At 44.3% G+C, this 115,343-nt stretch carries 68 protein-coding genes, 1 tRNA gene and 2 pseudogenes (1 of these 71 cut by a window edge); 41 read left to right on the forward strand and 30 right to left on the reverse strand.

Annotated elements, in window-relative coordinates:
* Positions 1–35: 35 nt before the first annotated feature.
* The 3 genes from BSHG_RS15880 to BSHG_RS15870 form a co-directional block, all read right to left on the reverse strand.
* Positions 36–1,820, reverse strand: a complete 1,785-nt coding sequence (locus BSHG_RS15880; RefSeq protein ID WP_014298185.1) for a glycoside hydrolase family 2 protein — start codon at positions 1,818–1,820, stop codon at positions 36–38.
* Between the two features lie 116 nt (positions 1,821–1,936).
* Positions 1,937–3,973, reverse strand: coding sequence for a beta-L-arabinofuranosidase domain-containing protein (locus tag BSHG_RS15875; protein ID WP_008658063.1), 2,037 nt, complete (start codon positions 3,971–3,973; stop codon positions 1,937–1,939).
* Between the two features lie 38 nt (positions 3,974–4,011).
* Positions 4,012–6,075 carry a beta-L-arabinofuranosidase domain-containing protein gene (locus BSHG_RS15870; RefSeq protein ID WP_008658064.1) on the reverse strand — a complete coding sequence of 688 codons (2,064 nt, stop codon included), beginning with the start codon at positions 6,073–6,075 and terminating at the stop codon, positions 4,012–4,014.
* Positions 6,076–6,352: 277 nt separating this feature from the next.
* Between BSHG_RS15870 and BSHG_RS15865 the strand changes: the two genes are divergently transcribed.
* The 3 genes from BSHG_RS15865 (at position 6,353) to BSHG_RS15855 (ending at position 11,982) form a co-directional block, all read left to right on the forward strand.
* The gene (locus BSHG_RS15865; protein WP_008658065.1) at positions 6,353–7,459 is read left to right on the forward strand and encodes a family 43 glycosylhydrolase; all 1,107 of its coding nucleotides are present in this window, start codon (positions 6,353–6,355) and stop codon (positions 7,457–7,459) included.
* Between the two features lie 102 nt (positions 7,460–7,561).
* Positions 7,562–9,376, forward strand: a complete 1,815-nt coding sequence (locus BSHG_RS15860) for a glycoside hydrolase family 2 protein (protein WP_005784059.1) — start codon at positions 7,562–7,564, stop codon at positions 9,374–9,376.
* Positions 9,377–9,471: 95 nt separating this feature from the next.
* Entirely contained in the window at positions 9,472–11,982 is a 2,511-nt protein-coding gene (locus BSHG_RS15855; protein ID WP_005784061.1) for a glutaminase domain-containing protein, read from the forward strand.
* Positions 11,983–12,130: 148 nt separating this feature from the next.
* Here the strand turns inward: BSHG_RS15855 and BSHG_RS15850 are convergent, their stop codons facing one another.
* Together BSHG_RS15850 and BSHG_RS15845 are read right to left on the reverse strand one after the other, a co-directional pair.
* Positions 12,131–14,599 (reverse strand): Plug domain-containing protein, encoded by a 2,469-nt coding sequence (locus BSHG_RS15850; protein ID WP_008658068.1) that lies wholly within the window; start codon positions 14,597–14,599, stop codon positions 12,131–12,133.
* Between the two features lie 19 nt (positions 14,600–14,618).
* Complete coding sequence (locus tag BSHG_RS15845) at positions 14,619–18,236, reverse strand: glycoside hydrolase family 38 C-terminal domain-containing protein (protein WP_008658071.1); 3,618 nt, start codon at positions 18,234–18,236, stop codon at positions 14,619–14,621.
* Positions 18,237–18,579: 343 nt separating this feature from the next.
* Here BSHG_RS15845 and BSHG_RS15840 point away from each other — a divergent pair, with 343 nt between their 5' ends.
* The 19 genes and pseudogenes from BSHG_RS15840 to BSHG_RS15755 all read left to right on the forward strand — a co-directional run bounded on the left by BSHG_RS15840 (position 18,580) and on the right by BSHG_RS15755 (position 47,673).
* Complete coding sequence (locus BSHG_RS15840; protein ID WP_005784067.1) at positions 18,580–21,783, forward strand: SusC/RagA family TonB-linked outer membrane protein; 3,204 nt, start codon at positions 18,580–18,582, stop codon at positions 21,781–21,783.
* 7 nt (positions 21,784–21,790) lie between these two features.
* Positions 21,791–23,677: a RagB/SusD family nutrient uptake outer membrane protein gene (locus BSHG_RS15835; protein WP_008769234.1), complete on the forward strand. Its 1,887-nt coding sequence runs from the start codon at positions 21,791–21,793 to the stop codon at positions 23,675–23,677.
* A gap of 19 nt (positions 23,678–23,696) precedes the next feature.
* Positions 23,697–24,404 (forward strand): DUF3823 domain-containing protein, encoded by a 708-nt coding sequence (locus BSHG_RS15830; protein WP_008658074.1) that lies wholly within the window; start codon positions 23,697–23,699, stop codon positions 24,402–24,404.
* A gap of 98 nt (positions 24,405–24,502) precedes the next feature.
* Positions 24,503–24,931: a hypothetical protein gene (locus BSHG_RS15825; RefSeq protein WP_008658076.1), complete on the forward strand. Its 429-nt coding sequence runs from the start codon at positions 24,503–24,505 to the stop codon at positions 24,929–24,931.
* A 94-nt stretch (positions 24,932–25,025) separates the two neighbouring features.
* Entirely contained in the window at positions 25,026–26,003 is a 978-nt protein-coding gene (locus BSHG_RS15820; RefSeq protein ID WP_005784076.1) for a family 43 glycosylhydrolase, read from the forward strand.
* Positions 26,004–26,463: 460 nt separating this feature from the next.
* Positions 26,464–26,694 carry a hypothetical protein gene (locus tag BSHG_RS23405; protein WP_032497438.1) on the forward strand — a complete coding sequence of 77 codons (231 nt, stop codon included), beginning with the start codon at positions 26,464–26,466 and terminating at the stop codon, positions 26,692–26,694.
* A 345-nt stretch (positions 26,695–27,039) separates the two neighbouring features.
* Entirely contained in the window at positions 27,040–28,158 is a 1,119-nt protein-coding gene (locus tag BSHG_RS15815; RefSeq protein ID WP_008658078.1) for a glycoside hydrolase family 76 protein, read from the forward strand.
* 28 nt (positions 28,159–28,186) lie between these two features.
* A complete protein-coding gene (locus BSHG_RS15810) occupies positions 28,187–30,349 on the forward strand; it encodes a hypothetical protein (RefSeq protein WP_008658080.1) in 2,163 nt (720 codons plus the stop codon).
* A gap of 26 nt (positions 30,350–30,375) precedes the next feature.
* Positions 30,376–32,856, forward strand: coding sequence for a glutaminase domain-containing protein (locus BSHG_RS15805; RefSeq protein ID WP_008658082.1), 2,481 nt, complete (start codon positions 30,376–30,378; stop codon positions 32,854–32,856).
* A gap of 119 nt (positions 32,857–32,975) precedes the next feature.
* On the forward strand, positions 32,976–35,261 hold the full coding sequence (locus tag BSHG_RS15800; protein ID WP_005784085.1) for a GH92 family glycosyl hydrolase: 2,286 nt from the start codon (positions 32,976–32,978) through the stop codon (positions 35,259–35,261).
* 43 nt (positions 35,262–35,304) lie between these two features.
* Positions 35,305–36,771: a glycoside hydrolase family 125 protein gene (locus tag BSHG_RS15795; RefSeq protein ID WP_005784087.1), complete on the forward strand. Its 1,467-nt coding sequence runs from the start codon at positions 35,305–35,307 to the stop codon at positions 36,769–36,771.
* A gap of 205 nt (positions 36,772–36,976) precedes the next feature.
* Positions 36,977–38,113, forward strand: coding sequence for an aldose epimerase family protein (locus BSHG_RS15790; protein ID WP_008769237.1), 1,137 nt, complete (start codon positions 36,977–36,979; stop codon positions 38,111–38,113).
* A 103-nt stretch (positions 38,114–38,216) separates the two neighbouring features.
* The gene (locus BSHG_RS15785) at positions 38,217–39,437 is read left to right on the forward strand and encodes a DUF418 domain-containing protein (RefSeq protein ID WP_005784091.1); all 1,221 of its coding nucleotides are present in this window, start codon (positions 38,217–38,219) and stop codon (positions 39,435–39,437) included.
* Positions 39,438–39,486: 49 nt separating this feature from the next.
* A complete protein-coding gene (locus BSHG_RS15780) occupies positions 39,487–42,480 on the forward strand; it encodes a family 43 glycosylhydrolase (protein ID WP_008658090.1) in 2,994 nt (997 codons plus the stop codon).
* Between the two features lie 31 nt (positions 42,481–42,511).
* The gene (locus BSHG_RS15775) at positions 42,512–43,480 is read left to right on the forward strand and encodes a glycoside hydrolase family 43 protein (RefSeq protein WP_008658092.1); all 969 of its coding nucleotides are present in this window, start codon (positions 42,512–42,514) and stop codon (positions 43,478–43,480) included.
* Between the two features lie 469 nt (positions 43,481–43,949).
* A complete protein-coding gene (locus tag BSHG_RS15770) occupies positions 43,950–44,243 on the forward strand; it encodes a hypothetical protein (protein ID WP_005784099.1) in 294 nt (97 codons plus the stop codon).
* A 5-nt stretch (positions 44,244–44,248) separates the two neighbouring features.
* Positions 44,249–45,313, forward strand: a complete 1,065-nt coding sequence (locus tag BSHG_RS15765; protein WP_008658094.1) for a 6-bladed beta-propeller — start codon at positions 44,249–44,251, stop codon at positions 45,311–45,313.
* Between the two features lie 334 nt (positions 45,314–45,647).
* Positions 45,648–45,911, forward strand: a pseudogene (locus tag BSHG_RS22955) (family 43 glycosylhydrolase); the annotation flags it as partial.
* Between the two features lie 730 nt (positions 45,912–46,641).
* Entirely contained in the window at positions 46,642–47,673 is a 1,032-nt protein-coding gene (locus BSHG_RS15755; RefSeq protein ID WP_008658099.1) for a hypothetical protein, read from the forward strand.
* A 234-nt stretch (positions 47,674–47,907) separates the two neighbouring features.
* Here BSHG_RS15755 and BSHG_RS15750 read toward each other — a convergent pair whose 3' ends face one another.
* Both BSHG_RS15750 and BSHG_RS15745 read right to left on the reverse strand, forming a co-directional pair.
* Positions 47,908–49,062, reverse strand: coding sequence for an acyltransferase family protein (locus tag BSHG_RS15750; RefSeq protein WP_005784109.1), 1,155 nt, complete (start codon positions 49,060–49,062; stop codon positions 47,908–47,910).
* A 96-nt stretch (positions 49,063–49,158) separates the two neighbouring features.
* The gene (locus BSHG_RS15745) at positions 49,159–49,722 is read right to left on the reverse strand and encodes a Crp/Fnr family transcriptional regulator (protein WP_005784111.1); all 564 of its coding nucleotides are present in this window, start codon (positions 49,720–49,722) and stop codon (positions 49,159–49,161) included.
* A 302-nt stretch (positions 49,723–50,024) separates the two neighbouring features.
* Between BSHG_RS15745 and BSHG_RS15740 the strand changes: the two genes are divergently transcribed.
* Positions 50,025–51,407, forward strand: coding sequence for a PepSY-like domain-containing protein (locus BSHG_RS15740; RefSeq protein ID WP_008658100.1), 1,383 nt, complete (start codon positions 50,025–50,027; stop codon positions 51,405–51,407).
* A 160-nt stretch (positions 51,408–51,567) separates the two neighbouring features.
* On the opposite strand, the gene BSHG_RS15735 is transcribed toward BSHG_RS15740, so the two are convergent.
* A complete protein-coding gene (locus BSHG_RS15735) occupies positions 51,568–52,545 on the reverse strand; it encodes a substrate-binding domain-containing protein (RefSeq protein WP_008658101.1) in 978 nt (325 codons plus the stop codon).
* A gap of 211 nt (positions 52,546–52,756) precedes the next feature.
* On the opposite strand from BSHG_RS15735, the gene BSHG_RS15730 reads away from it, so the two are divergent.
* Genes BSHG_RS15730 through BSHG_RS15720 form a run of 3 tightly spaced genes read left to right on the forward strand, consistent with a single transcriptional unit; the run spans position 52,757 to position 59,921 of the window.
* Positions 52,757–54,844 (forward strand): glycoside hydrolase family 127 protein, encoded by a 2,088-nt coding sequence (locus BSHG_RS15730; RefSeq protein WP_008658102.1) that lies wholly within the window; start codon positions 52,757–52,759, stop codon positions 54,842–54,844.
* 28 nt (positions 54,845–54,872) lie between these two features.
* Positions 54,873–57,272, forward strand: coding sequence for a family 16 glycoside hydrolase (locus tag BSHG_RS15725; RefSeq protein WP_008658103.1), 2,400 nt, complete (start codon positions 54,873–54,875; stop codon positions 57,270–57,272).
* Positions 57,273–57,281: 9 nt separating this feature from the next.
* Positions 57,282–59,921: a glycoside hydrolase family 78 protein gene (locus BSHG_RS15720; RefSeq protein WP_008658104.1), complete on the forward strand. Its 2,640-nt coding sequence runs from the start codon at positions 57,282–57,284 to the stop codon at positions 59,919–59,921.
* Between the two features lie 179 nt (positions 59,922–60,100).
* On the opposite strand, the gene BSHG_RS15715 is transcribed toward BSHG_RS15720, so the two are convergent.
* Positions 60,101–61,162 carry a M20 family metallo-hydrolase gene (locus tag BSHG_RS15715; protein WP_008658106.1) on the reverse strand — a complete coding sequence of 354 codons (1,062 nt, stop codon included), beginning with the start codon at positions 61,160–61,162 and terminating at the stop codon, positions 60,101–60,103.
* Positions 61,163–61,350: 188 nt separating this feature from the next.
* Here BSHG_RS15715 and BSHG_RS15710 point away from each other — a divergent pair, with 188 nt between their 5' ends.
* The 7 genes from BSHG_RS15710 (at position 61,351) to BSHG_RS15680 (ending at position 70,633) form a co-directional block, all read left to right on the forward strand.
* Positions 61,351–63,156 carry an AMP-dependent synthetase/ligase gene (locus BSHG_RS15710; protein ID WP_005784128.1) on the forward strand — a complete coding sequence of 602 codons (1,806 nt, stop codon included), beginning with the start codon at positions 61,351–61,353 and terminating at the stop codon, positions 63,154–63,156.
* Between the two features lie 60 nt (positions 63,157–63,216).
* A protein-coding gene (gene prfB, locus BSHG_RS15705; protein WP_108912216.1) for a peptide chain release factor 2 occupies positions 63,217–64,333 on the forward strand; the annotation gives its coding sequence in 2 pieces (ribosomal slippage) (positions 63,217–63,279 and positions 63,281–64,333; 1,116 coding nt in all).
* Between the two features lie 152 nt (positions 64,334–64,485).
* Entirely contained in the window at positions 64,486–64,620 is a 135-nt protein-coding gene (locus BSHG_RS23625; protein ID WP_005784133.1) for a hypothetical protein, read from the forward strand.
* A gap of 116 nt (positions 64,621–64,736) precedes the next feature.
* Positions 64,737–66,056, forward strand: coding sequence for an OprO/OprP family phosphate-selective porin (locus tag BSHG_RS15695; RefSeq protein WP_008658112.1), 1,320 nt, complete (start codon positions 64,737–64,739; stop codon positions 66,054–66,056).
* Between the two features lie 7 nt (positions 66,057–66,063).
* On the forward strand, positions 66,064–66,534 hold the full coding sequence (locus tag BSHG_RS15690) for a CYTH domain-containing protein (protein WP_005796658.1): 471 nt from the start codon (positions 66,064–66,066) through the stop codon (positions 66,532–66,534).
* 56 nt (positions 66,535–66,590) lie between these two features.
* Entirely contained in the window at positions 66,591–67,886 is a 1,296-nt protein-coding gene (locus BSHG_RS15685) for an MgtC/SapB family protein (protein WP_008658115.1), read from the forward strand.
* Positions 67,887–68,056: 170 nt separating this feature from the next.
* Positions 68,057–70,633, forward strand: a complete 2,577-nt coding sequence (locus tag BSHG_RS15680; protein WP_005784143.1) for an outer membrane beta-barrel family protein — start codon at positions 68,057–68,059, stop codon at positions 70,631–70,633.
* A gap of 280 nt (positions 70,634–70,913) precedes the next feature.
* Here BSHG_RS15680 and BSHG_RS15675 read toward each other — a convergent pair whose 3' ends face one another.
* The 8 genes from BSHG_RS15675 to BSHG_RS15640 all read right to left on the reverse strand — a co-directional run bounded on the left by BSHG_RS15675 (position 70,914) and on the right by BSHG_RS15640 (position 85,468).
* A complete protein-coding gene (locus BSHG_RS15675; protein WP_008658119.1) occupies positions 70,914–72,134 on the reverse strand; it encodes a DUF2264 domain-containing protein in 1,221 nt (406 codons plus the stop codon).
* A complete protein-coding gene (locus tag BSHG_RS15670) occupies positions 72,134–74,221 on the reverse strand; it encodes a glycoside hydrolase family 2 protein (RefSeq protein WP_008658120.1) in 2,088 nt (695 codons plus the stop codon). The genes BSHG_RS15675 and BSHG_RS15670 overlap by 1 nt, the downstream gene beginning before the upstream one ends.
* 56 nt (positions 74,222–74,277) lie before the next feature.
* Entirely contained in the window at positions 74,278–75,813 is a 1,536-nt protein-coding gene (locus BSHG_RS15665; RefSeq protein WP_008658121.1) for a beta-N-acetylhexosaminidase, read from the reverse strand.
* A gap of 30 nt (positions 75,814–75,843) precedes the next feature.
* Complete coding sequence (locus BSHG_RS15660) at positions 75,844–76,755, reverse strand: alkaline phosphatase (protein WP_005784150.1); 912 nt, start codon at positions 76,753–76,755, stop codon at positions 75,844–75,846.
* Positions 76,756–76,775: 20 nt separating this feature from the next.
* Complete coding sequence (locus BSHG_RS15655; RefSeq protein ID WP_008658122.1) at positions 76,776–77,987, reverse strand: glycoside hydrolase family 88 protein; 1,212 nt, start codon at positions 77,985–77,987, stop codon at positions 76,776–76,778.
* Between the two features lie 3 nt (positions 77,988–77,990).
* Positions 77,991–79,898 carry a heparinase II/III-family protein gene (locus BSHG_RS15650; protein ID WP_008658123.1) on the reverse strand — a complete coding sequence of 636 codons (1,908 nt, stop codon included), beginning with the start codon at positions 79,896–79,898 and terminating at the stop codon, positions 77,991–77,993.
* A 351-nt stretch (positions 79,899–80,249) separates the two neighbouring features.
* Positions 80,250–82,097 carry a RagB/SusD family nutrient uptake outer membrane protein gene (locus BSHG_RS15645; RefSeq protein WP_008658124.1) on the reverse strand — a complete coding sequence of 616 codons (1,848 nt, stop codon included), beginning with the start codon at positions 82,095–82,097 and terminating at the stop codon, positions 80,250–80,252.
* 17 nt (positions 82,098–82,114) lie between these two features.
* Positions 82,115–85,468, reverse strand: a complete 3,354-nt coding sequence (locus tag BSHG_RS15640; RefSeq protein ID WP_032497332.1) for a SusC/RagA family TonB-linked outer membrane protein — start codon at positions 85,466–85,468, stop codon at positions 82,115–82,117.
* A gap of 364 nt (positions 85,469–85,832) precedes the next feature.
* On the opposite strand from BSHG_RS15640, the gene BSHG_RS15635 reads away from it, so the two are divergent.
* Positions 85,833–87,482, forward strand: coding sequence for an ATP-binding protein (locus BSHG_RS15635; RefSeq protein WP_008658127.1), 1,650 nt, complete (start codon positions 85,833–85,835; stop codon positions 87,480–87,482).
* A 93-nt stretch (positions 87,483–87,575) separates the two neighbouring features.
* On the opposite strand, the gene BSHG_RS15630 is transcribed toward BSHG_RS15635, so the two are convergent.
* The 6 genes from BSHG_RS15630 to BSHG_RS15605 all read right to left on the reverse strand — a co-directional run bounded on the left by BSHG_RS15630 (position 87,576) and on the right by BSHG_RS15605 (position 99,422).
* Positions 87,576–90,014, reverse strand: coding sequence for a two-component regulator propeller domain-containing protein (locus BSHG_RS15630; protein WP_008658129.1), 2,439 nt, complete (start codon positions 90,012–90,014; stop codon positions 87,576–87,578).
* Between the two features lie 139 nt (positions 90,015–90,153).
* Positions 90,154–90,897, reverse strand: coding sequence for an SGNH/GDSL hydrolase family protein (locus BSHG_RS15625; RefSeq protein ID WP_008658131.1), 744 nt, complete (start codon positions 90,895–90,897; stop codon positions 90,154–90,156).
* The gene (locus BSHG_RS15620) at positions 90,898–92,253 is read right to left on the reverse strand and encodes a glucoamylase family protein (protein WP_008658132.1); all 1,356 of its coding nucleotides are present in this window, start codon (positions 92,251–92,253) and stop codon (positions 90,898–90,900) included.
* A 165-nt stretch (positions 92,254–92,418) separates the two neighbouring features.
* Positions 92,419–94,719: a beta-glucosidase BglX gene (gene bglX, locus BSHG_RS15615; RefSeq protein WP_008658134.1), complete on the reverse strand. Its 2,301-nt coding sequence runs from the start codon at positions 94,717–94,719 to the stop codon at positions 92,419–92,421.
* A 102-nt stretch (positions 94,720–94,821) separates the two neighbouring features.
* Complete coding sequence (locus BSHG_RS15610; protein WP_008658136.1) at positions 94,822–96,342, reverse strand: RagB/SusD family nutrient uptake outer membrane protein; 1,521 nt, start codon at positions 96,340–96,342, stop codon at positions 94,822–94,824.
* A gap of 11 nt (positions 96,343–96,353) precedes the next feature.
* Entirely contained in the window at positions 96,354–99,422 is a 3,069-nt protein-coding gene (locus tag BSHG_RS15605; protein ID WP_008769257.1) for a SusC/RagA family TonB-linked outer membrane protein, read from the reverse strand.
* A gap of 512 nt (positions 99,423–99,934) precedes the next feature.
* Here BSHG_RS15605 and BSHG_RS0220110 point away from each other — a divergent pair.
* Complete coding sequence (locus BSHG_RS0220110; RefSeq protein ID WP_010992001.1) at positions 99,935–100,246, forward strand: hypothetical protein; 312 nt, start codon at positions 99,935–99,937, stop codon at positions 100,244–100,246.
* 130 nt (positions 100,247–100,376) lie between these two features.
* Here the strand turns inward: BSHG_RS0220110 and BSHG_RS15600 are convergent, their stop codons facing one another.
* Positions 100,377–100,667 (reverse strand): helix-turn-helix domain-containing protein, encoded by a 291-nt coding sequence (locus BSHG_RS15600; RefSeq protein WP_005784184.1) that lies wholly within the window; start codon positions 100,665–100,667, stop codon positions 100,377–100,379.
* 2 nt (positions 100,668–100,669) lie between these two features.
* Positions 100,670–101,010, reverse strand: a pseudogene (locus BSHG_RS15595) (type II toxin-antitoxin system RelE/ParE family toxin).
* A gap of 435 nt (positions 101,011–101,445) precedes the next feature.
* Between BSHG_RS15595 and BSHG_RS15590 the strand changes: the two are divergent.
* Together BSHG_RS15590 and BSHG_RS21355 are read left to right on the forward strand one after the other, a co-directional pair.
* Positions 101,446–102,303 carry a virulence RhuM family protein gene (locus tag BSHG_RS15590; RefSeq protein ID WP_008769262.1) on the forward strand — a complete coding sequence of 286 codons (858 nt, stop codon included), beginning with the start codon at positions 101,446–101,448 and terminating at the stop codon, positions 102,301–102,303.
* Positions 102,304–102,960: 657 nt separating this feature from the next.
* The gene (locus BSHG_RS21355; RefSeq protein ID WP_005813671.1) at positions 102,961–103,311 is read left to right on the forward strand and encodes a hypothetical protein; all 351 of its coding nucleotides are present in this window, start codon (positions 102,961–102,963) and stop codon (positions 103,309–103,311) included.
* A 422-nt stretch (positions 103,312–103,733) separates the two neighbouring features.
* Here BSHG_RS21355 and BSHG_RS23750 read toward each other — a convergent pair whose 3' ends face one another.
* Positions 103,734–103,922: a hypothetical protein gene (locus tag BSHG_RS23750; RefSeq protein WP_080559902.1), complete on the reverse strand. Its 189-nt coding sequence runs from the start codon at positions 103,920–103,922 to the stop codon at positions 103,734–103,736.
* 119 nt (positions 103,923–104,041) lie between these two features.
* On the opposite strand from BSHG_RS23750, the gene BSHG_RS23410 reads away from it, so the two are divergent.
* Positions 104,042–104,269 carry a hypothetical protein gene (locus BSHG_RS23410; RefSeq protein ID WP_014298191.1) on the forward strand — a complete coding sequence of 76 codons (228 nt, stop codon included), beginning with the start codon at positions 104,042–104,044 and terminating at the stop codon, positions 104,267–104,269.
* A 46-nt stretch (positions 104,270–104,315) separates the two neighbouring features.
* Here BSHG_RS23410 and BSHG_RS15580 read toward each other — a convergent pair.
* Positions 104,316–104,397: transfer RNA gene (locus BSHG_RS15580), tRNA-Leu, on the reverse strand.
* A gap of 396 nt (positions 104,398–104,793) precedes the next feature.
* On the opposite strand from BSHG_RS15580, the gene BSHG_RS15575 reads away from it, so the two are divergent.
* Positions 104,794–107,853: a SusC/RagA family TonB-linked outer membrane protein gene (locus BSHG_RS15575; RefSeq protein ID WP_008658154.1), complete on the forward strand. Its 3,060-nt coding sequence runs from the start codon at positions 104,794–104,796 to the stop codon at positions 107,851–107,853.
* A gap of 28 nt (positions 107,854–107,881) precedes the next feature.
* Entirely contained in the window at positions 107,882–109,369 is a 1,488-nt protein-coding gene (locus BSHG_RS15570; protein ID WP_005784195.1) for a RagB/SusD family nutrient uptake outer membrane protein, read from the forward strand.
* 155 nt (positions 109,370–109,524) lie between these two features.
* Here the strand turns inward: BSHG_RS15570 and BSHG_RS15565 are convergent, their stop codons facing one another.
* Genes BSHG_RS15565 through BSHG_RS15555 form a run of 3 tightly spaced genes read right to left on the reverse strand, consistent with a single transcriptional unit; the run spans position 109,525 to position 114,111 of the window.
* Positions 109,525–110,556: a S41 family peptidase gene (locus BSHG_RS15565; RefSeq protein WP_005801668.1), complete on the reverse strand. Its 1,032-nt coding sequence runs from the start codon at positions 110,554–110,556 to the stop codon at positions 109,525–109,527.
* Positions 110,557–110,568: 12 nt separating this feature from the next.
* Entirely contained in the window at positions 110,569–111,438 is an 870-nt protein-coding gene (locus BSHG_RS15560; protein ID WP_005801667.1) for a DUF3316 domain-containing protein, read from the reverse strand.
* 24 nt (positions 111,439–111,462) lie between these two features.
* Positions 111,463–114,111 carry a DNA gyrase/topoisomerase IV subunit A gene (locus BSHG_RS15555; protein ID WP_005784201.1) on the reverse strand — a complete coding sequence of 883 codons (2,649 nt, stop codon included), beginning with the start codon at positions 114,109–114,111 and terminating at the stop codon, positions 111,463–111,465.
* 184 nt (positions 114,112–114,295) lie between these two features.
* Between BSHG_RS15555 and BSHG_RS15550 the strand changes: the two genes are divergently transcribed.
* On the forward strand, positions 114,296–115,343 hold the 5' portion of the coding sequence (locus BSHG_RS15550) for a glycine--tRNA ligase (RefSeq protein ID WP_005784203.1). The gene runs 494 nt beyond the window's last position; only the first 1,048 of its 1,542 coding nucleotides appear in the window; it begins with the start codon at positions 114,296–114,298; the stop codon falls past the right edge of the window.

The following is a 115,343-nucleotide window of genomic DNA, read 5'->3' on the forward strand; positions in this document are numbered from 1 at the left end:
TTTCTGCAATGTCCCCTCATAGGGAGGCACTCCTTTTATTTTATTTTCTCAAAAATAGCTTTGATTCGTTTCATATCCAATTTCGGAGTACGGTCATAATAGTAGATACCGTTTTTCTCCTGTTCCACGTCAGTCAGCTGAGTATAGCAGAAACCTGTCACATGCGGTGAGTCGATAAAAGCATCGATCTGACCTTCCAGACGCTTGTAGAATGCTTCTGCATTTTCAGGCATACCACCGTATCCCCATGAGTTTTTGCGATCTTTCTCTGCCATCCAGGGGATACCGCCGAATTCGTCAACCATGTAAGGTTGTCCCTCGTAAACGGCCAGGAAGTCCTTGTCACGCGCATTGCGGTAAGGCTCTTTACCTTCTTCCATTTTTAGCTGTTCAGTCAGTTTGGCACGATCCTGCTCGTAGTTGTGTACGCTCCAGATATCTGTTATCACATGGTTATCACCACTGGCGTCGTTTACCGGACGAGTCGGATCGATGGCTTTGGTAATGTTGTATACGTCACGTACCAGGCGGACATAAGCATCTGGACCGCCACCCCAGGTTTCATTGAAAGGAGTCCAGGTTACGAGTGAGGGATGATTGCGGTCACGAACCACTACTTCGCTCCATTCACCCAGGAAGTTACGCGCAGCCAGCTCCTTGTTTACATCGAGCATCCAGCTTGCCGATTCTCCCCAGGTGATGTATCCCAGTTTGTCGGCCCAGTAATAATATCTCTCTTCAAATACTTTCTGGTGAAGACGTGCCCCGTTGAAACCGGCTTCTTTTCCCAATACGATATCGTTCTTCAGATCTTCATCGCTCGGAGCTGTCCAGATACCTTCCGGATAGAATCCCTGATCGAGTACCAGACGTTGGAAGTAAGGCTGGTTGTTCAGATAGAAACGTCCGTTGGCTGTGTGCACTTTGCGCATACCGGCGTATGATTTCACTTCGTCCAGTACGTTACCTTTGGCATCTTTTACCTGATAAACGAGATCGTATAAGAACGGATCTTCCGGCGACCACAGTTTCATATTCTTCACCGGCAGAACTACTACCGAACTGTTGGCACAATTTACACTTTTCTTGGCAACGGTTTTATTTCCGTCTTTCAAGGTGATTTCCAATGTGTTGGCCGATTCATTATAAAATTCCGGTTCGATGACCAACTGTTTCTGGTCGATGTCCGGGCGTACGAATACTGACTTCAGACCGTCGGCTGAGACAGCTTCCATCCATACAGTCTGCCAGATACCGGTAGTACGGGTATAAGAGCAGCCTCCCGAATAATAGTTACCGCATTGCTTTCCTCCGGTTTGTAGTCCGGAACGGAGATCATCTTGTACGAATACCACCAGATTGTGAGTCTTTCCGGGGGTAACATAGCGAGTCAGATCTACGGCAAACGAAGACGAACCGCCGAAATGACGTTGTACGAATTTACCATCGACGTAGATCTCCGCACAATAATCCACAGCACCGAAGTTCAGGAATATCTTTTTTTCATTCCAGTCCGATGGGATGGTAATATTGCGTTGATACCACATCTGTTCGATGAAATCGGTATAGCCTACTCCCGAAAGTTTACTTTCCGGGCAGAAGGGTACAGTGATGTTCTTATCAAACTTCTCTGCCGACTGCAGACGGCGGTCTTTTCCTGATTTACCAAAATCGAAATCGAATGTCCAAGTCCCGTTCAGGTTTACCCATTGTTCCCGTTCGAACTGTGGACGGGGATACTCCGCTCGCGGAGTATCTGCACTGAAACAGGACCAGCTGTTTAGCATGAATAGCATTGCTGCTGCTAAAAGTTTTTTCATTGTAATTGTGTGTTTGAGTCCTTCTTTCCCCTCCACTTGCAGGCAGGAGAGAAAGGAGGACTTGTGTATGAATATTGAGTTATTATTATAATGGTTCGGAGTGATTATTCACCTCTCTATCGGGAGGCTCCCACTACCGGAAATTCCGTTATTCTTAATGTAGTGCATCCATAAGGAATCAGGGTGATTTCTGTTTCCGGCCCTTCGCCTCCGCTACAGAAAGAATAAGGTTGAGGCCCTGCCATTTCGTTGTAAAGTTTCCATGAAGGTACCAATCTTGCTTTCATCCGTATTTCTATCGGGGCATTTTCCTTATTCCAGGGGAATACGGAAGATTGCTTTTCCGTATGAATCGTTACACGGGCATGTTCGTTCGCTTTGTTACGATTGAAATCAACCAATCCATAGTTCCATGGTTCGGTAGGAGTCACTGAGTAATAATACGGACCATACCACGGCTCTTCAAACTCTTTCTTCTCCCATTTTTCTTCCATCTTCAAGGCAAATACCAACGGACCGCGTTCAATGGTTACCGAATTTTCATACCAGGTGCTGGCAGTGACTTCCATCGGCAGATGGAGTTCCACCCGGTCCCCTTTTTTCCAGTTGCGGTTGACAATGGCCATCCGGCCTCCTTCGGCATGTTGAAGAAGTTGTCCGTTGACTGATATTCCGGCTTGTCTACACCATTTCGGGATACGTAATTGGAGAGCGAAGTTTACTTCTTTCCGTTTTTTGTCCATCGATTGGAGGGTGAAACTTATTTTGTCATCCATCGGATAATAGGTTTCTTCACTGAAAGTTACCGTACACCCATCCGCTACTTTGGCCGTCACTTCCGATGGAGCGTATGCTGTAACAGCCAGTCCGCCGTCAGGAGTGGCATACCAGAGGCTTTGGGTGAATTTAGGCCAACCTTGGTGCATGTTCGATGCACAACAAGGATATCCCGTCAGCAGCCCGAAACAGTTGTCCGTTCCTCCGTGATCCTGATCGAAATTGCGACGATGGCGTGATACCATCACCTGGTTGGCTTGTTGGAAATATTGTTTTGTCATAAAATCGTCTGAAATCTGGGTGGGCAGTGCGTTGAATGCAATCCTTTCCAGATGGTCGGCGAAGTCGATATCTCCCGTGATCTCTACCATTTTTTCCAGCGAGTACATCAGTTCCACAGCTGAGCAGAGTTCTGAACCTTGGGTCGGATTGTTGCCATGCAATGCCTCGTCACCACCATACATACCCTGCGGTTGTCCGTGGAACTGGCGAATGTCACGAAAAGCACATTTAACCGCATCGAGATACATTTTGTCGGGCTCTTGCTGATAATAGATGACAGGCTCTTTGATACCTTGTGCCAGGTTGACACAGTGAATCGTATTGATACGTTTCAGGTCTCCCCGGTTCACCATATCTACAAAGCTGAAACTTTGTTGATGAATCAGTTTGCCGAGATCGAGTAGGAATGAATCACCGGTGATATTATAGAGCCAGTATACGGCCTGAAGATTATCGCAGGCACGGAACTCTGCCCAAAAAGTCCAGTTGCCGAGCGGCTTTTCCGGTAACGTTTTCAGTTGATAACGGAAATAGTCGGTCATAAACCGGATGACCCGTTGATCGTTCGTGGCAGAATAATATTGCTGGAGTATTTTCAGCATCACCATACGCGGCCACCAGTCGTGAGAGTTATCCCGTTGTATGCCGGCCTCTCCGGGATAGTCTTTGGCCGGACCGAAGAAACCGTCTTCCCGCTGACTTTTTAAAGCCCATTCTATCCAAGGTTGCACTTTAGCTTTCAGTTGCGCATCGTCCAGGATATATGCCAGAGGAAGTAAACCGTCAATCCAGTATGGTCCTCTTTCCCATTGATCACCGTCGCCGCCGAGCCAGCCGTTGCGTTCGCCCATCACCAGCGGATACAGTTTGTCCATTTGCCCGGTTGCCCCGTTTTTCTGCCTTACCAACATTTCCTGTAACCATCCTTTTGCCTTAATGCTGCCTAACGGTAGTTCCATCAAAGGTTTGCGTACCAATGGATAGCGGTTGTTGGTATAGTTCTCGGGGGTATCGGCCCGGAGCCCGCTTCCCAAGGAAGAGAAGCAGAGGCCCAGTCCGATGAGCAGATATGTAAATGTATTTTTTTTCTTCATGAGTGTCTTTCGATTAATGCTTTATCACCGGGTATCTTTTACTCTCTTGTGTTCGGGAAAGCCGAAACCCGCAGTCTGGCTGATCCCATCGGAATCAGGGTGATTTCTTCTTTTTCCCCTTTCGGAGCGTCCATTTCAGGAAGTTCGCTACACAAGTCGTATTGATCGATAACCCATGAAGGAACCTTGCGTCCGATAGCTTTTACCTCGATAGGTGTACTTGCGACCGTGAACGGGAAGTTGTCAGCCGGCCATTCTTTGTGTACTACTTTAAAGTCTTTCAAAGGTTCGTTCTTACCGAGTACCAATGCGTAGTTCCAAGGAGTTTTTGCATAGATCTCGTATGTCGGCCATTGGCTGGCGTCAGCGCCTTCCTGCCATTTAGAGTCACCGATAGCCGTAGCGCGGCTGTCCTTTTTCACATAATCTTCGTCAATTTTCAGTGACATTGTCAACGGACCGTAGTCTACGCTTACACTGTTTTTGTTCACTTGCCATGTACGCATCGAAAGTTGCATCGGCAGTTGAATCTCCACTTGGTCATTGTCTTTCCATTCGCGATTGATGCAGGCATATTGTCCGGCTTCGGGGTTAGCCGCTACTTTTTTGCCGTTAACAAAGATAGTTGCACCCTCTGTCCATGAAGGGATTCTCAGATAGAACGGGAAACTTACAGCTTTCGGAGTATTTACCGTAAACCGGATGGTTTCCTCGAAAGGATAATTCGTCTGCTCGTGAAGGCTTATTTCGTTTCCGTCACCCACTTTCACCGTTGCTTTGCAGGCGGCATACATGGCGGCCGCTACACCATTATCCGGAGTAGCCAGAATCAGATGCTCGGCATAATAAGGCCATCCCTGTGCGTGGTTATGCTGGCAGCAACGGCTGCTGAACGGGTTCATTGCCAGGAAAGGTCCCCGGTTGTCGATGCCCGGATGATGATTCTTTGAGTCGCTGACCGTCTGGTTAGGGCAAGTGATGTAACGTAATCCTTTGAAATCCGGCATCACGGCAGCCGGATAACTGTTGAAAGCCACTTCTTCGCAGTGTTCTGCCCAAAGCGGATCACCCGTCATACAAAGCATCAATTCATCGGAAGCCATCTGTTCTACCAATCCGCAGGTCTCTACTCCCTGACGTGGGTCGATAGAACCCATGCGGGCATTTTCGTCGGCACCGAACATACCGCCCGGTACTTGTCCGAAAGTACGGCGTATCAGATTGTGTACATTATAAGATGCTTTCAGCATGGCTGAATCTCCTGTCATCATATAATAGGTAGCCGGCTCGCGGAAACATTGTGCGATGTTTACATTGTGCCAGTTCGGCAGTGCCGACGGGCGGGTCCAGTCTGCTGTGTTCCGGTGTATCTTCTCAGCCAGTTCCAGTAAGAATTGATCTCCTGTGCGGTTATAAAGCCAATATACGCTTAACAGGTTATCTCCGCCACGGCTGTTTTCCCAATAGTCCTCCAGGAATTGTTCGTCCGGTACACTTAACTGCCATTTAAAGTAATTGGTCATCAGGTCGATTACCCGTTGGTCATTTGAATATTCATAATAGGATTGCAGACACCAGAGCATAATCATCTGTGCCCACAATTCTCTTTTTCCGTTCCGCTCGTTGATGGGACCAAAGTATCCGTCGGGCTGTTGGCTGGCGAATGCTCCTTCGAGCCATACTTTAGCTTCATCAATCATTTTCTGATCCTTTAATATATAAGCCAGGTTTCCGTATCCTTTCAGCCAATAGGGGACTTCTTCCCATCCGTGATCTCCTCCTTTGGTCAGCCAGGCATTATTCTCTTTGCCCAGCCATGCACTGATCTCATTCAGGTGACCGGTCAGACCGTCTTTCTGTAATTCGAGATATTTCTTCAACCATCCTTCGGGCTGAATACTTCCGACGGGCAGTTTAATGAAATTCATCGGTTTCAGTGGCAAGCGGTTTCCTACATAGTTTACGTTGGTTTGTGTACAGTCGGGGCGGTTCACGATGGTTACTGCCGACGATGATTGATCGGAAGTACACGATGCTGCCAGTAATCCGGCTGTAAATAGGATTCCGGCCAAGCCTCCTTTCAGACTTTTCATCTTTTTCATGTTTGGGTGTTTTTACTTATGGTTATTATTTAGGGGTTATTTCAATACAAATCAGTAGCTTCATCTGATATCATGCTACAAAGTTTGTGAATTCTGTATGAAATGTGCGACACAAACTATTCAATAAATAGCAATTACTGACCAATACGATGCGAAATGCGGGTTATGTGAATATTAGAAGTATAAAAAGAACAGATTCTTTTGTTTATTGAGCAGTATTTATCCCTTTATTCAACGAAAATGTTTTTTCTTTGTAGCATCTTAATAACAGAAAGCTATGAAAACAAAGATCTACCTGCTATTTATTACTACCTTATTCTTCTGCGCCGGTTGTGGCAACAAGAGCGGCGGACAGAAACAGGAGTCGGTAAGTGCGGCAAAGGATACATATGTAAATCCTTTGTTTCCGGAAGGGGCCGATCCGAGTGCTCTTTTCCATAATGGTAAGTATTATTATACCCATGGAACGGAAGATAAGATCATGCTTTGGGAAACGTCCGATATCACTGATATGGCTCATGCGGTTTGCAAGATAGTGTGGAAGCCTCAGGATCCATCCAACAGTTGTCATCTCTGGGCACCGGAGATTCACTATATCAATGATAAATGGTATATATATTATGCAGCCGACGACGGCAATACGGATAATCACCAGTTGTACGTACTTGAAAACTCTTCACCCGACCCGATGGAGGGAAAGTTCGAAATGAAAGGAAGTATCATAACCAATCCCGAATGGAATTGGGGGATACAGGCCACCACTTTCGAACATAAGGGAGTCCGCTATCTGGCCTGGTCCGGATGGCCCAAAAGGAGAACCAATGCCGAAACTCAATGTATCTATATTGCCAGGATGAAAGATCCGTGGACACTCGATTCACCCCGTGTCCTGATATCCAAACCCGAGTATGAATGGGAACGGCAGTGGGTCAATCCGGATGGCAGCCGTACGGCTTACCCCATTTATGTGAATGAAGGGCCTCAGTTCTTCCATTCGAAAGATAATAAGACGTTGATTCTATATTACGCTGCCAGCGGTTCGTGGTCACCCTATTACTGTGTCGGGATGTTGACTGCCGATGCCGAGAGTGATTTGTTAGATCCGGCTTCCTGGACAAAGAGTTCGGTTCCGGTATTTCAGCAATCGTTGGAGAATGAAGTTTATGGTCCGGGTGGACTCTCCTTTGTTCCCTCGCCCGATGGGACTGAATGGTATATGATTTACCATGCCCGTCAGGTGACCAATGGAGACACTGGGAGTCCTGAAACCCGTAATCCGCGAATACAAAAAATAGGATGGGATGCCCATGGAATGCCCGATTTGGGGATTCCGGTTCGTGCAGGGGTTACCTTGCCGAAACCTTCGGGTACTCTTTTGAAATAAAATAGTCATTTAGAACATTTTTTCCTTAGTCTGACAGGTAGCCGCCTACCTGTCCCGGGGATCGTATTGCATCATTAATAGGTTAAACATAATTTGAAGACAATGAAAAAGAGCATTTTAATTGCAGTTCTGACAGCGTCGATAGCTACTTCCGCTTTTGCACAATGGAAACCGGCAGGAGACAAAATCAAGACAAAGTGGGCTGAGCAGGTGAATCCTGAAAATGTATTGCCCGAGTATCCACGTCCGGTGATGGAACGGGGAGAGTGGAAGAACCTGAATGGTTTGTGGAATTATGCCATCACCGAGAAAGGAGCTGCTCCTTCAGCTTACGAAGGTCAGATTCTGGTTCCTTTTGCCATAGAGTCCAGCCTTTCGGGTGTTGGTAAGAAAGTCGGCCCCGACAAAGAACTTTGGTATCAGCGTACTTTCACAGTACCCGCTTCCTGGAAAGGTAAAAAAGTGATGCTGAACTTCGGTGCTGTAGACTGGAAAGCTGATATTTGGGTCAATGACATTAAGGTGGGACAACACACCGGAGGATTTACTCCTTTTTCACTCGATATTACGGCTGCTTTGGCTACTAAAGGAGACAATAAACTTGTTGTGAAGGTATGGGACCCGACAGATCGCGGACCTCAGCCTCGTGGCAAACAGGTAAACCGTCCGGAAGGCATCTGGTATACGGCTGTTACCGGTATCTGGCAAACTGTCTGGATGGAGCCTGTGGCCGAACGTCATATTACTAATGTTCGTACGACTTCGGACATCGACCGTAAGAAACTCACAGTGGACGTTACTACCAGTACCAGCTGTCCTTCGGAAGTTGTCGAAGTAAAGGTCTTCGATGGTAAACAGCTGGTTGCTACCGGAAAAGGATTGAACGGCCAGACTATTGACATTCAGATGCCTGCTGATGCCAAACTGTGGAGTCCTGCTTCTCCGACTCTTTATTCTATGCAGATTGCCCTATTGAGCAATGGTAAAGTGACCGATAAAGTAGATAGCTATACAGCTATGCGCAAATACTCTACCCGCCGTGACAAGGACGGAATTGTACGTTTGCAGCTGAACAATGAAGATGTGTTCCAGTTCGGTCCTCTCGATCAAGGATGGTGGCCCGACGGACTGTATACAGCTCCGACAGACGAAGCGTTGGTTTATGATATTCAGAAAACCAAAGACTTCGGATTTAACATGATCCGTAAACACGTGAAGGTGGAACCGGCACGTTGGTATACACACTGTGATAAACTGGGTATCATCGTATGGCAGGATATGCCGAACGGCGACCGTGAACCGGAGTGGCAGATGTACAACTACTTCACCGGCAATGAACTGAATCGTAGCGAGGAGTCGGAACAGATCTATCGCAAAGAGTGGAAGGAAATCATGGATTATCTGTACAACTATCCTTGTATCGGTGTATGGGTTCCGTTTAACGAGCGTTGGGGACAGTTCAAGACTGAAGATATCGCGACATGGACAAAGAAGTATGATCCTTCACGCCTGGTGAACCCGGCAAGTGGCGGCAATCACTTCCCTTGCGGTGATATTCTTGACCTGCATCATTATCCCAATCCGTCACTTGACTTCTACGATGCCGGACGTGCTACCGTGTTGGGTGAATATGGCGGCATCGGCCTGGCACTGAATGAACATCTTTGGGAACCGAACCACAACTGGGGATACGTGAAGTTCAATTCACCCGAAGAAGTAACTAAACAATACGTTGAATACGGCAATGAACTGTATCGGTTGATTTCAAGAGGTTTCTCAGCTGCTGTCTATACACAGACTACGGATGTAGAAATGGAGGTGAACGGACTGATGACATACGACCGTAAAGTGATTAAGGTGAATGAAGCTCAGGTGAAAGCTATCAATACAAAGATATGCAATTCTTTAAATAAGTGATTAGAGTAGGGTGTCGATAGGTACACAGGTTTTTGATTAAGGTAAAGATTGTTGAAGGATACTATTTAGATTGAAACATACTAATAAATAAAATAATGAAAAAACTATTCACAATGGCTTTAGCAGTCGGTATGCTGTGCAATGCGCAGGCAGCCGACCTGTATAAGGCAAGTAGAAATGTTGCTTTGCGTGCGCCGGCGGTGCCTCTCATCACTTCCGACCCCTATCTGTCCATCTGGTCGCCCACAGATGCGCTGAACGAAAGCAGCACTATGCACTGGACCGGAACGGAACATCCTTTGTTGGGTGCTATCCGTGTAGACGGGAAGACTTACCGCTTTATGGGGAAAGATAAATTGAATCTTGAAACCCTTGTACCCATGACCGATACCGATACCTGGCAGGGGAGTTATACTTTCGATGAGCCGGCTGCGGGATGGAACGCCCTTTCGTTCAATGCTGCCGGATGGAAAGAGGGACAAGGTGCTTTCGGTACTCCCGATATGCCTCGTGTCCATACTCGCTGGACTACTCCGGACATCTGGGTTCGCCGCGATTTCCAGATTAACGATGATATGAACGGAGAAACCATCTATCTGAAATATTCGCACGACGATGTATTCGAACTCTACCTGAATGGTGAAAAGCTGGTTGCTACAGACTATTCATGGAACAACGACGTATTACTCGAACTATCGGATGCAGCCAAGAAGAAGCTGCAAAAAGGAAAAAACGTACTTGCCGCACACTGTCACAACACAACAGGAGGTGCTTATGTAGATTTCGGCCTTTATCGTCTGAACAAACAGACGACAGGTTTTGAGACGGCAGCCGTCCAGAAATCGGTAAGCGTACTCCCCACACAAACTTACTACACGTTTACTTGCGGTCCGGTGGAACTGGACCTGGTGTTTACCGCACCTTTGATGATGGACGACCTCGATTTGTTGTCTACTCCCGTTAATTATATTTCTTACCGCGTTCGTTCGCTGGACAAAAAGCAACATGATGTGCAGATGTATGTGGAGACCACTCCGCAGCTTGCCATCAATGAACTGACGCAACCTACCCGTTCGAAAGTGATCCGCCGTAACGGTATCAATTATGTACAGGCAGGGACTATCGACCAGCCTATCCTCGCACGAAAAGGAGACGGTATCTGTATTGATTGGGGATATGCTTATCTGGCAGGAAATATAGGTGCCAATACAGCTGTCAGCCTGGGTAACTATTATGGTATGAAGAACGAGTTTGCTACCAAGGGTTCTTTGTTGCCTACACAAGCCGAGTGCGTGACCCGTCGTGCCGACCAGATGCCGGCTATGGCCTATACTGACGATCTGGGTGAAGTAGGTACCGATGGCAAATCCGGCTTCCTGATGTTGGGTTACGATGATATTTATGCTATCGAATACTTCTATCAACCTCGTATGGCCTACTGGAAGCATGATGGTAAGGTAAGCATCTTCGATGCCTTTGAGCGTGCCAAAGCAAACTATGCGTCTGTCATGGAACGTTGCCGTGCTTACGACGAAATGATTCTGAACGATGCAGAAAAAGCAGGTGGCAAAGAATACTCTGAACTGTGTGCATTGGCTTACCGTCAGGTGATTGCCGCCCATAAGCTGTTCAAGGATGCGGATGGTAACTTGCTCTTCTTCTCTAAAGAGAACAATAGTAACGGTTGTATCAATACTGTCGACCTGACTTATCCGTCTGCTCCGCTCTTCCTGGCTTATAACCCCGAATTGCAGAAAGGCATGATGACCAGTATCTTTGAATATAGTGCCAGCGGACGTTGGAACAAGCCTTTCCCGGCTCACGACCTGGGAACTTATCCTATTGCTAACGGACAGGTATACGGTGGTGACATGCCGATTGAAGAAGGCGGAAATATGGTAGTCCTGGCTGCTGCTATTGCCAAGGTAGAAGGTAACGCCGACTATGCTAAGAAGTATTGGGATTTACTGACCATTTGGACTGATTATCTGGCGGAATACGGACAAGATCCCGAGAACCAACTCTGTACTGATGACTTTGCCGGACACTGGGCACATAACGCCAACCTTTCGGTAAAAGCGATCATGGGTGTAGCTGCCTACAGTGAAATGGCCCGTATGCTCGGTATGGATGATGTAGCCGACCGATATGCTGCCAAAGCCAAAGCAATGGCTACCAAATGGGAACAAATGGCTCGTGAGGGTGATCATTATCGTCTGGCATTCGACCGTGAGAATACCTGGAGCCAGAAGTACAATATGGTTTGGGACAAGATGTGGAATCTGAACCTTTTCCCCAATAATGTGATTGAGAAAGAAATTTCTTATTATCAGACCAAACTGCAAAACCCTTATGGACTTCCGTTGGATTCCCGCAAGGAATATACTAAATCCGACTGGATTATGTGGACTGCTGCCATGTCTTCTGATAAGGCTACTTTCGAGAAATTTATTTCTCCGGTATATAAGTATGCTAATGAAACCGTATCACGTGTTCCGCTGAGCGACTGGCATCATACCGATAGCGGTAAGTTTGTCGGTTTCAAGGCACGTTCCGTGATCGGTGGTTATTGGATGAAGGTATTAATGGATAAAATGCAGAAGTAATAAGAACCGGTATATAATTAGGGTTTATTATCAAGGGTTGTATCAAAAGCTTGTTTTGCTTGGATACAACCCTTTTTTCTTTCCAAGAGATGTTATGTTACCTGCCTGTTCTACTTAAGTTAGTGTCGGTTTAAGCATGAAGTGGCTGTCAAGGGTGTTCCGGCACCTCTGTAACCCGGAAGTCCGTACCAATCAATCCCTCTTCCGAGTAGCCTTCACAATGAATCACGTATTCTCCGTCCTCCTGATCGTTTAGAAAGAAGGATACTTGTGCTCTACCTTCCTTGTCGGTTTTTACTGTAGGATTCCAGTACAGTGTATTTCTTTGTTCCGAATGTTCGAAGAATGAATGATCGGAAAGAGTAGGAGTATAAAATTCTTTTGTCTGGTTATAACCTATCCACTGGCAGATTTTATTATTCGTTGCTATAACTTCTCCTTGTATCGGACGGCTATATAATACGATAGTGCCTCCATAACTGCTAAATCCTCCGAACTGAGTGGACGTCTGTTGCAGGACTTCTACCCGTTCGATTCTGGATGCCTCCATGCTATATACAACTTCAGGATCTTTGGCAATATACCCATCCAGTACCAAGACAGCTACTGTTCCTCCGGGAAGTCCGTTGATGTGGGCATACTGTAAGTTACTCTTTGTTTTATCCGGATTAGGAACCATGGTGATGCCGGGCACTGTTCTCAGTAATTGACGGACATCTCCAAAACTGTTGCTTGCTTTCACTTGAGTACTTGTTTTCACGAATCCTTCACTATAAGGACGCCGCTTTTCAATCGGATCTTTTTTTCGTGCGGTTACTTTCACTTCTCCTAATTCGAATAGCTGTTTGTCAATCTCCTTTTGGGGGATGTAGGACTTGGTAATATCCCATTGTACATGAAAAGAACTATCAGGTGCAAAAGGAGAAGGCATATATTTCACCGATGGAACCGGAATGGAATCATCAAGTTTGATCGGATAGGTTTTCCCATTCTTGTCGGTGGCTGAGAGCATGACTTCCTTTGTTCCTTCAAAAGAGATTCCCGATAGGCTGAAACGTTTTTGTCCATCCAACGGACAGGTAATAAATTGTTTGAGTGAATCTTGACGTAGGATAGCCTGAAGTTCAACAGATTTAGCCTTCTGTTTATTTATATTTTCCACTTTTCCTGATAGGATGAGAGATTGTTCCATAGGATATCGGGGGAGATTGTCGGGCTGGTTGAAAACTTCAAGTGAGTAGCGTCGCCATCCTTGTGTCAGCAATAGCAGTTCTATTTTAGACAGGCTTTCAGTATCTTCCGGATTCCAGTAGCTTAATGGTTGTTCCGTTTGCCCTTTCAGGTTGCTACTAAGAAATAAGTAGGTACTGAAGTTGTCACGGATCGTTGGTTGCTCTAAAAAAGTTTGTGCAACTGCCAGCGAGAAAGAACCCGGTTGGGGAATTCCTTTCTTATCAGTACTACGGATATTCACCGACATTTTTCGATGTCCTTCTTGTACCGAAATAGTAGATGAAAGTTTTAGGTTGAGTGTTTCGGGAAAGTGAGTAAATACCAGCCTTTCACAATAGGCATGATAGTCTTCATCGATCAGGGTTAGTGTGAAGACGCCCGTAGGAAGTTTATCTAAAGGCAAATCGAAAAGTGTACGCGGTTGCGAACCATCGACGGGTAGTATGGCAATCAACCGTCCTTCTTGATGGAGGATAAGTGAATAAACCGAGTTTTTGGTTGAAGGGCCAATCTTTTGAGTCAATAAGATACGTAATGCTTCTTTCAGGTGTTTAACAGTGATTACAAACCCCTGCTCGCTTATCGAAGGTATTTTAAAGTCTGTGTTATCTCCTGCCAGACGGGCAATGTATTTTTCTTTTTTCTGTGGGATGAAAAAGAAACTTCCTTTGCCCAAGTGACTGGTAGCAAATTTACGGATACTGTCTCCATGGGCATTCAGTATGACCCCTTCTGTTTGAACCCCTTTTCCGGTGTTGGCATCCACTACTTCGAATGCTATTCGGGAGGTGAGTCCATTGATTAGATTTCCTCCTTCCGGGAAGAATCTCAGTTTAAATTTTGTTGTCTGCTGGGGAATGTTGTCTTTTTCTGAATCTCCATAAATCGTTAGTTCACGATGGAAGAAAAACTCCGGATCAAAATTCTGCATCCATCGGGTATAGGCACGAAGTTGATAATGGCCGGCGTGTAGATGTTCTGGGATCGAAAAGCTACCGGAGGCTGCTCCGTCTGCCAAAGGATACTTGACTTGTTTTACAATATCTCCTTTACTATTTGACAGATCTATGTATACAATCCTGCTGGCTTCGGTTGCTGAGGAAGAGAGTGTTTGATACACTTTAAACCAAATGGTTTCTCCGGCATAATAGTTGGTACGGTCTTGATGCAGATATAATTTCTCTATCGGATTTTCACGGGCATACCGGTTGAACCGGGCTGACAAAAGAGTATCGCTTACGGCTTTTTGTGGAGTTGCTATGCAATGGATGGTGCATAATAGACAAAGAATAGTTAATGCTGAATGTGTTTTCATAATGAACAAAGGTAGTGAAAAAAGATAATAGTGACTGACAGTATTCCAACTATCAGCCACTATTGTCATTGAATTTACAGTTTTCTGTTTATTTATAAACTTCCAGTTCGTAGATACGTGTATCTCTGCCTCCGGTGCTCTGTGTAGGACGAGTCACAAGCAGACGGATGTAACGTACCTTTCCGTCATAGTTCAGCGGACGTGAAACGACATTTGCATGGTTACCGTCGATAGCATCCAGAGTCGTCCATTCATCGCCCGGGTTCATTTTACCTTGCAGGAAGCAACCATTGGTGATGTATGAGTGACTTTCCTGTCCGGCGTTCACCATCTTCCAACCACTGATGTTTTGTGCTTCACCCAGATCGAAGTCTACGTAGTTCGGAGTCTGCGAAACGTCACACCACTTTGTATCCGTTTTACCATCCAGCAGGAAGTCCGGTTTTTCTTCGTCGTTGGTATATCCGGAGCAAGCAATGATTTTAGCTCTTTTCAGGATATTTTCGCGTACTGCTTCTTCATCATTTCCGGCAGTAGCTGCATTACCTACGTTATTGGTGCGGAAAAGAGTGCCGGCAACGGTTGTAGCCGGTTCATTTTCGGCAACCAGAGTAGCAGCAAACAAAACCACTTTCTCATTTCGGGGCAAGATTACGCTGGTAGCTCCCTTCGGAATATCCATACCAAATTTGAACATATAAGTGAATTCATAAGGCTGATCACCGTTGGATGCATGGCGGTGTGTACCTACATAGGCAATCTCAGCATCTTTCAGATATCCTTTGGTGTGTCCTTTATGTCCCCATTGGCCGATGAAGCCGGTATAAGAAGGTACAACGAATGAAGCGGTCTGCTTGCCAATGCGGAAGTCGGCCTGATTGTCTCCTTCGGTAGAGGCGGCGAGGATATAGAGACGGTTGTATTTGTTTCCCGCAGGCAGTTGCAAGGTATCACCTTCACAAGTCATTCCGTTCGCAATCTCTTTTTCTCCCAAACGGAAAGTGATCTGACCGGCTATCAGTGAGTCCGGCAGAAGTTCGGCTGCAAAAGAATAGCCCGATTCGAAATCGCCTTCTCCACGGAATTCATTATAAGAAGCACATTTGCGGTCGTAGTCAAGCGGTAAAGCGGCATATTCGATCGGAGACGCCTCACGTCCCGATGGTTTGAGGCGTACTTTGTAAGTTCTTACAGAATAAGGAGTGATGTTTACCTGCAACTTGTTTCCTTCGAAAGTTGCATTGCCGATTGTCTTTTCCGTACCGTTGGCTTCGCTGGCACTGATGATTTCCCCTGCAAAGGTCAGTGTGGCTCTCTGTGCTTTCCGGCCTTCGGTTTCGTATACGCGTACTACATACTCATCGGTTTCTTCCGCTTTCTTCAGTGCCTTGATCAATACATTGCGGTTGTCCGAAGCGACAAACGAGAACGATTTTCCGGCATTTCCTTTGTGTTTTTCCGTACGGAAGGCTTTCAGTTGCTGGTTCAGCTTTTCGGCTTTCTCTACAGTGGCGGGTTTATCCAAGGCTCCCTGATGTGGTATCAGGCTGTAAGTGAAGGTATGATGACCGAGATCCTGATGATCCTGATATGCGTAACCTCCGCGTGTTTCCGGTGTGTGGAGCAGGGTGAGGCGGATCGTATGGTTATCCGGCTTGTCCCATCCATATTTGCTGTCGTTCATCACCGATACACCATAACTTCCGTCACGATCGGTCAGGTCGGCCCAATATTGTGCATATACTTCGTAAGCTGTTTCGGTATTGTTGCCACGTTGTATGCTGCCGATACCCAAGTCGTACGTAGCCTTTTCGTTTTCAATATTGAGCGGGAATTCGGCTTTTAACAATGCGTTGGTCGATTGCCAGTCTATTTCGTTATAGAAGTCGATGCGTTCTGCACGGCTACCTTCATACAGACGTATGTATTGACGGAAGACAGATTCTCCGTGACGTTTCTCGACACAAAGCGATTTACGTAAAGTTCCGTCTTCAACCAAAGTTATTTTCACGTCATCCGTAATCGAAACCGGAGTACGGTCGGTTGTCTCTTTCAACACTTCCCATGCCGGCCAATTGTATGACTTGTTCTGAGTGAAGAGTGCCAGGCGGATTGCTTTCCCGGCTTTCACCAGCTCTTTGCCGTTCTTTTTGTCAGTCAGAGAGACGATATCTCCATTTTTATCCAATGTAATCTTGTACAGAGAGTTTTCCAAGGTATTGACGTTCGTCGAGATGTTGCTTGCACCGGTTCCTGATGTGCGTACGTCATATACCACATATCCTGTAGCCGGAACTGTTGCTTCTACCAGGATGCGTGCTTTTCCGTCGGTACAAGAAATGAGCTGAGCCGATACTTTTTTGCCCTTTTCATCGTACACCGTTATCCCTTTGGGGGCTTTTGGAAGGTCAAGTTCTATTTCCGCAATATCTGTAACCGTAAATCCGAGTGCATTATAAAGGATTACCGGAATACCGCTGACCCGTGTATCCAATTCCCTGCCGATACCATGAATGGAAGAAGTCAGTACATTGGAGAACTGTTTCAGTGAGATCAGTTCATCGTTCCATGAAAATTCATAGGCACGCGGTATACTGGTTCCTGTCAGGTCATCGTGGAACTGATGATAAATGAAGCGTTTCCATGCTTCATTGATGGTGCTTCCCGGATATTTGGCCTGATTCAGCCATTCGGCAGTTACGGCAGCTCTTTCGGCCGCGTCTCCCAGTAATTCGTTCTGGCGGTTGTACAATTTCATGGCAGCCTGTGAGGTGTAGCATCCTGTACCGTGAACATCCATCAACAGTTCACCGTCGAATACCGGTAATTCCGGATGATTCTTATAAGGAAGGTAATCTTTGTAAAGCTGGTCGCTGGTTGCACTGACAATTTCTACCGGACCGTTTCCGCGAAGTCCTTTTTCCACTGAACGGACAGAGGCCAGTGTCGGTGATCCGCCGATATCGCCTGTACCGTAATATCTGTATACTGTATTAAGAGGTGTACGGCCTGCCAGTTCTTTCAGTTGTTCGTTTTCTGAAAGGTCTTCGTCGTTCCATCTTCTGCCATAATCATATCCATGTGCCAGCATGATAGACGATCCGTCTATTCCTTTCCACAAGCCGATTGTAAACGGATGCTTGCTCTTACCATAGAACGGATGCACACGCCAGTCCAGTTTTTGTGAAGAGAAACCAATCAGGCCGCAGTGCGAAGCGATAGTAGGCAGTGTCCAACCAAATCCGAAACAGTCGGGCAGGAAGATGTCCGTGCTTTCCACTCCGAATTCTTGTCTGTAATACTGTTGTCCCAGCATAATATTGCGGATGAACGATTCAGTCGAAGGTACCAGAGCGTCCGTTGCGTCCCAGCTACTTCCGGAAATGTGCCAGCGGCCTTCCCCGATGTACTTCTTCATTTCTTCGTATTGTGCGGGATAGTACTCCTTCATCCAGGCATATTTCACTCCGCCTTCAAAGTTGAATACATAGTTCGGATACTTTTTCAGCAGAAACAGGTTCTGGTTGATCGTGTTCCATACATACTCTTTAATGGTAGTCTGTACATCCCAGTTCCACTGAGTGTCCAGATGGGCATCTGCTACCATGTAGGCTTTCGCCTTTTTCTCCTGTTTGTTCCCTTGGGCGTACGAGTCTCCTCCGGATAACAGCAGGGTAGCTGCCAGCATAGCAATGTGTAATTTCATGTTTGCTTAATACATTATTTAATTAATAAATGAGGAATTATACAAAGGTGACCAAATTCGCAGAAAGGAGATGAAAAATACTGTTCAATAAATAGCAGAATCTGTTCAGATGTGCTTTTAGGGCTCTGTGAGGGGGATTGAAATGTTGAAAAGAACAGATTTTGTTGTTTATTGAACGAAAATTATCGTCTTATTAGTTAAAAATAACTTTCCTTTGCAATGTTTCGAAACCGTAAGAGCTATACTATGAAATACATCCCGTCTTATATTCCGAGGATTATTTCCATAACGATGCTTTTATACATTAAAGATTTATAGAACCTGTTTTTTAAATTTATGTACTATGCGTAAAAAAGAACAAATGTTTTGGCTCGCAAGTCGTAGCAGAATGTGGCGCATACCACTTTGTATGGCTGCCTTTTCGCTTTTGCCAAGTGCCTACAGTTTCGCTAGCGCCGAAAACCCGGCAACAGAAACTGTATTGGCAGTGAACTCCGTTCAACAACAACGGACCGTAAAGGGTATAGTTATCGACGCCAATGGCGAAGCGGTAATTGGTGCTAACGTAAAAGAGCCGGGGAGTACAACTGGTACCATCACCGATATGAACGGTGAATTCTCGCTGAGTGTCGGCCCTAAAGCTACACTTGAAATCTCATTTATTGGTTACACAACACAAAAAGTAAACGTAGGCGCATCAAACACAGTTAAAGTAATTCTAAAGGAAGACACAAAAGTACTCGATGAAGTCGTTATTACCGGTTTCGGTATGTCACAGAAAAAGGCAACACTGACGGGTGCCGTTGCTGCAATTGCTTCTACTGACATTGAACGTTCCAATGCAACAACAGCATCAGGTGCATTGGTTGGTAAAATAGCAGGTATCAATACCCGTCAGAATGATGGACGTCCGGGTGCTTCTACACAACTACAGATACGTAATATGGGTGCTCCATTGTATGTAATTGACGGTGTTGTATCTGATGATGGACAGTTTAATCACATGGACTTTAACGATATAGAATCTATCTCTATATTGAAAGATGCCTCTGCTGCAATTTATGGTGTGCGCGCTGCCAATGGTGTAGTAGTGGTTACATCAAAGAAAGGACAGCGTAATTCGAAGAATTCCGTATCTATTAATGCTTACTATGGTTGGCAGCATAATTCACGTTATGTTCAGCCAGCTAAGACTAAAGATTATGTGAACGCTTATGTCTCTGCAGAAACTTGGGCTAAAAAGGCGGACAATGATCGCAGGTACAACAAAGAGGAATATGCAAAATGGATGGCCGGTACTGAGAAAAACTACCAGGGTTTTGATTGGAGCGACTATATTTGGATTACTGCTCCTCAATCATATATTAGTGCGAATCTTTCAGGAGGTACCGATAAGGCTAATTATTATGTAGCAGTTTCTCATATCGATCAAGAAGCGACTGTACGTGGTTACGGTGGATTCAGACGTACAAATGCCCAGATGAATATTGATATGAATATTTCTGATCGTTTCAAGATTGGTGCTACGATGAATGGACGTATTGAAGATCGTCACCATCCGGGTGTTCCTGGAGGAGATGATACATGGTTGCCTCGTTTTGCAACTATGAAGAATCAGCCGACAAAGCGTCCGTATGCCAACGACAATCCTTTATACCCACAACTTGTTTCTGACCAGAAAGAGACAAATTTTGCTCTTTTAAATTATGACACCAGTGGTAAGGTATCCGATGTATGGCGTGTTATTCAAATGCAAACAACTGCTGAATATGAGATATTGAAAGGATTGAAGGCTAAAGGTATGTTGGGCTATTATTATGCTTATAATGAACTGGATAATCAGGAATACACATTCAAATTGTATGGATACAATGAAAAAACGGGTGAGTATTATGAAACGGCTGCTATGGATAATCCTTATCGCGAACGTAATCGTGAGAAGGTAGAGGATCAATTTGCTAATTTCCAGTTGAACTTTGATCGTAGGTTTGGTAATCATTCTATCAATGCTGTTGCTTCTTTTGAGGCTACACAACGTAAGCGCCCCAAATCATGGGTACATTCAGTTCCGGTTGCCAACGGTATGGATCTGATTCGTTTTAAGGAGATTGTGGAGTATAATGATACTGGTAACAATACGGAAGCTCGTATGGGATGGTTAGGACGTATCAATTATAGTTTTGCTGATCGTTATCTGATCGAATTAATTGGTCGTTGGGATGGTTCTTGGAAATTTAAACCGGAAAATCGTTGGGGATTCTTCCCTTCTGCCTCTTTAGGATGGAGAATTTCTGAAGAAAATTTCTGGAAAGAAAGTAAGATTGCCAACGTGTTTTCTAATTTGAAGATACGTGGTTCATACGGTGTGGTTGGAGATGATAATGTGAGTGATTATACTGCGTTCGATTACCTGCCTGGTTATAAATACAATAACGGTGGTGCCGTATTGGATGGCGATTGGGTTGTTGGAACTGAGACTCGTGGTTTACCTAATAAAACTTTATCATGGATGGAATCTAAGATCCTGGATATTGGTGTAGATATGGGCTTCTTTAATAACCGTCTGAATGCTCAGGTAGACTTCTTCCAGCGTATTCGCGATGGAATTCCTGAATCTCGTTATGACGTGTTGATTCCAAATGAAGCAGGTTTCTCTTTACCAAAAGAAAATTTGAGATCGGACAAACATGTTGGTTTTGATGCAATGGTAAACTGGACCGATCATGTTAGTGATTTTAATTATAGCGTTGGTGCTAATATGACTTATTCACGTTTCTGGGATTGGGAACAATATGATACACGTCATAGCAACTCTTGGGATGTTTATCGTAACAGTATTTGGCATCGTGTTGGTTATGTAAATTGGGGATATGAAGCTGTTGGCCGTTTTACAAGTTGGGAACAGATTGCTACTTATCCGATAGATAACGATAGAAAAGGAAACAAGACAGTTGTTCCGGGTGATATTATGTATAAGGATGTCAACGGTGATGGTGTAATAAACTATATGGATGAGCGTCCAATCGGTTACCGTAGTGATAGTACTCCTACACTCAACTTTGGTATTAATTTGTCGGCAAGCTGGAAAGGTTTTGATTTGGCAATGGACTGGACGGGTTCGGGTATGACATCATGGCAACAGCAATATGAAACGGCTCGTCCGTTCCAGAATGATGGTAACAGTCCGGATGAGGTATTTAAAGATGCTTGGCATCTGGCAGATATCTGGGATGCGGACAGCCAGTTGATTCCTGGAAAATATCCGTTAATTCGTTTGAATAATGAAGAAACAAGTGCTTATGATAAGAGTACATTCTGGCTGCATAATGTGAAATATATTAAGCTGCGTAATCTGGAGTTTGGTTATACTTTACCCAAACGGATTGTTGCGAAAGCTGGTATCAGTAATTTGCGTTTGTATGTGTCTGGAACCAACCTGTTCTCTATCAGTAATATACCTTTTATGGATCCGGAGTGCATCAATTCAAATGGTTTGGACTATCCGACGATGCGTGTGGTTAACTTAGGTATTAATCTCAAATTTTAAGTAAACAATGAAAAACAGATATTTTTTAATGGCTCTTGCTGCTGCAGGAGTATTATCGTTGAGTAGCTGTAATGGCTTTCTGGATACGAAGCCAAACGACATTATGACACAAGATCAGGTGTATGCTGACCCGGCGTTGGTAAAATCTGTTCTGGCTAACTTTTATGGCCGTATCACTTTTGGCCAACGTAATGAAGCAGTAGAAGATTATTTTATGCTGGATGAGGCTATTCATTATGATAACAATAGTGATGAGAATATTGATAGAAATAAATGGCGCCCTTATGACTATACACTGATTCGTAATCTGAATCAATTCCTACAAGGTATTAAAGGATCTACTGCTGTAGATGAAGAGACCAAGAGACTGTATGAAGGCGAAGTTCGCTATATTCGTGCTTGGACTTATTTTTGTATTGCCCGTGGGTTAGGTGGTATTCCAATTGTAGGAGATGATGTATTTGACTATACCGGTGGTATGGATATTACTACAATTCAGGTTCCCCGCTCTACTGAAGCTGAAACTTATGACTACATTATTAAGGAGTGTCAGGAAGCGGCTGCTATGATGAGTAAGCAGACTAATAAAAACAATTCTCGTGCAAACTATTGGGTAGCAAAAATGTTGGAAGCGCGTGTAGCAATTACGGCAGCGTCATTAGCTACATACAATACGGTGGCCGAACATCCTCAATTGAGGACTGCTGGTGGTGAAGTAGGTATACCCGCAGATAAAGCAGAAGGCTACTATCGTACAGCTTTAGCTGCTGCAAAGGAGGTTATCGAAGGAGCTGCAGATGGTACGGCTTCTCCATATAGATTGATGTTAGCTGCTGATAAAACTTCAGAAGCTTTGGCTGATAACTTCTTTAAAGCAGTTTGTGAGAAAAGTGGTAATACTGAAGTTATTTGGACACGAGACTACGCTACTCCTGGCTATGGTCATGAATTTACAAAGAATTGCTTACCTAAAAGTATCGAACAAGATACTGGCAGTGATAGAATGTCTGTATTATTGAATTTGGTTGAGGCTTATGAATCAACAGATGCAACGGAATCAGAACGTGGTAAAGCTGCAAAGTTTGATATAGGTACATTAGATGATCCTAAATTCTTTGATGATCCGATGGATTTGTTTGCAGACCGTGATCCACGTTTGGCGGCTACAGTTCTTTTACCGGGCTCCACTTTTGATGGAAAATTAATAGAATTACAGGCTGGACAACTGAACAAAGTAAATGGTCAATGGATAGAAAGAACAGGTCGTAGAAATGAAACGGATGCCCAAGGACGATTGATTACTGCCAATAATGGTCCGTTCGGAGGTAATGAACGTGAAATTAACCGTACAGGATTCTTCGTTCGTAAATATCTGGATAAAACTCCTTTGGCCGGTACTCAAGGTACAAAATCAGCTATGTGGAATGTATATTTCCGCATTTCGGAAGCTTACTTGATTGCTGCTGAGGCTTCTTGGGAACTGAGTCGTAACAACAGCGATGTAGAAGCTTTGAAATATATCAATGCTGTTCGTGAACGTGCCGGTATTCAGCCTTTAACTTCTATCGATCACCAGAAAATTATGCATGAGTATCAAGTGGAATTTGCATTCGAAGGTCATCGTTGGTGGGATTTGAAACGTTGGATGGAAGCTGATAATATTTGGACTGGAAATGAAAATGATCGTACAGCACAGCGTCTTGGCTTATGGCCTTACCGCGTAGTTGCAGATGGGGATGCTAATAATGGTAAATGGGTATTTGTAGAAAAGAATATGCAGACATTAGATTTATGGCGTAAACCGCTGAAGTGTACTGATGTTCAGTATTATTCAGAAATCGACAATGGCTGGATTAATAATAATCCGAAATTGGTTAAAAACCCGTATCAATAATCTAAAATTAGAAGAGACAATGAAAACAATATCAAAGATTTTTTCAGTATTGCTGTTAGGAGCGATGATGTTTACCAGTTGTATGAAAGACAACTACGATGCTCCTGAGTCAATGTTGACAGGTCGTGTGATGTATAATGGTGAAGCATTGCAACTTCGTGGCAATGAAGCTGTACAATTACAGCTTTATCAACATGGTTATGCTAAACACGATCCTATTAATGTATATGTTAATCAGGATGGTATATATTCTGCTAGTTTGTTTAATGGCGAGTATCAGATGATAACAAAGAGTGGAAATGGCCCTTGGACTTCTGAAGGGCGTGATACTATCAATGTAACTGTTGCTGGCAATACAGTGCAGGATGTTGAAGTTACTCCTTATTATCTGGTAAGAGATGCACAGATGACCTTAGAAGGTAATAAGGTAAATGCATCTTTTAAAGTAGAAAAAGTTGCAGGTGGAGGAATTGACCGGGTATTTTTCATGTTAAGTACTACTCAGTTTGTGAATGATGCAGAACATAATGTAGACCGTTATGATGAAACTGATAATTTGGATGCTTACGATGAAACAGGTAAATTATACACTTTTGCCACAAGAGACTATACGGATAATAGTATGTTCCAAACTGCTTTGAAAAGAGGCACATTGTTCGGTCGTATTTGCATCTGGCCTAAAGGCTCTGATCAGGGTATTTACTCTAAAGTAATCCGACTGAAATAATTCATATCAATGTTTAATAGGGAAAAGGGTATCGGGCTTTCCTGATACCTTTTTCTTTTTCAACAAACTCATTAATAACCCTTAAATTTTATGTTATCATGAACAAGAAATTTTTTATAACTGCAGTAGTATTAGTATCTTTAGGTATGACAAACGTGATGGCTAATACGTCGAATAATGAACAAATCGAGGTAAGTAGTGTGAATAAAGTGGCTACTACCGAATATTATTTGGAGATTGGTTCTCAGAGTGGTTCCGGTTTATTTGAAGAAATAGAATTATTGGACCCTACTGGGAAAGTTTTGAGAATTAAGACAAAGCGTGGTGGAAGAGTAGAGATATTCTGTCATGGAGATAATTCTGATTCTTATAGATTGTGGTATACAGCAGATAGTTGGACTGGGGAGATAATAACCGAAGAAATTAAAGCAAATCGTTTTACTATAAGTACTAGTTATAATGAAAGTGCTAGTAGTAGTTCTACGACTAAATATGAAACTCGGTATTATTATATCAGAGAAAAATAAATTAATACTTTGTTAAAATCAAAAGTTCCCCTTAATTTGGATCACATTTCGAAGATCCTGAATAAGGGGACTTTTCTTAATTTATATATTCAGCATGAAGAAACTTTTATTTTCCCTTTTTACTGTTTTTTCTTTCTGTGTTCCTTCCATTGCACAGCAGTATTCCAACCCCGTTATTAATTACAGCCTTCCCGACCCTACGGTTATCAAGGCAGATGATGGTTATTATTACCTGTACGCAACGGAAAATATCAGAAATCTTCCTATTCACCGATCGAAAGATATGGTAAACTGGAGCTTTGTGGGTACTGCTTTTACCAATGAAACCCGCCCTACATTTGAGCCGAAAGGAAATCTTTGGGCACCGGATATAAATAAAATCGGTGATCGGTATGTGATGTATTACTCCATGTCTGTTTGGGGTGGAGAGTGGACCTGCGGGATTGGTGTGGCTACGGCAGATAAACCTGAGGGACCTTTTACCGATCATGGAAAACTGTTCCGGAGCAATGAAATAGGGATTCAGAATTGTATCGATCCTTTCTATATAGAAGATGGTGGTAAGAAATACCTTTTTTGGGGAAGCTTTCATGGCATTTATGGAGCAGAACTAAGTGATGACGGGCTCTCCCTGAAAGAAGGAATGAAACCACAGCAGGTGGCAGGCACAGCCTATGAAGGAACTTATATTCACAAACGGGGAGGCTATTACTATTTGTTTGCCTCTATCGGTCGTTGCTGTGAAGGATTAAAGAGTACGTATACCACAGTGGTGGGGCGGTCGAAATACTTATTTGGCCCTTATGTAGATAAAAAAGGGGAATCGATGCTGGAGAATCATCATGAAGTGCTGATTGATAAAAATGAAGCATTCGTGGGTCCCGGGCACAACTCGGAGATCGTAACAGATGATAAAGGAGCGGATTGGGTGTTTTATCACGCTGTCAGTGTGGCCAATCCTGAAGGAAGAGTGTTGATGCTCGACCGTGTAAACTGGAAAAAAGGGTGGCCTGTTGTAGAGGGTGATACACCGTCGTTGCAAGCAAAAGCACCTGTTATCCGGCACAAATAAGGGAGTAAACATCAGTATGCTACCTACTTCTAATGGTATGGATACCTGTATATTACGTCTTATTCCGTAATCTTTATCTTGTCCCGCGTACCTGGGCTGCCGTGCCCGAGTACGTGGATTCATGGGCACAGGCACCCGGACTCATGGGCCCGGGTATACAGGACGAAGTAAAGATTGCACTATTTCCAACTAATTAATAGAGAAAAACAAAATGGTTCTTCTTCAAATTTGGTGGTAAGTTTTCTTTTACTCATGGAATCTAATTCAGTTTTCGGACGTGTAAGCCCTCTTTTATAGTTGACAAAAAAGCAGGTATCCCGGCTTTCTCCCGAAGAGTCCATCCGTGAGGTGAAGAAGCTAATCTTAGACTAAACCATCTGAAAATCAATATCTTTAAGAAGTAAGATTTCTGTCCTCAAAAGCTTTGTTTTAACACAGAGTTAAAGCTTGTTCTTTGGATGTGAATAAGAAGTTCTTTAAATGCAAAAGACTTGTTATTTGCGCACAAGAACCTGCCAACCTGCAAAAGGCGTTAACAATGTTAATTGAAAAAAGGTATAAGGATGAAGATACCGGTTCAGACGGCGTAAACTCACTTCCGAAACTTGAGTTATCTTATTCAGCCAGTGTCTGTTTTTTCTTATTAAAGCAAGCAAAAAGGACAATTATCAACTTGAAAATAAAAAAATAAAGAATTGACCACTAAATTTGAAGAAGAACCATTTTTCGTATGAGAGACGTCCGGTTTCGGAAGATTCTGTGGAACTCTGTGTGGCTCTGTGGTGAATGATGCCACATCCTCAGTCGTGAGAACCACAAATGAATTCTTTTAATATTACCGTATGTTTCCTGACCTTACGGATGGAATGGACAAATTCCGGTCAAAAGCCTGTTACATATGTTCCATTATTGATAGTAACCGGTTTATCCCCCGTTTTTGGTCAGTTTTTGCTATTTATTGAATAATAATTATCCTCCTTTCTCCAATATTTCCCCAATCTTTGTAACATGAAAATTTAAAATCTGAGGCAAAAACATGAAAAACAAAGTACTGACCATAGTAGCTATCTTATTACTTCTTCCCAATGCAATGGCATGGGCACATCAGCCCGCAGACGGAAACCAGAAGCATTTTACAAAGAAAGACGCAACGACGGCGATGGATGCTTTTCATTCTACTTTTTATAATCCGGATATGAAGTTGTATGCCATATCTTCGGATATGAAAGGAAGAGCTGCCATCTGGGTGCAGGCTATCTATTGGGATATGATTATGAACGCGTATAAACGTACGAAGGCTCCTAAATATCGCCGGTTGATAGAAGAGGTGTATCAGGGAGGATACGAACAATACGATAAATACAATTGGGACAATAAAATCGAATGGTTTATTTATGATGATATGATGTGGTGGATTATTTCGCTGGCACGTGCTTACGAAATCACGAATGACCCGAAATACCTGGCACATGCCTCTTCGGGGTTCTACCATGTCTGGAAAGAGTCGTATGATAAAGAAAGGGGGGGGCTGTGGTGGAACTTCAAGCACGATGGCAAGATGGCTTGCATCAACTATCCGACTACGGTGGGGGCCATGACTCTTTATAATGTAACCAAAGATCCCGATTATCTGGAAAAGGCAAAAAGTGTATATGCATGGTCGAGGGATGTCTTTTTCGACAAGGAGAAAGGCCGCATAGCAGACAATATGCACTATCATTTCCAGAGACAGAACGGTATGGACATAGACTGGACACCCCAACTTTATAATCAGGCTACATTTATCGGTTCGGCCGTGATGCTGTACAAAGCAACCGGCGAGAAAGCTTATCTGGACGATGCCGTTCTGGCTGCCGACTACGTCCGCAACGAGATGTGTGATGCCGATGGATTGCTTCCATTCAAAAATGGAGTGGAACAGGGAATTTATGCTGCCATTTTTGCACAGTACATCATTCGCCTGATAGAAGATGGCAATCAGCCCCAATATATGGACTGGCTTCGTCACAACATAGACGTGGCGTGGAACAACCGGGATGTAAACCGTAATGTGACATTCAAGGATGCAGCCAAACCCTGCCCGACAGGTGTGATGGAAAGCTATGATGCCAGCGGATGTCCCGCACTGATGCAAGTGATTTCTCCATTCAAATAACAACACAAACACGTGACAACACAAACACATGAGTAAGAGGGTATTAGTTTTGATTGGTTTGTTTTTGGCCTGTGGCGGCGTCTATTCTCAAACCGCCACAGGCACAAAAACGAATTTCCAGACAGCAGAGTCGTGGAAACCGGAAACAGATGTGCGTGCCGATGCCGTGATGGTATACGGAACGCTGGATAAGAAAGGCGTTACTTTTGAGCAACGCATTCAATCGTGGAGAGACAAAGGGTACCGGGCCGAGTTTATGACAGGGGTAGCCTGGGGAGATTATCAGGATTATTTTCTTGGAAAATGGGATGGGGTGAAAGATCACCTCAAAGAGGGCCAGCGCGACCGCGAGGGGCGGGAGATTGCGCACGGGCACTTGATTCCCTATATTGTGCCTACTGAGAGTTTCATCCGTTACATGCAGGAGAAGCAGATCAAACGGGTGATCGATGCGGGCATTACTTCTATTTATCTGGAAGAACCGGAATTCTGGATGCGGGGCGGATACAGTGAAGCCTTCAAATCCGAATGGCAAAAATATTATGGATTCCCGTGGAGAGCTCAACATGAATCTCCTGAGAATACATACTTATCGAATAAACTGAAATATTATCTGTACTACAACGCGCTTAATCAGATATTCACGTATGCCAAAACGTACGGCAAATCGAAAGGACTGGATGTGAAATGCTTTGTGCCTACACATTCACTTGTCAACTATACATCGTGGCAGATCGTAAGTCCCGAAGCGAGCCTGGCTTCGCTGGATTGTGTGGATGGGTATATCGCGCAGGTCTGGACGGGAACCGCCCGCGAACCGAACTATTATGACGGAGTGAAGAAAGAACGGGTATTTGAGAATGCTTTTCTTGAATATGGATGTATGAAATCGATGACAGCCCCGTTAAACCGCAAGATGTACTTCCTGACCGACCCCATCGAGGACCGGGCGAAAGACTGGCTCGATTATAAAATAAATTACCAGGCTACTTTTGCCGCCCAACTGATGTATCCGGCGGTAGACACATACGAAGTGATGCCTTGGCCGGACCGTATTTATCAGGGGCTGTACCAAGTAGCGGGAACAGACCGGAAAGAACGTATTCCGCGTGACTACTCCACACAGATGCAGATTATGGTGAATACGCTGAACGACATACGGACTTCGGAAACTCAGGTGAGCGGTACGCACGGCATCGGGGTACTGATGGCAAACTCGCTGATGTTTCAGCGTTTCCCCGATCATGATGGCTATGATGATCCGCAATTCAGTAGTTTCTATGGACAGACCCTGCCGTTATTGAAAAGAGGAATACCGGTGGAGTTGGTACACATGGAGAATACTCCGTTCGGAGACACATTCAAGGGGCTGAAGGTGCTTGTAATGTCTTATTCGAACATGAAACCGATGGAATCCCGATATCATGATTTTTTGGCAGACTGGGTGAGAAAAGGCGGAGCGCTGATCTATTGCGGCGAAGATATCGATCCTTATCAGTCGGTGCTTGAATGGTGGAATTCCAACGGAAATCAATATAAGGCTCCTTCGGAACATTTGTTCGAGAAACTGGGACTGGACAGAGTACCTGCTGCCGGAACTTACCCTTGTGGAAAAGGTATGGTGACCGTTATACGTGAAGATCCGAAACACTTTGTGCTGAAAAGCGGAAATGACCGGCAATATTTCGATGCGGTTTCGGCTGCTTACAGAAAGAGTGCCGGGAAAGAAGTAGAACTGAAAAACAGTTTCCTGCTCGAACGGGGACCATATACCATTGCTGCCGTATTGGACGAAAGTGTGTCGGATGCTCCGATGGAACTTTCGGGGGTGTATATCGACCTGTTTGATAAAGATCTTCCGGTATTGACACATAAGGTGATTCGTCCGGGCGAACAAGGTTACTTATATAATGTCAAACGGATTTCGGGACGGGCAAAGGCGAAAGTGCTTTGCGGTGCTTCCAGGATATACGATGAAAAGGCAGGAAAACGAAGTTATTCGTTTGTAGCCAAGAGTCCGTTGCATACGACTAACGCTTCGAGGATATTGCTTCCTAAACAGCCGATACGGGTTTGCGTGAACGGGAAAGAAGAACCTCAGCCGGAGAAATTGTGGGAAGAGCGTTCGCGTACCCTGCTCTTGAAGTTCGAGAACGACCCCGCCGGCGTGCAAGTAGATATTGAATGGTAAAAACTATAAAAAAAGAATCTGAAGTTATGAAGCTTAAACTATCGACTCTGTTCTTGGGTGCAGCTGCCATGCTGAGCAGTTGTGGGACACCGCAGGACGTCAAGAGTGAAAAAAGTGAGATGCGTGCACCGGCCTATCCGTTGGTGATGATTGACCCTTACACCAGTGCCTGGTCGTTTACGGATAATCTGTATGACGGACCGGTGAAACACTGGACCGGTAAGGACTTCCCGTTCTTGGGTGTTGCCAAGGTAGACGGACAGATTTACCGTTTCATGGGAACGGAAGAACTTGAGCTGCTTCCGCTGGTTAAGACCTCGGAACAAGGCAGATGGACAGCTAAGTATACAACAAAGAAACCGGCTGACGGCTGGCAGAATGCCGACTTTAATGATGCGGCATGGAAAGAAGGAGAAGGTGCTTTCGGTACCATGGAAAATGAAAGTACAGCCAGGACCCAGTGGGGAGAAGAGTATATCTGGATACGCCGTAAAGCGGATATTAAAGACAACCTGCAAGGTAAAAATGTATATCTGGAATATTCTCACGACGATGACGCCATCATCTATGTGAATGGCGTGAAGGTGGTGGATACCGGTAACTCGGCTAAAAAACATATGCTTGCCAAACTGCCGGAAGAGGCTGTGGCCGCACTGAAACAGGGAGAGAACCTGATTGCAATTTACTGTAACAACCGTGTTGCCAACGGTCTGATCGATTGCGGTCTGTTGGTAGAGAAGGACAATACACAGAACTTTACTCAGACAGCAATACAGAAATCGGTAGACGTGCAGGCTATGCAGACCAACTACGAATTTACTTGCGGACCGGTGGATTTGAAACTTGCGTTCACTTCACCTCTCTTTATGGATAATCTCGATTTGATGACTCGTCCGGTGAGCTATCTTACCTATGAAGTGGCTTCGAATGACGGAAATAAACATAACGTAGAACTGTATTTCGAAGCAGGACCGCAGTGGGCACTCGACCAGCCTCATCAGGAAGCTGTAGCCGAAAGCTTTACAGAAGGTAATTTGCTATACCTCAAGACGGGAAGCCGCAACCAGGAAATATTGGGTAAAAAGGGAGATGATGTCCGCATTGACTGGGGATACTTCTACATGGCTGCCGATAAGGAGAACAGTTCATGCGCTACCGGAGAGGGAAAGACCCTAAGAAAGAGTTTCATCGACGGAAAATTGACATCATCCAAGACCGATGGAAGTGACAAGCTGGCACTGGTTCGCTCACTGGGTGAAACGAAGAAAGCGGAAGGACACTTGCTGCTGGGTTACGATGACTTGTACTCTATTCAGTATTTCGGTGAAAATCTTCGTCCGTACTGGAATCGCAATAGAAACGAAACCATTCAGTCGCAGTTTGCGAAAGCTGATAAGGAATATGATGCAGTGATGGATAAATGTGCTGCATTCGATGCTAACCTGATGAAAGAAGCTACTGAAGTAGGCGGACGTAAGTATGCCGAACTCTGTGCATTGGCTTATCGCCAGGCAATCGCTGCCCACAAATTGGTGGAAGCCCCCAACAAAGACCTGCTGTTCCTCTCAAAAGAGAACTTCAGCAACGGTTCGATCGGTACGGTGGATATCACTTATCCTTCTGCTCCTTTGTTCCTGGTATACAATCCGGAATTGGCAAAAGGTCTGATGAACCACATCTTCTATTATAGCGAAAGCGGAAAATGGAATAAGCCGTTCGCTGCACATGATGTAGGTACTTATCCGTTGGCTAACGGCCAGACATACGGTGGAGATATGCCGATCGAGGAATCGGGAAATATGCTGATCTTGAGTGCAGCCATCGCCATTGTCGAAGGAAATGCCGACTATGCGCAGAAACACTGGGATGTATTGACAACCTGGACCGATTATCTGGCTCAATATGGACTCGATCCGGAAAATCAACTTTGTACAGACGACTTTGCCGGACACTTTGCACACAACGCCAACCTGTCTATCAAAGCCATCCTGGGTGTAGCGTCTTATGGCTATCTGGCCGATAAGCTGGGCAAGAAAGAAGTGGCTGAGAAATATACACAGAAAGCCAAAGAAATGGCTGCCGAATGGGTGAAGATGGCAGACGACGGCGATCACTACCGCCTGACTTTTGACAAGCCCGGAACATGGAGCCAGAAATACAATCTGGTATGGGATAAACTGATGAATCTGCAGATATTCCCTGAAACAGTTGCACAGAAAGAGATAGCTTACTATCTTGGCAAACAGAATCAATATGGATTGCCGCTGGATAACCGTGAAACTTATACCAAGACCGACTGGATTATGTGGACTGCTACACTGGCACCGGACAAAGCTACATTCGAGAAGTTTATCGATCCGGTTTATCTGTTCATGAACGAGACGACCGATCGCGTGCCGATGTCTGACTGGGTATTTACCGATCGTCCGAACCAGAGAGGTTTCCAAGCTCGTTCGGTAGTAGGCGGATACTATATCAAGATGCTTGAGAAGAAGTTGAAAAAATAAGATTCTGTCCACAGGTTACACGGATTTTCACAGGTTAATCATTTTTCCCATTGATACTAAAGATTAAAAAAACTGTGTTAGTCCGTGTAATCTGTGGTGAATTTAAAACTATTAATATCATGAAGAAATTAGCGCTATTACTTGTTGGCGTATTGGGTACTGCTTTCTGCACTTTTGCAAAGAGTACGACAGAACCGGTGGATTATGTAAGTCCACTGGTCGGTACCCAGTCAAAGCATGCTTTATCTACCGGAAATACATATCCGGCTATTGCCATGCCTTGGGGAATGAACTTCTGGGTGGCACAAACCGGGAAGATGGGGGATGGATGGGCTTATACCTATGATGCCGATAAAATCAGGGGATTTAAGCAGACTCACCAGCCCAGCCCGTGGATTAATGACTACGGGCAGTTTGCCATTATGCCTGTTACGGGAAAGGTCGTGTTCGATCAGGATCAACGTGCGAGCTGGTTCTCGCATAAAGCTGAGGTTGCCAAACCGTATTATTATAAAGTATATCTGGCCGATCATGATGTCACGACTGAAATTGCTCCGACCAGCCGTGCGGCGATGTTTCGTTTCACTTTTCCTGAGAGTAAAGACTCTTATGTAGTGGTAGATGCTTTCGACAACGGTTCGTATGTGAAAGTGATTCCGGAAGAGAACAAGATCATCGGCTACACAACCAAGAACAGTGGAGGAGTGCCGGAGAACTTTAAGAATTATTTTGTACTGGTGTTCGATAAACCGTTCACTTTTACCGCAGCAGTTACCAACGGCAACATCCGTCCGGGTGAGCTGGAATCGAAAGATAAACATGCAGGTGGTATCATCGGGTTCTCTACACGTCGCGGAGAGACGGTCAACGTACGAGTGGCTTCTTCTTTTATCAGCCCCGAGCAGGCAGAACAGAACTTGAAAGAGCTGGGTAAAGACAATCTGGAAGCTGTTGCAGCCAAAGGACGCCAGGAATGGAACAAGGTTCTGGGACGTATTGAGGTGGAAGACGATAATACCGATCATCTCCGTACATTCTACTCTTGCCTCTATCGTTCGGTACTTTTCCCAAGAAGCTTCTACGAACTGGATGCCAAAGGGAAACCGGTACATTACAGTCCCTACAACGGTAAAGTGCTGCCGGGATATATGTTTACCGATACCGGTTTCTGGGATACATTCCGCTGTCTGTTCCCATTCCTCAACCTGATGTATCCTTCGATGAACGAAAAGATGCAGGAGGGACTGGCAAATACTTACAAGGAAAGCGGATTCCTTCCCGAATGGGCAAGTCCCGGGCACAGGGGCTGTATGGTAGGTAACAATTCCGCTTCAGTAGTGGCTGATGCCTATCTGAAAGGATTGAAAGGTTACGATATAGAAACTCTTTGGGAAGCTGTGAAACACGGTGCAAATGCTGTTCATCCGCAGGTTTCGTCTACCGGACGTCTCGGTTATGAATATTACAATCAACTGGGCTACGTACCTTATAATGTAGGCATCAATGAAAATGCCGCCCGTACGCTGGAATATGCTTATGATGACTGGTGCATCTATCAGTTGGGTAAAGCCTTGAACAAGCCTGAAGAGGAGATAGCCGTTTATGCACAGCGTGCCATGAACTACAAGAACCTGTACGATAAAGAGCATAAGCTGATGCGTGGCAAGAATAAGGACGGACAATTTCAGTCACCGTTCAATCCGCTGAAGTGGGGCGATGCCTTCACCGAAGGAAACAGTTGGCACTATACCTGGTCTGTATTCCATGATCCTCAGGGACTGATCGACCTGATGGGCGGACAGCAAGGGTTCAATCAGATGATGGATTCTGTCTTTATCCTGCCTCCTGTATTTGATGACAGCTATTACGGCGGTGTGATTCACGAAATCCGTGAAATGCAGATTATGAATATGGGACAGTATGCACATGGTAACCAACCCATCCAGCACATGCTATATCTGTACAATTACTCGGGACAACCGTGGAAAGCACAGCATTGGATTCGTGAAGTGATGGATAAACTCTATACACCCAATCCCGACGGTTATTGCGGTGACGAAGATAACGGACAGACTTCGGCATGGTATGTATTTTCTGCTATGGGATTCTATCCCGTTTGCCCCGGAACGGATCAGTACGTGATGGGTACGCCGTACTTCAAACAGATGAAGCTGCATCTGGAAAATGGCAAGACCGTGCAGATCAGCGCACCGGGCAATAGCGATGAAAACCGTTACATTGCGTCAATGACCGTAAACGGTAAAACATTGACTCGCAACTACCTGACACATAAAGAACTGATGAACGGAGCGAAGATTACGATGAAAATGTCGTCTACTCCGAACAAACAGCGTGGAGTACGCGAGTCGGATTTCCCGTATTCGTTCTCTAAAGAGGTACGTTGAGGCTGGACAGAAACAGATTACTTAATAAAAACCAATCAAGATTATGCCAGGAAAAAACTCAAAGAAAATGATCGGAGCATGTGTCGTTACTGCGGCACTGCTCTGTGCGCCTTCAGCACTGAAGGCCGAAGGTATGTTGTCGCATTATACTTGTGTGGCAGATGCTATTCAGAAAGACAACCGTCCGGAACCCGCTAAGCGTCTGTTCCGTTCGCAGGCTGTAGAAAACGAAATCATACGTGTACAGAAACTGTTGCGTAACTCAAAGCTGGCCTGGATGTTTACCAATTGTTTCCCCAATACACTGGATACCACCGTACACTTCCGTAAAGGCAAAGACGGCAAACCCGATACTTTTGTATATACAGGAGATATTCATGCCATGTGGCTCCGTGACTCGGGGGCTCAGGTATGGCCTTATGTACAACTGGCCAATTCCGATCCGGAACTGAAAACAATGCTTGCCGGAGTTATCAACCGCCAGTTTAAATGTATCAATATCGATCCGTATGCCAATGCGTTCAATGATGGTCCTAAAGGGGGTGAATGGATGAGCGACCTGACGGATATGAAACCTGAGTTGCATGAACGCAAATGGGAGATCGACTCGCTTTGCTATCCGTTGCGCCTGGCTTATCAGTACTGGAAGACAACAGGGGATGCCAGTATCTTCGATGAAGAATGGATACAGGCAATCACCAACATATTGCGTACTTTTAAGGAACAACAGCGCAAAGACGGTGTGGGTCCGTATAAGTTCCAACGTAAGACAGAGCGTGCTCTCGATACAGTGACCAACGACGGACTGGGTAATCCGGTGAAACCTGTCGGACTGATTGTTTCCACTTTCCGTCCTTCGGACGATGCCACGACATTGCAGTATCTGGTTCCGTCCAACTTCTTTGCCGTATCTTCACTCCGCAAGGCAGCCGAGATACTGACAACCGTGAATAAAAAGACGGCTCTGGCCAATGAATGCAAGGCTTTGGCAAACGAGGTGGAAACAGCCCTGAAGAAATATGCCGTTTACAATCATCCCAAATACGGAAAGATTTATGCTTTCGAGGTGGACGGTTTTGGTAACCACATGCTGATGGACGACGCCAACGTTCCGAGCCTGCTGGCAATGCCTTATCTGGGTGATGTGTCGATTGATGATCCGATTTATCAGAATACCCGCCGTTTTGTATGGAGCCTCGACAATCCTTACTTCTTCAAAGGTAAGGCAGGCGAGGGCATTGGCGGACCACACATCGGATACGATATGGTATGGCCCATGAGTATCATGATGAAAGCTTTCACCAGCAAGGATGATGCGGAGATCAAGTCGTGCATCGAGATGCTGATGAATACGGATGCAGGTACAGGCTTCATGCACGAGTCTTTCCATAAAGACAATCCTGAGAAATTTACCCGTGCCTGGTTTGCATGGCAGAATACTTTGTTCGGTGAGTTGATCCTGAAACTGGTGAATGAAGGTAAAGTGGATATGCTGAATAGTATACAGTAAGAATATAACGAAACAGAAATGAATGAGATTCACCACAGAGTAGCACAGAGTCCCACAGAGATTGATTGGCTGCGCTCTATTTGTTTTCAGACAAAAGAACAGATGAACAAATAAAGAATAGTTTGTCCTTTTGTTCATCTGTCTAAAAAAACTCAGTGGGATTCCGTGTCGCTCTGTGGTGAATAAAACTCAAAACAGTTTAATAATGAGAAAATTAGCTATGTGGGCACTGGGTGCCCTCTTTGTAGCCGGTTGTGCAGAGACAGAAAAGGCTACTACGGATTCCGGTTTGGTAAAGAGCAATTTCCAGACTGAGGTGGGCGGAAAGAAAACCGATTTGTATGTACTCCGTAATCAGAACAACATGGAGGTTTGCGTCACTAATTTTGGAGGACGTATTGTTTCGGTAATGGTTCCCGATAAAGAAGGGGTGATGCGTGATGTAGTGTTGGGCTTCGACTCTATTCAGGATTACATCAGCAAGCCTTCGGACTTCGGTGCCAGCATCGGTCGTTATGCCAATCGCATCAATCAGGGAAAATTTACTTTAGATGGAGTTGAATACCAGTTGCCGCGCAATAACTACGGACATTGCCTGCACGGTGGTCCGAAAGGATTCCAATATCAGGTATACGATGCCAAGCAGGTGGGACCGCAGGAACTTGAGTTGACTTATCTTTCAAAAGACGGCGAGGAAGGTTTCCCCGGTAATATCACCTGTAAGGTTATTATGAAGCTGACAGATGATAATGCCATCGATATCAAGTATGAGGCAGAAACGGATAAACCGACCATTGTCAATATGACCAACCACTCTTATTTCAATCTGGACGGAGATGCAGGCAGCAATGCCGATCATCTGCTGACTATCGACGCCGATGCTTATACTCCCGTGGACAGTACCTTTATGACCAGTGGCGAGATTGTAACAGTGGAAGGTACTCCGATGGACTTCCGCACACCGACTCCGGTTGGAAAACGCATTAATGATTTCGATTTCGTGCAGTTGAAGAACGGTAATGGTTACGACCATAACTGGGTGTTGAATGCCAAAGGCGATATTACCCGTAAGGCCGCTACTCTTGAATCACCCAAAACCGGTATCGTACTCGATGTATACACTGACGAACCCGGTATTCAGGTATATGCAGGAAACTTCCTTGACGGTTCGCTGACCGGAAAGAAAGGTATTACTTACAATCAACGTGCTTCTGTCTGTCTGGAGACTCAAAAGTATCCCGATACTCCGAACAAACCTGAATGGCCTTCGGCTGTATTGCGTCCGGGTGAAACCTACAATAGTCATTGTATCTTCAAATTTTCGGTAGATAACGGAAAATAACACAAGCGTTTTTTTAGTTGTATTGGCATAAGGAATATAGGGTCCGGCAGATCTGCTTCTATATCCTTATGCCTCTTTTTATATCCTGTTTTTAATTCATATCATGACACATACACAAACGATCACACCTAAAAAGCGTATTAATTCGATCGATGCCTTGCGGGGGTTCGCACTGATTGGCATCATGCTCTTGCATTGCATGGAGCGTTTCGACCTGACTTTAGCTCCGGTTGTGGAGTCTCCTTTCTGGCAGGCAATAGATACGGCAGTATACGATTCACTCTATTTTTTGTTTTCCGGGAAATCATACGCTATGTTTTCCCTTTTGTTCGGTTTGAGCTTTTTCATGCAGATGGAGTCTCAGGCAGCTAAAGGAGTCGATTTCCGGGGACGCTTCCTCTGGAGGCTTGCCTTATTGTTCCTGTTTGGCTATATCAACGGATTGGTCTATATGGGAGAGTTTTTTATGGTCTATGCCGTATTAGGAGTCTTCTTGATTCCTCTTTATAAAGTTTCCACCAGATGGTTGCTGGTGCTATGCATTTTGCTGTTTCTGCAGATACCGGCAGTCATTAGTTTTGTATCTCTGCTCAGCGACAATGTGGCTAACGAACCGACTGCTGCGGCAGCCTATATGGACCGGCTTTTTGAAAGGGCGGCCGATGTCTTTATCAATGGATCACTGATGGATGTACTGAGTTTCAATACGTTCGACGGACAGTCGGCCAAATGCCTGTGGGTATTCAATAATTTCCGTTACCTCCAGTTATTGGGACTGTTTATTGCCGGAATGCTGATCGGGCGTCAGGGTATTCACAAAAGTGAGGAAAAGATGGTGAAGTACAGTCGTCTGTTTTTACCTTATTGTCTGGCTTTCTGGGCAGTATTTTATGCTGTTGCCTTCCTGCTTCCGGTATGGGGAGTGGACGGGTTTGCGTTGCGGGTAGGACAGACTCTTTTCAAGACGTATGGCAATCTGGGACAGATGATGGTTTATTTCTGCGGTTTCACTTTGCTGTATTATCGGTATAAGGGGCAGAAAGTGCTCGACCGTATTGCTCCGGTGGGACGAATGAGTGTGACGAACTATATGGCGCAGTCGATAGTCGGAGTTTCCCTATTCTATGGTTTTGGCGGGAACTTTGCTGTCGAGTTCAACTATTTGCAGAGCTTTTTGCTGGGAGCGGCTTTCTGTGTCATCCAGATTGCTTATAGCAATTGGTGGATTAAGAGATTCTACTATGGTCCCATGGAGTGGCTGTGGCGTTCGCTTACCTGGTTTCAGGTGGTGCCGTTGTCAAGGCGTAAAGCTTCGCTTGGATAATAATGTGTCATATAGGTATATTGGTGATATTTAAAACAGATATTGGCTTATGTTTATAAATTCTTTAAGGAAATCCCCTTTTTCCTGTTCTCCGGGATTGATCCTGTTGGGGGCGTTTACCCTGTTATCTGTTCCTGTGTATGGGCAGCAGATACAACAGGTGGAAAGACAGGTGCAGCAAGTTCCTTTCCTTCAATTCAACTTCGATGAACAGGGAGGAGAGACAGCCCGTAACAGTGGAAGCGGAGGTTCAAAATATGATGCCCGGATCAACGGAGGTACGGTGGAGTGGGTGCCGGGTCTGCAGCAGGGAGCGGCAAGACTCAGTAACAAAGGACACTTCAAGTTACCGGACGGAGTCCTGGCACATGTGAAAGATTTCACTTTGTCTGTCTGGGTCTATCTGAATGAACAGTCTGACAACCAAACGGTGTGCACGTTTGCTTGCGGAACAGACCGTTACCTGATTTTGACAACCCAAAGAGGGAATGAAGAGAACGGCGTTTCTCTGGTTATGACGAAGACACAGGAGAGTGGAAATCATACCGACAAGGAAGAACGCATTGCATATACCCGTCAGAAAGGTAAACTGTCGGCTAACGCCTGGCATCATCTTGCTTTCACTCTGAAAGGGAGTGTCGGTACTCTTTATGTAGACGGAGTGAAAGCTGAAATAAAGACGGACTTCACCGTGAATCCTTCATTGTTAGGTAATACGACCGATAATTACATTGGCCGGCCGACCTGGCCCGATCCATATCTGAATGGCGGGATTGATGATTTCAGGTTGTATGACTATGCCTTGACAGACCGGCAGGTATACGAACTTGCATCGGTAGCGGACGGGCGGTTGGTGCAGGAAGACAGGGACGGACTTTCGTTGGGCGATTTGTCGGCGGTAACCACCGACCTTGTGTTGCCTTCGTCCGGTAAGAGCGGTACTACCATCTCGTGGAGCTCGGCTCAGGGGCAGTACATCAGTGACAGTGGAAAGCTTTACCGCCCCGATGCGGGAACCGGAAACAAGAAGGCAACCCTGACAGCAACGGTCCGGAAGGGAGACGTGGCTTTGACTAAAGACTTTGTTTTGACCGTCAAGGATATAGGGACTGAACCGGAAGATGTGAATGTCTTTTCGATGCAGACGGGAAATCCGACTGTGCCTGCTTATCTGGCAGACGCATCTTTCTATTATGATGACCGGACCAAGACTTTTTATGCTTTCGGAACCAATGACGGAGCGGGTGGTGAAAATGTGTATCCGGCCCAGATGTGGTACTCCAAGGACTGTAAGGAATGGAAGAATAAAGTGATCGCCTTCCCAAAATCATGGACGGACTATGCCGGGACCTTGTGTGTATGGGCTCCCAGTATCGAATACAATCCGGATACAAAGAAGTATTATCTGATGTATAGCATTGCTTCGAATACCTTTGTCGGTATGGCGGACGACCTCTTGGGGCCGTGGGAAGATGCCAATGGGGCAGCTCCCGGTAAGATGCTTTTCAAGGGATATGACGGACAGTTTTTTATGGATGATGACCGGACGATGTATATTGTAACTGACTCCTGGCACTTTAAGATTATGAAGTTGAAGTTCGATGAGGCCGGAAAGATCTATATTGACAACAGTGATCCGGTATTCGCCAAAAGCGATTCCAATCCATTTATCGGCACTTACCACTATACGCAGATAGAAGAGATAAAAAATGCTTTTGAAGCTTCGTTTATTTTTAAGAGAAATAATTTATACTACCTGATGTGGTCGTTTAACGGTAGCGAGAATTATAATGTCCGATATGCCGTAGCCGATAAGATCACGGGGCCTTACCGGGAGATCAACCGGTCTATGACTGTTCCTATATTGCAACGTGATGATGCCAATCGGATTTTGGGTCCCGGACATCATTCGATGTTCTGTTACGGAGGGCGTACGTTTATTGCTTATCATCGGCAACATTATCCTTTTGTAGACAGTAAACGGCAGACTTGTATCGACGAAGTTTTCTTTAATGAGGATGGAAGTATCCGTCCCATTACTCCAACCCACAAGGGGGTAACGGTTGCTCCCGATGTTCCGGGCGATCATCGTACGAATCTTGCTTTAGGAAAGCAGACCTTGACCTCTTCGGCGAGGGTGTATGATGATTCGGAATTTGCTCCCCGCTATCGTACACACGGCATTTCATTCTGTTATGCCGGTAACTTTGCCGTAGACGAGAATTACGGGACCCATTGGGATCCCGGAGTCGGTGCACATAAGCCTTGGCTGATTGTAGATTTGGGCAGCGAGTGTAAAGTGGATGAGATAGAGACAATTTTTGAGTTTACAAGCCGTACTTACAAGTATAAACTCGAATATTTGTCACAGAAAGAAGCCGACAGTCTGGATGCAGCCTCCGGCAGTCATTTGTGGAAAGTGTTTGCAGACCGGAGTACGGACGGTGTCGGACAATCTCCGGTGACGGATACGAAGCCGGGCAATTCTCCGGTGAAAGCAAGGTTTATCCGTCTGACCATTCTGGAAGGGGTTGACATCCCCCTGAGAGCAGACGGGCTGGACAAGAAGAATGCCGAAAATGCATTAAGTATTTTTGAATTGAAAGTTTTTGGAGAAGATCGGTCGGATGACCTGAACCGTATTTTTGAGGCGGAAAGCTTCCATAACCTATATGGGATAGCTCTTGAAAAGAATGCGGCCGAGAACGGATTTATCATGGGGCAGATCGATAATAACGATTATTTGCTCTACCGGAATGTAGATTTAGGCAAAGGGGCAGGCACGTTTACAGCTAAAGTTGCTTCAGGTACCGAAGGCGGGAAGATAGAGGTTTATCTGGGTTCCTTGAAGGGAAAACCTATCGGAGTGCTCGAAGTGGGCAATACGGGTGGCGACCAATCCTGGGAAATCAAGTCAACGTCTCTTGAACGGATTGCGAGAGGGCGGCAGGAGAAATTGTATCTGCTGTTCAAAGGTAAGACCGGTACCGAAAACCTATTGAAACTGGATTGGTTTCAGTTTACTAAAGACCGGATGAAATAATGATTGTATTATATTGAAAAAAGATTATATTATGGGAAAGAAAAAGATTAGTACCGGAGTATGGCTGCTGGGGCTGCTGATTGTGTTTTGTTCTTATACAGGAGTTGCCGGAGCAAAAAACAGGTCAAAAACAAAAACCGTGACAAAGTCGGTTCCGTTGGGCGATCCTTTTATTCTATTGCACGATGGAACTTATTATGCTTACGGAACGCATGCGGCCGACGGTATTGAAGTGTATACATCAAAAGATCTCAGGAAGTGGAAACTGCACGGGCTGGCACTTCATAAAGATGATGTTTGGGCGGATAGCCGCTTCTGGGCACCGGAGATTTACGAGATCGACGGGAAGTTTTATATGTATTATACGGCAGACGAACACATCTGTGTGGCCATAGCCGATTCTCCGTTAGGTCCGTTCAGGCAGAACGAGAAGAAACCGATGGTTGCTGGCGAGAAGATGATCGATAGCTCCCTGTTTATCGATGAAGATGGAAAACCTTATCTTTTCTTCGTTCGCTTCAATGATGGCAATAACGTATGGGTAGCGGAACTGGAGGACGATTATATGACGATTAAAACGGAGACGATGCGTCCTTGCATTCATGTTTCGCAGGCATGGGAAGAAGTGTGGCCGCGTGTGAATGAAGGATCTTATGTGCTTAAACATAACGGATTGTATTACATGACTTATTCCGGTAACAGCTTTGAGAGCCCATTCTATGGGATCGGATGTGCCACCGCTACGGATATCATGGGGGAATGGACCAAATATCAGGAAAATCCGATTTTGCAGAAACCGGGGAATTTGCAGGGAGTGGGGCATAGTGCCATGTTCAGGGATAAAAAGGGCAGACTTCGCATTGTTTATCATGCGCATAAAGATAAAGAGCATATTCATCCACGGGGCATGTACATCGGTAAGGTCTATTTTGAAAAAGTGGATGGTATAGACCGCATGCGGATCAACAAGGAATATATTGCTGCGGAATTGGTCGAATAAACCGGGGGGTAGAAATCGATATAGGCGTAAAACGGATGGATGAATCCGGAGAGTCTGTTGTCCGATAAAAAGGGTGTAGCTATCTATATGGTGAGGCTACACTCTTTTGTTGTTGGGGCTACACCCAGATATATATGGGGTGTCTTTAGTTTGTAATAGCTATTGAATATATATTGTTTTTGTATTTCTATTTTTGTTTAATATACTGTCAGGATTGAGAGAAAAATAACATGGATATGTTTTGTGGAATAGTAAAATTTGGTAAATAATTTTTGCTGCTGTTACATTACAGGTAATATTGGTCTAATTTTCTGATTTTGGCTGTATTTTACTGTTTATTGACCAGTAATTATCCCTTTCCCCTTTTTATTTTACTGATCTTTGTATTCAGAAAATTTAAAAAAAATACTACTTTGCTACTATTTATATATTGGTTTGGAAAAATACAAACTAATTAAAAAAGAACAAAATGAAAAAATTTGTATTTATTGCTGCTGTATTGGGATTTACTAATGTATTTGTTGCAATGACACAGCAGAAGAATTCGCCTATCCCTTTGCATAACAATGGTATTGAGACTTTTACAGTTTATGAAGCTGATGGCTCGAATTATTGCTATAATGGTGGTAGAGGGGCTACCTCTTGTTCTATAAGTGGTGGAATAGATATAAAAGGAGGGGGAGCTAGTGCAGCATGCGATGTTTCATGTCAAACTGGTTATTATGCTTGTTGTGGTATTCGTTGTACTTGTGAAAAATATTAAAGTGTATGAGGAAAATAGTAATATTGTCCTTGGGATTATTGTTTTTTCTGTTCTCTTGCCAAAGAGAACAGAAAAATGTTACCCAAAGGATAGAAGTAGACTTATCACATATCGATACAGTGAAAATATCTGCATCAAGAATAATAAATTTAGAAACTGTGGATAGTTCTTTATTGTATGATATTTGCGCTTTATTCAAGCAAGATGACCGTTACTTTATATGGTCAAGAGATAATGCTTATGTTTTTAATGATAAGGGTGATTTTCTTTTTAATATATCATGTAAAGGGCAGGGGCCTGGTGAGTATTTAAGTTTTGGATGTATGTTTATGGAGGACGGGGAGGTATGTATTTTTGATCAAGATAAACAGCAAATACTACGTTTTGATATAAATGGTAAGTTTATGGGAGTTCAAAAGGTTCTTTTGGATGAAGGTGCTCCTTCTCCTTCAATGATAATTCCGATTGGAACGGAACGTTACTTAAGTACAAATAGATTTGGGGGTGATTATCGTAAAATGCCAGTGCTAAGCTTCTGGAATAAAAACTTTTCATCTCAGCAAATCGTGAAAGGACGTTTCATGAATGATGGTATCCATTTTCCTGATGCTTTTTTTGTAGGAGAAGAAGGTCGGAGAGTGTTGTATTGGGAGCCCTTGAAGGATACCCTTTTTACCGTAACAGATAATTTTCTTGTCCCTGAGTATAAAATAGATTTTGGTACTTATGCGATACCTGAAGAGGAGGGAGCTAAAGATATATATGCTCGAATAATGTATTTAAATAAGCCGGAAAATCAAAGCTGCGCTTCTGTCGCAAGATTCTATCAGATAGATGGATATTATATATATTTTACATTTATGTGGTATGATCGTGTTTACTTATGTAGATATAGTGAGAAAACAAAGAAATCAGAAATATTTGCAATTTTGACAGATGAAATGCAACTAAAAGAATGCTCTTTCTTCAAGATTCTAGGAGATGATATTGTTATAGCTTTTGAAGATAAGGGTAATCTTGAGAAAAATCCTTCACTTTGTGTGTTTAATAAAAAAATATTAGATATATGACCTTAAAATGGATGATAACTTCAATCAAAAATAGAAGTATATCGTTTGATTTGGATAAAAAATCATTGACTCTAAGAACTCGTCTATGAAAATAAGGGAGATTCTTGAAGATAGTTTATTAATTGTTAGATTTTCTGTTTATTCTTGTAGAGACTGTCTTAACTTCTTGATTTCTGAGTTAGATTGCTCTAAAAAGCAAAGTAAAATTAAAATGGCTATGTTGATAGCTAATATTCCAGTTAGAGATCTACATGTGAAATGTAAAGAGTTTGATAATCCTCGACTGTATCGGGTTGATTCACTCTCATTTGATTTTGATTATTCTTTGACTCCATATGTGTTTAAACATAAGGAGCTGTACTATATGGCTTATTCCGGCAATAGCTTTGAAAGTCCGTTCTATGGGGTAGGCTGTGCTACGGCAACCGATATAATCGGCAAATGGACCAAATACGATGAAAATCTTATCTTGCAGAATCCCGGCGCTTTTGCAGGGTGTAGGGTATAACACTATGTTTAAAGATAAAGAGGGAAAGTTTCGTATCGTTTATCATGTACATATAGCAAAGATTATGTTACTGCAGAGCTGGTAAAGTAAAGCAGAGAAAGCGATTTGATAGTATGATTCTATTTATCTGTATCAGCTTTCAAAAAGTATTTAAAATGCTTTTTTTGATAACTTCCTCTTCCTTCCTTTCTGTTCAACCGGAAGGATAGGAGGGTGATAGTCGGGGTGAATGCAACGAAAAGCCGGGCTTTTTGGACTCTGAAGCCGACATTTCCTAGAAAAGGAGTAGGCATCTGGTACAAAAGAAGTAAGTATCTACTCTAAAAGAAGTAAGCAATTTCTGAAAATGCTTACTTCTTTTTTGAAAATCTCCTAATGTTTTGCACGATTACATATATTGTTCCATAATAGAGAGATTATTTTGCTCCTTCTTTTTCTGGTTGACAAGCACAGAAGACTACTCTCAGACTTTCTAAAAGCGCTTTATTTTTGCGAAAAACAAACACGAATGCTCTTACTTTCTCCTTTGGGTGTTCATTGTGTTGTGAAAACATCAGGATTCCTGCAATATGATAAACGGAAAAATGAAATAGAGACGATTTTTAGTACGAACCCGACTAATGTGCTGAAATAATCAAACCTGAGAAGGGCTGTTTAGCAAACTGTCAAAAATATAAGTGATCTTTTCAGAAGTTATTTCTTTCTAATGCATCCTTTGTTATACCGGATTTATTGTTATTTTCTTTTAAGGATATGTTTGTAGTTATTATCTTTGTCAGACTAATGAACTAAAACTGATTATTATGAAAAAGATTTGATTATGGTTAAACTCTTATTGATATGTCTGGCAACGATAGTAATGATCTCTTGCGGATCGGAACAGGAAAAGTTAACCGTGTATATTCCTGATACGTGTACGGATACTCTTCAATACGAAATCTACTTGCCGGAAGAAGAAGGATTGAATATTTTCTATGATTTGTGTGTAACTGATTCTTTTTGTGCTTTTTTGGACACACGTAATGATACATTATTAAAGATCTTCACTGCTACAATTCCTCCTGCTCTTGTCGGATTGGGGATGAAAGGAGAGGGCCCGGATGATTTTCTTTTTCCTTTTTTTGAGAAATCGATAGGCAGAGAGGGCAAAGGAAAGCTATCGTTCATTGAGTTGAATAGTTGGAATAAAAAGATTGTTGCGATTCATTCGGCAGCATCTCCCGCTCCTGTCGCTGTTTCTGTCGTTGAGGCACAACAATTGCCGGAGATGCCTGTAGTCAGGGATTATAATGAAACAGACTCTTGTGTATATGGCATTGATGTAGATATGCAGCATGGTTTGTTTTTCATTTATGATAAGCATACTGCCCGTGTTAAGACTGTGGATTATCATCGTGATATTAGGTCCGGATATCCGGAAGGACATTTATCTTATCTATACGAAAGTTGTTTAATGGTAAATCAAGATGCAAAGGCAGCTTGTATGGGATTGCTGAATCTGAACTCTCTCTGTTTTTATGATTTAAAAGGAAATCTGATGAAAGAAATAGTGATAGGGAAAGAGTTGAAATCCCCGGAGTATGACCCTGAGTTTCTTGATTTTCCGAATGCACCTAAATATTTCATTTCTCTTTGTGGTACTCCCAATTATCTTTATGCCCTTTATAACGGTTTCCCGGGTACTTCGGGTAAATCAAAGATTATGGTCTTTACCTGGCAAGGTGCTCCGGTTGCCATCTATCAGACAGATGTAAAATTGGAAAGAATTGCTGTTGCTCCATCCGGTAGATATGTATTGGGACTGAATATAACGGAAGAAGGAGGGAGTGATGTGCTGAAGTTTGAACTTTAGGTATTAGCTGAATCTTGCTGAAGAATATTCTGACTAATGTATTGTTCGGACTCTCGGAAGTTCCGGTTGAACAATTTATGCAATCATCAAATGCCTTTTCCGAGATTGGATTCTTCCATAATGAGAGTTGCAGTGAATTCACTTAAGGCCTACCTTAAAGTGAATTCACTGCAACTCTTCTATCTCAGCTATGTGTTTATGTTTGTGGCGCTACTTATATAGAGCAAGTACATATTATTGTTTCTTATTCAGGAAGCGTTTAGCCAGATATTTGCGTACCGGTTCATCATATAGCTTCAAGCATAGATAAGCAAACAATATGTTCCATGCGTAAACGCATAAGGCAACTTGCCAGGTCTCTCCTAATGTGAAAAGTTGATTTTTGATCAACCATGCATAGAACAAATACATGAATGGATAATGTATCACATAGATCGGATAAGATATATCTCCCAGGAATTTACATATTTGGGTTGACTTCTTATCCGTGGTGGTTCCCGATGCTCCTATCCAAAGCAGGATGGGGAAAGCTATGATAATACAGAATGCTTCATAAATGCCGTTTGTGCAGATTGATTCCGTTCCTTCCAAATAAGGCACTGCGAACAAGGCGATCATTACAAGGGTACATATCCAGAATGCACCTCTCAACTTCATGGGCTTGAAGTTACGCGATAAAAGCATACCCATGGAGAAGGGGAAAAGCATTCTTAATAATCCGCCTATAAAGTTTACACCGTCCAGTGTCCAGCCGACTCCTATGTTTCCATAACCCGAGACATTGAAGATGGCAAATGAAGCCAATGCTACTCCCAGTAATACTACAACTATGGTCAACGCTTTATTTGACAGACGACGAATGAACAAAGCGTAAAGGATATTGCCTATGTACTCGAAGAATAATGACCAGCAGGGGCCGTTCAATGGGAACATTTCGCCATTGCCGCGAACCTCGTAACCTACACCCGGCATTGCAGGGATGAAAAAGATGGTACAAAGAAGAGACAACATCACCATCGATATGCCGATATGTGTTCCGTCCCATTGTACAGAACCCTGGATATAGAATGTGATAGCACCCACTACGGCACCCATGATTACCATCGGATGAAGACGTATCAAACGGCGTTTAATGAAATCTTTCATGGTGAAATTCTTACCCCAACGATCATCATAAGCATAACCGATAACGAAACCTGAAAGGATAAAGAAGAAATCTACTGCTAAATATCCGTGGTTGAAGGTATCGATAGTGGTACCACCGGCAAAAGCATAGCCTTCGAATACATGATACCATATAACCATAAGAGCGGCTACTCCCCGGAGCCCGTCCAGTAGATGATAATGCGGCTTGGTATCTGCAAAAACTGTTGAAGAGATATTCGACATCTGTGTTTTATTAGTTAGTTAATATTTTCAGATGGCAAAGATACGGCTTGCAAAATGAAGTTCTTTTGCTTAAAAGCAAAAAAGACCGGCCGGGAGCTATTTTTTAGCGCGTACCCGGCTGAGTGTATAAATGGAAATACCCAGAAATGCAGCGACATACTTCAGCTTTACCCGATTGATCAGTCCGGGGTAGCGTCTGTTGAACTGTTCGTATCGTTCCTTGGGAGAAAGCTGGAGTCTTTCCACAAACATGTGACTGAGTTCTTTGTTGACGTCCTGATGCAAGATCCTTCCCCAGTTGGCTATATCGATATACTTTTCGTAAAGGGCATTCAGTTCGTCTATATGGAGAACGTAGATTTTACAATCCGAAAGGGTTTCAATACTCTCTATGGACGGCTGTTTATAATATAACGAATCCATGCCGAAAGTAACGTCACCTTCTTGGCTGAACCAGGTGGTGGTATCTTGCCCGTTGTGATGAAATACAGAACGGGTGACACCTTCTTCGATGAAATAAACCAGGCGATCCGTTATTCCCGATTGCACTATATAAGTATCTTTGGGATAATACTTTACCTGCATGTTTGCCTGTAATGCCTGGAGCGCTTCATCCGAAACCGGGTATAACTGCCTGATTTTGTTTATGATGTTTTTCATTGGAGAGGAATTCATTATTCTGTTTACAAACTTACATAATTTTATCAATTCCTAAAAATTATCGATCTTAAATCCGCCCCTTTGATGTGGAAGAGAGGTAAATTTAATAAATAGGCATATAGATATAAACAAAGGTTGTCGGTCCTGACAGCTGTCCTTTGTGTTTTATGTTGGGGCTTTAGGGGAGCTGGAGTAAGCGTTGTGCTCGTTTTGACTTGCCCCTTAAAGAAGTTTAACGCCTCTATGTGCTTATATTCAGACCTTTCCGTTAACTTTGTCTGAAACATAAAAACCACGCAACTATGAAATCTTTTTATCCTGTCCTTTACTTATGTTTCTTATTCGGATTACTTCCGTTTCTGGGCAGTTGTTCGGAGGAGAATGAATCTTCCGGTACAATCGAAATGAATCAACTGCCGGGCACTGCACAATCTTTTTTATCTAATTACTTTCCGGGACAAACTCCGGAGAAAATAGAAAGAACGAATACCGATCAGGAAAATGCCCGGTTGCTTTATCGTGTTGTTTTTCCCAATGAAGTTAAAGTGGAATTTAGTGAAAATGGAGGATGGAAAAGATTGATGATTCCGGATCAAAAGTTACCCGGGTCCTTAGACTCTCTTTGGGGAAAGATTATTGAATATGTACAGCAACTTTTTCCCGATGATCCGTTTATCGGTATAGAGAATGCCTGTTATGGGGATTGTGTGTTGTTAAGTAGCGGTAAGAAAATAGCGTTCTATTATGACGGAACGTGTATTGGCTATGAAATGGATATAAAAGATGAATCCGGAGTGCCGCAACCTGTACGTGATTTTGTTGCAACGTATTTTCCGGATGGAGTTTTCCAGGCGGTGGTGGAGCACATTCCGAATGAGAATGTTACTGCCGGCTATTCATTCTGGTTGGAGAATGGATTTAAATGTGTGTTGAATGATCGTGGTCAGTGGACAGAAGTGAATGGAGGTACAGAGTTGCTGCCGGTTTCGATTCTGGAGGCTTTACCTGCAAAAGTAACCGAACAATTGTATCGGGATTATCCGGCTGCACAAGTTACTTACATTCGTTTGGAGGGTACCTGTTATACCATTCAGGTCAGCAAGACGGTGTATGTGACTATCGATCCGGAAAACAAACCGATAGTAGTACCTGTGATGCAGGCACAAGCTTTGGCTGAAGAGTACTTTGGCAAACTGCGTTCCATTTCCATCAGTCATCCGCTTCATACGGATGTTTTGAATTTCAAGGTCTGTTTGCCGAACGGATTTAATATGCTTGTCAACGAAGATGCCAGCGAATGGTTGAATATAGATGGGAACGGATTTGCATTTCCTGAAAAGCTGGTAGCATCGCTTCCTGAAAAGATTACCGAATATATTTCGGCACATTCGAACTCCGAAATTACGAGAGTCGATCGTTCGGTTGCAGCTTCATTTTTGGTGGAGTTGACGAATGGTGACGGACTGATGTTTGATTCCCAGGGAGGTTTTCTTGGAAAAGAAAAAATAGAATTGAGCATTTCCGAGAAAACATACAGATATATGCGACATCAATTTCCGGATGACCTCAATATGTATTTCTCTTCTTATAGCATAGAGGGGTGGATTTATAAATTGGGAGACGGATCACAGGTCAGGTTCGATCGGGATGGTAACTTTGTGGAAATGATCGCTGCGGCGAAGTAGCGATACGGTCTCAACAATGTATTTCAGTTGGAAATACGTTAGAAATTGGCACAGATCACACAGAAGTATATGAATAATTGATGTTTAATGCAGGGTATTGGTATGCCTCTGTGTGATCTTTCAAATATTAAAAAAAGGGTTGGTACATGAAATCCGGACATTAAAGTGAGTTCCGGATATCCAACTTCCAGGGATTCTCGATGGTCTTTATTTCTTTTTGTGTAATGAGTGAAGCCATTGTTTGTCCCATTTGTTTGAAGTCGGTAGACAAAGTGGTGATTCCTCCGGCCAATATTTCTTTAAGCGGGGTGTCGTTGTAAGAAATGATTCCGAAGTCTTTTCCCGGTGCGAAATTCTGTAGTTGGGCCTGTTTAAGCAGGTCGACGAGATCCCGGTCATTAACGACCATGAAGGTTTCCCCTTGCCTGATTTCCCTGTTCCGGACGGAGTCGGTATATTCATGCGTGAAATGGTATTCTTCACAGAATGCGCAAAGCCCGTTATAGCGCTCGATCGGTTCTTTTTCTTCTTTCTGAACCATTATGATATGATCATATTTCTTTAGGTGGGGAAGTCCGTATACCAAGGCTTCGTAGGTGTCTTTTTCAAAATTCTGTGCGACAGAAGAGTATTTTCCGGCCAGTTCGGGATGGAAATGGTCGAGTAAAAAGACACGACCCGATAGGCTTTCCAATAGTGGGGCTATATTAGTGAATTTACCGGGCATCAGAATATAGGTTGTGTATTTATAATTGGCTTCGTTGATCAGAGTTTCAAAAACCTTTCGGTTGTAATTATGAAAATATAGATCTACATTGGCGGTTTTCCTGATGGATGAAATAAATGAATTGTAAAGATCTTCTTTGAATTCATTGAATTCGTTGAAAAGAAGGAATATATTCAGCTTTTGTGCGATGCGGGTCGTCGCTATATAATAACCTACACCCGGAGTCGAATCAATGATTCCTTTTGATTTCAGTTCGCTTAAACCGGCGAATACCGTATCTCTGGATAGATTATAGTTTTTCCTGAATTCGTTGATAGAGAGAATCCAGTCACCTTTCTTATAACTACCGTTATTGATACCGTCTATTACGTGGTTTACTACCTGTTTGTATTTTGATTCGTTCCTTTTCATACTTTTGTTTTTGGTGCTGCAAAGATAGGATAAAAAACGTAAAAGGGTACAGCTACTGTCCGGATATCGTATATGTTTTGTAACATAATAAAAATACATACCAGTTCGTATCAGTTACGATAGGTTTCATTATCTTTGCACTGTTGCTCGGATTGTAAAGATTCACAGGCAAAAAAAGGAGCGGAAGAAACAACAAACTAAAAATAAAACAATGAGAACGTACAGATTTATGTTTCCGGTACTACTTGCAATGACTGCAACCGGAAGTTTGACGGCAGGGCCGTCTGATAAAGGGAGCTCCGGTATTCGGTTTCCGGAAGTAAACCAAGTGAAAATAGAAGATACATTCTGGAAACCCAAATTGAATCTTTGGCAGAAAGTAACGGTAAACGATGTTTTCGATAAGTTTGAAGGAAAGCATTTGGAGCATCCGGGAGAATTCTGTAATACGTTCGAAAACTTCGATCGTGTGGCGAAAGGTGAACGCAATATCGGACGGCATGCAGGAGCTCCCTGGTTCGATGGGCTTGTTTACGAGACTATCCGTGGAGTGGCAGACCTGATGGCAAGGCAATCGGATGTGGCTTTGGAAAAACGGGTGGACGGATATATCGATCGGATTGCTGTGGCACAGGCGTCTGAACCTAACGGGTATATCGATACTTACACTCAACTGATGGAAGCCGACCATCAGTGGGGAGAGCGGGGAGGAATGCTCCGTTGGCAACACGATGTATACAACGCCGGTATGTTGGTGGAAGCGGGCGTACACTATTATAATGCGACCGGAAAAACAAAATTACTGGAAGTGGCAACTCGCTGTGCTAATTTGATGGCTGAATATATGGGGACTTTTCCTAAAAAGAATGTGGTTCCTGCACATTCGGGTCCGGAAGAGGCTTTGGTGAAACTGTATACCCTATATAGAGACAATCCGGGACTGAAGAAACAGATCAATGTTCCGGTAGTTGAGCGGGAATATCTCAGGTTGGCTGAATTCTGGATCGAAGGTAGAGGAAAACATTGCGGATTCCCGTTGTGGGGGACATGGGGTAACCCTGCTGCCGAACAATGGATACGCGACCGGAAATACGAGGCTCCTGAGTTTGGCAATCATACCCGTCCGTCATGGGGAGACTATGCACAGGATTCTATTCCGCTTTTCGAGCAGAAGACAATCGAGGGGCATGCTGTTCGTGCCACCTTGTTTGCTACCGGAGCAACGTCTGCTGCACTTGAAAATCGTTCACCGGAGTATATAGCTGCCGTCAGCCGTTTATGGGATAATATGATTGGTAAACGTATGTTTATCACCGGTGGGGTAGGTGCTGTTCACTTTGACGAAAAGTTCGGGCCTGATTATTTCTTGCCTACGGATGCTTATCTGGAAACTTGTGCTGCTGTCGGTGCCGGCTTTTTCAGCCAGAGAATGAATGAACTGACCGGTGATGCTAAATATATGGACGAGCTGGAACGTACTTTATATAATAATGTCCTGACAGGCATTTCTCTTTCGGGTACACAATATACTTATCAGAATCCGTTGAATTCCGCCAAGCACGCCCGTTGGGGATGGCATGATTGTCCTTGCTGTCCGCCCATGTTCTTGAAAATGATGTCCGCAATGCCCGGATTTATCTATTCACAGAAGGGGGATGATATCTATGTAAACCTCTTTATCGGCAGTGAAACGGAACTGAGCCTATCGGATCAGAGTCGGATACGGTTGACGCAAAAGACCGGATATCCATGGGATGGTTCTGTTGTCATGACTGTTGAACCGGAGAAAGAAAAAACTTTTTTATTAAAAGTACGGATCCCGGGATGGGCACAGGGAGTCGAGAATCCATACGATTTGTATCGTTCGGAAGTGAAGTCTGCTGTCAATCTGAAAGTAAACGGCAAATCTATCGCAATGAAAATATTTAAAGGATATGCCGAAATTCAGCGGAAGTGGAAAAAGGGAGATAGAGTAGAGTTGACATTACCTGTTCAGCCGCGGTTGGTGACGGCCAATGAAGCTGTAGCGGATCTGCAAAATAAGGTGGCCATTGCTGCCGGTCCTTTTGTATATTGCCTGGAAGGATGTGACAATGAAGGGGTGGCTGATCTGAGACTCAATACGCGCGCTCCTTTATCGATGACTTTTGAAAAAGAACTGCTGAATGGAGTTAATGTAATTAAAGGCCAGGCACTGGATAAGACAGGAAAGAAAGTGTCGGTTTCGGCTATTCCTTATTATGCTCTGGGCAATCGTCAGGATAAAGGCTATGTCGTTTGGATGCCCGCAAATAAATGACATGAACGAACATAAACACAATTACAACATGAAAATAAACTGTCTTTTAGCCTTGGCATTGTCTGCTTCATCATTGGCGGCACAAGATGCCGTTATCCGGGTGGATGCCGGTAAGGTTGAAAATAAAATAACTCCCTATTTGTACGGAGCTTGTATGGAAGACGTAAATCATGAGATTTACGGTGGTCTTTATGACCAGAAAATTTTCGGCGAGAGTTTTGAAGAACCTGTTTCCATGGATAATTTTATCGGGTTTACCCGTTGTGAAGGGGTGTGGAAACTACAAGATGGCCAACTTTCCGTACAGGCACATCCGGGAGCAAAACTGGTATATGATGACACGCAGCTTTCCGACGGAACGGTCGGGGTCGATCTTAAATTTACGAACGGTACTTCATCCTCCAACAATGCCGGACTTTTACTGCGTGTCGGTGAATATGGAGGCGGAGCCGATAACTTTGATGGATATGAGGTCAGTCTGTTTGCTGATGGAAAGCGCTTGCTGTTAGGGAAACACTTGCATAACTGGCAAGAGTTGAAAACGACTCCGGTAGATGTAGATCCGACGCAATGGAACCGTATGGAAGTGAAACTGGATGGAGATGAACTGGTGATTCTGCTGAATGACTGTGAGGTGCTGCGTTTCGAAGATCGGGATACCGGTTTGCGTAATGGGAAAGTCGCTTTCCGAAACTGGGGAGCCGATGTATCTTATCGTAGTTTGACTATCGGAAGCAATACTCCTGTCAAGCTGTTGACCAAAGTAACTCCACAAGTCAGCGGGATGTGGGATGCTTTTGCTGACCTGACTGCCGCTGCTGTTTACAAACAAATTGCAGATAAACCTTTTCATGGCCGGTATGCGCAGGAGATAGAGTATCTGGCAGGAACCGGTAAAGTGGGTATTGCTAACCGGAGCCTGAATCGTTGGGGAATATCTGTACGTCAGGGAGAGAAAAAGACCGGCAGCCTTTATTTAAAGGGAAAAGCAGAAGTCCGGGTAGCCTTGCAGAGTGTGGATGGTGAAAAAGAATATGCTGTGCAGTGCATTCGGGCCAATGCCGGTGATTGGAAGAAATATACGTTTGAACTAACTCCTGATAAAACCGATGAAAATGCACGCCTTGCTATTTATCTGGAAGAGAAAGGACGCATTCAGGTAGACATGGTCACCCTTATGAACGGCGCAGACCGTCAGTTTTGCGGGTTGCCGTTGCGTAATGACATCGGGCAGGCAATGGTGGATCAGGGTTTACGCTTCCTCCGCTATGGCGGCACCATGGTTAATGCACCTGAATACCGTTTTAAGAGGATGATTGGCGACCGTGCGGAAAGACCTCCTTATAAAGGTCATTGGTATACGTATTCTACCAACGGTTTCGGTATTGAGGATTTCCTTCATTTTTGTGAGAAAGCCGGATTTATGCCTGCTTATGCAGTGAATGTAGAAGAGTCGGCGCAGGATATGGCGGATATGATCGAATACCTGAACGGATCGGTAGATACGAAGTGGGGTAAGAAGCGTGCAGAGAACGGACATCCTGAGCCTTACGGGTTAAAATATCTGGAAATTGGAAATGAAGAAGTTATCTGGGGGGATATTGAAGCCGATTATCAGCATTATATCGATCGATTTAATGATATTTATGAGGCTGTTCATGCCAAAGATCCGGAAGTGCAGTTTATTCATTCTGCCTGGTGGCGTCCCGAATCACCTAATATGGAGAAAGTATTTAAAGCGCTTGATGGTAAAGCAGCCTATTGGGATTACCATCCTTGGACGGATGATCTTGGCAGTCACGTAAATATAGACCGGGAGTTGACGGATATGAAAGCTAAATTCCTGAAATGGAATCCGAAGACAAGTATGCGTTGTGCTATTTTCGAAGAAAACGGTAATCTGCACAACGTTCAGCGCGCCATTGTGCATGCTACTGTTCAGAATGTGGTTCGTCGCCATGGTGATTTTATTCTGACCACCTGTGCGGCCAATGCTCTTCAACCCTATTTGCAAAATGACAACGGCTGGGATCAGGGACAAATTTTTTTCACTTCGGGACAGGTTTGGGGTATGCCGACTTTCTATGCACAGCAGATGTCTTCGGCCCATCACCATCCGCTGCGATTGTGGAGTGAGACAGTGGGAGAACTGGATATGACGGCCACTACGAACGAGGCACGCGATGAAGTGATTCTTCATGTAGTCAACACTTCCTCTGAAGTGCGGGAGACTCAGGTTAGTCTGTCCGGTTTCATTCCGAAAGGGAATATGGAAATATATACGCTGAGTGGAGAGTTGAATGATGAGAACCTTCCGGATACGCCTACACGGATTCTGCCGAAAGCTACCTGGAAGCAGGCTCCCGGATCTGATTTTACCTATTCATTCCCCGGTTATTCGTATACGATTGTTGTACTTAAAAAGTGAGTTGTTTTTATGAAAATAGGATATCTTAAACCGGGTATTCTGCTTCTCGTCCTGTTATTCTCTTACCGTCAAGATCTTTTTGCCAAGAAGAGAATCACTTCGTTGAAGTGTGAATACATTGAAACGCCTTTAGGACTCGATGTGCAGCGCCCGCGTCTGATGTGGAAAGTGGACACTTCCGATGTGCCCAGTAGGCAAACGGCCTATAGGATTTTGGTCTCTTCTACTCCGGAACTGTTGCGACAAGGAGAGGCTGATATCTGGGATTCCGGCAAACAGAAGTCGGATGAGCAATTGGTTTCTTACGCCGGGAGCACGTTGCGTCCTCACACCCGATACTGGTGGAGGGTAGAAGTGTGGCTGAATAATAAGAAGGTCGTTTCGGAACCTGTGTGGTTTGAAACCGGAAAATTTTCGGCAACGGATTGGGAAGCTTCCTGGATTACCGATGGGTATGATAAAGACTACGAACCCTCTCCGATGTTTCGTAAAGTGTTCGATGTTTCCAAAGAGGTTGCTTCTGCCCGTTGCTATATAAGCGGTTTGGGGTATTACAGGCTGTCCTTTAACGGGAAGGCTGTCAATGATCATGCGCTCGATCCGGGGTTTACGGATTATAGTAAGCGGGTGCTTTATCTCACGTATGATATTTCCGGACTGCTCCGACATGGTAAAAACTGTATAGGGGTTCAGTTGGGCAATGGCTGGTTCAATGAGCAAACTCCTGCCGTGTGGTACTTTCATGAGGCACCCTGGCGAAAGCGCCCGCAAATGATTGCTGAGATACATCTCTGTTATACGGACGGCAGCAAGGATATCATAACGACCGATACTTCATGGAAGACATCTACAGGACCGCTCCTGTTTGATAATCTTTATGTAGGCTCTTTCTATGATGCCCGTCTGGAACAGAAAGGGTGGGATACGGAACTTTTTGATGATGTCTCTTGGCAACATGCTAAATTGACTGCGGCACCTGCCCCACTGATCGAAGCACAGAAGATGCCTTCCATTACTACAGCAGATACTCTTTCTGTAGTGTCTGTCAACTGTATCAGTGATACTTGCTACGTGTTCGATATGGGTATCAACACTGCCGGAGTTCCCCGTTTGGAGATAAAAGGAGAACGCGGAACCCGGATTCGTTTAAGGCATTCCGAGATGCTTCAGAAAGATGGGAATATCGACCAGCGTAATATTGACATGCACTTACGTCCTCGCAACAAACGTGAAATTATCCAGACGGATGAATATATCCTGAAAGGAGAGGGGGTGGAAACTTTTATTCCACCATTCACGTATCACGGATTCCGCTATATAGAACTGACCTCCGATCGTCCCCTTACTGTTGCGGACGTGAAACTTCAAACCCTCAGGATGCATAGTGACGTGGCTGAAGTGGGGAGTTTCAAATGTTCCGATCAGTTACTCAATACTATTTTCAATATTTGCCGAAACTCATATCTGAGTAATCTGTTCGGGATACCGACCGATTGCCCCACTCGTGAAAAGAATGGATGGATGGCGGATGGCTTTATGGTGCAGGAGGCGGGTATGTTCAATTATGACAGCCGGAATGTATATGCCAAGTGGGTGAAAGATATGATCGATACGCAGGAGGCGAATGGCAATGTAGCCGGTATTGCCCCGACTTCCCGGAGGTGGGATTCCAACTGGGCGGGGCCGCTTTGGGATGCGGCCATCTTCATTGTGCCCTCTTATCTTTATCGTTATACCGGTGATATCGAAACCATGCGTCAGGTGTATCCGGCTGCCGAACGTTATCTGAAGTATATCGAAACGACGGAAGATGAACGGGGATTGATTAATCATGGATTGGGTGACTGGTTGTTCTATAAGGCTGAAACACCGGTCGATTTTATGGCTACCGGTTTTGTGTATTGGGACAACCTGATGATGGCACAGATGGCTGAACTTACCGGACGTGTAGAAGACAGACAAAAGTATCTGGCAAAAGCCGAAGAGCTTAAGAAACGGATTAACGATCATTTTTTTGACCCTCAGACTGTGTCTTATGCTAATAAAACGCAACTTTCATATGCCTTGCCGCTTTATCTTCATATTGTTCCCGAAGCATATAGGGAACGTCTTGCCGAGAATCTGCATAAGATCATAGCAGCCAATGACTATAGTCTTGATTTCGGGTTTATCGGCAGCGTAATGGTACCTGATGTATTGGCGGAGACCGGTTATGCGGAAACGGCCTATAGGATGTTGACAAAAACTACATTACCTTCATGGGGATATTGGATCAAAGAAACCGGGGCGACTTCTTTGTACGAAACCTGGGACGTGACCCGCCGTATCGGAGATGCGTCTCTGAATCATCCTTCAATGGGGGCTGTCAGTGCCTGGATGTATAAGTATCCGGCAGGTATACGTCTTTCACCGGATGCATCGGCTTTTAAGAAAATATTAATTCAGCCGTGTTTCCTGTCCGATCTTGATTTTGTAGAAGCCAGCCATGAATCGATGTATGGCACTATCCGGGTTGATTGGAGACGGGAAGAAGGGAAGATCCGGTTACATCTGGTTCTGCCTTCAACGGCTATGGGTACTGTTGTTTTGCCCGGGCAGAAGCCGAAAGCTGTGAAGGGGGGCGAACACATTTTTGTCATTCCCGAATAGTAAATATGTTTGTATAGGATGAAGATGCGTCAAAATTCGTATTCACCACAGATTATACTGATTTATACAGATAATTAGTATGGGTTGTCAGTAGATTAAAATCGTTTTGTGTAAATCTGTGTAATCTGTGGTGAGTTATGACACCTTCATCCTATACGAATGACAGGGAGAGGGGAAAATCAGATTTCCAGTCCGTCCAGTATCTTCAAATACAATTCCAATGCCTCTTCTATTTCTTTAATCATGATATATTCATCGGACGTATGCGAACGTGAAGAACGGCCGGGGCCTATCTTGACTGAGGGGAACGCCATTAAAGCTTGATCCGAGAGAGTAGGAGAGCCGAAAGGCACGCGTCCCAGTTTCTTTGCTTTCTGTACAAACGGGTGGCTTTCTTCGATACGTGAAGAGTTGAGGCGGAACGAACGGGCTTCAGCTTTACAAAAGATATGCTTTTGTATTTCAGTAAACAACTCTTCGTTAGAGTACAGTTCGTTGCTACGCACATCTACTACAAAACTGCAACGGTCGGGAATGACATTGTGCTGCGTACCGGCATTGATCACCGTAACGCTCATTTTGACAGGTCCCAGTAATGGTGATTCTTTTGCAAAGCGGTAGTCGCGGAACCAGGCAATATCGTCCAGTACTTTATATATCGCATTGTCACCTTCATTGCGGGCGGCGTGTCCTGCTTTTCCGGTAGCTGTGACATCGAGCACCATCAGGCCTTTTTCGGCAATGGCAGGTTGCATTTCGGTGGGTTCTCCTACTACGGCAAAACTGATGGGGGGAAGTCCCGGTAATACACTTTCGATACCGCCTTTTCCGGATATCTCTTCTTCGCAGGAAGCCAGATAAATAAGGTTATAACTTTGTTGTTTGCGGCATAGTTGCAGAAACACCTGTAAGAGTGTTACTACACTGGCACCGGCATCATTGCTGCCCAATCCATAAAGTTTTCCATTCTCTTCGCGTGGAGTGAACGGATCTTTCCGCCAACCGTTGACCGGCTTTACAGTGTCAATATGGGAGTTGAGCAGGATTGTCGGCTTTTTCAGGTCGAACATAGGGCTCAGGCACCAGATATTGTTTCCTTTACGGCCCGTGGTCATGCCTTCGGCCTCGATATAATTTTGCAGATAGTCGGCTGCTTTTTCTTCTTCGCGGCTGAGCGAAGGGATGCTGATAAGAGATTTCAGCAAGCCGACAGCTTCGGATGTAATGGATTCGTCTATCATTTCTTTTTTGCTTTGAATGGATGCAAATGTACAAATAATACTTGAATCTTTCAGTTTGTCAGACAACTATTTATCAGGCGCTATATGGCTAAGTGCCTGACTCTGTTGAGCAAAATAATTCAGTATTCACACCTGATAATTCCAAATTAAACGATACCTTTGCAGACGAATAACTAACAACAAAGGATATGACTTATCATCATTTATCTGTCTTGGTCCATCGTCAGGCTGAAAAGTATGGCGACAAGACAGCCCTGAAATACCGTGACTATGAGAAGGCGCAGTGGATACCTATCTCTTGGAATGAATTTTCGCAAACTGTAAGGCAAGCCGCCAATGCTATGGTGGAATTGGGAGTACAGGAAGAAGAAAATATCGGTATTTTCTCTCAAAATAAGCCGGAATGTCTGTTTACGGATTTTGCCGCTTTTGCCAACCGTGCAGTAACTATTCCGCTTTATGCAACCAGTTCTCCGGCACAGGCTCAATATATCATCAATGATGCCCAGATACGTTTCTTATTTGTAGGCGAGCAGTTCCAGTATGATGCTGCTTTCAGTGTGTTCGGCTTCTGCCCTTCACTTGTACAATTGATCATTTTTGATCCGGCGGTAGTGAAAGATCCGCGTGATATGAGTTCTATTTACTATGACGAGTTCTTGGCTAAAGGAAAAGATTTGCCACACAATGAAGTAGTGGAAGAACGTACGGCACGTGCCAGTGCCGAGGATTTGGCAAACATCCTGTATACGTCCGGTACTACGGGCGAACCTAAAGGAGTCATGTTGCATCATTCTTGCTATTTGGAAGCATTCCGTATTCATGATATCCGTCTGGTAGATATGACCGATAAGGATGTTTCGATGAACTTCCTGCCGCTGACCCATGTGTTTGAGAAGGCATGGACTTATCTCTGTGTGCATAAGGGCGTACAGGTCTGCATCAATCTTCGTCCGGCCGATATCCAGACAACCATTAAAGAAATCCGTCCGACATTGATGTGTAGTGTCCCTCGTTTTTGGGAGAAGGTGTACGCCGGCGTTCAGGAAAAAATAGCCGAGACCACCGGAATAAAAAAAATGCTGATGCTGGATGCTATTAAAGTAGGCCGTATCCATAATTTGGATTATTTGCGGGTGGGTAAGACGCCTCCCCGAATGATTCAGCTGAAATATAAGTTTTATGAGAAGACTATCTATGCTCTGCTGAAAAAGACCATCGGAATAGAGAACGGTAACTTCTTCCCGACAGCCGGTGCTGCTGTTCCCGATGAAATTTGCGAGTTTGTACATTCGGTGGGTATCGATATGCTGGTCGGATATGGTTTGACAGAATCTACGGCAACTGTTTCGTGTACTTCGAAGACGGGTTATGATATTGGTTCGGTAGGTCAGGTGATGCCGGAGGTAGAAGTGAAGATCGGCGAAGATAACGAGATTCTGCTTCGTGGAAAGACCATCACGAAAGGGTATTATAAAAAGGCGGAAGCGACGGCTGCAGCCATCGATGAAGAAGGTTGGTTTCATACCGGTGATGCCGGCTATTTTAAAAATGGGCAGTTGTATCTGACAGAGCGTATCAAAGACCTGTTTAAAACATCGAACGGAAAATATATCGCTCCTCAGGCATTGGAAACCAAATTGGTTATCGACCGTTATATCGATCAGATAGCTATTATTGCCGATCAGCGTAAGTTTGTATCTGCACTGATTGTACCGGTATACGGTTTTGTGAAACAGTATGCCAAAGAGAAAGGCATCGAATACAAAGATATGGCCGAATTGTTGGAGCATCCTAAAATTACTGCTTTGTTCCGCGCACGTATCGATACGTTGCAGCAGCAGTTTGCCCATTACGAACAGATTAAACGATTTACGTTGCTTCCCGAACCGTTCAGCATGGAAAAAGGGGAACTGACTAATACCCTGAAGTTGAAACGTCCGGTAGTGGCACGCAACTATAAAGAGGTAATTGATAAAATGTATGAGGAGTAAGAACACAAAATTTTGTATATCTTTGCTCCCCATAATTAATGAAAACCATAAAAAAGAAGTATGATTACTATTGAACAACTTAAAGACGTGAAAGAGCGCACTGATGCGCTGAGGAGGTATCTTTGACATCGACGGGAAGAAAATTCAGGTCGAAGAAGAACAATTAAGAACGCAGGCTCCGGGTTTCTGGGATGACCAGAAGAAGGCCGAAGCACAAATGAAACTGGTGAAGGGACTGCAAAAGTGGATTGAGGGATACAATGATGTCAAGACACTGACAGACGAACTGGAACTGGCTTTCGATTTTTATAAAGACGAACTGGTTACCGAACAAGAAGTAGACGAGGCCTATGCAAAGGCATTAGAGCATGTCGAGAATCTGGAATTGCAGAACATGCTTCGTGATGAGGCCGACCAAATGAGTTGCGTACTGAAGATTAACTCCGGTGCCGGTGGTACGGAGAGTCAGGATTGGGCATCGATGCTGATGCGTATGTATCTCCGTTATGCCGAGACCAATGGTTATAAAGCAACCATGGCCAACTTGCAGGAAGGTGATGAAGCGGGTATTAAAACTTGTACCATACAGATTGAAGGTGACTATGCCTACGGGTATTTGAAAGGTGAGAACGGTGTACATCGTTTGGTTCGTGTTTCCCCTTATAATGCGCAGGGTAAGCGTATGACTTCTTTTGCTTCCGTGTTTGTCACTCCATTGGTGGATGACAGCATCGAGGTAAATATTTTGCCGGCCTGTATCTCTTGGGATACTTTCCGTTCGGGAGGTGCCGGTGGACAGAACGTCAATAAGGTAGAGTCCGGCGTTCGTTTACGCTATCAATACAAGGATCCTTATACCGGTGAGGAAGAGGAAATCCTGATAGAGAATACCGAAACCCGTGACCAGCCCAAAAATCGTGAAAATGCAATGCGTCAGTTGCGTTCTATTCTTTACGATAAAGAATTGCAGCACCGCATGGCAGAACAGGCTAAAGTGGAAGCCGGTAAGAAAAAAATCGAATGGGGGTCACAGATACGAAGCTATGTCTTTGACGACCGTCGTGTAAAAGACCATCGCACTAACTTCCAGACCTCTGATGTAAACGGAGTGATGGATGGAAAAATAGAAGGATTTATCAAAGCCTATCTGATGGAATTTTCTTCGGAAGAAGCTTAAAAATAACAGAATTGTAACATCCTCCGGATTTTTCTGCTCCGGGGGATGTTTTTTTATTTCCTTTCTTTGTCCGTCATTTTATTCTCTATATTTTTGGCAGGTTAAAAGATTTGTTCTTACTTTGTTAGCGTTGAACTTTAAAGCTAACGATTATGAGTAAGAATAAGAAAAAAGTAACACACAGCAAGAAAGAAGAAGAACAAGCCAAAAAGGTTGTTAAGATAGTTTTTGTCTCGCTGGTTATCCTGGCATTGGCTATGATTATCGGTTTTTCTCTTTTGGGCTGAGAGTGAGTGATTAGTGACTGACAATTAGTGATTGGTACCGGGTGGATGAATCGTACTGATCACCGGTTATTAGCTGCTAATCACTGCTAATAAATCGCTAATCACTAAAAAGACGGATGAACAAGCAACTGATTACTATTTTTTCTATCTTCTCAATTACTTGTCTGGGAATGGTTTCTGCCCAGGAGTCTAAATCTTTTCTTCCTGAGGTGAAGAAAGAGTCATTAACCTTCAGTTCGGAGGACAATAAGTTTAAACTGACTTTCAATGGGCGCATCCAGGCAGACGGAGCTATGTTCTTTGGAGAAGACTACCAGCCCATAGGCAACGGTGTCGGATTCAGGCGTGTACGTTTGGGAGCTACTGCTGCTTTTGGCAAAAGTCTGTCCGGTAAGATAGAAATGGATCTTACCGACGGTGGCTTTTCATTGAAGGACTGTTTCATTAAATATGCTTTCCCGAATGGGCTTTATTTTAGGGTCGGTAATTTTAAAGAGAGTTTTGGCATGGCTGCAATGACCTCCTCGGGCGATTTGTGGTTCATGGAAAAGGCGAACGTGGTATCTGCATTTGCTCCGGAATATCATATCGGTGTACAGGGAACCTGGGAACATGACCAGTTTCTGGGAGTAGCGGGTGTACATTTTAAAAAGATAGAAGGTAACAAAGAGAAAGACTATTCCGAAAGTAATAATAAAGCGGGGGAGGATGAAGGAATATCGGTTACAGCCCGTGCTGTCTGGCAACCGGTTTCGGCAGATAAGGTAAAAGGTTTTCATTTGGGAATAGCCGCATCTTATCGTACTCCGAAGACAACAGTCGGTTCGCTGATGCCGAATACTGTGAGATATAGTACAAGATCACTTTCTTATATTAACAAAATCAAGTTTCTGGATACATCGCCGATTGCTTCTGTCAGTCACGATTGGTTGGCCGGTGCCGAACTGGCCGGATTTTACAGAGGTTTTCGCTTTCAGGGAGAGTATATCATGAACAATACGGTGCGTATGGAAGGGTTGGCAACAGAGAAGTTCAACGGCTTCTATGTGCAGGCGGCTTATCTTTTGTTCGGTGGGCAGCAACGATATAGTAAATCGCGTGGAGCCTTCTCGCAGCCATCGTTCGGACGCAGTTGGGGGGATATAGAATTGGCAGCCCGTTTTGACCGTATCGACCTGAACGGAACAGAAGTGATGGGGGGATCGTCCAACGGATGGACATTCGGAGTGAATTATTATGCTACCCGGAATCTTAAATTTCAGCTCAATTATTCATATGTAGATAATGATAAATATGCCAATGCCTTCGGACAGGCAGCGGTAGGGTATAAATCGAACGGAGAGATTGCCTATAAACCCGAGGAAGTTGATGAATCGTTGGGTAAAGGAGGGAATGCTTATGGTATTCTGGGGCTTCGTATCCAATTGAATTTTTAAATAATATATGTCACAGGAAATAGAACGTAAATTTCTCGTTAGTGGAGATTATAAGTCACAGGCTTTTGATCAGAGCCGCATCGTTCAGGGATATATCAGTAGTGCCCGTGGAAGAACGGTTCGCGTACGCATACGTGATGGAAAAGGCTATCTGACTATTAAAGGAGCTTCGGATGCTTCGGGAATAAGCCGTTACGAGTGGGAGAAGGAACTGTCTCTCGCGGAGGCTGAGGAACTGATGAAGCTTTGCGAACCGGGAGTGATCGATAAGACCCGTTATCTGGTGCGCAGCGGGAAACATATCTTCGAGGTAGATGAGTTCTATGGAGAGAATGAGGGACTTGTTGTGGCTGAGGTGGAATTGGGTTCGGAAGACGAAGTGTTTGTAAAACCCAGCTTTATCGGAGAAGAGGTTACGGGTGACATTCGTTACTATAATTCGCAGTTGATGAAAAAACCGTATACTACCTGGTCGTAGCTAACAAATAATCCGTATATTTGTTTTTTTAGTTAAGAGCTCAAGAATAAAGATATATGGAACAACTGTACAACTACTTGCCGGAAAAGCTGGTGACCTTTATCCTGGTTACCTTGTTTTCACTTTTAATAGGACTTTCGCAACGTAAAATCAGTCTGAAACGTGAAGGAGAAACCACTCTTTTCGGTACTGACCGCACCTTTACGTTTATCGGAATGCTGGGGTATCTTTTGTATATCCTCGATCCGGAAGAGATGCATCTTTTCATGGGAGGTGGTTTGATACTCGGCATTCTTTTAGGGCTCAACTATTATGTGAAGCAGTCCCAATTCCATGTATTCGGGGTGACGACTATTATCATCGCACTGATCACCTACTGCATTGCTCCGATTGTGTCTACACAGCCTTCATGGTTTTACGTCATGGTGATTGTTACTGTTTTATTGCTTACCGAACTGAAGCATACTTTTACGGAGATCGCGCAGCGAATGAAAAACGATGAAATGATTACGTTGGCTAAGTTCTTGGCTATCAGTGGTATCATCCTTCCGATGTTGCCTAATGAAAATATTATCCCTGACATCAACCTGACGCCTTATACCATCTGGCTGGCCACAGTAGTGGTTTCGGGTATCTCATATCTTTCCTATTTGCTGAAGCGGTATGTCTTTCGTGAATCGGGGGTATTGGTGTCCGGCATTATCGGCGGGCTCTACAGTAGTACGGCTACAATCTCGGTACTCGCCCGTAAAAGCCGTAATACACACTCGCAGGAAGCATCCGAATATGTTGCCGCCATGCTTTTGGCTGTCAGCATGATGTTTTTGCGCTTCATGATTCTAATTCTTATTTTCAGCTCCACTATTTTTACTTCTATCTATCCTTATCTATTGATTATGGCTGCCGTTGCAGCCGGTGTAGCCTGGTTTATCCACACTCGTCGGAAGCGGACACCCGACGCTGACCTTGTGGAAGAAGAAGATGACAGTAGTAATCCGTTGGAGTTCAAGGTGGCTTTGATTTTTGCAGGGTTATTTGTTATATTTACCGTACTGACACACTATACCTTGATTTATGCCGGGACAGGAGGGTTGAACCTGCTGTCGTTCGTTTCCGGTTTTAGTGATATTACTCCTTTTATCCTGAACTTATTGCAGGGCACGGGAAGTGTAGCGGCTACTGTGGTGATGGCTTGTACCATGCAGGCCATTATCAGTAACATTGTGGTCAACATGTGTTATGCGCTTTTCTTCTCGGGTAAGCAGAGTAAATTGCGCTCGTGGATATTGGGCGGATTCGGATGTGTAATCGCAGCAAATGTTGTCGTACTTTTTTTCTTTTATCTGATTTAATGTGCGTTATCGAACGACTTCTGATAAAAAAGAATAAAAATCACTCTATTTCACCTTTCTTAACTCCGAGGGTTTTGTAAACGAATATAAAGTCGATATTTTCGTTGCCATTCTGTGACAAATACTATGATTTTACGTCAGATAGACTATAAACTAAAACATAACTTCACATGAGAAACAAACTACTACTATTGTTGCTGTTGATGTTCATGACATCCGGCATGATGTATGCCCAACAGCAAAAAACACAGCAATCCCAACAACGTACGGCAGCTCCATCTTATACATTGAAAGGCGTGCTTCTTGATTCGTTGACTCAGGAAGGCGAACCTTATGCTACAATTAAGATCGCAAAAAAGAATGCTCCTCAAAAAGCTCTTAAAATGGCTGTAACCGATTTGAATGGTAAATTCCAGGAGAAACTGACTGTTGCTCCCGGAGAGTATATTATTACCTTATCGTCTGTAGGTAAAGTCACGATCGTGAAAGACTTTACTGTCAAAGCGAGTGAAAAGGTGATCGATCTGGGAAAATTAAATATGGCCGAGGCTACTAACGAACTGAAAGGTATAGAAGTCGTTGCTCAGAAGCCACTGGTAAAGGTGGATGTAGACAAAATTGAATATAACATCGAAGACGATCCTGACTCGAAGACCAATACCGTAATGGAAATGCTTCGTAAAGTACCGTTGGTAACAGTGGACGGCGAAGATAACATTAAGGTAAATGGCAGCAGCAGTTTTAAAATCCATGTAAACGGTAAGCCTAATAATATGATGAGCAATAACCCGAAAGACGTGCTCAAGAGTATGCCGGCCAATACCATTAAACATATTGAGGTAATCACTTCTCCGGGAGCTAAATATGATGCAGAAGGTGTGGGCGGTATCCTGAATATTGTAACTGTCGGTGGTGGATTCGAAGGTTATACTGCAACTTTCCGTGCCAGTGGTAGCAATCGTGGTGCCGGTGCCGGTGGATATGCTACTATCAAATCCGGAAAACTGACTATTACAGGAAATTATAATTATAACTACGATACATCGCCTAAAAGCTATTCGGACAGTTACCGTGAAAATTATGATTCGGAAGATCAGAAGTATCTGGAATCGAAAAGCTCTTCCGATTATAACGGCAGTTTCCAGTACGGCAATCTTGAGGCCAGTTACGAAATTGATACATTACGTTTGCTGACAGCGTCATTCGGTATGTACGGCGGTGCCAATGATAATAAGAGCGACGGGTTGACTACAATGTGGAATGCCCAGAGAGACCGATTGGCTTATCAATACCGCTCGTTGAGCGACGGAGACGGTTCCTGGTATTCTATGCGTGGTAATGTCGATTATCAGCGTACCTCTAAAAAGAACAAGGACCGTATGATCACTCTCTCGTACAAGATCAGTACACAGCCGCAGAACTCTGACTATTATACGGACTATAAAGATATCAAAGATCCGTTTGAAATGGATATCGTTAAGAAATTCTTGCTGAATAACTCTCATTCGGATGGCAAGACCAATACTACCGAACATACATTCCAGGTGGATTATACTACTCCAATCGGAAAATTGCATACTATTGAAGCCGGAGCTAAATATATCATCCGTAATAACCTTAGTGATAACAAACTGTTCGAAGCCGAGGGCGTCAGTGACAACTACGAATACAACAACGACCGTAGTAGCAAGTATAAACATCTGAATGACATTCTTGCCGCTTATCTGGGATATACACTTCGTTATAAAACATTCTCATTCAAGCCGGGAGTACGTTATGAATATACGTCACAGGATGTGAAGTATCTGGCAGGAGCCATCGGACCTGAAGCGGATTTCAGTACCAGTTATAACGACTTTGTTCCTTCTGTAACCATGGGCATCAAGATCGGTAAGACACAGAACTTGCGCGGTGGATACAACATGCGTATCTGGCGTCCGGGTATCTGGAACTTGAATCCTTATTTTGACGACCGCAACCCGATGTTTATCAGCCAGGGTAATTCGAATCTGGAAAGTGAAAAGAGCCACTCGTTCAACCTGAGCTATAGTATGTTCAGCATGAAGTTTAATGTCAATATCTCTCTGCGCCACTCATTCGGAAACAACGGTATCGAACGGGTCAGCCGTTTGATTGGTAAGGGTGGTGAAGAGTTCCCCGGAGGACATCATGCTCCCGAAGGTGCATTGTATAGCACTTACGAAAATATCGGTAAGAACCGTAATACAGGTCTGAGCCTTTACGGTAACTGGAACGCTTCTCCCAACACCCGTATCTATCTGAACGGTGATGGCAGCTACGTTGATATTAAGAGTCCGGCTCAGGGATTACATAACTATGGATGGAATGCCTCTTTATACGGTGGTATCCAGCACACCTTCCCATTGAAGATACGTGCCAGTCTGAATGCCGGAGGAAGTACTCCTTACATCAGCCTGCAAGGTAAGGGATCGGGATATTATTACTATAGTCTGGGTGTGAACCGCTCTTTCATCAAAGACCGCTTTACAGTGAGTGCCTATGTAAGCAATATCTTCGAGAAGTATCGTTCGTATAATAATACCACTATGGGTGAAAACTTCTTGTCGAAGAGCAGCAGCCGTTATCAGAGCCGTAGCTTTGGTATCAGCCTTAGCTACCGTATCGGTGAGTTGAAGGCCAGTGTGAAGAAAGCCGCTCGCAGTATCAATAATGATGACGTGAAAGGTGGCGGCGGACAAGGCGGTCAAGGTGGTGGCGCTAATTAGGAATTTGCGTCCAACCGTGAACAGCAGTCCGTAAAGAAGAAAGTGTGTCGGAACTAAAATGACCACTTGAAACAGCTACAGATTACAACCCAAAACATAAATAGCCCTATCGAACTCTATTTTAGAGTAATGATAGGGCTATTTTCGTTGTTGATAAGGGTGGACGTTTCTGATTCCAATTTCTCCTTCTTTAAGTTTGAGTCCTGACATACCCTTTTCTTTATTTAAATGCCGGTGTCTTACAAAAAGAATGCCGTAAGCGTAAAGAGCAAATGCCGGTTTATAAAGAATGATCTGCCGGCATCTCTTTCCCCGACCAGGCTTTCAGATTGGTCCATTCGGCAGGAGGGGCACTCCAGAAAGGATCGTCGGCGGGTAGTCCCAATGGCAAGAAACCGGTCAGGCACAAGTAAGTACTTCCTGTATTAATGTAGGACTCCGACATTTGAACCTGATTACCGGAGAAACCTATCTTCAACCAACCCTTTGTGTCGAAATTGGCAGCAGACCGGAATTGGTTCTCTATAACTTTCGTCATGCCGCAGCGTACCTGTGCGGGAACAATTTGTTGCGGAAGGAGATGCAGTAAAGCTGCTTGTCCCAATGCGTGAAATACTCCGGTACGATAGACAATCGAACGTCCGATTACCGGATATGTTCCTTCCGGAGAAATGAAACGCTCCAATTGTTCGGCATAGCGTCCCAAGCGTTTTTGCTGTACATTCAGAAATTCACTTTCCGGCATCCGGTGCTTCTGCATGACGACTAATACATCGGTAAGCATAGGATGAATCACGAAGCTATTGTAATAATCGAGGTGGAATTCTGCTCCGTCTCCATACTGGGCGTCTCCTTTATACCAAAGATCTCTGAACTTGCGTACCCCATAATTGAGCCGCGTTGTATCACATTCTCCGGTGAATTCTTGCAGGGCTGCTTCCACGATGGAGGCAAACAGCAGCCAGTTGCTTTCATTGGGCTTGATAACACGGCTTCGTTTTAACTCCGTCACCACTTGCTTGCGGGCAGTGGGTGAGAGGTTGCCCCATAATTGTTTAGGTGCACGCAATAATCCTTCTGCCAGAAATGCGGCATCTACCAAGGGTTGTGAAGGTTCTCCGAAGATCAGGTAATCGGGTGAGGACGGATTCACTGCATTGCTGATCCCTTTCACCGTCAGTTCGATGTATTTTTTGCGTAATTGTCCTTCGGGAGTATCGTCTTCTCCTAGTTCCAGCCATGGAGCAATGCCGCATACGGTTCGTCCCACTGCCTCCAGATAAGAAAAACGTTGCCGGTTGGGAGCAAGCGATTCGTAAGGCATTTCCTTTTTCAGTGTTTCATTGGCCAGGTTACTGAGTACGGGATCGGCCAGGCGTACAAGAGTTTTTACCCAGATCTCCCGATCGGCAGTTCCTGTGCGTGACTGTGCCCAAAGGCAAGGGACTGCCGCCCATCCGGTCAGCAGTCCCCATACAATCGATAAGATGATCCGTTTCATTAGAGCGGTCTGTCTTCTTTATATTCTACTGTCACTTCGTCTGTAAGTGGTTTCTTGCCGGGAGTAGTCACACGAATGATATTCTCTCCCGAGGTGAGTTTGACATTTTTCCACACAACGGTTGAGTAGGTGTCCGCCTTTTGTTTACCACAACTGATACCGTTTACAAATAGTTCGGCTTCCGGGGCAGTGGTGAAAGCCATGAAGGTCTGTTCCGGCTGATAGCGGAGCCGACAGCGTTTTTCCGCCAGATAGATCATCGGTTCCTGTTTATTCCAGTTAGCTTTGTAGAAGTAGAAAGCATCTTTTCTCACTTTTCTGTCGAAGGTGACAAGTCCTTTATCGTTGATACCCGGACGGTCGCCTTCCGTACGATGAGCTGCCCCGAAATCGAACATGTTCCAAACGAAAGTACCCCATACGAAGGGACGTTCGGCAATGATTTTCCAATTCTCCATGTGGTAGTAAGTCTGCCAGTTCTCGGGATGCCACCAGCCTGAAGCCGACGGTTGTTTGAGTGAGTCCTGCTGATGATAGATGCTGGCTCCTGCCCCATATTCACTGATGCCGATGCGTAGTTCGGGGTGTTTTTTATGTGTACGGTCCAAAAAGGTTGCCAGTGTTTTCGGAGTACTTCCATACCAACCGTCGTAACGGTTCCAGGCTATGTTTTCGGTAATGAAGTTCAAATTGCCGTCCTGGTTACTGGCCGAAGTTGTCGGGCGGGTAGGGTCTTCCTGTTTTGCCAGTACATTCAGTTCTTTTACATATTCTACGGGATTGTCACCCACCTCTTTCAGCTCATTGAATAGTCCCCAGAAGCAGATGGAAGGGTGGTTGTAGTGCTGCCGGATCAGTTCGATCAATTGTTGTTTACCATTTTCGCGGAAGGAAGCTTGGTCTACAAAACCTTTATCTGCATATCCTCCGGGACCTACAAACGGAATCTCGGCCCAGGTTACAATACCGTGTTTATCCATCAGGTCGTACATATAGGTAGCTTGAGGGTAGTGTGCCAGGCGGATGGCATTGACTCCCATTTCGCGCATCAGTGCCACATCTTCTTCGTGATGCTGCGGGCGGAGTGCATTGCCTACTTCTGCGCGGTCCTGATGGCGACAGACTCCATGAAGCGGCAGGTGTTTGCCATTCAGAAAGAATCCTTTATCCGGATCGGTATGATAATAGCGCAATCCTAATGGCTGCGTTACACTGTCGATTTGTTTGCCGTCTTTGTGAAGACTGATACTGACCTGATACATAAAGGGATCTTCGCAACCATTCCAGAGACGTGGTTTCTGAATCAGTAGAGGGAGTTGTTCCTGAATATCAGCCCCCTGTTTCAATGACACGTTGCGGCTCTCTTTGCAAATCACCTTGGTGCCATCCGTTACCAGGACCTGAAGTTCGGCAGTTCCGTCGGCTGCACGGTTGGATAGGTTAACTTTAGCGCATACTTTCGCTTCCTGCGGGCTGACGACCTCCTGTACCAGATAAACTCCCGGCGAAGCGTAGTCCAAAGGTGAGATACAAGTCTCGTCGGTTATCAGCAGATGTACGTCCCGATAGATTCCTCCATAAAAATTGAAGTCACCCACCAGCGGCATGATGTCTAACTGTTCACCGTTGTTGGCGCGTACCAGGACAGAGTTCTTTTCTCCATATTTCACCAAGTCCGTGATTTCGAAGATGAAGGCTCCGTATCCGCCTCGGTGCTCACCTATATGCTTGCGATTAATAAATACATCGGCTATACTGTTTACTCCGTCGAAACGAAGAAAAAGACGTTTACCTTTCCATTCGGGGCGGATGTACAAAGCTTTCTCGTAGTTGCCAATACCTCGTTTATAATCTATTTTGCTGGCAAGTGCGTCTTGTGCATTCCAGGTGTGCGGCAAGTCCACCCGCCGGGTGTCTCCCTGTACCTGATGCGAAAAACGGAAATTCCAGTTATTGTTGAGTAGAATATCCTGACGCTGGGCATGGAGCGAGATGGAAAAGAGAAGTAGGAAAAGAAAAGTACTTAAACCTTTTTCTCGACCCCTCCACCACAAGGAGGGAAAATAGTTACATTTCTGCTGTTTCATATGTTCTTGATTATGTATTGATTAATGATGTTATTATTGGGATCATCGGTATTTCTCTATCCGTTTTGTAATACGTCCGCTTTCTCCGGTCCGCCCGGTTCGGGAGTTTCTTGTGGGTGAATCACATCGAAATAATAGATGCCTTGCTCCTTCAGATATTCCAGGAAAGACGGTAACCGCATGCAGAAACGACTCCAGTCTTTCTCTTTGGACGATGTCCACGCAGATTCTGCCAGTGCTATCAGGCGTGGGAAGGTCATGAAGTCCAACCGTTTTCCGTCTGCAATCCGTTCGGTCCAAAGTGTGAACTGCATACCCAGTATCTGATCTTCGTATCCTTTAAAAAGATGACTGATCGGTTCGGGGAAGGCATATATGTCTTGCAACGGATTGAATCCATCCCAATAGCGTCCCACTTTATGTGAGGCATCCTGTACGAAATCGCCATACAGCGGGCGACGTGGAGTCAGGACTACCTGATAGCCTTGCTCAAGCGCTTTCAGCAACTGGTACTTACGGTCGTGGCGCCACCACATAACCAACGCTTTGGAGGGGGAGATACCGGCGTCCACTATTTCGTCCCAACCAATCATTTTTTTACCTTTGGCCGCTACCAGATCGGCAGCACGGCGGATGAAGTAATGCTCCAGTCCGGTTTCATTGATCAGCCCTTTTTCCTTTATGAAGTTCTGGATTTCAGGATCTGTGAACCAGTTCTGATTGCCGTAGTGCACTTCATCACCTCCAATATGGATATAGGGAGCCGGGAAGAGGGCTACTATTTCATCGAGTACATCGCTGATAAAACGATAAGTTTCTTCTTTGCAAGGATGGAATGTGAAATGCTTCCAGCGTCCTTCTCCTCCGCCCGATACTTCGGGATAAGCGCGGCAGACCGCTGTGGCATGTCCGGGCATATCGAACTCAGGAACCACCATAATCTGGCGTTCGGCCGCATAAGCCACAATCTCTCGTATATCGTCCTGTGTATAGAACTGCGGAGTTGCTTGGGCATCATGCCAATTGCCAACGGCCCCTATTTTCGTCAGCTTAGGGTATTTTTTGATTTCAATTCGCCATCCCGGTTCGTCTGTCAGATGCCAGTGGAATACATTGAGATGGAGTAAAGCCATTAAGTCGAGGTATTGTTTAACTTTCTCTTTACCGAAGAAGTGGCGGCTTTCATCGAGCATAAATCCGCGCCATGCGTAGCGTGGCGAACTGTAAATCCGGCAACAGCGGATTTTGCCCCGTTCGTGCCGTGCCAGTTGTTTAATGGCTTGGCGGGCATAAAATGCTCCTTTCGCAGAAGTGGCATCAATGAAGATAGAATCCGGTGTAATTTCCAGTTGATATGCTTCATCCGAGTATTCTATGCCGATAGCAGGTAGAGACTTAGAGATAGTAGTTCGTACACACTTAGCCGAAACTTCGTCATAAGAGAATGTACCTTTATGTGTCTCTATCGCAGAAGGAGCGGGGAATAGCTTTTGTGCTTGTAAGCCTTGAAAAGCAAATAGAGCAAGAAGAAGAAATTTTATTCTCCCTCTTGCTGTATTATGAATGAATAATGTTCTGTTGGTTCGTTTCATCCTATGTCTTTAACTTGTTAGCATTCTTTCTTACTTAAATACTTCCATTATGGGCCTTCCGATCCATACTTGTGGCTGCTTGAGTTTGAAAATGGCAGCTACGGTAGCAGCTACGTCAAACTGCATCATGCTGGCCTGAATTTCATGCCCTTTCTTGATATTTTTCCCCGAGATGATGAACGGAGTCTCCATCTCCTGCATTGTCTTTCCTCCATGCCCTTTATTGATTCCGCCATGGTCGGATGTTATTATAAAAATCGTTTCATCCAGTATTCCGGCTTCTTTCACCGCATTCATTACTTTGCCGATGTATCCGTCTATTTCTTCGAGTTTGTGATAATAGGCTGGTGTATCATGACCTTCCTTATGTCCCACATGATCCGGATTATCCCAGGCAATAAGTGTTAAAGTCGGCTTTTTCTCTTTAATGTACTTCACGGCTTTTTCACATAGTTCCGTAGGATATTTTTCATAGTTAATCCCTTGGTTATATTTGTTTACTGCCAGCGTATCCACCAGATATTTGATGCCGACCCATTCGTAGAAAGTGCCAATTTCAGCTTTCGGATCAGCTTCGCGGAGCAATTGGAATATAGTTGGAAAAATGCCATCTTTACTTAATTCTTTCGAAGGAAGATCCGGGGTGCTTGAATTCCAAGTCGTGTATCCGTGTAGCTCCGGGCCTGCTCCCATGAACATAGATGCCCAGTTTACTGCACTGGACGAAGGGAGTACAGAGCGTTTGGTCAGTGTGTAAGAACCATCATTCATTAATTGTTTGATATGGGGAATATTAGCTTTCTCTACACTGTAGGCACCCCAGCCGTCCAGTCCAATTAAGACTACATGTTTAGCTTTCCACTTGCTGCCGGCATGGCAATTGGGAGCTATCGTTAATAAGCAGATAATTAAACAGGCAAATTTAAACAGTTGTGTTTTCATGATACTTCTTTATTATAAAATTATTTATCTAAATCTTTTCTACGCTTCAGGGCTTCCAGAAAGTAGTAGTCTGCATAGTTCAGAGGTACGTCAATTTCACTATTGTGCGGAATACTGCCTACGCTATGCATCAGGATAAAATAGCCGTTAGTGCCCAATGCGGCCCGATAGTCAGGTGAGGCGAGACTATGCATGATGCGGTCTGCATATTCCCTGTAGGAAGCGGCATCGGGGACGTCATATGTGCTGATTTCGTACAGGGCAGAAGCGATGCAGGATGCGGAAGAGACGTCCCGGGGTTCATCGGGTATATTGGGTGCGTCCATGTCCCAGTAAGGTATCAGATCTTCGGGCATGTGCGGATCATTTTTCATCCTATTGAATGTTTTCAGTGCCTGATCCAGATATTTGCGGTCTTTCGTTTCACGATAGCAAATAGTGAAGCCGTAGATGGCCCATGCCTGTCCACGTGACCAAACCGATTCATCAGCATATCCTTGTGCTGTTTGTTTATGGCGTACGGAGCCGTCCGAAATATTGTAGTCCACTACGTGATAGCAACTTCCATCAGGACGGAAATGCTCGGAAAGAGTACGGTCGGCATGTGCTACGGCTACTTTATGGAAAGTGGAATCACCGGACAGTTTGGTTGCTTCGAACAGAAGTTCCAGGTTCATCATGTTGTCAATGATAACCGGACATTCCCAGCCTCTTTCACTTTGCCAGCTATTACCCTTTACATCCCAGCTTTGAATGACTCCGGCATTGGGGCGGAAACGCGTACAAAGTGATTTGGCTGCCTGTACCATTACGTCTTTATATGCAGCTGTATCGGGAGCGAGCCTCAGGCCGTTACCAAAACTGCAATTAATGATGAATCCTATATCGTGATGCCAAGTCAGGTGCTCGGCCGGGCGAATGGCTTCAGTATATTTTCTGGCCAGTGGAAGATAGCTGGTGTCACCTGTCAGTTCGTACAGATACCAGATGCTACCGGGAAAAAATCCACTGCGCCAATCGGCATATCCGCAGTAATATACAGATCCATCTCTATTGAGAGTTACAGGATTGAGACATTTTCCGCTGGCCTCGATGGTGTCGATGGCCAAACCGAGTTGTACTTTGGCAAATTCTACATTTTCTGTTATAAAAGACGGTACTGTGGGTTTGTGGTTTGAGCAAGCCACACATATCATTGCGCAGGCTGCTCCCAATAAGGGTTTTAAGTTCATGTTTTATTGTTTTTTTATGGTAAAAGAATAATTTCCTGTTTTATAGATGTTTGTTGCTGTGAGTGTAATGCGACAAATCGATTTACCCCATACATTGGATAGCCGGGTATCTGTTAATGGGATTATTTCTGTTTTCACATCGAACAGTTGTTTATCATATTCTATGACGGCTTTCTTTCCTTTTACTTCCAATTGAATTTTTCCCGGTATTTCCGTATTCACCTGCCCCCATGTCATGAAATTGATTTGATTAGGCTGTTTGGCTGTTGTCAGACGGAAAGAATCTGAAATCCGTAATTGTCCTTTCTGAAGTGAATAGGAACGTATCCATGATTCCACTTCTGCTTCGGCCGGATAGGCTGTCGCTATATTGGCTGTGAATGTGTTTTTCCTCTTGTCAGCTTGTACTTGTGTTGCTTTATATGTTGCTCCGTATTTCTGAGGGACGCCATTAATCAGGGGGAGATTGTGATAGTTGCTCTGCATAGTCCAAATGGTGTAGCGATCCTTGCTGAATGTCTGGCGTGTATAGGTCCCTACTCCGGCATCAATAAGAAAAGGAGTTTGGTCTATCCAGAAAGAGAAGGTACCTGCGTCATTATGATTATGGCTCTCGTCGTTATATCCTCCTTTAGCGGCCAGAAAGTTTCCTTTATTGTCAGTTATATAGCAGAATTCGGTTTCCGGATACCAGGAGAATGGGGGAGTCAGATGTGCCGCTTGAGTTTCTTTTAGTTCGTTCGCAATCTTTATAGCAGCAAGCGTACGGTATATATCGCGTCCGGAAGGGAGTTTATTGGTGTTAATCATAGCAGCGAATCCTTTCATTTCGTTACTGTTTACAGCCTTGCCATACCGGAATATCAAGGGAGCGTCTCCACTGCCTTTCGCCGAAGCATCAGCGAAATTAACCACCCATCCTTTGCCCACGTATGAACGTGATATATATTCGCCCATATTCTTTATCATGGGATTATCGAAGATGGAGACAGTTCCCCCGGTAACGGCTGACAGTAATTCCAGATAATCAAACATTTTTCCGGCGGCATGTCCCCAATAGGAGGGGCCTTCCTCACATGCACCGTCGGTATGGGTATAGTTGATGAATTTATCTACCGAAACCATACTGCGGTATATTGCCTTCGCTAACATTTCTTTATCATTTTCAAGCAGCATAAAACACATTAAGGCGTTGCTGTTACACCAAGGATTCCAGTTGTTGACCAACATTCCCGGTCTATAGTTCACTGCCATCCACCAGAAGTGATCGTTATTCATGTAAGGATCCAATATACGCTGTTGGAGCGTATGCCGTAAACGTTCGGATATAGCAGGATTGAGCTTGTCAAACTCTTTGTGCATGTAATAATAGGTCCATGCGAGTAAAGAGCCTAAGTCACCTGCTGTCAGGTCTATGATGTTTTCTTTAAAATCGGGTAATGAGCGGTGAGACTGTTGTGCATTCAAATGGGCGGCCAATGCCCAGGAAGTCATCTCGCAGGAATGATATACACCGTTGATCAGCTGATCGATAAATCGTCCTTTCCCTTCTGCGAGTTCAGCGAGTAGCAGGTCGGCTATGGCATTGTTATTATTGGCGAAAGGAGTTTCCATAATGCTACGGTTGCCGCTGCGTTCAAATTCCATATAATCAGTAGCTTTCACAACCTGCCATTGATAATTCAACTGCTTCTCTCCGCGAAGGATACATTCATTCTTGAAAGAGCCTAAAAAAGTGTCCCATCCGGTTCGGTCGGTATAAGCAGGATAAGTGACCCATTGTTGATTTAATATAAGCACTTCCTGCAAACTGCTTACGTTGGCCTGTTTTTGAAGATAGTTCCGTTCTGTATAGCTGAGAGCTTTTACAGTACAGCATAGCAAGAGAGTGAATATTAATAATTTCTTCATCGTAATAAAATTAAGATTTTAACGTAGGCAAAGTAACACAATTTATTGCTATTTTATCTTACTAAATGGTTCTTAATGCTATATAATTTTTCTATTTTAGTTGGATATTTGAGGGAATCAACCTTCAAAAGAGGAAAAAATGATAAAAGAGTCTGTTTAGAACTTTCTTTTCAGATGGAATAGAGGGCGTGTGTCGAAACTCACCACAGAGGACACTGAGTAACACAAAATGAGTTCTAAGTCATTGATTATCCATGTTGATAATCTGTGATAATCCGTGTAATCTGTGGTGAAAAGAGTTTTTGACACAGCCCTTTGGTTTATAAGAATCAGTAGCTTAAACGTATTTGTTTAATTCCAGCCCGAATTCTGGGTCAGGGATTTGTTCATATCAGTTTCATGTTTTGGGATTGGCCATACATAATATTGGTCTCCTCCCCATGTGTAAGGATAGGTGATAGTCCCCCATACATCTTTCATCCCGGCTGTACCATCAGCATTATTAAATTTACTTTCTTTCCATGTTTTCCAACGGAGTTCTTCGTAAAAGTCAACTCCTTCACCTGCTGTTTCCCAGCGGAATTCATTCTGGATACGAACGCGCATATCTTCCTGTCCCTGAACCATAGTGGCAGTATTGCTGTTCAACAGTGCAACACCGGCACGTTGGCGTACTTTATTCAGCCATTCGATGGCCTCATCGGTTTTACCCTGCTCATTCAATGCTTCTGCCAATCCTATGACGACAGTTGCGTAGCGGATAATTGGCAGGTCAATCGGAGATTGTTCACGATTGGTCATCTCACTTGAACCTTCAGCAACAAATTTGCGGAACAAATAGTATAAATGGCTCTGAGTGTCAGTACGTAAGTCATAAGGATAATCGGTGTCAGCACCATAGTAGGGCCAGCGTGAAGTGAAGGTGTGGTCTACACTGTTTCCCGAACCGTCATATGTAGCATATGGAGTGATGACAGTTTGGGATAAACGAGGATCACGGCTGTCATAAGCAGCTTTGATACGAGCCTCGTTTCCTGCCGGGAGATATAATGCTTTTGCCTTGTCACTCAACTTCTCCAGACGTCCGTCTACTTTGGCTTTTATTTTTTTTACCATGTCGTCTAATGCCTCTTCCGTGCCGTCAAAGCCGATTTCGCGATACTGTGCTTTTACTGTTGCCGGATCGGTATTACGCAAGAAGAATACTTCACGGTCTTTAATATCTAAGCTTGAGAATCCTGGAATGTATTCATCCCAGTTAAATTTACTGCCGTCTATATTTTCGTAGGTTTCTACAAAATCCACACTGGCTAACATAGTGTTCCAGCAAGAACCAAATGTAGTACGACCACCATAACGGAAACTCATGGAATTTCCGTAAGTGCTACCATTATTATCGATACACTGCAAAGAGAAGATAGCTTCATCACTCTGTTCATTAGCTTCTTTGAAGAGTTGCTTGTAACCATCCTGAAATAATGAATGTCCCAATTCACCTACTTTACGGAAATCTGCTTCCGCTTTGCTCCATTCTTTGGTCCATAGATAGATTTTTCCACGTAATGCATAAGCCACTGATTTGGTGACATGACCCCATTCTGCTTTACCGGCAGCGATACGGTCGGGAAAATTCGGATCATTTATTGCGTCGGTTAAATCTTGTATGCAGAAATTCCATATATTCTCTTCGCTTTCACGTGGTTTGTCTGCCTGATCAAGTTCCATAGGCGTATTATAATAAGGAACACCCCTGAAAACTGCATTCAGTTTGTAATAATAAAATGCACGCAATACTTTTGCTTCGGATAATAATTTACCTTTTACGCTTTCACTTATCGGTGCGTCGGGTAGATGTACAATGGCATCATTGGCACGGTAGATACCTGCATAATGTTGTTTCCAATAGTCTGAGAATATTCCGGAACCGATGGAAGCTGTACCGGCCAGTAGCGGATAATCGTTGTCACGGCAGGTTGCTCCCACGCTGAATGCCTCCATTAGATAAGCCTCTTTTGCTACATAACCTTCGCGCAGGGTAGCGTAGATAGATGCTACTCCCATAGTACAAAAGTTTTCGTTGCTCCACATACTGCCCGATGATGCTTTATCATATGGCTTTGTGTCCAGTAAATCTCCTTGGCAACTGCTTATAGCAATTGCTGTGGCTGTTAATATGAATAATTTATTTAATAGTTTCATAAGATTTCAAGATTTATTTAGAATGTTATATTGGCACCTATTGCAATTGTCCTAAACGGAGAATAGCCCATACCGGTAGCAGATTCCGGGTCTTGGCCTTCAAATCCGGTAATTGTCAGCAGATTTTCAGCTGAAACATAAATACGTGCATTTTGCATAGCAATTTTTGAAACCCAGTTTTTCGGTAGAGTGTAGCCTAGAGACAGGTTCTTCAATTTAATGTAATCACCTTTGTACAGCCATAAGGTTGTATTGCCATGACGATTTTGTACATAGCCGTCTATATAAGCCATACGCGGATATTTTGCGTTGATGTTGGTACGTGGATCATCCGGATTTTCGGGATTGTAGAAATAATGATTCTCAGCAACCCGTTGTGCGATAGTACTACCCCATTCAGTAGATGCGGCGTTGTATCCTGTGGTTGCCCCCCAATATATGCTGAATCCGGCAGCTCCTGCCCATACCATAGAGAGGTCGAATCCTTTCCATGCGGCAGAGGCCTGAAAACCGAAATTGTATTTAGGCTTATTGGAAGTTTTTTGGAAAGTATAGTCATTATCATCGCCATATACTCCATTATTATTGGAGTCGGCATAGATGTAATCACCATACCAGATCTTGTTTTTAGCAACCGTTTTCCCCGGTTGAAATTCATATCCGGCTGCGATCATATCTTTCACCCATGCCATATCTTTTTCTGTACGGATCATACCGGTCTTAGGTCCTCCTTGAGGGTTTACGCTGCCATCCGCATTGTAGTAAGAGCCATTGCCATGATAAACGTTCCGTAAATAGTATTCGTTCATCATGCGGCCTTCAACAATGGGTGTTGTGCCACCACTGGACACTTTACCGATATTATCTTCCCATTTACCACCGGTCAGTTTGTTATTCGGATCTTCTACCCATGTTCTTTCATAAGTGCCGTTATAGGCATCGATATTGCTTTTGTTGTATGAGAAGTTACCGTTAATGGAGTAGCTTACCCCTCCTATGTTATCACGCCATCCCAGTGATAACTCGACTCCCTTATTGCTCACTTTGGCGAGGTTCTGACGGGGGGCAGTCATTGTTCCGAATACATAAGGAATAGTCGGGCGGTATAAGATACCGTCAGTTTTCTTTTGATACAGGTCGGCACTTATGCTCAGACGGTTCTTTAATAAATTAACATCAATACCAAAGTTGACAGAGGTGGTAGATTCCCATTTCAGTAAGCTATTGGCGATGGCACCCATATACAATGCAGAATTTAAGGCATTTCCAAATACTGCGTTGGTGGTACTGTATACCGACATGTATTCGTAGTTACCAATTTCAGAGTTACCTAATTTACCCCAGGATGCACGGACTTTCAGGTTATCCAGCCAGGTACGGGTATTTTCCATGAAGCTTTCTTCTGAGATGCGCCATGCACCTGATAAGGAAGGGAAGAATCCCCAACGATGATCTTTGTGGAAACGTGAGGAGCCGTCATAACGGAAATTTGCCTCAAATAAATACCGGGAATTATATGCATAGTTCACGCGTCCAAATACAGAACGTGTGGCATAATCCTGGGTTGCACCTTTGGTACTTGTCATTTCGGTTGCTTCATCAAACTGGTTCAGTGATTCGTCGATCAAACCTTTCTTTGCGGCATCTACAGTATAGTAATTCTTATAGAATTCCTGATAGCCTAACAGCGCGGATACATCGTGTTTCTGAGCAAATGTATGATGGTAGTTTAACAGGTTTTCCAATGTATAAGAGTAATTGGACTCATAACCGAAACTTGTACTTAATTGAGAAGGAGGAGTGATACCATCGACAATTACCCCGTCACTGAAACGTGTCTGATAAGCAGGTACTCCCCATTGGCGGGTTTCGTAGATGTAACGGTTATAATTGAAATTGAAATCCCAGCTTAAATCTTTAAAGAACTTGACCTTGCTAAATAGGGTCGTGTTGAAACGGTTGTAGCGTTTGAAGCCATCATTCCGTGCCAGTTTATATAGTGGGTTATTGGCTGTTGCACGTTCGTCCGGACATTCCGGGTAGCCGAAACTTCCGTTCCATTCGGGATAAGTACCGGCTGTAGATTGTCGGAGGAAAGTATTGGCATTGCTAAAGTCACCCACTTCACGATCCATTTGTGAAGCATAAGTACGCGTACCTAAAGTCAACCATTGAGTTGGATTGGCTTCAATATTGGCACGTACAGAATAGGTCTTGTTGGCTGTATTGTCTACAATACCTTCATTATCCTGATAGCGGGCTGACAATAGGAAACGAATTTTATTAGATCCTCCTGAGACTGAAAGGTTATGTTCGTGTATCATACCTCCTGAGTATAATTCTTTCAGCCAGTTGGTATTTGGGTATGCGATGTAATTAGGGACACCGTTTTCATTTACTCCATTGGGATCTTTTGATTTCTCTCTCCACAAATCGATATACTTTTGGTCAAAAAGAGTACCGGAGCCAACATTTTCGCAAGATTCGTTCATTAATTCCATATAATCCGCATAGTTACTCATCGTTTCGATCATGCGTGTCGGGCTGTTGAAAGAGATGCGTCCACTATAGTTTACCTGTATTTTGTCTCGATCACCGCTTTTTGTTGTGACTAAGATGACTCCATTGGCAGCACGGGCACCATAAATAGCACAGGAAGCTGCATCTTTTAGAATAGAGATATTTTCTATGTCCTGAGGGTTAATAGCATTCAATGAACCTTCCATACCATCTATGATAATCAAAGGTGAGGCATTATTCATTGTGCCGTTACCACGTACCCGTAAGGTTGTGTTATCTTCTCCCGGCATTGCCGAGCCTGAACTGGCTTGAAGTCCTGGACTTAGACCGGCTAATGCCGAAGATACTGTCGTAATGGGGCGTGATTTAGTTTGTTCTTCAAAATCAACGGAAGATACGGCACCTGTTAAATTGGCCTTTTTCTGTGTGCCATATCCAACTACTACTACCTCATCGAGTGTTTTGCTGTCTTCTTCCAATTGGATGTTGAAAGACACCTGGTTGCCACTTACTTTGACTTCTTTATTAAGATAGCCGATGTAAGAGATTTGCAGTGTTGCGTTGGACGGTACTTCGAGACTAAATTCTCCGTTCAGGTTTGTGATGACGCCAATAGTTTTATTACCTTTCACAATGACGTTGGCTCCGATAATCGGTTCTCCATTTGCATCTTTTACAATACCTTTAACCGTTCTGCGCTGTTGGGGGACTGCTGTGATCGCATCTCCGTTTTCAACTGTCTCTTGTGAAGAAACAGCCCAAGCGCTACCGCTTAAAAGCATTATTAACGATGTACTTACAAGTACCCTTTTAGAAGATAAGGGTAGCAAATGTAATTTGCTTTTTCTCATAATACTTTAGATTGAGTTAATAAAAGTGTTAAATACACCACAAAACTACGGTAACTGATCTGATCCGATGTGATACTTTTATTCTCAATAAGGACACTAATTATTCATAGTCAATTTGGAGTCTGCCTTAATCCGTATTTCCTATATGGCTTTTATGTACAAAATTTTGCGATAGGATACTTAATTAGATAGAAATATTGGACATAATTTGTTCTTTTTCATTATCCGTATACTATTAAACTTTACAAAATATGAATAACATGGTTGAACTATGTCGTGGAAGCGCCCCCTCTATGCTATTTTTGTTCGCAATATAGGCACTAATTGTTCTTAACTAAGTAGAAGTTCCAGAAGAACTTTGGCGATGTCGCTGGAGAAAGAACGTATTGAAAAGGAACATATTGAAGAGATGAACCAAGCTAAACTACGATTCTTTACCAATGTGAGCCATGAGTTTCGTACTCCTTTAACTCTTATTATAAGTCAGGTAGAGCTTATGTTACAAAAGAATACGATACCTCCATCTTTGCATAATAGTATTTTCAGGATAAGGAAGCATGCCCAACAAATGAAACTTCTAATTTCAGAATTGCTTGACTTTCGGAAATTCGATCAGAACTATATCCAATTAAAACTATCGGAACAAAGCCTGAATACATTTTTAGAAGAAGTCTATCTTTCTTTCTCTGCTTATGCCTCTCAGAAGTCCATTTCTTACCATCTGAAACTGTTGGAGCAGGATATATCTATTTGGATAGATGACTGGCAAATGCGAAAAGTTTTGTTTAATTTGCTTTCGAACGCATTTAAACATGTTCCGGATAAAGGAGAAATAAGCATATTAACCTCTACCACACCGGATCAGGTTGTTATTGCAGTTAAGGATTCCGGGAATGGCATTAGTAAAGAAGAACAGGAACGGATATTCGATCGTTTTTATCAGGCGGACAATCGGAATAAAGCGCTTCATGTTGGCACTGGTATCGGACTCGCATTAACGAAAAGTATCATTCAGCTACATCATGGTACAATTGAGGTAGAAAGTGAGTCAAATGAAGGCAGCTGTTTTATTGTAAAGTTACCTAAAACCCGTGATTGTTTTGAAAAGGATACTGAAGTCGTTTTTCTGGAATCTCCAGAAAAGGAACCTATGGTACAAGAGAATACCATACCGGATGAGAATTTTATGAAAAAGGATGATTTTACATTCGAAACTCCCTTGATAGATGAACGGGAAGAGAAACGGAAAGTATTATTGGTAGAAGATAATATGGAGCTTTTGCAGGTACTCAAAGAAATATTTTCACCACTTTATCAGGTGGTGACGGCCGCTAATGGCGAGGAGGGATTAAAACAGGTCTTTGCAGAAGTGCCCGATTTGATAGTGAGCGATGTTATGATGCCGGTAATGACAGGAACGGAAATGTGTCTGAAAATAAAGAATAACATAAGCTTGTGCCATATTCCGGTTGTGTTGTTAACAGCACTTGACACTGTAGATCAAAATATAGAAGGGCTACGTCGTGGAGCAGACGATTATATCACCAAGCCTTTCAATGCAAAAATCTTAATAACCCGCTGCAATAATTTGATTCGTAACCGCTTGTTGATGCAAAGCCGTTTTGCCAAAGATCAGATTTTAGAAATCAACCTGTTGGCAGCTAATCCAATAGATAAAGGCTTCTTGGATAGAGTCATTAAGGTAGTAGATAAACATATTGATAATGAGGATTTTGATATTGGTATGTTATGTCAGGAACTTGGAATGGGGCGAACATTGTTGCACACCAAATTTAAAGCATTGACAGGGATGACACCCAATGAATTTATTCTAAATCACCGGTTGAAAATAGCATCGCTGATGTTAAAGAACGAACCTTATTTACAGGTAGCAGAAATATCCGATAGATTAGGTTTCGGTTCTCCACGCTATTTCAGCCGTTGTTTTAAAAATCAATATAACGTTACTCCGATGGAATATCGCAAAGGAGCTAAACAGGAAAATCTTAAATGACCTAAGGCGGATACCAGATAAGGGGAATAACATCTGAAAGTAAATTCATGCTCGTAAAGAAGACTATTTAATCAATATGGACTCATGGTCTATTTAAATAGCTGGATTAAAAAGAATCTGATGATAGGTAAGAGAAGAGAGGCTTTGCCGTAATATCGCCAAAGTTCTTCTGGAACTTTTTTCGCGCCAGATAAAATAGGTCACTGAAATGCTGATAGTGATGTAACTGAGCCATGCCCACCAAGTAAGGTACCATGGGGTATTGATATGTATTTGTAATAAGATCTCCTGTGCTTTGCGCATTTTCAGGGAGTTGCCTTTTTGCCGTACGTGTAACACGTAGTCTCCAGGATCCAGATTGGTGTATTTCAGGCTTGTTTGTGAGGTGAGTGACCATTGCTTGTCAAAACCTTCTAACTGATACTCATACCAAGTATTATTCAGTATATCCACATAGTTGGAAGAAGCAAACTCAATAGTCAGGTTATTTTGGGTGGCATTTAGATTTATTTCCCGGACAAAAGGGAGCCCTTCTGTCAGTATACGACTTTTGTCATCCGGACTTATCCGTGCGTTGTTGACGGATAAACTTGAAAAATAGAGTTTAGGTTTGGGATATTCTTTGTTCAGGTCTTTCTCCAGAAAAGAACTAAGCCCTCCTGTACCTCCGATAAATATAGTATGGTCACTACACATCCATACACCACAACCATTAATGATGGATGAAAGGGACAGTCCGTTATCCAGTTCAATGGAACGGAATGATTCGGTGGTTGGATTAAACAGTGTGATACCCCGATCACTTGTGATGAGTATGTTGTCTGTCGAAGTCTGTAGAAGATTATAGCAATAATTACTGAGTAATTGGTTCTGCTCGGGAGTATAGTTGATGCAGGTCTGAGTTTGTTCGTTATAACAAAAAAGTCCTGAACCTAAAGTGGCGATATAAAGATATTGATTGTTACCTTTCAAAATCTTGCTGATGCCGAACTGTCCAATGGATGCAGGCAGACTGAATGATTTGACTTCTTCAGGGTGTTTCAGATTTATACTATATAAGTTAGTACCTGCCGACAACCAGAGAAAACCTTTGGGATCAATGGTGAAAGTTTGATAGTAATATCCGTCATAAAGCAAGCGGAATTCATTTGTATCGGGATTCATGGAAAAAACTCCGTTACGAGCGGAAACGATTAACTGGTCGTTATAGAAAGATACTTGGAAGATAACATCATTGGGCTCTTTGAGGCCTTTCGTGGAATGATTGAGGTAGTTGTAAAAACGTCCGGTCTTGCGGTCGAACCGGGAGAGTCCTCCCATATGTGTACCGATATATAAGCAGTCTCTTTTAGGGTCGTAACAAATACTTTTCAGATTATTGTGGGGCAGTGAGTTGGGGCCTCCGGCAGTGTAAGTGGTGAAATGTCCCGCTTGTCGGTCTAAGCATGCCAATCCACCGCCATCGGTGCATATCCATAGGTGGTGATCTTTGTCCTCGGTCATAGCCCCGGCGAACGGGTAGTTGAGACAGTCGCTACGATCGGGATTATAAGTGTAGTAATTGAATGCGTTGTTATCCGGGTTAAAGTAGTTGACTCCTCCATAATAACTACCTATCCAGATAGTGCCTTGTACATCCTGATAGAGTGAAAATATAGAAGAATGGCTGAGTCCTCCCAGGCGTTGTTCTTGCTTGATGAGGCTGTAGGTTTGGGTGCTTGGATCATATTTTTGTAAACCGTCGAAGGTCCCGAACCAGATGTTTCCTTGCTGATCTTCTACAAATTCACGTATTTGTTCGCTGGAAATGCCGTTTGGTGATGAGGGGTCATAAGGAATGCGGTTGATTCGTCCGTTCCGGTTGATACGGTATAGCCCTTGTGTACGGCAGCCTACCCAAAGTTCCTGACAGGAGCTTTGAAAAATACGATAAACATCTACTTTAGGGATCAGGCATTGAACCCTCCCTTTGTTTTCCGTGGTATATAGACCTTCTTTGGCACCGATATAAAACCTGTTGCCATTTATCGTCAGATAGTTGATGGATGATATACCTGTTTTTAATTGAAAGTCTAATTGATTGTTTTGGGGGTTGTATCGGAAAATAGAGTCGTGTCCGGCACACCATATCTCACCGGCATGAGATGTTAGAGCATAGACAGATCCTTGACGCAGACGTTCGAAAGTCTCTTTACGAATATCGTATTTCAGTAAAGCATGGTCAACAATCAGAAACACATCTCCGTTTTGACTCCCTGTAATGGCACTAACCTCATTCCCTATCAGGATTTTCTGATCCGGTCGATTTCCGTTTTGTATCCATGCCTTATAAACGGCCATCTTATTACTATTGTAGATGTTGACTCCTTCACGTGTACCAAACCACATTCTACCCAGCTTATCTTGATAGATAGCCATAACGGACGATTGCGAAAGACCTTCTTCTCTACCTATGTGCTTAAAATATCCGGCGTAAGATAATTGAACGATGAAAATACCGATCAAAGAAAAGGCTAATTTATGTCTATTCATAGTTATTCCGTATTTATAAACGCAAATATATAAATAACAGATAGATTTAATATATCAACTCTATGAAAAAAGTATATAAACAGAAATAAACCTCCCTGCTATGCAACAGATAGGGAGGCTTGTGGAGGAAATCGTAATTTTATCGGATGCTTTCCAGTATTTTCGGTTTCAGGATAGCAGTCCACAGATCGTAACCGTTCTGATTCATGTGCAATCCGTCCTGTTTGAAGATGTCTTTTCTTAGCTTTCCATTGTTGTCGTACAGACAGGAGGCTACGTCAATATAAGTGAGTCCCTCTCTCTTCGAAGCATATTCCTGAAGCAAAGCATTTATGATTTCATGCTTCGGAATCATCTCTTTGCGTGCGAGTGAAGGCTTATAGGAGAGAATAAATATCGGAATATCCGGATAGTCCCGTTGCAGGCGATTGGTCAGCAAGCGGAAGAAGTCGAATGTCTCGCCTACAGTCAGGTCCTCGGGAGTGCCTGCGAGGTCATTTTCTACGTAAATCACAATACTGCGGGGGTGATATCTCCGGGCGATTACATCATAATTGTAGAGCATATCCCGGAGCGCGGCACCTCCGTACGAACGCCGGAGAATCTTTAGCGGAGCCATGTCCCGATAGATATTATCCCACAAGTTAATGGAAGAACTGCCTAGAAAGAGTACGTCACAGGAGGTATCCTTCAGCATTTGGTTTTCTGTTTGGTATCGGTCTATTTCACTTTGATACCGGGTTATCCATTTCGTGGGGTCGGTGTGTCGGACGGGAAGATATCCGATGAAGCGTACTGAATCCTGTGGCGTCTGTGCCTCTGCCGGAATGCTATTCCAGCAGAGGAGAACTGTGCATAAAGCGATAAGTATTGATTTTATCATTTATTTCTTTACATTGAATCCCAGTTTCTTTAGTCCGTTTTGTACATCGGGATGGCTCATGAAGAGTTTCCACAATAGTCCTGTCCGGTAGTTTTCTATCATTACGGCTATCGGGCCTTGGTCGATGGCCAGATATCGCTTCGGATACCAATCGGCAGTTTCGCTGAAAGCGTCATAGAATCCGTAAGGACCGAATACTTTGTCTCCCATTTCGTACAGGTGATGCATTACTTGCAGTGACTGGTCCGGTGTGTAGACAATAGAAGAGAGAGCGGCAGTGGGAGAGATGACTCCCCGGTCGTCACGTTCCAACGGTCCATGGGCAGCGTATCCGTCCACGGAGTAACTGGCGGTCAGTCCCCAACAGTCTGGTCCGTAGCCTTTGTAGTGTTTCGGGTTGCGAATGCAGTATTCACGGTTTACCAGTGTGAGATTTCGCATTTCGTTAAAATAGCTCGGACAATACTCGTCTTTCAGCCCCACCGGATCGAGTCCGAGGAAAGAGTATTGTGCCCAAAATAACGGACCCGCTTCTCCACCCTGATAGCGGAGGTGCAGTTCGATGCCTTCTACCTTGTGGGGCGAAACGATGGCTCCGTTTTGTGGCCATCCTTCATGATAGACTGCTGCCGGTACTCCATGGGTAGGAGAAGCAGCGGCAAGGATATACATAATCAGACATTCATTGTAGCCATGTACCGGGAAATTCATTTCCCAGCCATATTCGGGACTCCAATGCCAATACAGCACATTCTGTCCGCCATGGCGGTACCAGTTCCAGTCCACTTCCCGCCACAACTTGTCTATACGTCCGGCAAGTTTTTTTTCTTCCGCCGAGCCTTCTGCATAATATTGGTGTACGGCCAGCAGACCTTGCATCAGGAAGGCTGTCTCTACCAGGTCGCCTCCGTTATCCTTTTGTCCGAAAGGCTGTACATGTCCCGTCTCTCCGTTCCACCAATGCGGATATGCACCTTTAAAGCGGTCGGCTTTTTCCAGAAAACCGACTATTTTCTCCATACGCCGTAAGCCTTCTTCCCGGCTGACGTATCCCCGATCAATACCGGCCAGGATAGCCATAATGCCGAAGCCGCTGCCTCCTGAGGTAACAATCTCCGGCCCTCCTGCCGGGTATTCGCCATCCATGTGATAGCGCTCGCGTGCCAGTCCGCTGTTAGGTTCGGCAGCATCCCAGAAGTAGTTGAAGGTTCGTCGCTGGACGGTATCCATCAGAGCGTCATCTGTCAGTGATGTGGCAGACGAGGGCTTTTCTTTTGGCTTGCATGCTACAAAAAGAAAAAGAGCGAAGAGGACGAAGAGGAGCTTGCTGTTGTGAGTGACAAGTTGGATATTCATAATGATTTCTTGTTTGTAATGGTTTTTGTTTCACCACAGAGTAACACGGGGTTTCACTGAGTTTTAATCTTTTGTTTATAGCATATTAAGAGAAAATCATCTCTGTGGAACTCTGTGTGATTCTGTGGTGAATCTTATTCTTTTCTATTCCCTTGTGTATCCGGTTCAACGCAATGTAAACCGTGCTGTTTTCACATTCCGGCTATCCGGGCCTATCATCACGTCGAAATCGCCCGGCTCAGCTACAAACTTCAAGTCGGCATTGTAAAACTTCAACATTTCCGGAGCTATTGTAAAGCGGACGGTTCTTGATTCATTCGGTTGCAGATAGATCTTTTCAAATCCTTTCAGTTCCTTGACCGGACGGGTGACACTGCCCACCAAGTCACGGATGTAGAGTTGCACCACTTCACTGCCGGCACGGTCTCCGGTATTAGTTACGGTGACGGAGGCTACCAGTTCATTGTCCATTCCGATGGACGAACGGTTCAATGTGATGTCACTGAATCGGAAGGTCGTATACGACAGTCCGTATCCGAACGGATAGAGAGCATCATTGTCCACGTCAAGATAGTTACTGCGGAATTTCTCGAACCATTTGCCTTCTTTCAGCGGTCGTCCGGTATTCTTGTGTGCATAATAAAGTGGGATCTGTCCTACACTTTTCGGGAAAGTCATGGTCAGTTTTCCGCCCGGGTTGACTGCACCGAACAATACGTCTCCGATAGCCGGACCGGCTTCCGAACCCCCGAACCATACGTTCAGGATGGCAGGGACATGCTCCTGTTCCCAATTGAGTACCAGCGGACGTCCCGTAAACAGTACGAGAACTACGGGCTTTCCTGTTTTCAGCAAAGCCTCCAGCAGAGTGTGCTGTACATCCGGCAGATTGAGGTTGGTGCGGCTACTGCTTTCACCGCTCATCTCCGACGATTCACCCAATGCGGCAACAATCACGTCCGCTTGTGAAGCTATTTTCAGCGCTTCGTCCAGCAGTTGTTGATCGGTGCGGTTATCGCGGTTCAGCGAACGGCCGAACATGGTTGCCCTCTCTTCATAAGCAGCATCACCGATCAGGTTACTGCCTTTGGCATAAAGTATTTTTCCCTGATTGCCCACCCATTCGGTCAAACCTTCTACCAGAGAAGGACTTTTGTCCAGTACGGCAGCTACGCTCCATGTGCCCGGCATATTCGAACGGGTGTTGGCCAAAGGGCCGATCACTGCAATAGTACCGGTAGGAGAGAGAGGAAGTACAGGTGCGAGGGTAGGTGAAAGTCCTTCATTTTTCAGTAGCACGAAGCTTTCTCCCGCAATTTTCCGGGCTGCGGCACGGTGCTCTTTTGTGAAGATGTCACGTGCCGGACGTTTCAGGTCGCAGTATTTATAGGGATTGTCAAACAACCCCAGTTTGTATTTGGCTTCCAGGATGCGGCGACAAGCTGTGTTGACTGTTTCGACCGATACTTTGCCTTCTTCGACAGACTTCTTCAATGTACCGATGAAGCCTTCACTGACCATGTCCATATCTACTCCGGCATTGATGGCCCGTGCCGACACGGTTTGCAGGTCGCCGATTCCGTGTTCTATCATTTCGGAGATTCCGGTGAAGTCTGTTACCACGAAACCATTAAATCCCCATGTACCGCGCAACACATCGGTCATCAGCCATTTATTGGCTGTTGCCGGCACACCTTCCACTTCGTTGAAAGAAGCCATTACACTACCTGCTCCGGCTTCTACACCGGCCTGATAGGGGAGCATATAATCGTTGAACATCCGTTGGCGGCTCATGTCTACGGTGTTATAATCCCGTCCTGCCTCGGCTGCCCCATACAGAGCAAAGTGCTTGATGCAGGCCATGATTTCATCATTGCGACTCATATCTTTTCCCTGGTATCCACGTACCATGGCCCGGGCTATCAGTGCACCGAGGAAGGGATCTTCGCCTGAACCTTCGGATACCCGTCCCCAACGGGGGTCACGACTGATGTCCACCATCGGACTAAAGGTCCACGAAATGCCGTCGGCACTGGCTTCAACGGCGGCGATGCGTGCCGATTCTTCGATAGCCGGAATGTCCCATGTACACGAAAGTCCCAAGGGAATAGGGAAAATGGTCTCGTATCCGTGAATTACGTCCATCCCAAAGAGCAGAGGGATACCCAGCCGGGAGTTCTCTACGGCCAGACGCTGTACGTCACGAATTTTATCCACCCCTTTCAGGTTGAACAATCCGCCTACTTCACCTCGCTTTATCTTGGCGGCGATGTCGCTGCTTTTAGCTTGTCCGGTGGTGATTTCACCAGTTACCGGTAGGTTAAGCTGACCTATTTTCTCTTCCAGGGTCATCCGTTTCAGCAGATTGTCGAGGAAACGGTCCATATCCTGAGGAGGTTTTTGCGCTTGCAGCCCCAAAGGGAGTAAAAGTGCAAGCAGAATGAGTAAAGAATATTTCTTGTTCATAACTGTATATGTTTTTTTACTTCACCACAGAGGGCACAGAGTTTTAATCTCTACGGGATATATAAATCTCTGTGGGACTCTGTGTTACTCTGTGGTGTGCTCTTAATAATCTGGGTTCTGTACCAGTACGCCTTTTGATTTATCTATTTCGTCCTGCGGAAGCGGTAGCAAGGCATTCTTGGGTTGATAACCCGTTTTGCCTGCAGCATGGAGCACTTGCGAAGCGATGCCCCAGCGTACCAGGTCGTAGAAACGTCCCGATTCCAGTCCCAGTTCTACCCGTCGTTCGTGGCGGATGGCATCACGCAGCACGGTCTGATCTAATGAAGTCACTTTAGGCAGAATGTCCGGGTTGTTGCCACGGGCGCGGGCTCGTACCATTTCCAGATAGTTGGAAGCTTCACCTGTTTTACCCAATTCATTGGCCGACTCGGCAGCCATCAGCACCACGTCACCATAGCGGATAATGCGGATGTTTACCCAAAAGCCGTGCCGGGTAAACTCTTCACGGAGTGCCGGGTTGGTATAAGCTTTCTTGTTAAAATAAGCACCGTCGGCTTGAGATACCGGAGACTCTCCATAAGGTTTGTTGGTATTCTCGGGAGTGATCGGATCAGTATCCGAACGACGGAAGTAAAGCAGCGTAGCATCTTTGCGGGGGTCGCCCGGTTCGAACGCTTCACCCATCAACTCGGTTCCCATGTGCCATCCCCAGCCGAGGTCCCATTGGCCGGAACCGCGTACACCTTGTACTTCGCAGAACTGGCTGCCGATTTTATCGCTTGCGGGCAAAGCGGCAGTAGATGCACATTGCAACTCGAATACCGACTCACTGCTGTTCTCGCCTTCATCGGTGAAGATGACATCATAAGGAGTATTCAGATTGTATTGCCCTGAATTCATTACATCGGTCGCAGCGGTATACATGTTCTGCCAGTCATTGCGCATCATGTACGTACGGGCATGCAGTGCACGGGCGCTTCCCCAGGTGAGTCGTCCCAGATAAGCGGACTGCCATTGACGGGGTAAAAGCCCTTCGGCCTGTGTCAGGTCGGAGTCGATCTGTTTGTAAATTTCTTCGGCGGTGGTCTTCGGCACGTTTGCTTCCGAGGCGTCGTTCACTTTGAAAGTGACCAGTGGCACTTCGCCGAATGCACGAACCAGGTTGAAGTAACAATAAGCACGGAAGAAAAGGGCTTCACCCTTGTTACGAAGGTCGTTCTCTTCCGTCAGGTTACCTTTCTCAATCGTCTCTATAACATCGTTACACTGGTAGATGACGGCGTAATTCTGACTCCAGTAGGCTTTTATCAGTCCGTTGCTGGCGTTGTACTGAAAATCATCGTACATCGCAGCCTGATCGGCCCCGTCACTGGCGGTACTTCCTTTTTCCGAATCTTCCGAACGGAAATATTCGATGGCAAAGGCGGGGATACCGGCGGTGATGTTATAATTACGCATCATGGTGTAAATGTTGAAGACCTTTCCTTCGGCAAGTGCTCCGGGATTATCGTCTTCGGTAAACTGTCCCTGTGGGTGACGGTCCAGAAAATCGTTGCAACTGCAGAAGCTCAGAGCCGATACAGCTAATGCAATGGGTAGAATGTATTTATTTAGTTTCATACTCTGCTTCGTTAAAATGTTAAGTTAATACCAAATGTATAGACTGCCGGTACCGGATATGTCCCGTTGTCCACTCCGAAAGCAATGGCTGACCCACCGATTTCCGGTGTGTAACCTGTGTTGTGCTTCCATGTCTTCAGGTTCTGTATGTTGACGTAAACCTTCAGGGCCTGCATACGTATCTTTGACAGCAAAGTTTTGTCGAAACTGTAGGCCAGTTGCAGGTTACGGATGCGGAAGAAGCTTCCGTCTTCGATGAAGTATTCGGAGTTCTCGCTGTTGATGGCGTGCTTCGTATTCAGCAGGGGTTGTGTGTTCGAAGTGCCTTCTCCGTGCCAGCGGTCGAGACGTTGTTCCATATAGTTGAACTGCGCCCAATTATAGTTGTCCCACGTACGATAGATCTGGTTGCCGCCTTGTCCCATCATTTCCATGCTGAGTTCCCAGTTCTTGTATGAGAGTCCGAGGCTGATGCCATAGGTTACGTCCGGAGTCGGATCACCGATTTTTGTACGGTCGTCCGGTGTGATTTTTCCGTCTCCGTTTACATCGGCAAACTTCAGGTCACCCGGAGTGACGGTTGCCAGTGTGTTCACCGGAGAAGCATCGATTTCAGCTTGGTTTTGGTAAACACCGGCTACTTTATAGCCGTAGAAATAACCGATCGGGTAGCCTGCCATTGTATAGCTTTGGCTCTTATCGCCTGCGATGATGGAGTATCCATCCTGTACCAGACTTTTCACTTTGTTGCTGATGGTAGTCAGGTTTGCACTGACAGAGTATCCCCAGTCACCGATCTGATCTCTCCAGGAAGCCATCAGTTCGACACCTTTGTTCTCAATCTCTCCAAGATTGCCGATGCCCGGTACGGTTCCCGACAGACCCGGTACGGTGGCGAGCAGGTCCTTGGTATTCTTCTTATAGTACACTCCTTCGAAATGGAAACGGTTACGGAACATATTGGTTTCAAAACCGGTTTCCCATGCTTCTACTTTCTCCCAACGGAGACGTGGGTTGGGCAGATAAGCCAGTTGGTAGCCCGGATAGATGATAGCCGGTTTGCCGAATACGGCAGCAAAAGCATTTTCCAACAGAGGTTCTGCCGGATAAGCCTTATCCATATTCTGGTTTCCCAGTGTACCCCACGAACCTTTCAGTTTCAACATGTCCAGCCACGTGATATCTTTCATAAATTCTTCTTCGGTCATCAACCATCCGGCACCTATGGAGTAGAAATTCTGCCACTGGTTGCCGGTATATGCGAAAGCTGAAGAACCGTCGCGGCGGAACGAACCGTTGAACAGATATTTACCTTTATAGTTGTAGATGATACGTGCCAGCATAGATACGGTGGTGCGCTCCCATTGTGTACTTCCGTTGGTGGCGGTAGCCAGGTCGCCGATGCTGACGAACCATTTATCGGGATTGTTCGGAATCACCAGTCCGATGCCCTGTCCGCGGGAAGCATCCAGTCCGCTGAGCGAATTATAATAGGTTGTGAAGCCGGCGGTGGCAGTCAGGTTATGTGTACCGTCGGCAAAACTGTTTTGGTAAGTCAACAGATAGTCACTCTGAACCTTGGTTTCGTTTTGCTTGTTCTGGCTCACTTCTGTTTTTCCGTTTCCGAGCGTAGCAACGTTCCCGGCCACGGTTGCGTCATATACCTTGATAATCGGTTTGTAAGTCCGGCTGTCATTGGTGGCATAGTCCATAGAGAACATTGCCTTAAAAGTGAAGTGCTTCAGGAAATCTACTTCACCATAGATGCTTCCAGATGCCCGGTAATTGACCGCGCGGGTGGTGTTGGCACGCAGATTGACGTCTACCATCGGATTGTTCATCTGTGCTTTCTGGAATTCCGGCAATGAAGTATATAGTCCGTATTCTTCGTTATATACCGGAGCCACCGGAGTGGTACGGATAGCGTTCAGAACCGTTTTGCTGTCGGCCGGCAGCATGCGTGCTCCGTTGAATTGGAAGCCTACTTTGATGTCTTTGGTAATCTTATAATCATTACTTGCATTGATGGTCACTTTGCTGTATTTTTCATGCTTGATGTTTCCCTGTTCGTGAGAGTAACCCACGCCGAGATAGAAGCTATGTTTTTCAGAAGCACCTGTGATGCTGACATTGTTGTTTGTAATGAATCCCGTCTGGAAGATCTCATCTTGCCAGTCCGTATTCGCATTCCAGTTGCTGAAGTCGAACAGGGCATTTCCCTGGTTTGCCATTTGTTCGTTATAGAGTTCCTTAAACTGGGGTGCATTCACCATTTTGATTTTGTCTACTACGCTTTTCCAGCCGAAAGAGGTGTTGATGTTGACCAGCGTCTGTCCCTCTTTGGCACGTTTGGTGGTTACGATAATTACACCGTTGGCACCACGCACACCGAATATGGCCAGTGAGGAAGGGTCTTTCAATACTTCCATCGACTCGATGTCTTCCGGATTCAGGAAGTTGATGTTGTCGTTGAACAGTCCGTCTACAACATACAGAGGTTTGTAACCATTGATGGAGTTCGTACCGCGGATACGTATTTCCGGATCAGCACCGGCTTGTCCGGAGTTGACGATCTGTACACCTGCTATCTTTCCTTGGAGGGACGATAACGGGTTGGTTGCCGGTTTGTTGGCTATTTCCGAACCCTTGATGTTGGTGATAGAACCGGTCAGGTCGCGCTTCTTGGCACTACCGTAACCGATAATTACTGTTTCGGCAAGCATTTGTGAGTCGTCTTTAAGCGTGACATTTATCACAGTTTGCTGCCCCACTTTGATTTCCTGCTTTTCATATCCTACATACGAGAATACGAGTACATCGTTGGGCGTTACCGAAATGGAGTATTTGCCATCCATATCGGTAACGGCCCCGGTAGAAGTGCCTTTTACCAGGATAGATGCACCGATCAGGGGCTCGTTAAATGAATCTGTAACAGTACCTGTCACTGTCTTCGTTTGAGCCATGGCCACCGATGTGCTCAGTAGCAGGCAAGTCAGGACAAATACACTTTTCAGCCAGGAGGCTCTCTTCTGCCGAAGAAGTCGTAAAGGTTTAGTCTTCATTGCATTAAATTTTACCATTGTATAACTATTTTGATTTAACACACCTTCTGCCAGCTCTCTTTCAGATACTCGATAGTTATATCGACGGCAAAAGTATCCAATGAAACAAATAAAAGTCGAAAAAGATGTGAACAGATGGAAACTCCCTGCACTTTTAACATATATCGGACTTGGAATCCGACAAATGTAGAAGAAGCTTCTAGTATGATATATTTACCTTATGATGGTTGTTGGATTCTATATAATTGTATGGAATTATGTGCTTTAATTAAAGAGCTTTTCGAATTGCATCTATTATCTAATTGTTAATTGTCTAGGCTGGATAAAATAAACAATGATGCTAGAAAATTTTTTCATGATAGATGGTGTCCAAAATGGCGAAATCTCTATTATCAACTCATAAAAAACTAGTTATGATTAAAAAAAACGATTTTACTGACAATGTTAGTTGGGGCACTGTTTGCTTGTGATGATAAGTCCTCGATAATGCTTATACCAGTATTTTCCAACGCCAGTTGATACCGGAAGAAGTGACTACGCTAGCCAACACTTCCTTTGCGGCGACAAGTGGAAAAGGGGGTACTATCAGCGGTGTGCCCAGCTCTGCACAGTATCTCTATTTTATGGCTAATATCAAAACAGATGTCGGTCAGGTATTTCCCGCTGTCGAGGGAACGACAAGTGCTGATGCCAGACTACGCCTGAATCGTTTACAAGGTACAGCGCCCAGTGACTGGACTGCCAATGCTTTCGTAGATTATTGTACGCCTTTGGCTTCCGCATTGAGTTTCTATCCGGATGTAACGATCTCAACACCGAGATATCCCCGTATGAGTGAGTAATATTCCGTGGCGGCTATCAATACCTTAATAGATTTTTGATAGGAGTTGTATGTTTTATATATAGCTCTTTGAATGGACCGGCCATAAATAATTCGCCCGGGTGATATTTCTATCATCCGGGCGAAACCGTTTAAATTTTTACTTCGATATTCAGTTTACCGCCAAGCCCCCTTTCAACTATATCTATCAGGGTTTTCAGGGTCAAGTTACCTCCATCATTCTCTACTTTAGAGATAAACGTACGCTTTTTATTAATGCGCTCGGCCAGTTGTGCCTGCGTCATTTCTTTCTTCTGACGGGCATTGCGGATTTGAACGCCAATGCGCAGTGTTTCCAGCTCACGCTCCAAATTGTCTCGTCTGGGTGTACCTTTTACACCGTAAATTTCATCTTTAAATTGATCTAATGTTGTTATATCCATCATTACCTCCTTTTTTTATCATCATAATATTGGGCTATCAATCGGACAGCCTTATCTATCTCTTTTTTAGGGGTTTTCTGCGTCTTTTTCTGAAAACCGGAAAGCAAAACCACTAATCGTCCCTTATCGAAAAAACAGAAGACACAAAATATATCGCTCCCTAAGGTGATACGCATTTCATACAGACCGTCTGTGCTCTCCATGTGTTTAAGATACTTCGTCGGGATACATTCTATATATTCTAAGATTTCTAAGATTTTAGTAATCTTGTTTTGTACTTTTGGAGATTGCTCCATATAAAGTACGACTTATGCAAAAGGAGTTCCCTAACCTTCTTTACCATTCGACAATGGTAACGTATATATTACATATAAACAAACGAAAAGTTCAGCAATTACAAAGATTTATGATTCAACTACCCTTTCAACCCGGAAGACGAAGGCAATCGGTAGACGTGTCTTTTTCCTCTTTTCCCGCACAAAGATAGGGCGCAGACGTTCATCCATCAATGACCGCTACGCTATTTCAGCACAAAATATCCTGCGCTCCTGCGTCGTACGGTATTTTCTACCGAAATTCATTGCCGGCTGCCCGTCTGTGTCCTGATGGATGTTTAAGAAAAAAGGAAAAAATGTATAGGGGCTGCGCTGGTGATACCGGAAATTATGTGCACCTTTGTGTGTGATTCCATACCCATATTAATTTCGTAATGGGGCAACAGAGCCGTGAATCACTTGATTACGAAAAAATAATTTTGAAAAATATGGCAAATACTAATATGGAACACGGAGAAATAATACTATACCAACCAGACAATACTATAAAACTGGAAGTGCGAATAGAGAATGAAACCGTTTGGTTGACACAAGCACAAATTGTTAACTTATTCCAGTCAAGTAAAGCCAATATCAGTGAGCATATAAGAAATATATATGACTCAGATGAATTATCTGCTGAATCAACTGTTCGGAAATTCCGAACAGTTCGAATGGAAGGTAATAGAAAGGTTACCCGCATTCTTGAATATTATAATCTGGATATGATTATTTCCGTAGGTTATCGTGTGAATTCCAAGCGAGGAGTCCAGTTCCGCCAATGGTCAACAGGAGTACTTAAAGAATATCTATTAAAAGGCTACGCAATCAATCAGCGCGTGGAGCAGTTGGAAAACAAAGCAAACACCCATGACCGGCAACTGGAAGAGTTAACAAACAAAGTCGACTTTTTCGTCCGGACTTCATTACCTCCTATTGAAGGTGTCTTTTTCAACGGACAGATTTTCGATGCCTATGTCTTTTCCGCTCAGTTGATAAAGTTTGCAAAGTCATCTTTAGTATTGATTGACAACTTTGTCGATGAAAGCGTGCTCTTACTATTGAGTAAACGTTTGCCCGGAGTGACTTCTATCATATATACCAAGCAAATAACTCCACAGTTAGAATTAGATTTGACAAAGCACAACAGCCAATACCCCCCAATAGATATACGTACCTACCAGCACGCACATGATCGATTTTTAATTATAGATAATTTAGAGGTCTATCATATAGGAGCTTCACTTAAGGATCTTGGCAAAAAACTTTTTGCTTTTTCTAAAATGGAAATGCCAGCCAAGATAATCACTGATTTATTATAATCCTTATTCACACAAGGACAGGTCGGCTGTCCGTCCGTACTCTCGGGAGAGTTTTCGAAAAAAGGAAAAATGTGTAGGGGCTGTGCTGGTGATACCAGATATTATGTGCACCTTTGTATGTTTCCTGTAGCGTCGGTCTTGTCTGTTACTTGGCGGCTGCTGAGAGACGACTATTTAAAAACTTTAGATAAACGGTTCTGCTCCCGTGCCTGATACTGTAATGGGTCGGCATATGTTTTTTTTCTTTGTTTCGCATTGAAATTGATGTAGTTCAAGCGGGTAAGCAGAACCGTTCTATTTTCGTTAAACCTCCCTATACTAACGGTGTTCAGCAAACAATCCCACCGATAAAAGTGTTTCATTGTACATTTTTTATCCGTTTGCTATGGTAATTCAAAAATAATCACCATCTTTGTGGTGAACTATCAAATTTTTGTAAGGCGGAAACAAAGGAGAGAAATCACCTTTGTTTTACACTAACTGTAGGTGTATAATTTTATATACCTACAGTTTCTGGATAAAAACGGCTCCTGCCCCCGTGTCTAACTTGTAATGGGTTAGCATATTTTTCTTTCTTTGTTTCGGCTTTGAAAGTTTGATAGTTCAGCGGGTCAGCAGGGCCGTTCATTCTTCCCTGCCCGATTATACGTTTGTGCTATGGGCAAACCTATTATTAAAATCCTGTATTTCCATCGGCGGAGAACCAACGCAAGCGGATGGTATCGGTTGGAATATATTTTCCAGCGAGGTAAGAAGACTCTACGTTATGTGCTTTCCACTCGTGACCCTGAATATTTAGTTTGTTTCTGCTCCCCCTGCATGATCGAACGTTCAGAAATGATTGTCTTTGTGGCTGAACTTCTTTTAGAAATTCACAAGGTGAAATATTCACATTTAAAAGTTACGCCAAGTTATGCCTATGCTACTCCTAAATATAAATCCCGAATCAACCAAATGTGCAAAAAGAGCCGTTATCACAAAACGCCTGTCATTATAGACGGACTATAGCACTTTAATCTTTCATGATCAATTTTCTTTTATAATTGGCCTTGAATCTAAATCCCGCTCACCTAACCAGTTAGCTCGCCGAACCGCTGTCACTCTATCCCCCCGGAGGACAGCGGTTCTCTTTTTGCTTTGCAATTATCAGACTAAGTGATGCTATTGGGTTTAACCTTAAGATAGATTATCGGTCAGGTTAGTGAGTTTTCAAATCAATATCAAATAAGAATCTGGAAGAAACAAGGCAGTTGGTATCTTAAAACATAAACTCTTTAATGGATTGTATCTAAGTGTTTTATGATGAGTCCTGCTACCCGGGCTGATATAACATAGTATACCATTTTCGGTTAAACATTAAAGGAAAACAAAATGCTCTAAACGATATTTTTACTTGAAAAGTGAACTTCTTTCTGTTGTAAGTCAGTGAATTAGTTCCTGATGTGCTCCCAAAACGGCGGGTGTAAGATGGAAGATCGAAAGGTGAAAAATGGTTCTTCTTCAAATTTGGTGGTAAGTTTTCTTTTACTCATGGAATCTAATTCAGTTTTCGGAAGTGTAAGCCCTCTTTTATAGTTGACAAAAAAGCAAGTATCCCGGCTTTCGCCTGCAGAGTCCATCCGTGAGGTGAGGAAGCGAATCTTAGACTAAACCATCTGAAAATCAATATCTTTAAAAAGTAAGATTTCTGTCCTCCAAAGCTTTGTTTTAACATAGAGTTAAAGCTTGTTCTTTGGATGTGAATAAGAAGTTCTTTAAATGCAAAAGACTTGTTATTTGCGCACAAGAACCTGACAACCTGCAAAAGGCGTTAACAATGTTAATTGAAGAAAGGTATAAGGATGAAGATACCGGTTCAGGCGGCGTAAACTCACTTCCGAAACCTAAGTTATCTTATTTAGCAGATGTCTGTTTTTTTGTTTGTATTTTTCGGATAACTTATCTGTTACAGACAGAAACCCGCTAAAACTACAGTTTTAGCGGGTTTCTGTCTGTAAAACATTGAAAGTTTGTGCGGATGATAGGACTCGAACCTACACGTCGCGAGACACCAGATCCTAAGTCTGGCGCGGCTACCAATTACGCCACATCCGCTCACTAAATGCTCACTCGTTTGGAGTTTTGCGCTGCAAAGATAGATACTTTTTCCGATTTTACAAATTTATAGGCAATAAAGTTATTCACTGAGGAATCTGCGGGCGATCTCTATCAATGTATCTTTTCCTCTCATTTCGTCTTCTTGCAGCATATCTGCCTTAATGCTTGGTTCCTGTTTTGTGACATTGATGTTTTGTAAAGCGGGTTGTAGAACTGCTCCTCATAAATGTGGAACAATTCTACAATCCGTATTTTTATTCCGGCTCTTTCTTGAAGACTTAATTCTTTTATATACTGATGTTTATGATTTGCTTACTTCACCAGTATTTTTTGAGGTATAATTATTGGAGTATAAATGCAAATAGGTATTTGTAGATTTAAAAGGATTAGCCAATGAGAAATTTGAAAGCGATATTGATTGTATTGTTGTGTCTGTGTGGTATACATGTGCAAGCACAACAGTTGGAAATAAAAGGTTTAGTGACTTCATCGGAGGATAAACAGCCGCTTATCGGAGCTACGGTTGCCGTAAAAGGGGTACCGGGAAGGGGAGTGGTAACGGATATGGATGGCCGTTACACTCTGAAAATAGAACCATCAGATAAAATCCTTGTCATATCCTATATAGGAATGAAATCGTCTGAGGTCAAAGTGCCGAAGAATGGAGTCTTGAATGTGGTGTTGCAACCCGAATCACTTAATCTGGATGAAGTAGTGGTGACCGGATACGGAAATTTTTCAAAGTCATCCTTTACCGGATCAGCTAACACCTTACGGGCCGACATGCTGAAAAACGTACCGGTACTTTCTGTAGAACAGAAGTTGCAAGGTATGACAACGGGGGTAAACATAACTTCCGGTTCCGGTCAGCCGGGAGCTAACCAGAGCATCCGTATCCGTGGTATGGGGTCATTCAATGCATCCAATGAACCGCTTTTTGTTATTGATGGTATACCGGTCACTTCCGGCAGTATGGGAGCCGGTACGGGAGCTGATGCCGCCTATATGAATAATGCCAAAACAAATGTAATGAGTACCCTTAATCCTGCCGATATCGAGAATATTACGGTGATAAAGGATGCCGCCGCCGCTTCTCTTTACGGCTCGCGTGCCGCGAATGGAGTGATTCTGATCACTACCAAGAAAGGAGCGGTAGGACGGACTAAAGTCACTTTGAGTGCCAGCGGAGGTTTTTCTAATGCAGCTGTCAACCTCCGTCCCACATTGAACGGTGAACAACGCCGTGAAATGATTTATGAAGGTCTTTACAACTCTGCAGTAGACAAGGGGCTCCAATCTCCCGAAGCATATGCAAATGCCAATATTGATACATATGCAGGAATACCGGAACTGGGATATACTGACTGGAGGAAAGAACTGATCCGAACCGCTCATAATCAAAACTACGAGGTGACTGCTTCCGGAGGCAACGAGCGAACTACTTTTTATGCTTCTCTCGGCTTTAACCGTCAGGAAGGTTTGGTCGAGAATTCTAATCTGGACCGTTACTCTGCCCGCCTGAACATGACACATAAAATAGGTAGCCGTGTCGAAGTAGGAGGTAACATGATGTTCACCCAGATAAGCCAGGAGATGAACGAGGAGCGCGGTTCCAATATCAATCCCTTTCTTTGTGTTGCTGTATCTGCCACACCTTCTATGCCTGTGCGCGACGTTTCGGGCAACTATGTGGGGTCCTATGCAGGCACCAATGTGAATCCGCTTCGTGACATCCGTACTGACTATAACCGCAGTCGTATGACCCGTATGTTTTCCACCGGTTATGCTTCGGTAGATATCATCAAAGGATTGAAACTGAAAGAGACTCTGAGCTATGACTATACTGTACAGAAAGATTCCCGCTATTTGAATCCGCTTAGCGGGGCAGGCCCCAAGAGCGGAAGTGATGCTCAGACCTCAAAGGGATTTACCGAATATGGTAAGTTATTGTCATCTACTTCACTCAACTATACCCATACATTTGCCGCTAAACATCACCTTGACATTTTGGCTGCCTATGAATTGGAAAGCTATCAGAGTGATAAAGCTATGGGAGAGAAGGCTAAGCTTCCTTCGGATGTGTTGCTTGAGCCGGATAATGCCGCTGTGCTGAAAAGCTTTGTTTCTTCTACACAGGCATACAGAATGATTTCTTATCTGTCCCGTTTGAACTATGATTACGATAATCGTTATTACATTGCAGGTAGTTATCGCCGCGATGGCAGTTCACGCCTTGCTCCGGAAAGCCGGTGGGGAGACTTCTGGTCTGTTTCCGGTATGTGGCATCTGAGTAGTGAACCTTTTATGGAGGCTGTGAAGCCGGTATTGAACGATGTGAAAATCCGTGCTTCTTATGGTGTCAATGGTAATCAGCCGGGAGCTTTTTACGGATATATGGGGTTATACAGTTATGGGCAGAACTATATGGGGGCAGCAGGTTCATACGAGTCTGCTCAAGCCAATCCCAAACTGAAATGGGAAAAGAACTATAATCTGAATATTGGGCTTAGCCTGACTTTTATTGACCGTATCTTTGTGAATCTCGAATACTACAACCGCGATACAAAGGACTTGCTTTATAATCGCCCTATCAGTTCCACTACCGGTTTTCTGAATTATCTTGCAAATATCGGTCAGCTTAACAACAAAGGGGTGGAGTTCGAACTGCGTACAATTAATTTTGCCGGTCCTGACTTCAACTGGACATCGGTGTTGAACTTGACACATAACCGTAATAAAATCGTGGCACTGGACGGAGATATAAAGCAATCTGTCGAGGGCTCTTGGTTTATTCATAAAATAGGACTTCCTTACAATAGTTTTTATGTGAAAGAGTTTGCCGGAGTAGACCCGTCGACCGGGAAAGGGCTTTATTATCTCAATACGCAAGATGAAAAGGGGAATTATAATAGGGAGATGACTGATGATGCTTCTAAAGCACAAGCTATTCCGTATAAATCTGCTGATCCTAAGATATCGGGAGGGTTTACTAACATCCTTTCTTATAAGTGGTTTGATCTGGGACTTACCTTTACCTATTCGCTGGGAGGATATTCTTTTGACAAGACAGGTACTCTGATAGAAACTGACGGTAGTAAAGAAAAATCATACAACCTGCCTGTATATGCTTTGGACCGTTGGCAGAAGCCGGGAGATAGAACTGATGTTCCCCGTTTTGTATTGGAACAGGGAGCCGGACCACAAAATTCATCCCGCTATATTCACAGTACCGACCACATCCGCCTCAAGAACCTGACACTTGGTTTCACACTTCCTGGCAGATGGGTACAAAAGGCATTGATAGAGAATGCACGTGTCTACTTCTCAGGAAGTAATCTGCTGACATGGGCCAAATGGAAACAATATGATCCTGAAGTACCGGTTAATGGTGAGGTGTTCTGCGAGGCTCCTCCCATGCGTACCTTCAATTTTGGGGTTGAGATAACTTTCTAATCATTCATCATTATTAATATTCAGATATATGAAACGTACACTTATATACATGTTTGCCGCTATGTCGCTTGTGGGTTCTTCTTGTTCCGGCGACTGGCTGAATTTGAATCCATCTACTTCTGTGACTACTCCACAAGCCATCCGTACGCTTGAGGAGGCGCAAATAGCTTTGAACGGTATTTATCGCATTGCTGCTTCACATAGTTATTATGGCGACAATTATCTCTATTATGCCGATTGCCGTGGTGAAGATGTTCAAGCGCGTGTCAGCAAGGGAGCCGGAAAACGTGTATCACCTTATTATGAGTTTAATGTTACGGCAGATGATGCCTTGAATATTACCCGTGTATGGAATCAGCCTTATAGTGTCATTCATCAGGCAAATAGCCTGCTGGAAAGAATAGAGTCCGGTGCGGTTGTTACTGATGATGCTGTTGCTCTCAACTGCATCAAAGCTGAAGCGCTTGCTTTACGTGGATTGGCTTTATTCGATCTCACCCGTCTGTTTGCTATGCCCTATACCTTGAATAACGGAACTTCTTTGGGAGTACCCATCGAGATTAAAACGACTTTGCCTACTCACCAGCCTGCCCGCAATACGGTAGCCGAATGTTATCAGCAGGTGATAGACGATATGACAGGTGCATTGAAACTCTCGGCACTCTCTGCTGATAAGAAAAACGGTTATCTTAATGTATGGAGTGTCAAAGCATTACTTTCACGGGTATATCTTTATATGAATGATAATGAAAAGGCTCTTGCATTGGCCAAGGAAGTGATGAATAACGGTGGATTGTATCAGTTGTTTACACATGATGAATACCCTACTGTATGGGGAAAAGATTTCAGTTCTGAGTCACTGTTTGAATTTTACTACACTCTTTCTGAGCCTGATGGTGGGACGGGGGGAGAAGGTGCTCCAATGGTTTATGCCGATAATGTGAAGGACTGGAACAACCTTGTACTGACCAAAGCATTCCTCGATCTGTTGGGAGAAGATCCGGATGACGTGCGTCATTCATTGAATCGTTTGCCGGAGAAACCGGAAGAGGACATATTGCCCGAAGGTTCCAAGGGTTATCCTAAATATCTAAATAAGTATCCGGGCAAGACCGGAGATAATCCGCAGGATAACGACATCTGTATTATCCGTCTCTCCGAAGTTTACCTGAATGCTGCCGAGGCTGCCTTTAAGTTGGGGGGAGCAGAGAATCTAAAGTTTTCTTTGGATTGCCTTAATGCCATAGTGAGTCGTGCCAATCCTGTGAAGTCCGTGAAAGAAACGGAGTTGAGCCTGGAGCGTATACTGAAAGAACGTCGTAAGGAATTGGTAGGAGAGGGACATGCTTTCTTCGATGCTATGCGTAATGGTTTGTCTGTAAGCCGCACCGGTGGCTGGCATTTGCCTTCTGTAGCAGCTGCTGCAGTTATTAGTCCGTCTGATCCGCGGGTAGCATTACCTATTCCGCAGGCAGAGATAGATGCTAACCCGAATATGGTGCAAAATCCGCATTAATGCCTTCTGAGCCGTCAGATATATCGGATAATGAGTAGAAATACTTATGTAGTCGTATAACCAGATCCTAAGTCTGGTGCGACTACCGGTTATACATACCACATTCGCTTAATAAATATTTACTCTCTGATTTTACAAACTTATGAGTAATAAAGTTATTCACTGAGGAATCTGCGGGCCATTTCTATCAGCGTATCTTTTCCTCTTAATTCATCTTCTTGCAGCATATCTGCTTTGATGTCCGGTTCAATGCCAAACTCGATGTGATTCATCTCCGCATCAAAATGGGGGCTGGCAGAGAAACGTACGCTCCATCCGTTGGGCAGTTCGGAAGTAAAAGGCATACCCGAACCTCCTCCGGTTTTGTCTCCGATGGTGGTGACATTGGGCAGACAACGCATGTGGTTGACAAAGTCATTGGTCGCACTGAAAGAGCGGCGATTGGTTAACACTACTACCTTTTTTTGCCAGCGTACTCCGTTGGCAGGCTCCAGATAGATGGCATAAGGCTTGGAGAAGTCGTTGTGTCCGGTTCCTGTCTTATGGGAGATGTATCCCGTCAATATCTTTTCATTGGTGAAACGGGAAGCGATACGGGCGGAGTTGGTTGCATTTCCGCCGCCATTGTCGCGCACGTCGATAATCAGTCCGTTACATACCGACAGATAGGAGAGCACTTCGTCCAGATTACCGTTACCGACCGGGTCGGCGAAACTTTCGTACCGTATGTAGCCGATATTATCTTTCAGTATCTTGTATTTAAGGCCTGCTGCCGTGCGATAATCCGTACTGGCGCGTCCCAGATAGGAATCTTCCAGCAGGTCTGCACGGAAGTTGCGGGGATAGTCCTGATACCAGGCGTCGTAATAAGACACGTTGTGAGCCGAGGCCAGATTGACATGTCCGTCCTGTAGTTCGTAGAGCATTTCGCTCAATACTTCAAATAGTCCTTCGCTGCCCATATTCGGGGTGATAAGCTTTTGATACCGGGTGTGAATCTCGTCCCAGTCTATCTGTTTATAGTCGAGAAAACAGTATTGCTCGTCGATGATTTTCCACAACTGCTCGAAATTTCCCTGTGGATTATTGACAAACTCCTCTTCCCGAATGCAGGAAGAGAGAAGCCCCAGGCAGAAAATCAGGCAGAAACCCTGTTGCAGTATTCTATAAATGATCGGATTCTTCATGGCGCTTTTCTGTTAATAGGCTCTGACAGCCGGTGGCAGGGGAGTGCCGTTCTTGTTGCGGATGCGGAACAGGTCGTGTACAAATCCCACCATGAATACTTGCGAATACGTGTGTGTCTTAATTCCGTTCAGTTTGGATTGCTGAAGATCGCACAAATAGCTGAGGCGCATTTTGGTATATCTGATCGGGAAGTCGACCGATAGCATCTGCCGCAATGCGGGCTGATTGTGCAGGGAGGTGAAGCGGACCACTCCGCTGGCATGTCCGAGTGTGAATATCTCATAATAGGACTGCCCGTAGTGGGGGGAGAACATGACCCCTATTACCGGCAGATTGACCTGATAGCGCAAAGCCAGCGGATAATTTTTTATCTTGGTATGCCAGATGGCCATTCCCGAAGCGTCGAGGTTGATGTAGGCGCGTGCCGAGGCCGGATTGTTCGTATTACGTAAGTTGTAGACAAAACCGCCGTTGAAGTCTCCCATTCCTCCGGCAAGCAACTTAAAGTTGTCTGTAATGCGGAACTGATAATGCAATCCGTAGTTCCAGTTCACCAGTCCGGCAAAGGTGTTGTTGTTATCTACCCGGTTGTGAGTGTATGCCAGGTTTGCCTGAAAAAAGTTCTGAACCGAGACATTGCCGTCACCCAGAGTTGTCATACGCATGGTCTCACGGCTGATGCGGAACTCGATTCCCTTGTATTCCTGCGGAGAAAGGTAGGTGTCGAATACATTGGTGTATCCCACACCGTACATGGTGGCGCGTGTCACATAGCGGGTAGCCTGAAGTGAGTCTGTGCCGTTGCCATTTCCGTTCCCCCCGAAAGAGGGGAGAGCGGTTGCTATCATCAGTAATAGCAGTATGCTTGTTTTTACTTTCATACGCAGTTTTATCTTGGACTTGTGCTAAAACAGTTTCATCTGTCCGGTCATTTCGTCGAGTATGTCGTTTTCTGTTTTATCACTGTCCGGGTCCAGATTTTCCGGCTCTTCCCCGGTGTCATCTTCTTCGTTGTTTTGTGGCGGATCGGGGAAGCGGGTTGGCTCCAGTTCATTGATGGTTTCTACCGTATAAGTCGTGAGGCGTTTCCCTTTTGCTTTAAAACCTTTGACGGCAATGAACTCTTCGGCGTCAACGACAACAGGGTCACGGAAACTGTCATGGCCTCCGAAGATGATTTCCAATCTTGGATAATACTCGTCTGTCATCAGGATCAAGCGATTGTGTTTGTTCTCGCCCAGGTAATTCTGTTTGCGTGTAGTGGCTTCAAAGCAGAAACGTTTCAGGTACGGATAATTCTGCTGGTCGGCATCGTAAAGGGCAACTGTCCATATCTTATTGGGATCGAACTTCTCGACGATGCTTACATTGTCTTCGTAGTGATTGCTCAGGTCGAAGTTCGAAGTATAAAATTCTCCGGTATTCAGTACAACCAGAATGTTGTCGTCGCTCTGGAATTCACCCAGATATTCGCCTCGTCCGTCGTAGTTGAGGCGGAGCACGTCACGGTCAAACCACACTTTACGTCCGCCCAGTGTGGAGCCACCCCGTTGTTTCAAAACAATTTTGTGTACCGGCAGGCGTGTCAGGATGACGCCCTGGCTTTGCCGGCTGCGAATGGTCACTTCACTAAAGTCACGTTCGAAGATGATGCGTCGTACACGCGGATTCGGTTTCAAGGTGACTTTGATAATTTCCGCTTCCCCATTGGGGTTGGCGCTGAAATAGGAAATGCGTGAATCGGGCTTGCCTTGAGTCACATCGTATTCACGGTCACGTACGATGGAAGTGACTGCAAACCGTTTGATATAATGTGTTCCCTCTGCGCCGTCACGGTAGGCTACGTTGTAGATGGTACGTTTGTCATTCTTCTTAAAGACATTGACGTAAATCACGTTTTTGCCCACAAACTTCTTGTCGGCTACCGGAGTCACCATGTAACGTCCGTCGCGATAGAATATAATCACATCGTCGATATCCGAACAGCATGCCACGAATTCGTCCTTCTTTAAGGACGTTCCGATGAAGCCTTCTTCACGGTTGATATAGAGTTTTTCGTTGGCTTCCACTACCTTGGCGGCTTCGATGGTGTCGAAGTTGCGCAACTCTGTGCGACGGGGGAAGTTTTTGCCATATTTCTCTTTCAGCATCCGGTACCATTGGATGGTATATTCCACGATATTGGCCAAGTGGTTGTTGATCTCGGCAATATCTTCGTTCATGCGGGCAATCGCCTCTTCGGCCTTGTCGGAGTTGAACTTCAGGATACGCCCCATCTTGATCTCCATCAGGCGGAGGATATCGTCCTTTGTCACTTCGCGTATGAATTGTGAATAGAAAGGAGTCAACCGTCGGTCGATATGTTCACAGGCGGCATCCATGTCTTTGGATTGTTCGAACTCTTTATCTTTATAAATGCGTTCTTCGATGAATATCTTTTCAAGTGAGGCGAAATGCAGGTTTTCCTGTAGTTCGTCTTTCTTGATTTCCAGTTCCTGGCGGAGCAGGGACAATGTATTGTCGGCCGACTTTCTCAACACATGGCTGATGGTGAGGAAGTGCGGTTTCTGGTCGTCAATGACGCAGCAGTTGGGCGAGATGCTCACTTCGCAGTCCGTAAATGCATAAAGGGCATCGATTGTCTTATCGGACGAGGTGCCCGGTGCCAGGTGGACCAGAATCTCGACGTTGGCCGCCGTATTGTCGTCTACCTTGCGTATTTTTATCTTTCCTTTATCAACAGCTTTCAGGATGGAGTCGATGACCGAAGTCGTGGTTCTGCCATAAGGGATTTCGGTGATGGCCAGCGTCTTGTTGTCTACTTTATTGATCTTAGACCGTATCTTGACTGCTCCACCGCGTTCGCCGTCGTTGTATTTCGATACGTCAATAGAACCTCCGGTCTGGAAGTCGGGATATAGTTTGAATTCCTCGTTACGCAGATAGCTGATGGATGCGTCGCACAGTTCGTTGAAGTTGTGTGGCAGTATCTTGGATGAAAGTCCTACGGCGATACCTTCTACACCTTGCGCCAGCAAAAGCGGGAACTTTACCGGTAAGGTAATAGGCTCCTTGTTGCGTCCGTCGTACGACAACTTCCATTCGGTGGTTTTGGGGTTGAATACTACATCGAGTGCAAACTTCGACAAGCGTGCTTCAATATAACGAGGAGCAGCAGCACCGTCACCGGTAAGGATATTACCCCAGTTTCCCTGGCAGTCAACCAACAGGTCTTTCTGCCCCAGCTGTACCAATGCGTCACCGATGGATGCATCGCCATGAGGGTGAAACTGCATGGTATGTCCTACGATGTTGGCCACCTTATTGTACCGCCCGTCGTCCATGCGTTTCATGGAGTGCAGGATGCGGCGTTGCACCGGTTTCAGTCCGTCATTGATGTGGGGCACGGCTCGCTCGAGGATAACGTATGAAGCATAGTCCAGAAACCAATTCTGGTACATTCCTGTAAGTTGATGTTTAATGCTTTCGTTATGTGAGTCCGCCGGCTTATAGTCAGAATGTCCTTCCGTAATCTCGTTGTTCTCTTCGCTCATAAAATCAAATTTCCCTCTGGTTTTAACAACAAATTATCTTTTTTACACCATTATTGGGTGATGTGCAGGCAAAAATACGAATTTAATTGAAAAAAATCATTTACTTTGCAGATTATTTCTGAGTCTGGCTTACAGGCAGATGTACGAAATGTAAATTGTAAATGATTAAATTGTAAATAAGACGATGGCACAAGAAGATGTTTTTAAGAAGTTAGTATCACATTGCAAAGAGTACGGTTTTGTGTTCCCCTCAAGCGATATCTACGACGGACTGGGCGCGGTGTATGACTACGGACAGATGGGTGTTGAACTGAAAAACAATATTAAAAAATACTGGTGGGACAGCATGGTGCTGCTGCACGAAAACATTGTCGGCATTGACTCTGCAATCTTTATGCACCCTACCATCTGGAAGGCTTCCGGACATGTGGATGCATTTAACGATCCGTTGATTGATAATAAAGACTCTAAAAAACGCTACCGTGCCGATGTGCTGATTGAAGATCAATTGGCTAAGTACGATGATAAGATTAATAAAGAGGTGGCCAAAGCTGCCAAAAGATTTGGTGAAGCTTTCGACGAAGCTCAGTTCCGCAGCACCAATGGGCGTGTTCTTGAGCATCAGGCAAAGCGCGATGCATTGCACGAACGTTTCGCAAAAGCGCTGAACGATAACAATCTGGAAGAGCTCCGTCAGATCATTGTTGACGAAGAAATAGCTTGCCCGATTTCCGGTACTAAGAACTGGACAGAAGTTCGTCAGTTCAATCTGATGTTCTCTACCGATATGGGTTCTACTGCCGATGGTTCGATGAAGATCTATCTTCGTCCGGAGACGGCACAGGGTATCTTTGTCAATTATCTGAACGTACAGAAGACCGGCCGCATGAAAGTTCCTTTCGGTATCGCTCAGATCGGTAAAGCTTTCCGTAACGAGATTGTAGCTCGTCAGTTCATCTTCCGTATGCGTGAGTTCGAACAGATGGAGATGCAGTTCTTTGTTCGTCCGGGCAGCGAATTGGAATATTTCAAGAAATGGAAAGAAATTCGTTTGAAGTGGCACAAGGCACTGGGCTTTGGTGACGATCATTATCGTTTCCACGATCACGATAAACTGGCTCACTATGCAAACGCCGCTACCGACATTGAGTTCTTGATGCCATTTGGTTTCAAAGAAGTAGAAGGTATTCACTCCCGTACGAATTTTGACCTTTCTCAGCACGAAAAATTCT

It is taken from the genome of Bacteroides sp. 3_2_5, from assembly GCF_000159855.2.
Lineage (GTDB): Bacteria > Bacteroidota > Bacteroidia > Bacteroidales > Bacteroidaceae > Bacteroides > Bacteroides fragilis.

Bases quoted from the DNA above. Each gene is read 5' to 3' on its own strand.
- BSHG_RS15630 (WP_008658129.1), bottom strand. From the start codon at position 90,014: ATGAATAGACATAAATTAGCCTTTTCTTTGATCGGTATTTTCATCGTT.
- BSHG_RS15600 (WP_005784184.1), bottom strand. From the start codon at position 100,667: ATGGATATAACAACATTAGATCAATTTAAAGATGAAATTTACGGTGTA.
- BSHG_RS15570 (WP_005784195.1), top strand. From the start codon at position 107,882: ATGAAACGTACACTTATATACATGTTTGCCGCTATGTCGCTTGTGGGT.
- BSHG_RS15720 (WP_008658104.1), top strand. From the start codon at position 57,282: ATGAAAATAGGATATCTTAAACCGGGTATTCTGCTTCTCGTCCTGTTA.
- BSHG_RS15865 (WP_008658065.1), top strand. From the start codon at position 6,353: ATGAAAACAAAGATCTACCTGCTATTTATTACTACCTTATTCTTCTGC.
- BSHG_RS15710 (WP_005784128.1), top strand. From the start codon at position 61,351: ATGACTTATCATCATTTATCTGTCTTGGTCCATCGTCAGGCTGAAAAG.
- BSHG_RS15575 (WP_008658154.1), top strand. From the start codon at position 104,794: ATGAGAAATTTGAAAGCGATATTGATTGTATTGTTGTGTCTGTGTGGT.
- BSHG_RS15680 (WP_005784143.1), top strand. From the start codon at position 68,057: ATGAGAAACAAACTACTACTATTGTTGCTGTTGATGTTCATGACATCC.
- BSHG_RS23625 (WP_005784133.1), top strand. From the start codon at position 64,486: ATGAGTAAGAATAAGAAAAAAGTAACACACAGCAAGAAAGAAGAAGAA.
- BSHG_RS15825 (WP_008658076.1), top strand. From the start codon at position 24,503: ATGAACAAGAAATTTTTTATAACTGCAGTAGTATTAGTATCTTTAGGT.
- BSHG_RS15820 (WP_005784076.1), top strand. From the start codon at position 25,026: ATGAAGAAACTTTTATTTTCCCTTTTTACTGTTTTTTCTTTCTGTGTT.
- BSHG_RS15655 (WP_008658122.1), bottom strand. From the start codon at position 77,987: ATGAACTTAAAACCCTTATTGGGAGCAGCCTGCGCAATGATATGTGTG.
- BSHG_RS15855 (WP_005784061.1), top strand. From the start codon at position 9,472: ATGAAAAAACTATTCACAATGGCTTTAGCAGTCGGTATGCTGTGCAAT.
- BSHG_RS15610 (WP_008658136.1), bottom strand. From the start codon at position 96,342: ATGAAACTAAATAAATACATTCTACCCATTGCATTAGCTGTATCGGCT.
- BSHG_RS15850 (WP_008658068.1), bottom strand. From the start codon at position 14,599: ATGACAATAGTGGCTGATAGTTGGAATACTGTCAGTCACTATTATCTT.
- BSHG_RS15650 (WP_008658123.1), bottom strand. From the start codon at position 79,898: ATGAAGAAATTATTAATATTCACTCTCTTGCTATGCTGTACTGTAAAA.
- BSHG_RS15875 (WP_008658063.1), bottom strand. From the start codon at position 3,973: ATGAAGAAAAAAAATACATTTACATATCTGCTCATCGGACTGGGCCTC.
- BSHG_RS15725 (WP_008658103.1), top strand. From the start codon at position 54,873: ATGAAAATAAACTGTCTTTTAGCCTTGGCATTGTCTGCTTCATCATTG.
- BSHG_RS15805 (WP_008658082.1), top strand. From the start codon at position 30,376: ATGAAGCTTAAACTATCGACTCTGTTCTTGGGTGCAGCTGCCATGCTG.
- BSHG_RS15565 (WP_005801668.1), bottom strand. From the start codon at position 110,556: ATGAAGAATCCGATCATTTATAGAATACTGCAACAGGGTTTCTGCCTG.
- BSHG_RS15790 (WP_008769237.1), top strand. From the start codon at position 36,977: ATGAGAAAATTAGCTATGTGGGCACTGGGTGCCCTCTTTGTAGCCGGT.
- BSHG_RS15830 (WP_008658074.1), top strand. From the start codon at position 23,697: ATGAAAACAATATCAAAGATTTTTTCAGTATTGCTGTTAGGAGCGATG.
- BSHG_RS15635 (WP_008658127.1), top strand. From the start codon at position 85,833: ATGTCGCTGGAGAAAGAACGTATTGAAAAGGAACATATTGAAGAGATG.
- BSHG_RS15685 (WP_008658115.1), top strand. From the start codon at position 66,591: ATGGAACAACTGTACAACTACTTGCCGGAAAAGCTGGTGACCTTTATC.
- BSHG_RS15785 (WP_005784091.1), top strand. From the start codon at position 38,217: ATGACACATACACAAACGATCACACCTAAAAAGCGTATTAATTCGATC.
- BSHG_RS15860 (WP_005784059.1), top strand. From the start codon at position 7,562: ATGAAAAAGAGCATTTTAATTGCAGTTCTGACAGCGTCGATAGCTACT.
- bglX (WP_008658134.1), bottom strand. From the start codon at position 94,719: ATGAACAAGAAATATTCTTTACTCATTCTGCTTGCACTTTTACTCCCT.
- BSHG_RS23750 (WP_080559902.1), bottom strand. From the start codon at position 103,922: ATGGACTCTGCAGGCGAAAGCCGGGATACTTGCTTTTTTGTCAACTAT.
- BSHG_RS15810 (WP_008658080.1), top strand. From the start codon at position 28,187: ATGAGTAAGAGGGTATTAGTTTTGATTGGTTTGTTTTTGGCCTGTGGC.
- BSHG_RS15665 (WP_008658121.1), bottom strand. From the start codon at position 75,813: ATGAAACGAACCAACAGAACATTATTCATTCATAATACAGCAAGAGGG.
- BSHG_RS15880 (WP_014298185.1), bottom strand. From the start codon at position 1,820: ATGAAAAAACTTTTAGCAGCAGCAATGCTATTCATGCTAAACAGCTGG.
- BSHG_RS15645 (WP_008658124.1), bottom strand. From the start codon at position 82,097: ATGAAACTATTAAATAAATTATTCATATTAACAGCCACAGCAATTGCT.
- BSHG_RS15745 (WP_005784111.1), bottom strand. From the start codon at position 49,722: ATGAAAAACATCATAAACAAAATCAGGCAGTTATACCCGGTTTCGGAT.
- BSHG_RS15695 (WP_008658112.1), top strand. From the start codon at position 64,737: ATGAACAAGCAACTGATTACTATTTTTTCTATCTTCTCAATTACTTGT.
- BSHG_RS15625 (WP_008658131.1), bottom strand. From the start codon at position 90,897: ATGATAAAATCAATACTTATCGCTTTATGCACAGTTCTCCTCTGCTGG.
- BSHG_RS15735 (WP_008658101.1), bottom strand. From the start codon at position 52,545: ATGAAAAGGAACGAATCAAAATACAAACAGGTAGTAAACCACGTAATA.
- BSHG_RS15750 (WP_005784109.1), bottom strand. From the start codon at position 49,062: ATGTCGAATATCTCTTCAACAGTTTTTGCAGATACCAAGCCGCATTAT.
- BSHG_RS15590 (WP_008769262.1), top strand. From the start codon at position 101,446: ATGGAACACGGAGAAATAATACTATACCAACCAGACAATACTATAAAA.
- BSHG_RS15660 (WP_005784150.1), bottom strand. From the start codon at position 76,755: ATGAAAACACAACTGTTTAAATTTGCCTGTTTAATTATCTGCTTATTA.
- BSHG_RS15670 (WP_008658120.1), bottom strand. From the start codon at position 74,221: ATGAAACAGCAGAAATGTAACTATTTTCCCTCCTTGTGGTGGAGGGGT.
- BSHG_RS15620 (WP_008658132.1), bottom strand. From the start codon at position 92,253: ATGAATATCCAACTTGTCACTCACAACAGCAAGCTCCTCTTCGTCCTC.
- BSHG_RS15675 (WP_008658119.1), bottom strand. From the start codon at position 72,134: ATGAAACGGATCATCTTATCGATTGTATGGGGACTGCTGACCGGATGG.
- BSHG_RS15715 (WP_008658106.1), bottom strand. From the start codon at position 61,162: ATGATAGACGAATCCATTACATCCGAAGCTGTCGGCTTGCTGAAATCT.
- BSHG_RS15870 (WP_008658064.1), bottom strand. From the start codon at position 6,075: ATGAAAAAGATGAAAAGTCTGAAAGGAGGCTTGGCCGGAATCCTATTT.
- BSHG_RS15795 (WP_005784087.1), top strand. From the start codon at position 35,305: ATGCCAGGAAAAAACTCAAAGAAAATGATCGGAGCATGTGTCGTTACT.
- BSHG_RS15755 (WP_008658099.1), top strand. From the start codon at position 46,642: ATGGTTAAACTCTTATTGATATGTCTGGCAACGATAGTAATGATCTCT.
- BSHG_RS15800 (WP_005784085.1), top strand. From the start codon at position 32,976: ATGAAGAAATTAGCGCTATTACTTGTTGGCGTATTGGGTACTGCTTTC.
- BSHG_RS21355 (WP_005813671.1), top strand. From the start codon at position 102,961: ATGGGCAAACCTATTATTAAAATCCTGTATTTCCATCGGCGGAGAACC.
- BSHG_RS15640 (WP_032497332.1), bottom strand. From the start codon at position 85,468: ATGAGAAAAAGCAAATTACATTTGCTACCCTTATCTTCTAAAAGGGTA.
- BSHG_RS15560 (WP_005801667.1), bottom strand. From the start codon at position 111,438: ATGAAAGTAAAAACAAGCATACTGCTATTACTGATGATAGCAACCGCT.
- BSHG_RS15730 (WP_008658102.1), top strand. From the start codon at position 52,757: ATGAGAACGTACAGATTTATGTTTCCGGTACTACTTGCAATGACTGCA.
- BSHG_RS15835 (WP_008769234.1), top strand. From the start codon at position 21,791: ATGAAAAACAGATATTTTTTAATGGCTCTTGCTGCTGCAGGAGTATTA.
- BSHG_RS15765 (WP_008658094.1), top strand. From the start codon at position 44,249: ATGAGGAAAATAGTAATATTGTCCTTGGGATTATTGTTTTTTCTGTTC.
- BSHG_RS15815 (WP_008658078.1), top strand. From the start codon at position 27,040: ATGAAAAACAAAGTACTGACCATAGTAGCTATCTTATTACTTCTTCCC.
- BSHG_RS15690 (WP_005796658.1), top strand. From the start codon at position 66,064: ATGTCACAGGAAATAGAACGTAAATTTCTCGTTAGTGGAGATTATAAG.
- BSHG_RS15555 (WP_005784201.1), bottom strand. From the start codon at position 114,111: ATGAGCGAAGAGAACAACGAGATTACGGAAGGACATTCTGACTATAAG.
- BSHG_RS15780 (WP_008658090.1), top strand. From the start codon at position 39,487: ATGTTTATAAATTCTTTAAGGAAATCCCCTTTTTCCTGTTCTCCGGGA.
- BSHG_RS15840 (WP_005784067.1), top strand. From the start codon at position 18,580: ATGCGTAAAAAAGAACAAATGTTTTGGCTCGCAAGTCGTAGCAGAATG.
- BSHG_RS15775 (WP_008658092.1), top strand. From the start codon at position 42,512: ATGGGAAAGAAAAAGATTAGTACCGGAGTATGGCTGCTGGGGCTGCTG.
- BSHG_RS15605 (WP_008769257.1), bottom strand. From the start codon at position 99,422: ATGGTAAAATTTAATGCAATGAAGACTAAACCTTTACGACTTCTTCGG.
- BSHG_RS15740 (WP_008658100.1), top strand. From the start codon at position 50,025: ATGAAATCTTTTTATCCTGTCCTTTACTTATGTTTCTTATTCGGATTA.
- BSHG_RS15770 (WP_005784099.1), top strand. From the start codon at position 43,950: ATGAAAAAATTTGTATTTATTGCTGCTGTATTGGGATTTACTAATGTA.
- BSHG_RS15845 (WP_008658071.1), bottom strand. From the start codon at position 18,236: ATGAAATTACACATTGCTATGCTGGCAGCTACCCTGCTGTTATCCGGA.